At 70.7% G+C, this 112,592-nt stretch carries 110 protein-coding genes, 1 rRNA gene and 1 pseudogene (1 of these 112 running past the window's edge); 73 read left to right on the forward strand and 39 right to left on the reverse strand.

Annotated elements, in window-relative coordinates; genetic code table 11:
- Window positions 1-148: 148 nt before the first annotated feature.
- From rrf to ACZ59A_RS07185, 9 genes are all read left to right on the forward strand, one after another.
- Window positions 149-265 (forward strand): 5S ribosomal RNA (gene rrf / locus ACZ59A_RS07145).
- 74 nt (window positions 266-339) lie between these two features.
- A complete protein-coding gene (locus ACZ59A_RS07150; protein WP_470954711.1) occupies window positions 340-996 on the forward strand; it encodes an HAD family hydrolase in 657 nt (218 codons plus the stop codon).
- 25 nt (window positions 997-1,021) lie between these two features.
- A complete protein-coding gene (locus ACZ59A_RS07155) occupies window positions 1,022-2,239 on the forward strand; it encodes an MFS transporter (protein WP_470954713.1) in 1,218 nt (405 codons plus the stop codon).
- Window positions 2,208-3,380 carry an acetoin utilization protein AcuC gene (locus ACZ59A_RS07160; protein WP_470954716.1) on the forward strand — a complete coding sequence of 391 codons (1,173 nt, stop codon included), beginning with the start codon at window positions 2,208-2,210 and terminating at the stop codon, window positions 3,378-3,380. Before ACZ59A_RS07155 ends, ACZ59A_RS07160 begins: the two co-directional genes overlap by 32 nt.
- 103 nt (window positions 3,381-3,483) lie before the next feature.
- On the forward strand, window positions 3,484-4,299 hold the full coding sequence (locus ACZ59A_RS07165; RefSeq protein WP_470954717.1) for a phosphatase: 816 nt from the start codon (window positions 3,484-3,486) through the stop codon (window positions 4,297-4,299).
- Window positions 4,300-4,430: 131 nt separating this feature from the next.
- Entirely contained in the window at window positions 4,431-4,640 is a 210-nt protein-coding gene (locus ACZ59A_RS07170; RefSeq protein WP_135341538.1) for a helix-turn-helix domain-containing protein, read from the forward strand.
- 122 nt (window positions 4,641-4,762) lie between these two features.
- Window positions 4,763-4,861 carry a 30S ribosomal protein bS22 gene (locus ACZ59A_RS07175; RefSeq protein ID WP_003948845.1) on the forward strand — a complete coding sequence of 33 codons (99 nt, stop codon included), beginning with the start codon at window positions 4,763-4,765 and terminating at the stop codon, window positions 4,859-4,861.
- A 198-nt stretch (window positions 4,862-5,059) separates the two neighbouring features.
- Complete coding sequence (locus ACZ59A_RS07180; RefSeq protein WP_468054498.1) at window positions 5,060-6,103, forward strand: NAD-dependent epimerase/dehydratase family protein; 1,044 nt, start codon at window positions 5,060-5,062, stop codon at window positions 6,101-6,103.
- Between the two features lie 13 nt (window positions 6,104-6,116).
- Window positions 6,117-7,160, forward strand: coding sequence for a lysophospholipid acyltransferase family protein (locus tag ACZ59A_RS07185; RefSeq protein ID WP_470954720.1), 1,044 nt, complete (start codon window positions 6,117-6,119; stop codon window positions 7,158-7,160).
- 83 nt (window positions 7,161-7,243) lie between these two features.
- Here ACZ59A_RS07185 and ACZ59A_RS07190 read toward each other — a convergent pair whose 3' ends face one another.
- From ACZ59A_RS07190 to ACZ59A_RS07205, 4 genes are all read right to left on the reverse strand, one after another.
- Entirely contained in the window at window positions 7,244-8,488 is a 1,245-nt protein-coding gene (locus ACZ59A_RS07190; RefSeq protein WP_470954723.1) for a DUF5667 domain-containing protein, read from the reverse strand.
- 213 nt (window positions 8,489-8,701) lie between these two features.
- Window positions 8,702-9,553, reverse strand: coding sequence for an ECF subfamily RNA polymerase sigma factor, BldN family (locus ACZ59A_RS07195; protein WP_470954726.1), 852 nt, complete (start codon window positions 9,551-9,553; stop codon window positions 8,702-8,704).
- A 476-nt stretch (window positions 9,554-10,029) separates the two neighbouring features.
- The gene (locus ACZ59A_RS07200) at window positions 10,030-10,953 is read right to left on the reverse strand and encodes an HAD family hydrolase (protein WP_470954729.1); all 924 of its coding nucleotides are present in this window, start codon (window positions 10,951-10,953) and stop codon (window positions 10,030-10,032) included.
- A gap of 109 nt (window positions 10,954-11,062) precedes the next feature.
- Window positions 11,063-11,341 carry a glutaredoxin family protein gene (locus tag ACZ59A_RS07205; RefSeq protein WP_468054489.1) on the reverse strand — a complete coding sequence of 93 codons (279 nt, stop codon included), beginning with the start codon at window positions 11,339-11,341 and terminating at the stop codon, window positions 11,063-11,065.
- 332 nt (window positions 11,342-11,673) lie between these two features.
- Between ACZ59A_RS07205 and ACZ59A_RS07210 the strand changes: the two genes are divergently transcribed.
- The 9 genes and pseudogenes from ACZ59A_RS07210 to ACZ59A_RS07250 form a co-directional block, all read left to right on the forward strand.
- A complete protein-coding gene (locus tag ACZ59A_RS07210) occupies window positions 11,674-12,504 on the forward strand; it encodes a redox-sensing transcriptional repressor Rex (protein WP_470954732.1) in 831 nt (276 codons plus the stop codon).
- Entirely contained in the window at window positions 12,501-14,003 is a 1,503-nt protein-coding gene (locus ACZ59A_RS07215; RefSeq protein WP_470954735.1) for a glutamyl-tRNA reductase, read from the forward strand. Before ACZ59A_RS07210 ends, ACZ59A_RS07215 begins: the two co-directional genes overlap by 4 nt.
- Window positions 14,000-14,968 (forward strand): hydroxymethylbilane synthase, encoded by a 969-nt coding sequence (gene hemC / locus ACZ59A_RS07220; RefSeq protein ID WP_470954737.1) that lies wholly within the window; start codon window positions 14,000-14,002, stop codon window positions 14,966-14,968. The genes ACZ59A_RS07215 and hemC overlap by 4 nt, the downstream gene beginning before the upstream one ends.
- Window positions 14,965-16,629 (forward strand): bifunctional uroporphyrinogen-III C-methyltransferase/uroporphyrinogen-III synthase, encoded by a 1,665-nt coding sequence (locus ACZ59A_RS07225; protein WP_470954740.1) that lies wholly within the window; start codon window positions 14,965-14,967, stop codon window positions 16,627-16,629. Before hemC ends, ACZ59A_RS07225 begins: the two co-directional genes overlap by 4 nt.
- A complete protein-coding gene (gene hemB, locus ACZ59A_RS07230) occupies window positions 16,626-17,630 on the forward strand; it encodes a porphobilinogen synthase (RefSeq protein ID WP_470954743.1) in 1,005 nt (334 codons plus the stop codon). Before ACZ59A_RS07225 ends, hemB begins: the two co-directional genes overlap by 4 nt.
- Before the next feature lie 108 nt (window positions 17,631-17,738).
- On the forward strand, window positions 17,739-18,281 hold the full coding sequence (locus tag ACZ59A_RS07235; RefSeq protein ID WP_470954745.1) for an NUDIX hydrolase: 543 nt from the start codon (window positions 17,739-17,741) through the stop codon (window positions 18,279-18,281).
- Window positions 18,282-18,327: 46 nt separating this feature from the next.
- Complete coding sequence (locus ACZ59A_RS07240) at window positions 18,328-18,744, forward strand: hypothetical protein (protein WP_470954748.1); 417 nt, start codon at window positions 18,328-18,330, stop codon at window positions 18,742-18,744.
- A 221-nt stretch (window positions 18,745-18,965) separates the two neighbouring features.
- Window positions 18,966-19,415, forward strand: a complete 450-nt coding sequence (locus ACZ59A_RS07245; protein ID WP_470954751.1) for an NUDIX hydrolase — start codon at window positions 18,966-18,968, stop codon at window positions 19,413-19,415.
- Window positions 19,416-19,432: 17 nt separating this feature from the next.
- A pseudogene (locus tag ACZ59A_RS07250) lies at window positions 19,433-19,650 on the forward strand (YdcF family protein); the annotation flags it as partial.
- Between the two features lie 68 nt (window positions 19,651-19,718).
- On the opposite strand, the gene ACZ59A_RS07255 reads toward ACZ59A_RS07250, so the two are convergent.
- The 4 genes from ACZ59A_RS07255 to ACZ59A_RS07270 are packed head-to-tail and all read right to left on the reverse strand — an operon-like array spanning window position 19,719 to window position 23,182.
- The gene (locus tag ACZ59A_RS07255) at window positions 19,719-19,940 is read right to left on the reverse strand and encodes a hypothetical protein (RefSeq protein WP_470954754.1); all 222 of its coding nucleotides are present in this window, start codon (window positions 19,938-19,940) and stop codon (window positions 19,719-19,721) included.
- 14 nt (window positions 19,941-19,954) lie between these two features.
- Window positions 19,955-21,634, reverse strand: coding sequence for a sodium:solute symporter family protein (locus tag ACZ59A_RS07260; RefSeq protein ID WP_470954757.1), 1,680 nt, complete (start codon window positions 21,632-21,634; stop codon window positions 19,955-19,957).
- Entirely contained in the window at window positions 21,631-22,275 is a 645-nt protein-coding gene (locus tag ACZ59A_RS07265) for a nucleoside/nucleotide kinase family protein (protein ID WP_470954760.1), read from the reverse strand. Before ACZ59A_RS07265 ends, ACZ59A_RS07260 begins: the two co-directional genes overlap by 4 nt.
- 34 nt (window positions 22,276-22,309) lie before the next feature.
- On the reverse strand, window positions 22,310-23,182 hold the full coding sequence (locus tag ACZ59A_RS07270) for a sugar phosphate isomerase/epimerase family protein (RefSeq protein WP_470954762.1): 873 nt from the start codon (window positions 23,180-23,182) through the stop codon (window positions 22,310-22,312).
- 154 nt (window positions 23,183-23,336) lie between these two features.
- On the opposite strand from ACZ59A_RS07270, the gene ACZ59A_RS07275 reads away from it, so the two are divergent.
- Window positions 23,337-24,536, forward strand: a complete 1,200-nt coding sequence (locus ACZ59A_RS07275) for an ROK family transcriptional regulator (RefSeq protein ID WP_470954765.1) — start codon at window positions 23,337-23,339, stop codon at window positions 24,534-24,536.
- A 30-nt stretch (window positions 24,537-24,566) separates the two neighbouring features.
- Here ACZ59A_RS07275 and ACZ59A_RS07280 read toward each other — a convergent pair whose 3' ends face one another.
- Window positions 24,567-25,163, reverse strand: a complete 597-nt coding sequence (locus ACZ59A_RS07280; RefSeq protein ID WP_470954768.1) for an AMIN-like domain-containing (lipo)protein — start codon at window positions 25,161-25,163, stop codon at window positions 24,567-24,569.
- 198 nt (window positions 25,164-25,361) lie between these two features.
- On the opposite strand from ACZ59A_RS07280, the gene ACZ59A_RS07285 reads away from it, so the two are divergent.
- A complete protein-coding gene (locus tag ACZ59A_RS07285; protein WP_470954770.1) occupies window positions 25,362-26,867 on the forward strand; it encodes an alpha/beta hydrolase in 1,506 nt (501 codons plus the stop codon).
- 10 nt (window positions 26,868-26,877) lie between these two features.
- Here ACZ59A_RS07285 and argS read toward each other — a convergent pair whose 3' ends face one another.
- Window positions 26,878-28,665, reverse strand: coding sequence for an arginine--tRNA ligase (gene argS / locus ACZ59A_RS07290; protein WP_470954773.1), 1,788 nt, complete (start codon window positions 28,663-28,665; stop codon window positions 26,878-26,880).
- Window positions 28,666-28,843: 178 nt separating this feature from the next.
- Here argS and lysS point away from each other — a divergent pair, with 178 nt between their 5' ends.
- On the forward strand, window positions 28,844-30,607 hold the full coding sequence (lysS, locus tag ACZ59A_RS07295; protein ID WP_470954776.1) for a lysine--tRNA ligase: 1,764 nt from the start codon (window positions 28,844-28,846) through the stop codon (window positions 30,605-30,607).
- A gap of 79 nt (window positions 30,608-30,686) precedes the next feature.
- Here lysS and ACZ59A_RS07300 read toward each other — a convergent pair whose 3' ends face one another.
- The 3 genes from ACZ59A_RS07300 to ACZ59A_RS07310 all read right to left on the reverse strand — a co-directional run bounded on the left by ACZ59A_RS07300 (window position 30,687) and on the right by ACZ59A_RS07310 (window position 34,034).
- Complete coding sequence (locus ACZ59A_RS07300) at window positions 30,687-32,066, reverse strand: DUF2637 domain-containing protein (protein ID WP_470954779.1); 1,380 nt, start codon at window positions 32,064-32,066, stop codon at window positions 30,687-30,689.
- Between the two features lie 111 nt (window positions 32,067-32,177).
- The gene (locus ACZ59A_RS07305) at window positions 32,178-32,954 is read right to left on the reverse strand and encodes a hypothetical protein (RefSeq protein ID WP_470954781.1); all 777 of its coding nucleotides are present in this window, start codon (window positions 32,952-32,954) and stop codon (window positions 32,178-32,180) included.
- A gap of 123 nt (window positions 32,955-33,077) precedes the next feature.
- Window positions 33,078-34,034, reverse strand: a complete 957-nt coding sequence (locus tag ACZ59A_RS07310; protein ID WP_470954784.1) for a DUF3558 domain-containing protein — start codon at window positions 34,032-34,034, stop codon at window positions 33,078-33,080.
- A 160-nt stretch (window positions 34,035-34,194) separates the two neighbouring features.
- Here ACZ59A_RS07310 and ACZ59A_RS07315 point away from each other — a divergent pair, with 160 nt between their 5' ends.
- Window positions 34,195-35,388, forward strand: coding sequence for an RtcB family protein (locus ACZ59A_RS07315; RefSeq protein WP_470954787.1), 1,194 nt, complete (start codon window positions 34,195-34,197; stop codon window positions 35,386-35,388).
- Between the two features lie 44 nt (window positions 35,389-35,432).
- On the opposite strand, the gene ACZ59A_RS07320 is transcribed toward ACZ59A_RS07315, so the two are convergent.
- The gene (locus tag ACZ59A_RS07320; protein ID WP_468054449.1) at window positions 35,433-36,188 is read right to left on the reverse strand and encodes an SDR family NAD(P)-dependent oxidoreductase; all 756 of its coding nucleotides are present in this window, start codon (window positions 36,186-36,188) and stop codon (window positions 35,433-35,435) included.
- Between the two features lie 208 nt (window positions 36,189-36,396).
- Between ACZ59A_RS07320 and ACZ59A_RS07325 the strand changes: the two genes are divergently transcribed.
- Entirely contained in the window at window positions 36,397-37,776 is a 1,380-nt protein-coding gene (locus tag ACZ59A_RS07325) for a hypothetical protein (RefSeq protein WP_470954790.1), read from the forward strand.
- On the opposite strand, the gene ACZ59A_RS07330 is transcribed toward ACZ59A_RS07325, so the two are convergent.
- On the reverse strand, window positions 37,766-38,098 hold the full coding sequence (locus ACZ59A_RS07330) for a YnfA family protein (protein WP_470954793.1): 333 nt from the start codon (window positions 38,096-38,098) through the stop codon (window positions 37,766-37,768). The two genes, ACZ59A_RS07325 and ACZ59A_RS07330, sit on opposite strands and share 11 nt — an antisense overlap.
- A 24-nt stretch (window positions 38,099-38,122) precedes the next feature.
- Window positions 38,123-38,671 (reverse strand): hypothetical protein, encoded by a 549-nt coding sequence (locus tag ACZ59A_RS07335; protein ID WP_470954795.1) that lies wholly within the window; start codon window positions 38,669-38,671, stop codon window positions 38,123-38,125.
- Between the two features lie 147 nt (window positions 38,672-38,818).
- Here ACZ59A_RS07335 and hemL point away from each other — a divergent pair, with 147 nt between their 5' ends.
- The 7 genes from hemL (at window position 38,819) to ccsB (ending at window position 46,501) form a co-directional block, all read left to right on the forward strand.
- Window positions 38,819-40,126, forward strand: coding sequence for a glutamate-1-semialdehyde 2,1-aminomutase (gene hemL / locus ACZ59A_RS07340; protein WP_468054443.1), 1,308 nt, complete (start codon window positions 38,819-38,821; stop codon window positions 40,124-40,126).
- Window positions 40,127-40,134: 8 nt separating this feature from the next.
- Window positions 40,135-40,821: a histidine phosphatase family protein gene (locus tag ACZ59A_RS07345; protein WP_470954798.1), complete on the forward strand. Its 687-nt coding sequence runs from the start codon at window positions 40,135-40,137 to the stop codon at window positions 40,819-40,821.
- A 164-nt stretch (window positions 40,822-40,985) separates the two neighbouring features.
- Window positions 40,986-42,170 (forward strand): polysaccharide deacetylase family protein, encoded by a 1,185-nt coding sequence (locus ACZ59A_RS07350; RefSeq protein ID WP_470954801.1) that lies wholly within the window; start codon window positions 40,986-40,988, stop codon window positions 42,168-42,170.
- Between the two features lie 69 nt (window positions 42,171-42,239).
- Window positions 42,240-42,857: a TlpA family protein disulfide reductase gene (locus tag ACZ59A_RS07355; protein WP_468054438.1), complete on the forward strand. Its 618-nt coding sequence runs from the start codon at window positions 42,240-42,242 to the stop codon at window positions 42,855-42,857.
- 9 nt (window positions 42,858-42,866) lie between these two features.
- Window positions 42,867-43,625, forward strand: coding sequence for a cytochrome c biogenesis CcdA family protein (locus ACZ59A_RS07360; RefSeq protein WP_468054436.1), 759 nt, complete (start codon window positions 42,867-42,869; stop codon window positions 43,623-43,625).
- 3 nt (window positions 43,626-43,628) lie between these two features.
- A complete protein-coding gene (gene resB, locus ACZ59A_RS07365; RefSeq protein ID WP_470954804.1) occupies window positions 43,629-45,410 on the forward strand; it encodes a cytochrome c biogenesis protein ResB in 1,782 nt (593 codons plus the stop codon).
- Complete coding sequence (ccsB, locus tag ACZ59A_RS07370) at window positions 45,407-46,501, forward strand: c-type cytochrome biogenesis protein CcsB (RefSeq protein WP_470954807.1); 1,095 nt, start codon at window positions 45,407-45,409, stop codon at window positions 46,499-46,501. The genes resB and ccsB overlap by 4 nt, the downstream gene beginning before the upstream one ends.
- Before the next feature lie 34 nt (window positions 46,502-46,535).
- Here the strand turns inward: ccsB and ACZ59A_RS07375 are convergent, their stop codons facing one another.
- Entirely contained in the window at window positions 46,536-46,967 is a 432-nt protein-coding gene (locus ACZ59A_RS07375) for a PLD nuclease N-terminal domain-containing protein (RefSeq protein WP_470954809.1), read from the reverse strand.
- 89 nt (window positions 46,968-47,056) lie between these two features.
- On the opposite strand from ACZ59A_RS07375, the gene ACZ59A_RS07380 reads away from it, so the two are divergent.
- From ACZ59A_RS07380 to ACZ59A_RS07390, 3 genes are all read left to right on the forward strand, one after another.
- Window positions 47,057-48,508 carry a menaquinone biosynthesis decarboxylase gene (locus ACZ59A_RS07380; RefSeq protein ID WP_468054428.1) on the forward strand — a complete coding sequence of 484 codons (1,452 nt, stop codon included), beginning with the start codon at window positions 47,057-47,059 and terminating at the stop codon, window positions 48,506-48,508.
- The gene (gene mqnP / locus ACZ59A_RS07385) at window positions 48,505-49,407 is read left to right on the forward strand and encodes a menaquinone biosynthesis prenyltransferase MqnP (protein WP_470954812.1); all 903 of its coding nucleotides are present in this window, start codon (window positions 48,505-48,507) and stop codon (window positions 49,405-49,407) included. The genes ACZ59A_RS07380 and mqnP overlap by 4 nt, the downstream gene beginning before the upstream one ends.
- A gap of 62 nt (window positions 49,408-49,469) precedes the next feature.
- Window positions 49,470-50,144, forward strand: a complete 675-nt coding sequence (locus tag ACZ59A_RS07390) for a UbiX family flavin prenyltransferase (RefSeq protein ID WP_470954815.1) — start codon at window positions 49,470-49,472, stop codon at window positions 50,142-50,144.
- Window positions 50,145-50,164: 20 nt separating this feature from the next.
- Here ACZ59A_RS07390 and ACZ59A_RS07395 read toward each other — a convergent pair whose 3' ends face one another.
- Window positions 50,165-50,332 (reverse strand): hypothetical protein, encoded by a 168-nt coding sequence (locus tag ACZ59A_RS07395; protein WP_468054423.1) that lies wholly within the window; start codon window positions 50,330-50,332, stop codon window positions 50,165-50,167.
- Window positions 50,333-50,458: 126 nt separating this feature from the next.
- Here ACZ59A_RS07395 and ACZ59A_RS07400 point away from each other — a divergent pair, with 126 nt between their 5' ends.
- The 5 genes from ACZ59A_RS07400 (at window position 50,459) to ACZ59A_RS07420 (ending at window position 54,805) form a co-directional block, all read left to right on the forward strand.
- Window positions 50,459-50,920, forward strand: a complete 462-nt coding sequence (locus tag ACZ59A_RS07400; protein WP_470954818.1) for an Lrp/AsnC family transcriptional regulator — start codon at window positions 50,459-50,461, stop codon at window positions 50,918-50,920.
- Between the two features lie 63 nt (window positions 50,921-50,983).
- A complete protein-coding gene (mqnE, locus tag ACZ59A_RS07405; RefSeq protein WP_470954821.1) occupies window positions 50,984-52,165 on the forward strand; it encodes an aminofutalosine synthase MqnE in 1,182 nt (393 codons plus the stop codon).
- Between the two features lie 4 nt (window positions 52,166-52,169).
- Entirely contained in the window at window positions 52,170-52,739 is a 570-nt protein-coding gene (locus ACZ59A_RS07410; RefSeq protein ID WP_470954824.1) for a GNAT family N-acetyltransferase, read from the forward strand.
- Between the two features lie 61 nt (window positions 52,740-52,800).
- Window positions 52,801-53,112 (forward strand): DUF4229 domain-containing protein, encoded by a 312-nt coding sequence (locus ACZ59A_RS07415; protein WP_470954827.1) that lies wholly within the window; start codon window positions 52,801-52,803, stop codon window positions 53,110-53,112.
- A 349-nt stretch (window positions 53,113-53,461) separates the two neighbouring features.
- Entirely contained in the window at window positions 53,462-54,805 is a 1,344-nt protein-coding gene (locus tag ACZ59A_RS07420) for a dicarboxylate/amino acid:cation symporter (RefSeq protein WP_470954830.1), read from the forward strand.
- Between the two features lie 120 nt (window positions 54,806-54,925).
- Here the strand turns inward: ACZ59A_RS07420 and ACZ59A_RS07425 are convergent, their stop codons facing one another.
- Window positions 54,926-55,489, reverse strand: coding sequence for a flavoprotein (locus tag ACZ59A_RS07425; protein ID WP_470954832.1), 564 nt, complete (start codon window positions 55,487-55,489; stop codon window positions 54,926-54,928).
- Window positions 55,490-55,622: 133 nt separating this feature from the next.
- Here ACZ59A_RS07425 and ACZ59A_RS07430 point away from each other — a divergent pair, with 133 nt between their 5' ends.
- The 3 genes from ACZ59A_RS07430 to ACZ59A_RS07440 all read left to right on the forward strand — a co-directional run bounded on the left by ACZ59A_RS07430 (window position 55,623) and on the right by ACZ59A_RS07440 (window position 58,148).
- Window positions 55,623-56,807 carry a helix-turn-helix domain-containing protein gene (locus ACZ59A_RS07430; protein ID WP_470954835.1) on the forward strand — a complete coding sequence of 395 codons (1,185 nt, stop codon included), beginning with the start codon at window positions 55,623-55,625 and terminating at the stop codon, window positions 56,805-56,807.
- Between the two features lie 391 nt (window positions 56,808-57,198).
- Window positions 57,199-57,534, forward strand: a complete 336-nt coding sequence (locus ACZ59A_RS07435) for a hypothetical protein (protein ID WP_470954838.1) — start codon at window positions 57,199-57,201, stop codon at window positions 57,532-57,534.
- Complete coding sequence (locus tag ACZ59A_RS07440; protein WP_470954840.1) at window positions 57,531-58,148, forward strand: hypothetical protein; 618 nt, start codon at window positions 57,531-57,533, stop codon at window positions 58,146-58,148. Before ACZ59A_RS07435 ends, ACZ59A_RS07440 begins: the two co-directional genes overlap by 4 nt.
- A gap of 81 nt (window positions 58,149-58,229) precedes the next feature.
- Here ACZ59A_RS07440 and ACZ59A_RS07445 read toward each other — a convergent pair whose 3' ends face one another.
- Complete coding sequence (locus ACZ59A_RS07445; protein WP_470954843.1) at window positions 58,230-58,868, reverse strand: hypothetical protein; 639 nt, start codon at window positions 58,866-58,868, stop codon at window positions 58,230-58,232.
- Between the two features lie 224 nt (window positions 58,869-59,092).
- On the opposite strand from ACZ59A_RS07445, the gene ACZ59A_RS07450 reads away from it, so the two are divergent.
- From ACZ59A_RS07450 to ACZ59A_RS07465, 4 genes are read left to right on the forward strand one after another with little or no spacing between them, the layout of a single operon-like run.
- Window positions 59,093-59,674: a hypothetical protein gene (locus ACZ59A_RS07450; protein WP_470954846.1), complete on the forward strand. Its 582-nt coding sequence runs from the start codon at window positions 59,093-59,095 to the stop codon at window positions 59,672-59,674.
- The gene (locus ACZ59A_RS07455) at window positions 59,674-60,126 is read left to right on the forward strand and encodes a hypothetical protein (protein ID WP_470954849.1); all 453 of its coding nucleotides are present in this window, start codon (window positions 59,674-59,676) and stop codon (window positions 60,124-60,126) included. The genes ACZ59A_RS07450 and ACZ59A_RS07455 overlap by 1 nt, the downstream gene beginning before the upstream one ends.
- Window positions 60,123-60,590 (forward strand): hypothetical protein, encoded by a 468-nt coding sequence (locus ACZ59A_RS07460; RefSeq protein ID WP_470954851.1) that lies wholly within the window; start codon window positions 60,123-60,125, stop codon window positions 60,588-60,590. Before ACZ59A_RS07455 ends, ACZ59A_RS07460 begins: the two co-directional genes overlap by 4 nt.
- 22 nt (window positions 60,591-60,612) lie before the next feature.
- Window positions 60,613-61,638, forward strand: a complete 1,026-nt coding sequence (locus ACZ59A_RS07465; RefSeq protein WP_470954854.1) for an ATP-binding protein — start codon at window positions 60,613-60,615, stop codon at window positions 61,636-61,638.
- Here the strand turns inward: ACZ59A_RS07465 and ACZ59A_RS07470 are convergent.
- On the reverse strand, window positions 61,603-62,574 hold the full coding sequence (locus ACZ59A_RS07470; RefSeq protein WP_470954857.1) for an alpha/beta hydrolase: 972 nt from the start codon (window positions 62,572-62,574) through the stop codon (window positions 61,603-61,605). The genes ACZ59A_RS07465 and ACZ59A_RS07470 overlap by 36 nt on opposite strands.
- 243 nt (window positions 62,575-62,817) lie before the next feature.
- On the opposite strand from ACZ59A_RS07470, the gene ACZ59A_RS07475 reads away from it, so the two are divergent.
- A complete protein-coding gene (locus tag ACZ59A_RS07475; RefSeq protein ID WP_470957790.1) occupies window positions 62,818-63,426 on the forward strand; it encodes a TetR/AcrR family transcriptional regulator in 609 nt (202 codons plus the stop codon).
- Between the two features lie 71 nt (window positions 63,427-63,497).
- Here the strand turns inward: ACZ59A_RS07475 and ACZ59A_RS07480 are convergent, their stop codons facing one another.
- The 5 genes from ACZ59A_RS07480 to ACZ59A_RS07500 form a co-directional block, all read right to left on the reverse strand.
- The gene (locus ACZ59A_RS07480; protein WP_470954860.1) at window positions 63,498-64,097 is read right to left on the reverse strand and encodes a hypothetical protein; all 600 of its coding nucleotides are present in this window, start codon (window positions 64,095-64,097) and stop codon (window positions 63,498-63,500) included.
- Window positions 64,094-64,594 carry a zinc metalloprotease gene (locus tag ACZ59A_RS07485; protein WP_470954863.1) on the reverse strand — a complete coding sequence of 167 codons (501 nt, stop codon included), beginning with the start codon at window positions 64,592-64,594 and terminating at the stop codon, window positions 64,094-64,096. Before ACZ59A_RS07485 ends, ACZ59A_RS07480 begins: the two co-directional genes overlap by 4 nt.
- 169 nt (window positions 64,595-64,763) lie before the next feature.
- Complete coding sequence (locus ACZ59A_RS07490) at window positions 64,764-65,942, reverse strand: lipase family protein (RefSeq protein WP_470954866.1); 1,179 nt, start codon at window positions 65,940-65,942, stop codon at window positions 64,764-64,766.
- Between the two features lie 192 nt (window positions 65,943-66,134).
- Entirely contained in the window at window positions 66,135-67,208 is a 1,074-nt protein-coding gene (locus ACZ59A_RS07495; protein WP_470954868.1) for an AraC family transcriptional regulator, read from the reverse strand.
- A 187-nt stretch (window positions 67,209-67,395) separates the two neighbouring features.
- Window positions 67,396-67,599: a cold-shock protein gene (locus ACZ59A_RS07500; RefSeq protein WP_009715975.1), complete on the reverse strand. Its 204-nt coding sequence runs from the start codon at window positions 67,597-67,599 to the stop codon at window positions 67,396-67,398.
- Between the two features lie 406 nt (window positions 67,600-68,005).
- Between ACZ59A_RS07500 and ACZ59A_RS07505 the strand changes: the two genes are divergently transcribed.
- From ACZ59A_RS07505 to ACZ59A_RS07525, 5 genes are all read left to right on the forward strand, one after another.
- Complete coding sequence (locus ACZ59A_RS07505) at window positions 68,006-68,824, forward strand: menaquinone biosynthetic enzyme MqnA/MqnD family protein (RefSeq protein WP_468054509.1); 819 nt, start codon at window positions 68,006-68,008, stop codon at window positions 68,822-68,824.
- A gap of 76 nt (window positions 68,825-68,900) precedes the next feature.
- A complete protein-coding gene (locus ACZ59A_RS07510) occupies window positions 68,901-70,646 on the forward strand; it encodes a serine/threonine-protein kinase (protein WP_470954872.1) in 1,746 nt (581 codons plus the stop codon).
- Window positions 70,647-70,703: 57 nt separating this feature from the next.
- Window positions 70,704-71,903, forward strand: a complete 1,200-nt coding sequence (gene mqnC, locus ACZ59A_RS07515) for a cyclic dehypoxanthinyl futalosine synthase (RefSeq protein WP_470954875.1) — start codon at window positions 70,704-70,706, stop codon at window positions 71,901-71,903.
- Complete coding sequence (locus tag ACZ59A_RS07520; protein ID WP_470954878.1) at window positions 71,903-72,352, forward strand: imidazolonepropionase-like domain-containing protein; 450 nt, start codon at window positions 71,903-71,905, stop codon at window positions 72,350-72,352. Before mqnC ends, ACZ59A_RS07520 begins: the two co-directional genes overlap by 1 nt.
- 42 nt (window positions 72,353-72,394) lie before the next feature.
- Window positions 72,395-73,087, forward strand: a complete 693-nt coding sequence (locus tag ACZ59A_RS07525; RefSeq protein ID WP_470954881.1) for a demethylmenaquinone methyltransferase — start codon at window positions 72,395-72,397, stop codon at window positions 73,085-73,087.
- A 36-nt stretch (window positions 73,088-73,123) separates the two neighbouring features.
- Here ACZ59A_RS07525 and ACZ59A_RS07530 read toward each other — a convergent pair whose 3' ends face one another.
- Window positions 73,124-73,630, reverse strand: coding sequence for a GNAT family N-acetyltransferase (locus ACZ59A_RS07530; RefSeq protein WP_470954884.1), 507 nt, complete (start codon window positions 73,628-73,630; stop codon window positions 73,124-73,126).
- A gap of 105 nt (window positions 73,631-73,735) precedes the next feature.
- Here ACZ59A_RS07530 and ACZ59A_RS07535 point away from each other — a divergent pair, with 105 nt between their 5' ends.
- A complete protein-coding gene (locus ACZ59A_RS07535; RefSeq protein ID WP_470954888.1) occupies window positions 73,736-75,058 on the forward strand; it encodes a geranylgeranyl reductase family protein in 1,323 nt (440 codons plus the stop codon).
- A 69-nt stretch (window positions 75,059-75,127) separates the two neighbouring features.
- Here ACZ59A_RS07535 and ACZ59A_RS07540 read toward each other — a convergent pair whose 3' ends face one another.
- Complete coding sequence (locus ACZ59A_RS07540; protein WP_470954891.1) at window positions 75,128-75,913, reverse strand: VOC family protein; 786 nt, start codon at window positions 75,911-75,913, stop codon at window positions 75,128-75,130.
- Between the two features lie 217 nt (window positions 75,914-76,130).
- Between ACZ59A_RS07540 and ACZ59A_RS07545 the strand changes: the two genes are divergently transcribed.
- Window positions 76,131-76,550 (forward strand): CBS domain-containing protein, encoded by a 420-nt coding sequence (locus ACZ59A_RS07545; RefSeq protein ID WP_470954894.1) that lies wholly within the window; start codon window positions 76,131-76,133, stop codon window positions 76,548-76,550.
- A 67-nt stretch (window positions 76,551-76,617) separates the two neighbouring features.
- On the opposite strand, the gene ACZ59A_RS07550 is transcribed toward ACZ59A_RS07545, so the two are convergent.
- Window positions 76,618-77,418 (reverse strand): C40 family peptidase, encoded by an 801-nt coding sequence (locus ACZ59A_RS07550; protein WP_470954897.1) that lies wholly within the window; start codon window positions 77,416-77,418, stop codon window positions 76,618-76,620.
- A 723-nt stretch (window positions 77,419-78,141) separates the two neighbouring features.
- Between ACZ59A_RS07550 and ACZ59A_RS07555 the strand changes: the two genes are divergently transcribed.
- From ACZ59A_RS07555 to nuoN, 14 genes are read left to right on the forward strand one after another with little or no spacing between them, the layout of a single operon-like run.
- Complete coding sequence (locus ACZ59A_RS07555) at window positions 78,142-78,501, forward strand: NADH-quinone oxidoreductase subunit A (RefSeq protein WP_468054371.1); 360 nt, start codon at window positions 78,142-78,144, stop codon at window positions 78,499-78,501.
- Between the two features lie 41 nt (window positions 78,502-78,542).
- Window positions 78,543-79,097 (forward strand): NuoB/complex I 20 kDa subunit family protein, encoded by a 555-nt coding sequence (locus tag ACZ59A_RS07560; RefSeq protein WP_055555975.1) that lies wholly within the window; start codon window positions 78,543-78,545, stop codon window positions 79,095-79,097.
- Entirely contained in the window at window positions 79,094-79,831 is a 738-nt protein-coding gene (locus ACZ59A_RS07565; RefSeq protein WP_470954900.1) for an NADH-quinone oxidoreductase subunit C, read from the forward strand. Before ACZ59A_RS07560 ends, ACZ59A_RS07565 begins: the two co-directional genes overlap by 4 nt.
- A complete protein-coding gene (locus tag ACZ59A_RS07570; protein WP_470954903.1) occupies window positions 79,831-81,165 on the forward strand; it encodes an NADH-quinone oxidoreductase subunit D in 1,335 nt (444 codons plus the stop codon). Before ACZ59A_RS07565 ends, ACZ59A_RS07570 begins: the two co-directional genes overlap by 1 nt.
- A 17-nt stretch (window positions 81,166-81,182) precedes the next feature.
- A complete protein-coding gene (nuoE, locus tag ACZ59A_RS07575; protein WP_468054508.1) occupies window positions 81,183-81,992 on the forward strand; it encodes an NADH-quinone oxidoreductase subunit NuoE in 810 nt (269 codons plus the stop codon).
- Window positions 81,992-83,371: an NADH-quinone oxidoreductase subunit NuoF gene (gene nuoF, locus ACZ59A_RS07580; RefSeq protein WP_470954906.1), complete on the forward strand. Its 1,380-nt coding sequence runs from the start codon at window positions 81,992-81,994 to the stop codon at window positions 83,369-83,371. Before nuoE ends, nuoF begins: the two co-directional genes overlap by 1 nt.
- Window positions 83,368-85,863, forward strand: coding sequence for an NADH-quinone oxidoreductase subunit G (locus ACZ59A_RS07585; protein WP_470954909.1), 2,496 nt, complete (start codon window positions 83,368-83,370; stop codon window positions 85,861-85,863). The genes nuoF and ACZ59A_RS07585 overlap by 4 nt, the downstream gene beginning before the upstream one ends.
- Entirely contained in the window at window positions 85,860-87,227 is a 1,368-nt protein-coding gene (gene nuoH, locus ACZ59A_RS07590) for an NADH-quinone oxidoreductase subunit NuoH (RefSeq protein ID WP_470954912.1), read from the forward strand. Before ACZ59A_RS07585 ends, nuoH begins: the two co-directional genes overlap by 4 nt.
- The gene (nuoI, locus tag ACZ59A_RS07595) at window positions 87,217-87,816 is read left to right on the forward strand and encodes an NADH-quinone oxidoreductase subunit NuoI (RefSeq protein WP_470954915.1); all 600 of its coding nucleotides are present in this window, start codon (window positions 87,217-87,219) and stop codon (window positions 87,814-87,816) included. The genes nuoH and nuoI overlap by 11 nt, the downstream gene beginning before the upstream one ends.
- On the forward strand, window positions 87,813-88,694 hold the full coding sequence (locus tag ACZ59A_RS07600; protein ID WP_470954918.1) for an NADH-quinone oxidoreductase subunit J: 882 nt from the start codon (window positions 87,813-87,815) through the stop codon (window positions 88,692-88,694). Before nuoI ends, ACZ59A_RS07600 begins: the two co-directional genes overlap by 4 nt.
- Window positions 88,691-88,990, forward strand: a complete 300-nt coding sequence (gene nuoK / locus ACZ59A_RS07605; protein ID WP_009715954.1) for an NADH-quinone oxidoreductase subunit NuoK — start codon at window positions 88,691-88,693, stop codon at window positions 88,988-88,990. Before ACZ59A_RS07600 ends, nuoK begins: the two co-directional genes overlap by 4 nt.
- Window positions 88,991-89,005: 15 nt before the next feature.
- Complete coding sequence (gene nuoL, locus ACZ59A_RS07610; protein WP_470954921.1) at window positions 89,006-90,901, forward strand: NADH-quinone oxidoreductase subunit L; 1,896 nt, start codon at window positions 89,006-89,008, stop codon at window positions 90,899-90,901.
- 3 nt (window positions 90,902-90,904) lie between these two features.
- Entirely contained in the window at window positions 90,905-92,569 is a 1,665-nt protein-coding gene (locus ACZ59A_RS07615; protein ID WP_468054351.1) for an NADH-quinone oxidoreductase subunit M, read from the forward strand.
- Window positions 92,566-94,218, forward strand: a complete 1,653-nt coding sequence (nuoN, locus tag ACZ59A_RS07620) for an NADH-quinone oxidoreductase subunit NuoN (protein ID WP_468054349.1) — start codon at window positions 92,566-92,568, stop codon at window positions 94,216-94,218. The genes ACZ59A_RS07615 and nuoN overlap by 4 nt, the downstream gene beginning before the upstream one ends.
- A 516-nt stretch (window positions 94,219-94,734) precedes the next feature.
- On the opposite strand, the gene ACZ59A_RS07625 is transcribed toward nuoN, so the two are convergent.
- The 8 genes from ACZ59A_RS07625 to fahA all read right to left on the reverse strand — a co-directional run bounded on the left by ACZ59A_RS07625 (window position 94,735) and on the right by fahA (window position 103,696).
- Window positions 94,735-97,485 (reverse strand): fumarate reductase/succinate dehydrogenase flavoprotein subunit, encoded by a 2,751-nt coding sequence (locus tag ACZ59A_RS07625; protein WP_470954924.1) that lies wholly within the window; start codon window positions 97,483-97,485, stop codon window positions 94,735-94,737.
- An 11-nt stretch (window positions 97,486-97,496) separates the two neighbouring features.
- Window positions 97,497-98,279, reverse strand: coding sequence for an ABC transporter ATP-binding protein (locus ACZ59A_RS07630; protein WP_470954927.1), 783 nt, complete (start codon window positions 98,277-98,279; stop codon window positions 97,497-97,499).
- Window positions 98,276-99,064 carry an ABC transporter permease gene (locus ACZ59A_RS07635; protein WP_470957794.1) on the reverse strand — a complete coding sequence of 263 codons (789 nt, stop codon included), beginning with the start codon at window positions 99,062-99,064 and terminating at the stop codon, window positions 98,276-98,278. Before ACZ59A_RS07635 ends, ACZ59A_RS07630 begins: the two co-directional genes overlap by 4 nt.
- A gap of 119 nt (window positions 99,065-99,183) precedes the next feature.
- Window positions 99,184-100,542 carry an ABC transporter substrate-binding protein gene (locus ACZ59A_RS07640; protein WP_470954929.1) on the reverse strand — a complete coding sequence of 453 codons (1,359 nt, stop codon included), beginning with the start codon at window positions 100,540-100,542 and terminating at the stop codon, window positions 99,184-99,186.
- Between the two features lie 11 nt (window positions 100,543-100,553).
- Entirely contained in the window at window positions 100,554-100,781 is a 228-nt protein-coding gene (locus ACZ59A_RS07645) for a 4Fe-4S dicluster domain-containing protein (RefSeq protein ID WP_358627876.1), read from the reverse strand.
- A 54-nt stretch (window positions 100,782-100,835) separates the two neighbouring features.
- Window positions 100,836-101,618: a GntR family transcriptional regulator gene (locus ACZ59A_RS07650; RefSeq protein ID WP_470954931.1), complete on the reverse strand. Its 783-nt coding sequence runs from the start codon at window positions 101,616-101,618 to the stop codon at window positions 100,836-100,838.
- 229 nt (window positions 101,619-101,847) lie between these two features.
- Complete coding sequence (locus tag ACZ59A_RS07655) at window positions 101,848-102,351, reverse strand: hypothetical protein (protein WP_470954934.1); 504 nt, start codon at window positions 102,349-102,351, stop codon at window positions 101,848-101,850.
- Between the two features lie 58 nt (window positions 102,352-102,409).
- Window positions 102,410-103,696, reverse strand: coding sequence for a fumarylacetoacetase (gene fahA / locus ACZ59A_RS07660; RefSeq protein ID WP_470954937.1), 1,287 nt, complete (start codon window positions 103,694-103,696; stop codon window positions 102,410-102,412).
- A gap of 223 nt (window positions 103,697-103,919) precedes the next feature.
- On the opposite strand from fahA, the gene ACZ59A_RS07665 reads away from it, so the two are divergent.
- From ACZ59A_RS07665 to ACZ59A_RS07690, 6 genes are all read left to right on the forward strand, one after another.
- Entirely contained in the window at window positions 103,920-105,149 is a 1,230-nt protein-coding gene (locus ACZ59A_RS07665; RefSeq protein ID WP_470957797.1) for a carboxylate--amine ligase, read from the forward strand.
- Window positions 105,150-105,168: 19 nt separating this feature from the next.
- The gene (locus ACZ59A_RS07670; RefSeq protein WP_470954940.1) at window positions 105,169-106,374 is read left to right on the forward strand and encodes an FAD-dependent oxidoreductase; all 1,206 of its coding nucleotides are present in this window, start codon (window positions 105,169-105,171) and stop codon (window positions 106,372-106,374) included.
- A gap of 235 nt (window positions 106,375-106,609) precedes the next feature.
- Entirely contained in the window at window positions 106,610-107,617 is a 1,008-nt protein-coding gene (locus tag ACZ59A_RS07675) for a polyprenyl synthetase family protein (RefSeq protein ID WP_470954943.1), read from the forward strand.
- A 251-nt stretch (window positions 107,618-107,868) separates the two neighbouring features.
- Window positions 107,869-109,182: a LolA family protein gene (locus ACZ59A_RS07680; protein ID WP_470954946.1), complete on the forward strand. Its 1,314-nt coding sequence runs from the start codon at window positions 107,869-107,871 to the stop codon at window positions 109,180-109,182.
- Between the two features lie 46 nt (window positions 109,183-109,228).
- On the forward strand, window positions 109,229-110,182 hold the full coding sequence (locus ACZ59A_RS07685; protein ID WP_470954948.1) for an ABC transporter ATP-binding protein: 954 nt from the start codon (window positions 109,229-109,231) through the stop codon (window positions 110,180-110,182).
- On the forward strand, window positions 110,169-111,101 hold the full coding sequence (locus ACZ59A_RS07690; protein WP_470954952.1) for an ABC transporter permease: 933 nt from the start codon (window positions 110,169-110,171) through the stop codon (window positions 111,099-111,101). Before ACZ59A_RS07685 ends, ACZ59A_RS07690 begins: the two co-directional genes overlap by 14 nt.
- 45 nt (window positions 111,102-111,146) lie before the next feature.
- On the opposite strand, the gene ACZ59A_RS07695 is transcribed toward ACZ59A_RS07690, so the two are convergent.
- Window positions 111,147-112,148 (reverse strand): M28 family metallopeptidase, encoded by a 1,002-nt coding sequence (locus tag ACZ59A_RS07695; RefSeq protein ID WP_470954954.1) that lies wholly within the window; start codon window positions 112,146-112,148, stop codon window positions 111,147-111,149.
- Between the two features lie 171 nt (window positions 112,149-112,319).
- Window positions 112,320-112,592: the final stretch of an EamA family transporter RarD gene (gene rarD, locus ACZ59A_RS07700; protein ID WP_470954957.1), read on the reverse strand. 714 nt of this gene lie beyond the right edge of the window; only the last 273 of its 987 coding nucleotides appear in the window; its start codon lies beyond the right edge, outside the window; the stop codon is at window positions 112,320-112,322.

Genomic DNA, 112,592 nt, shown 5'->3' on the forward strand with positions numbered 1-112,592 from the left:
GGTTGATAGGCCAGATATGGAAGCCGGGTGACCGGTGGAGTTGACTGGTACTAATAGGCCGAGGGCTTGTCCTCAGTTGCTCGCGTCCACTGTGTTGGTTCTGAAATAACGAACTGTGTCATTGTCCGGTTTGTTTGTTTCATAGTGTTTCGGTGGTCAAAGCGTTAGGGAAACGCCCGGTTACATTTCGAACCCGGAAGCTAAGCCTTTCAGCGCCGATGGTACTGCAGGGGGGACCCTGTGGGAGAGTAGGACGCCGCCGAACAATTTTTAGAAAAGGGCCCGGTCGGGAGCTTAAAGCTCCCGACCGGGCCCTTTTCGCGTTTGTAGGCTGTCGCCATGCGCTATGACATGGTCATCTTCGACAACGACGGAGTACTCGTCGACAGCGAGCCGATCTCCAATCGGCTCCTCGCGGGCTATCTCACCGAGTTGGGGCATCCCACCAGCTACGAGGACTCCCTGCGGGACTACATGGGATCGGCAATGCACCGCATCCACGAGCTGGTCCTGGCGCGCACCGGGCAGCGGCTGCCCGCCGATTTCGACACCACCTTCCACTCCCGCGTCTTCACCGCCTTCCGCCGTGAACTGGAGCCGGTGGACGGCGTCGCCACGACGCTGAGCGGTCTGCGGGCGGAGGGGATCCCGTACTGCGTCGCCTCCTCCGGAAGCCATGAGCGCATCCGGGTCGCCCTGCGGAAGACCGGGCTCTACGACTTCTTCGGCGAGGACCGCATCTTCAGCTCCGAGGATGTGGGCCGCGGCAAGCCCGCCCCCGACCTGTTCCTCCACGCGGCCGAGCGGATGGGCGTCGCTCCCGGGCAGTGCGCTGTCGTCGAGGACAGCCCGCTCGGCGTGCGGGCCGCCCTGGCCGCCGGGATGGACGCGTACGGCTACACGGCCATGACCCCGGCCGACCGGCTCCCGGGCGCCCGGGCCCACTTCTCGGACATGGCCGAACTGCGAATACTGCTCAGCTCTACCCACAAGTAGCGTCTGGGGCCTACGCTCCTCGGCCATGACGGATACGCGCCCGGGCCCGCGGCTGCGGCATGGCCGGGCCTCGCTGGCCATCAGCTTCTTCGTCCAGGGCGCGATCTTCGCTCTGCTCGTGACCCGGATACCCGCGCTCCAGGACCGCTACGGGATATCCGACGGCCTGCTGCCGCTCTTCCTGGCCGCCGTGCCGGTCCTGGCCGGGGTGGGCAGCGTCACCACCGAACACCTCGTCAAGCGCGTGCGGCCGGGACGGGTGCTGCGCTGGGTCCAGCCCGTCGTCTCGCTCGCCCTGCTCGCGGCCGGGTCGGGCTCGGCGGTGTGGCAGCTGGCAGCGGCGCTCGCGGTCTTCGGCCTCACTGTCGGGGCGCTCGACGCGTCGATGAACATGCTCGGGGTGAGCCTGCAACGCGCGTACGGGCGCAGCATCATGCTCGGCTTCCACGCCGCGTACAGCCTGGGCGGGATCGCCGGGGCCTCGCTCGCCTGGGCGGGCGCGCACTGGGACCTGCCGCTGCCCGTGCTCTACGCGCCGCTGGTGGCGGTCCTCGTGCCCGTCGCGTTCGTCGCGGCCCGCTGGTTCGCGGACGACGAGGGCGGCGCGGGCGGCGCGGGCGGAGAGGGAGCCGCGGAGCACGGCGCCGTGAGCATGAAGCTGCTGCTGCCGCTCTGCCTCGTCATGGCCTTCGCCTACATCGGTGACTCCACGGTCTCCAACTGGTCCGCCAAGTACCTGGAGGACGTGCTGCACAGCTCCGATCAGCTGGCGACGGTGCCGTACAACGTCTACATGGTCACCACCCTCCTCGGCCGGTCCTTCGGCGACCTCGGGGTGCGGCGCTTCGGCGCGGCCGCCGTCGTGCGGGCCGGGGCGCTGCTCGCGGCGGGCGGGTTCGCGGTCGTCGCGGCGGCGCCCGGGGCCTGGGTGGGGATGCTGGGGTTCACGCTGCTGGGGCTGGGGCTGTGCGTCCTGGTGCCGCAGACGTTCGCCGCCGCCGGGCGGCTCTTTCCCGGGGCGTCGGACGCGGCCATCGCGCGCCTGAACATCTTCAATTACGTGGGTTTTCTGATCGGTTCGCCGCTGGTGGGCGCGCTGGGGGGCGCGTGGAGCTACCGCGGGGCGATGCTCGTGCCGATGGTGCTCGTCCTCGTGACGCTGGTCTACGCGAGGTCGTTCACCGCTGCACCAGCCCGATACGGTGACGGGCATGAGCGGCCGCGCACAGTTGATGTGGGATGAGGAAGTAACCGGATACGACTTCGGTGCCGGGCACCCGATGGATCCGGTCCGGCTCGCGCTGACCATGCGGTTGGTGGAGGCGTACGGGCTCGACCGGGCGGTCGAGGTGGTGGCCGCCAAGGCCGCCGGTGACTCGACGCTGCGGCTCGTGCACCGCCAGGAGTACATCGAGGCGGTGCGGCGGGCCTCGGCCGATCCGGCGGGCGCGGACGGTTCGTACGGGCTCGGGACCATGGACGACCCGGCGTTCGCCGGAATGCACGAGGCGTCGGCCCTGATCGCCGGGCAGTCGGTGGGCGCGGCGGAGAGCGTCTGGCGCGGTGAGGCGCTGCACGCGGTGAACTTCGCGGGCGGGCTGCACCACGCCATGCCGGGCGGCGCCGCCGGGTTCTGCGTGTACAACGACGCGGCGCTGGCGGTGGCCCGGCTGCTGGAGCTGGGCGCCGAGCGGGTCGCGTACGTAGATGTGGACGTCCACCACGGCGACGGCGTGCAGGCGGCCTTCTGGGACGATCCGCGGGTGCTGACCATCTCGCTGCACGAGCACCCGCGCACCCTCTTCCCGCAGACCGGATGGCCCGAGGAGACGGGTGGCGAGGGCGCCGAGGGCTCGGCGGTGAACGTGGCGCTCCCGGCCGGGACCGGGGACGCCGGCTGGCTGCGGGCGTACCACGCGGTGGTGCCGGAGCTGCTGGCGGCCTTCCGCCCGCAGGCGCTGGTGACCCAGCACGGCGCGGACACCCACATCGAGGACCCACTCGCGCACCTGGGCGTGACCGTGGACGCGCAGCGTGCGGTCGCGGAGAGCTGCCACCGGCTGGCGCACGAGTACGCGGACGGGCGCTGGATCGCCCTCGGGGGCGGCGGCTACGCGGTGGTGGACGTGGTGCCGCGGTCGTGGACGCATCTGGTGGCGATCGCGGCGGGGCGGCCGGTGGCGCCCGAGGCCGAGGTGCCGGAGGAGTGGCGGCGCGAGGTGTACCGGCGGACCCGGCTGGAGGCGCCGCGGCGGATGACGGACGGGCGTGAGCCGCGCTGGCAGGACTTCGCCGAGTCCGGCTACGACCCCGCGGACCGCCTCGACCAGGCGATTCTGGCGACCCGGCGGGCCGTATTCCCGCACCGCGGCCTGCTGCCGTAACCCTGCCGCCCGGGCTGCTTTTCGTACGCCGGTGTTAGGCCGACCGTGGGAACTCGGGGCGTTCGCCTTCGGGCGCGGGTGGTGATCCAGCAGCATCGGTGGGGTGTTGAGTACCGCCGCGCTGCGTGCGCATCTGCTGGCGGCGCGGCTCGCCGGGCCGGTGGCCACCAGCCGGGAGGAGAGCCTGCGCCGCTACCGGCTCTTCGCGGCCCGCGACCCCCGGGTGCTGCTGGGCCTGGAGCCCGAATACGACTGGTCCTTCACCGAATTGCTTCGCCTCATGGGGAGTAAATGCGGGGTTTCGGTCAACCCGGCGCATGTCTCCGGTCACGATGTGATCGACCCGGAGCGTACGATCGCCGCCCTGCAGACCTTCGCGGACCGGCTCCGGGCGGCCGCCGAGACCCGGGTACCGGTGCTCCTGGGCACCGGTCACCCCCACCGCCTCCTGGGTTTCTACGCCGCCTTGGCGTCGGCCCTCTCGGCGGCGGGATGCCCGATCCTCACCCCCGCGCAGGGGAGATGTGTCGACATAACGACTCGCTTTGGCGTACGTACGTACCAGCTCACCTACGTACGGGGAGTCGCGATGGTGCGGGAACCCGGCGCCCGGCCGACCGCGAGTGAGCCGGGCGCCCACAGTCACTCGCCCCTCCCGGTTCGCGTCGCCCTCGCCTGTGCCGCGGAGTCCGGCGGGCCGCTGCCGGGGCTGGTGATCGGGGACCACGGATGGGTCTGCGGAGCAGGTCAACTGGGGTTTGCGGCCATTGGGCTGGGTGACACCGACGACCCCGCGCTGTTCGTCGGGGAGGCAGAGGGACAGGTGTCCGTCGCCGTTCCACTTGATGACGCTGTGCGGTCTGGTTACTACCGGCCGCTTACTCGCTATGTACTCAATCGAGCGTGTCTGTCACAGTAGGCGTGCGATCGCTACTCCTCTTCCCCACTCGCATCACCCGCCCCTAACCTGGGGATGAGCGCGCATGCGAGCAGGAGTCACCGGAGGGGAAGCCGGTGCCCGACATGTGCGGAAGGTTCAGGTGGTGTGTCATGGCTGCTGGCGAACGGCCTCTGAATGAGGTTCAGTTTCTGACCGTGGCGGAAGTCGCCGCGGTGATGCGAGTCTCCAAGATGACCGTGTACCGCTTGGTGCACAGTGGTCATCTGCCGGCGATCAGGGTGGGCAGGTCCTTCCGGGTCCCGGAGCAAGCGGTGCATGAGTACCTCCGCGAGTCCTATGTGGGGGTGGAGTCCGCTTAGGCCACTAAGGCCGACGACCCTCGGATTACGTGGTTCGCCCGGTGGCGGGTAGGCTGGCCCGATGTAGGTCGTGTGGGCTCGGACGCCCCGCACCGAGTGATTCGAAGTGAGCGAGGGTAGTCGTGGGCTCTGTTATCAAGAAGCGGCGCAAGCGGATGGCGAAGAAGAAGCACCGCAAGCTGCTCAAGCGCACGCGCGTCCAGCGTCGTAACAAGAAGTAGGAACAGCGACGCTGTGTTCGTCCCGCAGCCCTTCCACCCATGGTGGAAGGGCTGCGGTGCGTTGAGCCGGGCCCCGGCTCAAAACGTCGCACCGCGCGGCGAGTGGTCATCACAGCGCAACATCGAGCGGTTACGGTGTTCCGCACAGCCCAGCTCGACAGCCCGGCTCGGACGAGGGTGGGAAGGAAGGCGCTGATCTTGGGAAAGGTCGTGCTCGTCACCGGAGTCGCCCGTCGGCTGGGGGGCCGATTCGTGCGGCGCATACAGCGCGAGCCGGACGTCGACCGGGTCATCGGGGTGGACGCGGTCGCTCCCGAACATCAGCTGGGCGGGGCCGACTTCGTGCGGGCCGATATCCGGCACCCCACGATCGGGAAACTGCTCGCCGAGTTCGGCGTCGACACCGTCGTCCACATGGACATCAACGGCACCCCGCTCGGCGCCCGCGGCAATCGCACCTCGGTCAAGGAAACCAACGTCATCGGCACCATGCAGCTGCTCGGTGCCTGCCAGAAGGCGCCGTCGGTCCAGCGGCTGGTGGTGAAGTCCAGCACCAGCGTGTACGGCTCCGCGCCCCGCGACCCCGCCGTCTTCGGCGAGACCACCCCGCCCAAATCGCTGCCGAGCGGTGGCTTCGCCAAGGACACCGTCGAGGTCGAGGGGTACGTACGCGGCTTCGCCCGGCGCCGCCCCGATGTCGCGGTGTGCGTGCTGCGCTTCGCCAACATCCTGGGGCCGTGCGCGGACTCCCCCCTCGCCGAGTACTTCGCGCTGCCGGTGCTGCCCACCGTCATCGGCTACGACCCGCGGCTCCAGTTCGTCCACGAGAAGGACGCCCTCGAGGTGCTGCGGATCGCCGCCTCCGAGCCGCGCCGCGGCACGCTCAACAGCGGCACGTTCAACATCGCGGGCGACGGGGTGCTGCTGCTCTCCCAGGCCGCCCGGCGGCTGGGCCGCCCCACCCTGCCGCTGCTGCTGCCGACCCTCCGATGGGCCCGCACCGCGCTGCGGTCCCTCGGCATCACCGACTTCTCGCCCGAGCAGATCCGGCTGCTCACCCACGGCCGGGTGGTGGCCACGACCCAGATGCGCGAGACGCTGGGGTTCGATCCCGAGTACACCACCGCCGGGGCCTTCGCGGACTATGCGCACAGCCGCGGTCCCGGGCTGCTCCCGCCCGAGACCCTCGCCCGTACCATCGACCGGCTCGGCGCACTGCTGCCCGCCGGAGCCCAGAAATGAGGAGCGCACCACCATGGCGGATGCCAAGGTCATTCCGTTCGGTGAGGAACCCCGGTCCCGGCGGAAGGGACTGCGCACGGGCCGCTCGAACCGGTCCCAGGGTCCGCTGAAGCCCGTACCGCAGCAGCGCGACGAGGAGCTGGAGCACCACCCCGAGACCGCCGCGTCGGCCGCCCCGCCACCGCCCCCGCACCCGCCGAAGCGGGCTCCGGGCGGCGGCGACTGGGAGCGCAAGCTCGCCCACGGGCTGAGCTTCCTGCGCCGCCGGATCACCGGCGAGTACGAGGTCGACGACTTCGGCTACGACGAGGACCTGACCGACCAGGTGCTGATGTCGATGCTCCGCCCGATGTACGAGAAGTACTTCCGGGTCGAGGTGAAGGGCATCGAGAACATCCCGGACAGCGGCGGCGCGCTCGTGGTCGCCAACCACTCCGGGGTGCTGCCGCTGGACGGGCTGATGCTCCAGGTCGCGGTGCACGACAACCACCCGGCCCAGCGCCATCTGCGGCTGCTCGCCGCCGATCTGGTCTTCGTGCTGCCGCTCATCAACGAACTGGCGCGCAAGGCCGGTCACACCCTCGCCTGCTCCGAGGACGCCCAGCTGCTGCTGGAACGCGGGGAGGTCGTCGGGGTGATGCCGGAGGGCTTCAAGGGGATCGGAAAGCCGTTCGCCGACCGGTACAAGCTGCAGCGGTTCGGCCGGGGCGGCTTCGTCTCGACGGCGCTGCGCGCCGGGGCGCCGATCGTGCCGTGCTCGATCGTGGGCGCGGAGGAGATCTACCCGATGGTGGGGAACGCGAAGACGCTCGCCCGGCTGCTGGGGATTCCCTACTTCCCGCTCACGCCGACGTTCCCGCTGCTCGGACCGCTGGGGGCGGTGCCGCTGCCGACGAAGTGGACGATCCAGTTCGGGGAGCCCATCCCGACGGACGGACATCCTCCGGAGGCCGCGGACGATCCGATGCTGATGTTCAACCTGACGGACCAGGTAAGGGAAACGATCCAGCACACTCTCTACAAGCTGCTGGTACAGCGCCGCTCGGTGTTCTTCTGAGGCGCTCTTCCGAGGGGCCTTTACGAGGTGCCTTTCCGAGCCGGGTGGGGCGGCGGGGTGCTCCCGCTGCCCCACCCGGTCGGCTACCTCGTGTCGTCGCCGTCGAGATCGAGCCCCGGCAGCAGGTCGGGCAGCAGCGGCGGGATGGTGATGTCCGGCTGGGACGGCTTGCCGCCGCCCGTTTCGCCCTTGCCCGCGGACGGGCTCGGCGTCGGGGCACCGGTCGGCGGGTCCAGCAGACCACCCGCGCCGCCCACCAGGCCCTGCTCCTCGGGGTCGGCCGACGCCGACGGACGCGGCCGGGCGGAGGCGTCCCCGGGGCGGCTGCGGCTCGGGGCGGCCGGGGAGGACGCCGACTGGCCGCGCTCCGGCTCCACCACGCCGGGGCGCGGCGGCAGCTCGCCGCTCGGCTGACCGGACTGCCCGTGCTGCTCACGGGAGGTGGGCAGCAGCGAGCGCAGCGGACCGACCTCATCGTCTATGGCGTCGAAGACCGAGCTGACCTGCTCGCCGACGTCCATGAGCTGGACCGGCAACTGCTCGCGCAGTCGGCTCCAGCCGTCGCGGTGCGATGTGGCGAAGCTGGACAGCTCCCGCATCGCGCCGAGCGAGCCGTCCCGCTTGTACACCTGGCGCAGCAGCCGGTGGCCCTCGGAGGCGTCGTGGCGCATCCCGGACAGGGCCCGGCGGATCTCGCCGAGCTGATCGTGGTCGAGGTCGCCGGAGCGGGACCGCTCCATCAGCCGACGGGCCTCGCTCAGCCGGACGGACGCCTGGTCCAGATAGATCCGGCCGCGGTCGGTGTCGTCGTCGGCCATCTCCAGCTTCAGGTCCTCCATGCCCCGCTTGAACCCGTAGAGGGTGTCGCCCGGGAGCGCGTCGGAACTGGCCGCGGCGACTCCGCCGAACGCGCCCGCCGCGACTCCCACGGTGAGCCCCCCGGCCGCGAGCCCCTTGGACCAGCGGGAGCGGGGGCGGAATCTGGACACCGGCGGTTTCGCGCGGTGGGCGCCGCTGGTGCGGCGGCGCTGCTCGGGAACGCGGGACGCGCCGTCGGCGAAGGCGGCCTCCATGGCGGCGATCAGCTGGGCCCGCTGGGCCGTTTTGACGTCGGCGGACAGTGTCGGGGCCGGTAGCTCGCCGAGCTGCCGCGCCAGGCCCATCAGCCGCTGCTGACCGGGGCTGTCCGCCGCGGGGCCCGATGGCTCGGCCCCGGTCGCCCCGGTCGTGTCCTGGGACGCCTGGTGCCGGCTCTCCAGAGCCTCCAGGGCCTCCAGCGCCTCGGCGAAGGCGTTCGCCCGCCGGTGCGCCGATACGTTCGCGATCACGGGCGGCACCTCCTCTTCTCGTGACGGTCGACTCCCCAGGACACCTGGAGGTTCCGTGCCCTGCGCGCGTCCACCCGATCGAGTGAGTGGACTACGGGCAGGGTACGACCGCGAGGCGCCTGCATCTCCCACAACGAGCGGCGCGGCACAGGGGTTACGCCCTCCCGATGATCGGACCACACGTCGCGTCGGCGCTTCCGGGGATCGGCGGGGTCAGCGGGCGTCGTCCGGCAGCAGCCGGGCCAGCGTGCGTACGGCCCGGTACTGCAGGGTTTTGATGGCGCCCTCGTTCTTCCCCATGACGCGGGCGGTCTCGGCGACCGAGAGGCCCTGGAGGAAGCGGAGCGTCACGCACTCCTGCTGCTGCGGGTTGAGTTTTCGTACCGCCTGGAGCAGCGCCGCGTTGGAGAGGGACTCCAGGACGGAGTCCTCCGGGCTGCGCTCGACCTCGTTGGCGTCGAGCATCTCGCCGGTGGTGACCTCCAGCCGGAAGCGGCTGGACTTGAAGTGGTCGGCGACGAGGTTGCGGGCGATCGTCACCAGCCAGGCGCCGAAGTCGCGGCCCTGCCAGGTGAAGGTCCCGATGCGGCGCAGGGCGCGCAGGAACGTCTCGCTGGTGAGGTCCTCGGCCGTGGCCCGGCCGCCGACCCGGTAGTAGATATAGCGGTACACCGTGTCGGCGTACTGGTCGTAGAGCCGGCCGAAGGCCTCGGCCTCGCCCGCCTGGGCGCGCTCCACGAGGTCCATCATCCGGCGGCTGTCGCTGTCGGCGCTGGGCCGGCGGGCGGTGGAGGTGGAGCCGCGGGAACGTCTGCCGACCGCCGCGCCGCCATCGGTGAGGGCATAGCAGGGGCTGGCGGTGCCGGACCGGCTGACCGTGCCGTCGGCTGGACCGGCCGAGCTGGCTGGACCGGCCGTACCGGCGGGCACGGGCGAGGCGAGGGCGAATGCGGGGACGAAGGCGGGGACGGCATACGCGGTGGGGACGAAGCCGCGCAGACAGTCAAGGACCGTTGCGCGCAGCGTAGCCAGGCCCGAGGCGTCAACCCCGACGTGTGGGTACACGGGACTCCCAGAGGCAGAGCTTCCATCACGTGCAGTACGGGACCGTTCACCCGCCGTAGGGACGCGTGGGTACCGGTTTGCGTCTAAGGAGAATAACGCTTCGTATAGGCGGCGCTACACCCAGTTGCTCAAATCATCGTTTCCGTCTGCTTCGTTATGGGTTGATGACAGATCAAGTGCCGAATGCAGTATGGGAGTTGATCGGAAACGTTCGCTGCTTGCCCGCTGGTGTGGCGTGTTGTGACAAACCGGCGGTAAGGGGACTGGCGGGGGCGCTATGGGGTAGGAAACGCGGATTGACTGAAACGGGACGGACGCGGTCGTTCGCTGACCCTCCGCATCGCTGCCCAAGCCGTCACGCAGCGCGACGATCAGTCAAGGCCGGGCATGCCCGGTCACCCTCGTACGGCGACGGTCGGTCACGGTGCCGGGGGCGACTCCAGAGGGGAAGAGACGCCCCCAGGAGTGAATGGGCCCTAGCGGCGTCGCCGGTGGAGGGCGACGGCGGCGGCCGTGCCGCCCGCCACCGCGCCGACCCCGGCCGCGGCCGGGATGCCGATGCGGGCCGCCTTGCGGCCGGTGCGGTAGTCGCGCAGCCGCCAGCCGAGGTCGCGGGCGTGTTTGCGCAGCTGCCCGTCGGGGTTCACGGCATAGGGGTGGCCGACGATCGACAGCATCGGGATGTCGTTGGAGGAGTCGCTGTACGCCGCGCAGCGGTTCAGGTCGAGCCCCTCGGCCGCCGCCAGCGCCCGTACGGCCTCCGCCTTCGCCGGGCCGTGCAGCGGTTCGCCGACCAATTTGCCGGTGTACACGCCGCCGACGGACTCGGCCACCGTGCCCAGGGCCCCGGTCAGTCCCAGCCGCCGGGCGATGATCGTCGCGGTTTCGACGGGCGCCGCGGTCACCAGCCACACCCGCTGCCCGGCGTCCAGATGCGCCTGGGCGAGGGCCCGGGTGCCGGGCCAGATGCGGTCGGCCATGTACTCGTCGTAGATCTCCTCGCCGATCGACATCAGCTCGGCGACCCGGTGACCCTTGACGATGGACAGCGCGCTGCTGCGCACGTCCTCCATGTGCGCCGGGTCCTCGACTCCGGCCATCCGGAACCACGTCTGCTGCCAGGCGAAGCGGGCCAGCTCGCGTTTGCGGAAGAAATGCCGCTTGTAGAGGCCGCGGCCGAAGTGGAAGAGCGCGGCGCCCTGCATGACCGTGTTGTCCAGGTCGAAGAAGGCGGCGGCCTGCTCGTCCCCGACGACGGGGAACTCCGGCTCGGCGGCGGTCTGTGGCGGGGGAGTCTCGGCCGACGACTTGCGCGCCGCCTCGGCCGATGCCTCTCCGGCGAGGACGCTCCGCTCCGTGGCGGGCTGTCGACGTCGGGTGAACCATCCCAGTGCAGCCATGGAGCGAGCATAGCCACGCCCACGGTGCTTCCCGTTACGCCCGGGTGTCGGCCGGATTCAGGTTACGCGAAAGAGGGGCGGGCGAAAGGCGCCCCGGTGGCGGCCGCCGTCAGCCGCCGAGGGCGGTGCGCAGCCGCTTCGGGTCGACCCGCCAGAAGTCGTGCTGGGCGCCGTCGACCAGGATCACCGGGATCTGCTCCCAGTACTTGCGGTACAGCTCCTCGTCCTGGGTGATGTCCTTCTTCTCCCAGGGGGTGCCCAGCTCGCCGCAGATCTTCTCGATCACGGCCTCGGCGTTCTCGCAGAGGTGACAGTCGGGCTTGCCGATCAGCGTCACCGTGCGCTCGCTGGGCTTCTTGCGGGGGCTACGGCGCAACAGCGGACTCATGGCCCCATTGTGCGCTCCCGGCGAGTTCGGCGGTGGGGCCCCGGTCGGTTTACGATCGTGGGCGATTTGTTGCTGTCCGGGGGTAAAACGGTGAGGAGTGAGGGCCCGTGCTCCCCTCGGCGGCTCCGCGGTGCGTGCGCGACCACGGGGAACGGTGCGACGCTGGTGGTGGTTCCGTGGCCAGGTCGAATGGGTGCGTGACACCGGTCACTTTGCTCGGACAAAGCGGACACCATCTTTGTGCACGCGTTCACAAAGACATAGCCTGCTGTCGATGGGGCGGCCTCACGCCATCCGGCCGCCCGCAGCCCCGCTCTACCCGCAGGAGCACCGTGGCAACTGGCCGAACTCACCGACCGGCGACCCGAAGCCGAGGAATCCCCGAGGCCACCGTCGCCCGGCTACCGCTGTATCTGCGCGCCCTGACCGCGCTCTCCGAGCGCTCGGTCCCCACGGTGTCCTCCGAGGAACTCGCGACCGCCGCCGGGGTCAATTCGGCCAAGCTGCGCAAGGACTTCTCGTATCTCGGCTCGTACGGCACCCGCGGTGTCGGCTACGACGTGGAGTACCTCGTCTACCAGATCTCGCGGGAGCTCGGCCTCACCCAGGACTGGCCGGTCGTGATCGTCGGTATCGGTAATCTCGGCGCCGCGCTCGCCAACTACGGCGGCTTCGCCTCCCGCGGCTTCCGGGTCGCCGCGCTGATAGACGCCGATCCGGCGATGGCCGGGAAGCCGGTCGCGGGCATCGCGGTGCAGCACACCGACGAGCTGGAGAAGATCATCGACGACAACGGGGTCTCGATCGGTGTGATCGCCACCCCGGCCGGCGCCGCCCAGCAGGTCTGTGACCGCCTCGTCGCGGCCGGGATCACCTCGATCCTCAACTTCGCGCCCACCGTGCTGTCCGTCCCGGAGGGTGTGGACGTCCGTAAGGTCGATCTCTCCATCGAGCTGCAGATCCTCGCCTTCCACGAGCAGCGCAAGGCGGGCGAGGAGGCCACCCCTCCCGAGCGGGAGACGGCCGGAACCGGCGAGCCGGGTGTCGCGACGACGCCCAAGCCGTCCTCCGCCACCTCGCAGCGCCCGGCCGCCGGTGGGTCCGGCGGTGACGGCAGTCGGCAAGGACCTGACGGGGATGTGCCCGCCGTGATGCCGGCATGAGTCTCCTCGTCGTCGGCATGAGTCACCGCAGCGCGCCCGTGAGCGTGCTGGAGCGCGCCGCGCTGGTGGGTGACGAGCAGGTGAAGCTGTTGCAGGACACGCTCGCCGCCGATCCCGCCACCGAGGCCGCGGTGCTGGCCACCTGCAACCGGATCGAGCTGTACGCCGATGTGGACAAGTTCCACGCCGGTGTGGCCGAACTGTCCACCCTGATCGCCCAGCACACCGGCGTCGGCCTGGACGAGCTGACCCCGTATCTCTATGTGCACTACGAGGACCGGGCCGTCCACCATCTCTTCTCGGTGGCCTGCGGGCTGGACTCGATGGTCGTCGGCGAGGGCCAGATCCTCGGCCAGATCAAGGACGCGCTCGCGCTCGGGCAGGAGCTGCACACCGCGGGCCGGATGCTGAACGACCTCTTCCAGCAGGCGCTGCGGGTCGGCAAGCGGGCGCACAGCGAGACCGGGATCGACAAGGCCGGGCAGTCGCTGGTGACCTTCGGCCTGGAGCAGCTGGCCGGGGCCGAGCCGGTGGCGCGGTGGGCGGCCGGGAAGCGCGCGCTGGTGATCGGCGCGGGATCGATGTCCTCGCTGGCGGCGACGACCCTCGCGCGGGCCGGTGTGGCAGAACTGGTGATCGCCAACAGGACGTTGGAGCGGGCCCTGCGGCTCGCCGAATCCCTCGCGGGCCACCACGCCGGGCTGGGCGCCGACGTCGCCGACCGGGCGGCCGACGCCGCGCGCGAGGCCGCCGCGGAGCAGCGGCCCGGCCTGATCGCCCGCGCCGTGCCGCGCGACCGGGTCGCGAACGAGCTGCCGCACGCCGACATCGTCGTCTCCTGTACGGGCGCGACCGGCCTGGTGCTCACCGAGGACGATCTGCGCACCGCCCTCACCCAGCGGGCGGGCTGTCCCACCGGCGGGCACGCCGCCACCGTCTCGCTGCTGGACCTGGCGATGCCGCGCGACATAGACGCGGCGGCGCACCGGATCGAGCGGCTGCGGCTGGTCGACATCGAGTCCCTCGCCGAGGCGGCCGCCACCCCCGCCGACTCCGACGCCTCGGGTTCCTCCGCGGTGGCGCTCGCCGCCGACGTCGACACGGTCCGCGGAATCGTCTCCGCCGAGGTGTCCGCCTTCGGGGCGGCCCAGCGCGCCGCGCACATCACGCCGACCGTGGTCGCGCTGCGTACCATGGCGGCAGATGTCGTCGCGAGTGAGATCGCCCGGCTCGACGGACGCCTGCCCGATCTGGACGACAAGCAGCGCTCGGAGATCACCCAGACCGTGCGCCGGGTCGTCGACAAGCTGCTGCACGCGCCCACCGTGCGGGTCAAGGAGCTGGCGAGCACTCCGGGCGGCGCGGGATACGCGGACGCGCTGCGCGAGCTCTTCGACCTCGACCCCCAGGCGGTTGCCGCCGTCAGCCGGGCCGACACGGGCGGCTCGGGCCCGGCGGCCGCCGCCGAACCGAACGACCCGAAGGGAGGCCGGGCATGACCACCGCCCCCGCCACCCCGCTGCGGCTGGGAACCCGCCGCAGCGCGCTCGCCAAGGCCCAGTCGGGGCTGATAGCCGACGCGGTGCACGAGCTGACCGGCCGCCCCGTCGAGCTGGTCGAGATCACGACGTACGGGGACGTCTCGCGCGAGCAGCTCGCGCAGATCGGCGGCACCGGCGTCTTCGTCTCGGCGCTGCGCGAGGCGCTGCTGAGCGGCGAGATCGACTTCGCCGTCCACTCGCTGAAGGACCTGCCGACCGCCGAGCCGGAGGGCCTGACGCTGGCCGCGATCCCGCGGCGCGAGGACCCGCGCGACGCGCTGATCGCGCGCGACGGCCTCACCTTCGAGCAGCTGCCGCCCGGCGCCCGGATAGGCACCGGCTCGCCGCGCCGTGCCGCGCAGCTCAACGCGTGGGCGCGGTCGTCCGGTCTCGACGTCGGGACCGTGCCGATCCGCGGCAACGTCGGCACCCGGATCGGCTACGTCCGCTCCGGTGAACTGGACGCCGTGGTGCTCGCCGCCGCGGGGCTGATCCGCCTCGGGCAGATCGGCGAGGCGACCGAGATCCTCGACGCCGACCATGTTTTGCCCGCCCCCGGCCAGGGGGCCCTGGCAGTCGAATGTGCCGCGGCCGACGCGGAGCTGACTGCCCTGCTCGCCGGACTCGACGACCCGCACACGCGGGCCGCCGTGACCGCCGAGCGTTCCCTGCTCGCCGCCCTGGAGGCCGGCTGCAGCGCACCTGTGGGGGCGCTGGCCGACCTGCTGGGCGACGGTCAGGTTGTCACCGAAATGCGCCTGCGCGGCGTCGTCGGCACGACCGACGGCTCGACGCTGGTGCAGCTGTCCACCACCGGTCCCGTACCCGCGTCGCCCGACAAGGCCGCGGACCTCGGTCGCGAACTCGCCGCCGAGATGCTTGCCAAGGGTGCGGCCGGTCTTATGGGGGAGCGAGCACTTTGAACCCCAACGCCCCTAACCACCCCGGCTGCGGGCACGTCACCTTTCTCGGTGCGGGCCCCGGAGATCCGGGCCTACTGACGCTGCGTGCCGTGGAGGCACTCGCAGCCGCGGACGTGCTGATCGCCGACCCGCAAGTGCTCGACGTGGTACGTACGCACGTCAGGCCGGGCGTGGCCGCCGAAGCTCAGGGCACGCCTGGGCAGGCGGATCATGACGTGTCGTCAGGCACCGCCGAGGTCCCGGTACTCCGGGACAGCACCAATCTTGTCATGGCGGCCGCGCGCGGCGGCAAGCGGGTCGTCCGCGCGGTCGCGGGCGACCCTGGCCTGGACGGATACGCCGCCGACGAGATGCTGGCGTGCGCCGCCGAGGGCATCGTCTTCGAGGTGGTCCCCGGTGTCGCGGCCGCGGTGGGCGTGCCCGCCTACGCGGGTGTGCCGCTGCGGGACTCCCAGGGCGCCGATGTGCGCTTCGTGGACGCCCGTAAGGCCGACGAGCGCTGCTGGAGCGAGGTCGGCTCGTCCGACTCGACGGCCGTCGTCTCCGCCACCCTGGAGACGGTCGCGGCCGCCGCGGGCGAGCTGGTGTCCGCTGGCCGCAAGCCGGACACCCCGCTGACGGTCACCGTCGCCGGTACCACCACCCGCCAGCGCACCTGGACGGCGACGCTCGGCACCATCGCGCAGGTGCTGAAGTCCGCGAAGGTGCTGCCGTCGCCGCAGGGCGCGCAGCCCGTGATAGCGGTCGTCGGCGAGAGCGGCGCGGCCGAGCGGCGCGACCAGCTGTCCTGGTTCGAGTCCAAGCCGCTGTTCGGCTGGAAGGTCCTGGTGCCGCGCACCAAGGAGCAGGCCGCCTCGCTCTCGGACCAGCTGCGTTCGTACGGCGCGGTGCCCAGCGAGGTGCCGACGATCGCCGTCGAGCCGCCGCGCACCCCGCAGCAGATGGAGCGCGCGGTCAAGGGCCTGGTCACTGGGCGCTACGAGTGGATCGCCTTCACCTCGGTCAACGCGGTCAAGGCGGTGCGCGAGAAGTTCGAGGAGTACGGGCTCGACGCCCGCGCGTTCGCCGGGATCAAGGTCGCGGCGGTCGGCGAGCAGACCGCCAAGTCGCTGATCGAATTCGGTGTGAAGCCGGACCTGGTGCCCAGCGGTGAGCAGTCCGCGGCCGGGCTGCTGGATGACTGGCCGCCGTACGACCCGGTCTTCGACCCGATCGACCGGGTGTTCCTGCCGCGTGCCGACATCGCCACCGAGACCCTGGTCGCCGGGCTGATCGAGCTGGGCTGGGAGGTCGACGACGTCACCGCGTACCGCACCGTGCGCGCCTCGCCGCCGCCCGCCGAGACCCGTGAGGCGATCAAGGGCGGCGGGTTCGACGCGGTGCTGTTCACCTCGTCGTCCACCGTGCGGAACCTCGTCGGTATCGCGGGCAAGCCGCACAATGTCACTGTCATCGCCTGTATCGGCCCGGCCACCGCGAAGACCGCGGAGGAGCACGGCCTGCGGGTGGACGTGCTGTCGCCCGAGCCCTCGGTGCTCAAGCTGGCCGAGGCGCTCGCGGACTTCGGCGCGGCGCGGCGCAACGCCGCGGTGGAGGCCGGGGACCCGGTCACGCGCCCGAGCGAGCGACGGCCCGGATCGCGAAGGAGGGCACGCTCTTGAGCACGCGGTACGGCAACTTCCCCGGGGCCCGTCCCCGTCGGTTGCGCACCACACCGGCGATGCGGCGCATGGTCGCCGAGACCCGGCTGCACCCGGCCGAGCTGATCCTGCCCGCGTTCGTGCGGGAGGACATCAGCGAGCCGGTGCCGCTGCAGTCGATGCCGGGCGCCTTCCAGCACACCCGGGACTCCCTGCGAAAGGCCGCGGCCGAGGCGGTCGAGGCGGGCCTCGGCGGGATCATGCTGTACGGGGTGCCGGAGGAGTCCAAGAAGGACGCCGTCGGCACGCCCGGCACCGACCCGGACGGCATCCTCCAGGTCGCCCTCCGCGATGTGCGCGCCGAGGTCGGCGACGACCTCGTGATCATGTCCGACCTGTGTCTGGACGAGCACACCGACCACGGCCACTGCGGCGTCCTGGACGCCGAGGGCCGGATCGACAACGACGCCACCCTGGAGCGCTACGCCGAAATGGCCCGCGTCCAGGCCGAGGCGGGCGCCCACACGGTCGGCCCGAGCGGCATGATGGACGGCCAGGTCGCCGTCATCCGCGAGGCCCTCGACGGCGCGGGTCACCAGGACGTGTCGATCCTGGCGTACACCGCCAAGTACACCTCCGCCTTCTACGGCCCGTTCCGCGAGGCGGTCGGCTCGTCCCTCCAGGGCGACCGCAAGACGTACCAGCAGGACCCGCCCAACGCCCGCGAGGCGCTGCGCGAGCTGGAACTGGACCTGGCCGAGGGCGCCGACATGGTCATGGTCAAGCCGGGGCTCCCGTACCTGGACATCCTGTACCGCATCGCCGAGGCGACGGACGTGCCGGTGGCCGCGTACCAGATCTCCGGCGAGTACGCGATGGTCGAGGCGGCCGCCGCGAACGGCTGGGTCGACCGCGACCGCGCCATCATGGAAACCCTCACCTCGTTCCGCCGCGCGGGTGCGGCGATGATCCTCACGTACTGGGCCACGGAGGCCGCCCAGCGCCTGAACCGCGGCGAGTAGGTCTTCGCCCCACGCCGTACGGGCCGCATGCGCACCAAGCGCATGCGGCCCTGCTGCGTTTCGCCCGAGTGACATGCTGGGACCCGCGTCGGCGAAGGGGAGTGGCTCATGCGGTGGACCGTCCATGGCGAGCGGCAGATCTACAGCAACCCGTGGGTGAACCTGTGGCTCGTCGATGTCCAGCAGCCGGACGGTCATCGTTGGGAACACCATGTGGTGCGGATGCGGCATCTCGCGGTCGCCGCCGTGGTCGATGAGCAGAAGCGAGTGCTGATGATGTGGCGGCACCGGTTCGTCACCGACACTTGGGGCTGGGAACTGCCCATGGGTCTCATCGAGCCCGACGAGACCCCGGAGCAGGCCGCCGTGCGCGAGGTCGAGGAGGAGACCGGCTGGCGCGTGGAGGCGGTGAAGCCGCTGGTGTACGCCCAGCCTGCGAATGGCATCACCGACTCCGAGCACCATGTCTTCCGCGCCGACGGCGCCACGTACGCCGGTCCGCCGACCGAGCTGAACGAATCGGACCGCATCGAGTGGATTCCGCTCGCGGGGATCCGCGGGATGATCGACCGCCGCGAGATCGTCAGCAGCGGCAGCCTGGTCGGCCTGCTGTACCTGCTCCTGGACGAGGCCACCAAAGCGGTTGGTTAGGCCGTTTCTATAGCCTGGCGTCGCCGTACGTCAGGGGGAGCCGACCATGGAGAACATCCTGTCTGTGGCCACCGGGGCCGCTATCGGCCTCATAGGGGTGGTGTTCGGTTCGTGGTTCACCGCGCGCCGACAGGACCGCATGTGGCTCCGCGAACAGAAGCTCAAGGCCGGGATCGGCTTCAACACGGCCGTAGTTCAGCTACTGGACTACCTGAAGGAAACACAGCTGAGCGACGACGGCCCCGGAGCCAACGAGCTGGCGAACCAGATGCAGGAGGCACGCTCAGCCCTCTATCTGCTCTGCGCCGACGACACCGTCGATCTCGCCGACGCTCTCGCGCGTCGGGTCTGGAGCACCCGGCCAACCGAGGGCAGGGACGACCGCCGGGCTGAGTTCCGGGAGACGTTGGACCTCCTGCGTCGCTTCACGCACCAGCTCCGGCAAGAGATCGCCAGATCGTAATCCTCATTGCCGACGAGGACGACGAGCACGGTCGTGGCCTCCAGCTTGTCGCAGCCCTGGCCAAGGAAACCGGTCACCGCCCCCGCGACCCCATTGGCAAGACCGTGTGGGCGCGCCTGGTCCTCACGTGGAGTGAAGAAACAGGGCATTCCTGAGAAGCCGGTGGCCCCTGCCACTACGGTGGGGGCCGTCGCTGGGGACGCGTCGTCGGGGAGGGCGTTGTGGCTGAGGATCCGCCGAAGAAGATCCCTGGGTGCTTGGCCGTGATCCTCACCGGCCGCGGGGAAATCATCCTGCAGCTCCGGGACGAGAAGCCCGGCATCTGGTGGCCGGGGCACTGGTCCCTCCCGGGAGGCGGACGGGAGCCGGGCGAGGCGCCGATCGAGACCATCCTCCGCGAAATCAAGGAGGAGACCGGCATCGTGCCGGACACGATCGAGGAGGCGGTGGTGACCCCGTACGACCCCCTCAAGACTCCGCCGCATGTGTTCCTGGGCACGTGGGACGGTGAGGAGAGCGAACTCGTCCTCGGGGAAGGCCAAGCGCTACGGCTGGTTCCGCTTGACCGACTGCCCGAGCCGATGCCGCCTCATATCCGGCACTACATCCTTCAGCTGATTGCGGTGAACAGCGTGTGGTCGCCGAGGCGCAGTGGCACGACGCCGAGCTGATCTGGGACTACCAGCGGATGTGGCACGAGGCGCGCCCCTGCTCGGTAGCGGTGTGCCTCGGCAGCCATGATCTGGGGGCAGCGGCGTCCGCGGCCAGGCAGTACCACGCCGGTCTGTCCCCCCCGCTGGTGTTCAGCGGGGCAGCAGTCCGACGACTGCTGCCCTCTATCCTCGCGGCGAAGCCGTGCACGTCAGCGAGCTGGCGCTCGACCTTGGCGTACCCGCCGACGCGATATATGAACGCCTCCGGCTCTCGGGATACGACAGTCGGCTCCTCTCCTCCTGAACCGGCGCGGACGCGGCTCAGTTCTCGTCCCGGCGCTGCGGGGACAGCTTGGCCCAGGTGCCGAATGCGGTGGCGACCGCGAGGAGGCCGAGGCCGATCCAGAGGTTGATGCGGATGCCGTCGGCCTTGGCCAGTTCGGCGGGGCCGTCCGTCACGCCCAGTACGGAGAGGACGGCGCCGTAGAGGCCAAGGAGTCCGGCGATGAGCCATCGGATGTCGAAGGTCTTGCCCGGGGGCATGGGGTTCTCTCCGTTCATACGGCGACGACCAGCCAGACGCTCAGGGCTGCCGTCAGCGCCAGGATGATGCACCCGAGGATGACCGGGGACTTCCACCAGGGCTGGCGTACGGAGGCTTCGTGGGCGTCGGGGGAGTCGGGGTCGGGGAGGCCCCAGACGAGGCCGCGGAGTTCGGCTTCCGGCTTCGGCTGGGTGATGAAGGTGACCGCGATCGTGACGACGGCGTCCACGACGAAGGCGAAGAGGGCGCCGTAGAAGTTGGCCATCTGGGCGTTGATGGTGTCGTGCGGGCCGACCTCGCCGCCCGGGTAGAACCAGCCGATGTGGTAGGCGGAGAGGTGGGCGACGGCGGCGGCCGCGGTGCCGGAGAGCATGCCCCAGAAGCCCGCCCACGGCGTGACCCGCTTCCAGAACATCGCGAGCAGGAAGGTCGCGAACAGTGGTGAGTTGAAGAACGAGAAGAGGAGCTGGATGTAGTTCTGGATGTTGTTGTATTCGGAGGCGAGGAACGCCGCCGCGACGCTCACCGCGATGCCCGCGACCGTGGCGTAGCGCCCGGCCTTGAGGTAGTAGCGGTCGTCGCGGCCGCGCACCACGTACGGCTTCCAGATGTCGTACGTGAAGACGGTGTTGAAGCCGGAGATGTTGGCGGCCATGCCCGCCATGAAGGCGGCGAGCAGCCCGGTGAGGGCGATGCCGAGGACTCCGGTCGGCAGGAAGCGCTGCATCATCTCGGGGATGACGTCGTTGTACGTGGGCCCGCCGGGCTGGCCCAGCTTGGGGATGACGACCAGGGCGATCATGCCGGGGACCACGGTGAGCAGCGGCAGCGCCATCTTGGGGAAGGCGGCGATCAGCGGGGTGCGGCGGGCGGCGTTGAGGTCCTTGGCGGCGAGCGAGCGCTGCACCTCGGCGAAGTTGGTGGTCCAGTAGCCGAAGGCGAGGACGAAGCCCTCGCCCATGGCGAGGCCGATCCAGTCGCCGAGCGGGTTGGTCCAGTGGCCGGGGGTGGTGCCCTGCCAGGTGTGCAGCAGGGTGGGATCCTGGACGGCGTCCCGCAGGCCGCCGAAGCCGCCGACGGTGTGGAGGCCGATGACGACGATGGGGATCAGCCCGGCGAGGATGACGAAGAACTGGAGCACCTCGCCGTAGATCGCGCCCGCGAGCCCGCCCAGGGTGATGTACGCGAGGACGAAGACGGCCGACAGCACGATGGACAGCCACAGCGGCCAGCCGATCAGCAGCTTGACGATCAGCGCGAGGGCGAAGAGGTTGACGCCCGCGAGCAGCATCTGCGCGACCGCGAAGACCACGCTGTTGAGCAGGTGGGTCTGGTTGTTGAAGCGGCGGCGCAGATATTCGGAGACGCTGTGCACCCGCGTCGAGTAGTAGAACGGCATCATCACGACGCCGAGGAAGACCATCGCGGGGATCGCGCCGAGCCAGTAGAAGTGCACCGCGGCGGCCCCGTACTGGGCGCCGTTGGCCGCGCCGCCGATGATCTCCAGGGCGCCGAGGTTGGCGGATATGAAGGCCAGCCCGGTGATCCAGGCGGGCATGGAGCGCCCGGCGAGGAAGAAGTCGCCGGTGGTGTGGACGGCGCGCTTGGTGGCCAGACCGATGGCGATGATCGCGCCGAAGTAGACGGCGAGCAGGAACCAGTCGACGGCCCCGAGGCTGAGGGTGCCGGTCATGGCCGCGCCTCCCCTGGATCAGCGGTGAAGCCGACGATGAGGTCGGCGGCCTCGCGGCCGGGGGCGACGCGGCGGGCGTTGGCCTCGTCGGAGGTTCGGACCCAGCGTTCGGCCTCGGCGGGCTCCTTTCCGAACCGCTCATGGCGGTCGATCAGCCGCCGTACCCGCTCCTCGGTGTCCAGCTCGACCCACCAGGTCTCGTCCAGCAGTTCGCGGACCGGGCGCCAGGGGGCGTCGTCCAGCAGCAGGTAATTGCCCTCGGTGACGACGAGCGGGACGTCCGGAGCGACCGGGATGGAGCCCGCGATGGGCTGCTCCAGCTCGCGTTCGAAGCCCGGTGCGTACACCGGCTCGCTGGGGCGCGGCTCCTTGAGGCGGCGCAGCAGGGCGGTGTAGCCGTACGGGTCGAACGTCTCCGGGGCGCCCTTGCGGTTCAGTAGACCGAGGCGGCGCAGTTCGGCGTCGGCGAGGTGGAAGCCGTCCATCGGGACCAGGACCGCGCGGTCGGGGCCGAGGGCGCCGACCAGGTACTCGGCGAGGGTGGTCTTGCCCGCTCCGGGCGGTCCGGCGATGCCGAGCAGTCGGCGGCGGCCGGAGTCGGCCAGGCGCCGGGCGCGGTCAAGGAGCTGCTGGGGAGTCATGGCGGGGGCTTTCCGTGCGGGGCGATTCGCGGCTTCAGGCCGCCGGGCGGGCATGTGCGGCCTTGATCTGGTCGGCCATGTACGAGTGGGCGTGGGCGGCGAGGTCCGGGCCGTCGGACCACAGGTTCCGCCAGACGGCGAGGTCGTGGGAGAGGCCGGGGGCGACGACGGCCGACGAGAAGCTCTCGAAGGTGATCGGGCCCTGGTAGCCGACGTCGGCGAGGGCGTGGAAGAAGGCGGGGAAGTCGATGGTGCCGGAGCCGAGGTAGCCGCGGTGGGACTCGCCGACGTGGACGTAGCCGAGGCGGTCGCCGCAGGCGCGGACCGGGCGGGAGAAGTCCTGCTCCTCGATGTTCATGTGGTACGTGTCCAGGTGGACCAGGACGTTGGAGGCGCCGATCTCGTCGATCAGGTCCAGGCACTGGTCGGCGGTGTTGACGACGTTGCTCTCGTACCGGTTGACCACCTCCAGGCCGAGCGTCACCCCGAGCCCGTCCGCCTCGGCGGCCAGTCGGCGCAGTGCCTGGACGGCGTGCTCGCGCCCCCGGGCGGTGGTGGGGCGGCCGTACTTGCCGAGGGCGCTGTAGAGCACCCCGCCGAAGTAGTCGCCGCCGAGGTCATGGGTGATGCGCAGGGCCTGGCGCAGCTGCGCCTCGCCGCGGGCGGCGGTGTCCGGGTCGTCGGAGGAGACGTCGGAGTCGAAGGAGAGGCCGCGCGAGCAGGCCACGCGCAGGCCGTGTTCGGCGAGTACCTGCCGGGTGTCCTTCACGTCCACCAGCTCCGGGTCGTGGAGGGAGATCTCGACCAGGTCGTATCCGGCCGCGCGGCTGCGGGCCGCGGCGGTCCGGGCGCCCTCGGGCGTCCAGTCGCCGGTCCACACCAGTGCGTGTACTCCGAGGTCGTTCATCGAGGTCCCTCCGCGTCGTTGCGTGCGTAATGCCCGCCTGATGTTACGCATCTTTTGCGTGAGGGCAATACATAAGTGAGCTTGGGTTCGGTCGTAAAGGGCGGTACGGTGTGGGCGGTACCGAACAGAGCGTGAACACGGAGGACAGGGCCCAGTGGCGGAGGCGGTCTCGGCAGGTCAGGCGCATCCGACGGGCCCAGGGGCGGTGCTGGCGCTCATCCGCGGCGGCCGGGCCACCACTCGGGCCCAGCTCATGGCCGCGACCGGACTGTCCCGGTCCACCATGGCCACCCGGCTGGAGGCGCTGGGCGAGGCCGGTTATCTGGAGGTGTCCGGGGCGGCCGACTCCACCGGCGGCCGCCCCGCGGGCTCCTTCCGGCTGCGCCGTGACGCCGGGGTGCTGCTCGTCGCCGACATCGGCGGCAGCCATGTGCACACCGCGCTCGCCGACATGGGCTGCGACGTCCTCGTCTCGCACCGCCGCGACCTCAGTGTGGCCGAGGGCCCGGAGGCGGTGCTCGGGCAGGTCGCCGCCGACTTCCGGCGGCTGCTGAGGGACGCGGGTGAACCGGCCGACCGGGTGCGCGGCATCGGCATCGGGGTGCCCGGACCGGTGGAGGCGGGCACCGGACGTGTCGTCAGTCCGCCCATCATGACCGGCTGGGACGGCTACACCGTGCCGGACTTCTTCCGCGGCGCCTACGACTGCCCGGTCCTGGCCGACAAGGACACCAACCTGATGGCCCTCGGCGAACACCGCGCCAACTGGCCCGACCGCCGCCATCTGCTCTTCGTCAAGGCGGGCACCGGCATCGGCTCAGGTCTCGTCCTCGGCGGCGCGCTCCACCACGGCTCCCAGGGTGCCGCGGGCGACATCGGCCACATCCCCGCGCCCGGCCTCGACGAGACCTCCCCCGACGCGCCCGTCTGCCGCTGCGGCAACTCCGGCTGCCTGGAGGCCCTGGCCGGTGGCTGGGCCCTGGTCCGCGATCTCACCGCCGCCGGGCACGACGTCGCTACCACCGACGACGTGGTGGCCCTCGTCCGTTCCGGCAACGGCGACGCCGTACGGCTGCTGCGGCAGGCGGGCCGCCTGCTCGGCCAGGGCGTCGCCGACGCGGTCAGCCTTCTCAACCCGTCCATCCTGGTCGTCGGCGGCGGGCTCGCCCACGCCCAGGAACATCTGATCGCGGGGATCCGGGAGGTCACCTACCGGCGGTCACTGCCGCTGGCCACCCGCGATCTGCGCGTCGTGCTGTCCCCGCTGGAGACCCGCGCGGGTGTCACCGGCGCGGCCCACATGGTCGCCGATGCCCTCTTCGACCCCGCGGCGGTCGACGCGCGGCTGCGCTGACGCGGGACCGATGGGGGGCCGGCGGGGGATTCAGCGGGCGGCGGTGGCGGTCCAGGAGTGGGCAACGTCCACGATGACCTTGCCGTCGGACTGGAAGACCCGGAACGGCAGGCGTGCCCGCACCCCGAGGCCGACCTGGGTGTCGCCCTCGAAGCTGGAGCCGTAGCGGGTGTCCCGGAAGGTCTTGTAGCCGGTGACGTCCACGCCCGGCAGCGGCTTCCTGGCCTTGCCCGGGTACGTCGAGCTGCCCGTCTCGTAGTCGTAGCTGGGCGCGCCCACCCGGATGTCCAGGATCGCCCCGCCGTTGACGGGGATCAGGTCTCCGGAGCCGTCCTGGTGGAACGCGTCGACGTAGCGGGCGTCGAAGCGCACCTTGTCGGCGCCGGTGGCGCCCTTCACGTCGAAGACCAGGCGGTCGAAGCACTCGTGCCGACCGGCCCGGATGTTCTCCAGCGGCTTGTGGTTGCCCGAGGGCGCCGTCTTCTCGCCGCTGCCCCAGCCGGTCGCGCACGACGCGGTCGTGTTCGTGCCGGTGGTCTGCGCCGCTTCCGCTGTTCCGGCCGTGACCGCCGCCAGTCCGGCGCCTGCCAGCGCGAGCGCCGCGAGCGAGGTTCCCCACCGTCGCATGTCCTACCCCCAAGTGTCTCGATTGACGGGTGATGCATGGGGTTTGACGGGCGGCGGGGGCCGGAGGTTGTCTCTAATCGGAGAATTTGTCGCAAAGGGTGCGGTCGGGGCCGATCCCCAAGGGTGGGGTTATCCGCAGCGCCCACCGACCGGGTGACGGGATGGGCACGCGCGTCCGGCCCCGACAGACTCGTCGCCATGCCACTGATGACCGGCAAGACCGCCGCGCTGGCCCTCGCCACCGCGGCCATCGCCTCCGTCCTGGCCACCGTGTCCTCGGCCGACGCGACCGAGGGGAAGCCCTCGCCCCTCGCCTGGGGGAAGTGCACGGGCGACGGCCTCGACGCCCGCCAGGAGTGCGCCACGTTCACTGTGCCGCTGAACTACCGCGACCCGGACGGGAAGCGGATCACGCTCGCGGTCTCCCGCATCCGCAGCGAGCGGCCGGACGCCCGCCGCGGCACGCTGCTGCTGATCCCCGGTGGCCCCGGATCGCCCGGTCTGAACAGGCCGACCACCCTCGGCAAGCGGCTTCCGCGGTCGGTGCGGGACGCGTACGACATCGTCAGCTTCGACCCGCGCGGAATGGGCCGGTCCACGCCCGCGAGCTGCGGTCTGGCGACCGAGGACCTGTCCCTGACCAGGTCCCGCCCCTGGCCCGCGGCGAACGGCGGCATCACGGAGAACGTCGCCACCGCCCGGCGCATCGCCGACACCTGCGCCCGCAACGGCGGCGCGCTGCTGCCCACCCTCAGCACCGTCAACGAGGCGCGCGACATCGACAGCATCCGCCGGGCGCTCGGCGAGCGGAAGCTGTCGGCGTGGGGCATCTCGTACGGGACGTACGTGGGATCCGTGTACGCGCAGCTGTACCCGGAGCGCACCGACCGCTGGGTGCTGGACAGCAACGACGACCCGGACCCGCGGCAGGTGGAGCGCCGCTGGCTGGCCAACTACGCGGTCGGCGTCGAGGACACCTTCCCCGCCTTCGCCGCATGGGCCTCCGCCCCCGGCAGCCCCGTCCGCCTCGCCGATACGCCCGCCGGGGTGCGCCGCCGCGTCCTCGATCTGGCCGCCCGGCTGGACGCCGAACCCCTGCCCTGGCCCGGCGCCAACCCGCCCGAGCTGAACGGCAATGTGTTCCGCCAGAGCGTCCTGACCGCCCTGTACTCCCCGAGTCAGTTCGAGGAACTGGCCAAGCTGATCGAGGACGCGCGGAGGGGCACGGTGCCCGGCACGGTGCCGCCGGATCCGACGCAGGACTCCGTGGCCTCGACCTTCGGCACCATCTGCAACGACGTGGAGTGGCCTGCGTCGATCCCCGGTTACACCCGCGATGTCGCCGCGAGCCGCGCCTCCCATCCGCTGACCGCGGGCATGCCGGTGAACATCACGCCATGTGCCTTCTGGCCGTACGAGCCCCAGGACAAGCCGGTCCGCATCACCGACCGGGGGCCGTCCAACGTGCTGCTGGTGCAGAACCGCCGCGATGTCGCCACCCCCTACAGCGGGGCGCTGAACCTGCGCCGCGCCTTCGGCGACCGGGCGCGGATGGTCAGCGTGGACACCACGGGCCACGGCGCGGCCTACGTCCCGGCCCCGTACACCAGCCCCTGCGCGGACCGTGCGGTGACGGACTACCTGGTCGGCGGCGTGCGACCGGCGCGCGATGTGTCCTGCGCACCGGACGCACGGAACCGGTGAGCGCTCACGCTCAGAGGCGCTCGGGCGTCCGGATGCCCAGCAGGGACATCCCCTGCCGCAGCGTGCGGGCGGTCAGGTCGCACAGGAAGAGCCGGTTCTCGACCTCGGCCGGGCCGCCCTCCGCCTTCAGGACCGGGCACTGGTCGTAGAAGGTCGTGAAGAACGAGGCCAGCTGGTAGAGGTACGCGGCCAGCTTGTGCGGCTCGTACGACGCGGACACCTCGGCCAGCGTCTCCGCGAACTGGTCGACGTGGAGGCCCAGCGCCCGCTCGGCGGGGGCCAGTTGCAGCTCCGGGTGCGCGGCCGGGTGCTGCGTCTCGTCGGCGCGGCGCAGGATCGACTGGATGCGGGCGTACGCGTACTGGAGGTAGACCGAGGTGTCGCCGTTGAGCGAGACCATCTGGTCGAGGTCGAACTTGTAGTCGCGGGAGGCGGAGGTGGACAGGTCGGCGTACTTCACGGCGCCGATGCCCACCTGGCCGCCGCGCTCCACGATCTCCTGCTCCGTGAGGCCGAGCTTCTCGCTCTTCTCCCGGACCACGGCCGCGGCGCGCTCGCTCGCCTCGTCCAGCAGGTCCTCCAGCCGGACCGTCTCGCCCTCACGGGTCTTGAACGGCTTGCCGTCCTTGCCGAGGACCGTGCCGAAGGCGAGCTGGACGGCGTGCACCTTCTCGTTCAGCCAGCCGATCCGGCGGGCGGTCTCGAAGACCATCTTGAAGTGCAGCGACTGCCGGGCGTCCACCACATACAGCAGGGTGTCGGCCTGGAGGTTCTGCACCCGGTCGCGGATCGCGGACAGGTCGGTGGCGGCGTAGCCGAAGCCGCCGTCGGACTTCTGGACGATCAGCGGCACCGGGTTTCCGTCCGGGCCCTTGACGTCGTCGAAGAAGACGCACAGGGCGCCCTCGGAGCGGACCGCGACGCCGGACTCCTCCAGCAGGCGGCAGGTCTCGGCCAGCATGTCGTTGTAACCGGACTCGCCGACCACATCGGGGTCATGGATCTCGATGTCGAGCTTGTCGAAGACCGAGTAGAAGTAGATCTTCGACTCGTCCACGAATTTGCGCCACAGGGCGATCGTCTCCTCGTCCCCGGCCTGCAGCTCCACCACCCGGCGCCGGGCCCGCTCCTTGAACTCCGGGTCGGCGTCGAAGAGCGCGCGCGCCGCCTTGTAGAGGCGGTTCAGATTGGACATCGCCTCTTCGCCGGAGGCGGCATCCCGGTGGTCCAGCTCGTGCGGATGCTCGATCAGGTACTGGATGAGCATGCCGAACTGGGTGCCCCAGTCGCCGATGTGATGGCGCCGGACCACCTTCTCGCCGGTGAACTCCAGGATCCTGACCACCGCGTCGCCGATCACCGCCGAGCGCAGATGGCCGACGTGCATCTCCTTCGCCACGTTCGGCTGGGCGTAGTCGATCACGGTCGTGCCCGCGTCGGCCGCGAACGGGACGCCGAGGCGGTCGTCGGCGGCGCGCGCGGCGAGGGTCGCGGTGATGGCGGAGTCCGCGACGGTGATGTTGAGGAAGCCGGGTCCGGAGACCTCGATGTCGGCGATCACCGAATCGGGGTCGGCGGAGGTCGGGGCGACCGGAAGGCGCTCCACGACCTGCGCCGCCAGCTCGCGCGGATTCCCCTTGAGCTGCTTCGCCAGCGCCAGCATCCCGTTGGCCTGGAAGTCGGCCCGGTCGCTTCGTCGCAGCAGCGGGTCCGCGGAACCGGCCTCCGGCAGGGCAGCCATGAGGGCGTTCGCGACGCGCTGGTGGACCGAAGCGGCAAGGGAGGGGACCGAGGCCATGGGTGAGGTGCCGTTCCTATAGAGGGCTGGGTTACCAATCTGGCCACCCCAGTATTTCATGGGCCGTCCAACCCTTTCTCCGGGCTGTGCACAGCTGTGGATAACTCCGGTTGTGGATGACGACAACCTGTGGGCAACCCCGAAGGCCCCTCCTCCGTCTGGGACAATGGTCGGTGCCATGACCGCAAGGAAGGAAGTGCCGACCGTGGCTCAGAGCACCGAGACCGACTGGGTCTCCCGATTCGCCGACGAGGTCATTGCCGAGGCGGAGCGACGCGCGCCCGGCAAACCCATCGTCTGCGCCTCGGGTCTCAGCCCGTCCGGCCCGATCCACCTCGGCAATCTGCGCGAGGTCATGACGCCGCACCTGGTCGCCGACGAGATCCGGCGCCGTGGATACGACTGCGTCCACATCCTGTCCTGGGACGACTACGACCGGTACCGGAAGGTCCCGGCCGGGGTCGACCCGTCCTGGTCCGAGCACATCGGCAAGCCGCTGACCTCGGTCCCGGCCCCGCCCGGATCCCCGCACGCGAGCTGGGCCGAGCACTTCAAGGCGCCGATGATCGAGGCCCTGCGCGCGATGGGCATCGAGTTCCACGGCATCAGCCAGACCGAGAAGTACACCTCGGGCGCCTACCGCGAGCAGATCCTGCACGCGATGCGCCACCGCGAGCAGATCGATGCCGTGCTCGACCGGTACCGCACGAAGGACAAGCCCGCCGCCGCGAAGGGCGCCAAGCAGCAGCAGAAGCAGCAGCAGAAGCCGGTCGACGAGGCCGAGCTGGAAGCCGCCGAGGGCTCGGGCGCGGCCGCCGAGGACGACGGCAGCGCGGGCGCCGCCGGGTACTACCCGTACAAGCCGTACTGCTCGGTCTGCGAGCGCGATCTGACGACCGTGACCTCGTACGACGACGAGACCACCGAGCTGGCCTACACCTGCGCCTGCGGCCACGCCGAGACCGTGCGGCTCAGCGAGCACAACCGCGGCAAGCTGGTCTGGAAGGTCGACTGGCCGATGCGCTGGGCGTACGAGGGCGTCGTCTTCGAGCCCTCCGGCGTCGACCACTCCTCGCCCGGCTCCTCGTTCGTGGTCGGCGGGCAGATCGTGCGCGAGGTCTTCGGCGGCGACCAGCCGATCGGCCCGATGTACGCGTTCGTCGGCATCAGCGGCATGGCCAAGATGTCCTCCTCCAAGGGCGGCGTGCCGACCCCGGCCGACGCGCTGGAGATCATGGAGGCCCCGCTGCTGCGCTGGCTGTACGCGCGCCGCCGCCCGAACCAGTCCTTCAAGATCGCCTTCGATCAGGAGATCCAGCGCACCTACGACGAGTGGGACGCCCTGGAGCGCAAGATCGACGACGGTTCGGCGCAGCCCGCGGACATCGCCGCCTACAGCCGTGCGACCCGCACCGCCACCGGTGAGCTGCCCCGCACCCCGCGCCCGCTGCCGTACCGGATGCTCGCCTCCGTGGTGGACATCACCACCGGGCACGACGAGCAGACGCTGCGCATCCTCGGCGAGCTGGACCCGGCGAACCCGGTGACGTCCCTGGACGAGACCCGGCCGCGGCTCGACCGGGCCGAGCGCTGGATCACCACCCAGGTCCCGGCCGAGCAGCGCACCCGGGTCCGGGAGGAGCCGGACACCGAGCTGCTGGCCTCGCTCGGCGAGACCGAGCGCGAGTCGCTGCGGCTGCTGCTCGACGGGCTGGACGAGCACTGGTCGCTCGACGGGCTGACGACGCTGGTCTACGGCGTGCCGAAGCTCCAGGCGGGGCTGTCGGCGGACGCCAAGCCGACGCCGGAGCTGAAGGTCGCGCAGCGGGCGTTCTTCGCGCTGCTCTACAAGCTGCTGGTCGGCCGGGACACCGGGCCGCGGCTGCCCACCCTGCTGCTCGCGGTGGGGGCGGACCGGGTGCGCAAGCTGCTCGCGGCCTGAGCTGGGAGACCCCTGAGCCGGGCGGGCGCCGGGTCCGCCCGGCGCCCGCGGGTCCCGGTCCGGGTCCCGGCCTCGGCGGTTACGGGATGTGCTCCGCCTGCATCTCCATGCGGTAGCGGTCCTTGTAGTCGTTCACGTAGCCGGTCAGCTCGTCGTTGCTGAGGTCGGCGACGCCGTACGCCTCCCGCAGCCGCTGCCCGAACTGGTACGCGGAGGGGAAGCGTCCGTTGTCGGCGAGGTACTGGCGGTAGGTCGCGTAGAACACCTCGTCGCGCGGGACGTCGTCCGGCATCGTCGCCGCGGCGGGCGCCTCGGGCTGCTCGTACTCGACGTACGGCTGCTGCTCCTGGCCGCGCTGCTCCGGGACGTACGCGCCCGGTATGCCCGCCCCGCCCTGGCCGCCGAGCTGGCGGACCCGGTTGGGCCCGACCGGGACGGTGACCTGCGGCTGCTCGGGCTGCCCCGGCTGCGGTCCGGGCTGTCCGGGCTGCTCGGGCTGCGCCGGATGGGGGGCGGCGGGGTCGTACGGGACGGCGCCCCGGCCGTCGTGCTCCTGCCCCGTCGGCTGCTGGTACACCGGCAGCGGCAGCGAGAGGGGCAGCTCCTGCGGCTGCTGGGGCTGCTGCTGCCCGGGACCGGCGGCGTATCCGGCGGTGCCGTCGGCCGGGCCGTAGGCGCCCGGCTGGGCCCCCGGGTACGCCGTGTCCGGCGTCTGCCCGGCCCCGCCCCCCGCGGTGCCCGGCGTGCCCGACGGCAGCGCGGCCGGGGAGAAGGCGCTCGCTTCCAGCCCGGCCGCCTCGAGGCCCGCCGGGGCGGTGTCGGACAGCGGCACCCCGTAGCGCGCCAGCCGCAGCGGCATCAGCGCTTCCACCGGGGCCTTGCGGCGCCACTGCCGCCCGTAGCGGGCCTGCAGCCGGGTCTGGTAGACCAGCCGGTCCTGTTCCAGCCGGATGACCTCGTCGTAGCTGCGCAGCTCCCACAGCTTCATCCGGCGCCACAGCCGGAAGGTCGGCAGCGGCGCCAGCAGCCAGCGGACGATGCGGACCGACTCCATGTGCCGGTCGGCGGTGATGTCGGCGATCCGGCCGATCGCGTGCCGGGCGGCCTCCACGGAGACCACGAAGAGCACCGGGATGACGCCGTGCATGCCGACGCCGATCGGGTCCGGCCAGGCGGCGGCGCCGTTGAAGGCGATGGTGGCCGCGGTCAGCATCCACGCGGTCTGGCGCAGCAGCGGGAAGGGGATGCGGATCCAGGTCAGCAGCAGATCCAGGGCCAGCAGGACGCAGATCCCGGCGTCGATCCCGATGGGGAAGACGTTGGAGAAGGCGCCGAAGCCCTTCTTCTCGGCGAGGTCGCGGACCGCGGTGTAGGACCCCGCGAAGCCGATCGCGGCGATCACCACCGCCCCGGCGACGACCACGCCGATCAGTATTCGATGCGTTCGTGTCAGTTGCATCGCGGCCACCCGCGATCCCTCCCCGTCCTTGGCGAAATGCCTTGGCATGCAGCGCGCCCAGGGTCGCATACACGTCAACCGCCATGGACGGGAAGGGGGCGGCGGAGAGGGCTAGGAGTCGCCCTTGGAGTCCTTGGAGTCCTTCGAATCCTTGGACTTGTCGGCGGACTTGGAACCGGCCGAGCTCGGGGAGTCCTGGCCGCCGCCGGTGCCCTTCGCGACGGAGTCGACGACCTCCTTGGCCGCGGCCTTGGCGTCGTCCATCAGCTTGGTGGCGTCCGGCGCCTTCTCGGTCTCGTAGCCCGCGCCGTCGTACTCGACGGTCACCACGACATTGGCGGTCCGGGCGATGACCGTCTGGTTCCGGAACTCCTCGCCGTCCTTCTTCTCCTCGGTACGGACGGTGGTCGCCGCGTCACCGATGGCGGTCTGCTCGGTCTTGGGGTTCTTCGCCCCGTCCGCGGAGGAAGCCTTGCCCGCCTGCTGGGTGGCGTACTCCTGGGCGCGCTTGTCGCCCGCGCCGAGCCCGGCGTCGGAGGGGAAGAGCTTCATGGAGAGGGACAGCGAGCGGTACTTGAAGCCGTCGAGGCCGTTCCACAGGCAGGTGGCGGACGTGTTGGTGTCGCCGGACTGGAGGGCCTTGCCCTTCTTGGTCTTCGCCTTGGGCACCAGCTTGTCGATGGTCTTGCCCGAGAGGGCCGAGCACACATCGGGGAGCTTGCTGAACTTTGCCGCCGCGACGGACGGCGAGGCACTGGGCGAGGAGGGTCTCGATGAACTCTCCGCGTCCTTTTTGTCGTCGGAGCCGGAGGAGCACCCGGCGACGAGCATGACCGGTACGGTCGCGCAGGCGAGTATTCGGGCGAGTCGCGGGGCTGAACGGTGCATGGTTCCTTCGCTCAATCTCTGTCGATGGGCGGTGGTACCGCCCGCGTCATTACCGGCACGGTACGCGGCCGATCGCGGGCGGCCCAATCCCCGAGGTCTCCCGCCCGCGGTCGGCTCGGCTCGCTATTCGGTGAGGCGCCCGGTCAGCTCCTGGGCCAAGTCTTCGGCGTTCTCCTGGAGTTCTTCGCTTCCGGGAATGTCCTTTTTGTTGGTCGACCACTGGTCGTACTCAATGGTGGCAATCACATTCGAGGACCGGAAAACGACCGTGATGTCCCGGTGGATTCCGGAGTCCTTGGTGATCAGCTGATCATCGAGGAACGCGTCGTCGGCGAGGTCGTCGAGGCGACGCGGGGCGGTGGCGGCCGGGTTCTCCGGCGTGTCCCCGTCGCTTGCGGTGCCCTCATCGTCGCCCGCGCCCGGGGTGGCCGTGCCGCCCTTCCCGCCGGTGTTGCCCTTCTCACTTCCGGTGCTGCTCTCGCCGCTGTCCGGATTCGCGCTGCTCTTGCCGCCGGACGCGCTCGATCCGCTCGATCCGCTCGACGCGCTCGACCCCGAGCCGGGCGAGGAGGAGGCGGAGGAGTCGTCGTCCGAGGCACCGGCGGAGGGTGAGGCCGGAGCGTCCGGAATGTCCGCGGCGACCGCCTTCTTCTCGTACAGCTCCTGCGCCCGGTCCTCGTCGCTCACGGACGGGTCGTACGAGACGACACGCTCGAAGTCCAGCGTCAGATAGCGGGTGCCGCTCGGCGTCGCGATCTTCCAGCGGCAGCCGTCGCGCCGGTCTATGTCGTACGTCACGGTCGCCTGGCCGTCGTACGCCTTGTCGTCCTGGGCGCCGCCGGGCAGTAGCCGGTACAGGGTCTTGGGGCTCACGGCGCCGCACGCCTCGGGGAGGGTGTTGTAGCGGCCCGGCTCGGCCGAGACCGACGAACCGGAGTCGTCGGAGGAGCTGTCGTCGGCCCCGGGCTTGGAGTCGGAGCCGGTGCATCCGCTGAGTCCCGCGGTGGCGAGCACGGCGATGAGCAGGGCGGCGGCCTGGGTGGCACGACGGCCACGGGCCGTTCGCTGCGCTGGCTGCACTATCCGTGTCCCTTCGAGCGAAAACTGCTTGCCGTCCGTAGGCGATGGCTGCAGACAATGTGTACCGCACGGGCCGCCGCGTCTGCCGGTCGGCCGTCGTGAATGGGGCCATGGGCCCGGTTTTTGCGTTTTCAGTCTTTTACGGGGGAATGAGTAAACCATGTCGTATGTCGAGGTGCCGGGGGCGAAGGTTCCGATCCGTATGTGGGCGGACCCCGCGACGGTCGAGGGCGGCGCCATGCAGCAGCTGCGGAACGTGGCGACGCTGCCGTGGATCAAGGGCCTGGCCGTGATGCCGGACGTGCACTACGGAAAGGGCGCCACCGTCGGCTCGGTGATCGCGATGCACGGGGCCGTGTGCCCGGCGGCGGTCGGCGTGGACATCGGCTGCGGGATGTCGGCGGTCAAGTCGTCGCTCACCGCGGACGATCTGCCGGGCGATCTGTCGCGGCTGCGGTCCAAGATCGAGCAGGCGATTCCGGTGGGCCGGGGGATGCACGACGACCCGGTCGACCCGGGGCGGCTGCACGGATTCCGGACCACCGGATGGGATGACTTCTGGGGGCGGTTCGGGGGAGTGGCCGAGGCGGTCAAGTTCCGCCAGGGGCGGGCCACGAAGCAGATGGGCTCGCTCGGATCGGGCAACCACTTCATCGAATTCTGTCTTGATGACGAGGGTGCGGTCTGGCTGATGCTGCACTCCGGTTCGCGGAACATCGGCAAGGAACTGGCCGAGTACCACATCGGCCAGGCCCGTGGCCTGCCGCACAACCAGGGCCTGATCGACCGCGATCTGGCCGTGTTCATCGCGGACACCCCGCAGATGGCCGCCTACCGGCACGATCTGTTCTGGGCGCAGGAGTACGCCAAGTACAACCGCGCGATCATGATGTCGCTCTTCCAGGACGTCGTGCGCAAGGAGTTCGTGAAGGCCCGCCCGGTCTTCGAGCCGGTCATCTCCTGCCACCACAACTACGTGGCCGAGGAGCGGTACGAGGGCATGGACCTGCTGGTGACCCGCAAGGGCGCCATCCGCGCGGGCAGCGGGGACTACGGGATCATCCCCGGTTCGATGGGCACCGGTTCGTACATCGTCCGGGGCCTGGGGAACGAGGCGTCCTTCAACTCGGCCTCGCACGGCGCCGGTCGGAAGATGAGCCGGAACCAGGCGAAGAAGCGTTTCTCGACGCAGGACCTGGAGGAGCAGACGCGGGGCGTGGAGTGCCGTAAGGACTCCGGCGTCGTGGACGAGATCCCGGGTGCGTACAAGCCGATCGAGAAGGTCATCGACCAGCAGCGCGATCTGGTCGAGGTGGTGGCGCGGCTCAAGCAGGTCGTCTGCGTCAAGGGGTGAACGCGCGGGTGCGGGGCCGTGGGTGACCTACGGCCCCGCACCCGTCAGCGCTCCCGGTGGACCTTGTGCTGGGCGGCCTGGGCGCGGGGGCGGAGCACCATCAGGTCGACGTTGACGTGGGCGGGCCGGGTGACCGTCCAGACGACGGTGTCGGCGACGTCGTCGGCGGTCAGCGGCTCGGCCACGCCCTCGTAGACGGCGGCGGCCTTGCCCTCGTCCCCACGGAACCGGTTCACCGCGAACTCGTCCGTCATGACCATGCCCGGGGCGATCTCGATCACCCGCACCGGCTCGCCGCACAGTTCCAGCCGCAGCGTGCCCGCGATCGCGTGTGCGCCGTGCTTGGCGGCCGCGTAACCGCCGCCGCCCTCGTACTGGATGTGGCCCGCCGTGGAGGACAGCACCACGACGGTGCCGTCGCCGGAGGCGACGAGGGCGGGCAGCAGGGCCTGCGTCACATGGAGCACGCCCATCACGTTGACCTCGTACATCGCGCGCCAGTCGGCCGGGTCGGAGGCCGCGACGGTCTCGGCGCCGATGGCCCCGCCCGCGTTGTTGACCAGCACGTCACAGCGGTCGAGCCGACCGGCGAAGGCGGCGACGGCGTCCCGGTCGGTGACGTCCAGGACGTACGGCACGGCCTCGTGCCCCGCCTCCGTCAGCTCCGCGGCCAGCGCCTCGATCCGCTCCTCGCGGCGCGCGGCGAGGACGACGCGGAATCCGGCCGCGGCGAGCCCGCGGGCGGTGGCCGCACCGATCCCACTGCTGGCACCGGTGATGACGGCGGTACGGGTGGTCATCGGCCCTCCTGTGGCGACGTGGCATCCGTGATCACGGTAGGGAAATAGCACCGTGATCCATACGCAGGATATGACCTTCTGATCTGCGGCCGATCGGGGGACTGAAGATCGGAAACCGCTATCCGGTCCTGGCCCCGGGGAAGGGTGCACTGCGTCCGGCGCGCCGCCGGTCTCGGACTGTCCCATGCCCAAGGAGTGAATTCAGGTCATGACCCATCAGAACAGAACGCTGTCTCGGTCCCGTCGGTCCCTCCGCCGTTGGGGCGTCGCCTCTGCCGGTGCCCTCGCGGCGGCGGCGCTGGTGGCCGGCGCTCCGTCGGTCGCGTGGGCCGCGGGCACGCCGGGCCCGAACGCGATGTCGGCCTCCGCATGCCCCCAGGACCAGGAGCGGCACGGGGACCGCAACCATGGGGATGGCCAGCAGCACGGCAAGAACCAGCAGCAGCACGACAACGGGCAGCACAACAACAAGCACAACAACAAACACGACAACAACAAGCATGACAACGGCCAGCACATGAACGGCCAGCACGACAACGGCCAGCACATGAACGGCCAGTCGGGCAACGGTCAGCACATGAATGGTCAGCACGACAACGGTCAGCATGACAACGCCAAGCACGACAACGGCCAGCAGATGAATGGCCAGCACGACAACGGTCAGCACATGAATGGCCAGCACGACAACGGTCAGCATGACAACGCCAAGCACGACAACGGCCAGCACATGAACGGCCAGTCGGGCAACGGCTGGCACGGCAACGGCCAGGCAACCGAGGAGCAGGCCGCCAACGGTCAGGCCGCCAACGGTCAGGCCGCCAACGGCCAAGCGGCCAACGGGCAGTCCGCCGAGGGCCAGAACGCTCGGCCGCACCGCTGGCAGCGCGAGAACAGCGCCCCGCAGGGCCACGGCTACCAGCAGCGCAGCATGAGCCAGTACGGCGAGTCGGCCCAGGCCGAGGTGGCCCAGCCGGAGGCGGCTCCGCCGGCCGCCGACGTCATGCCGCAGGACCGTTACGGCGCCCCGTCCGCCCACGGCGACCACCAGGACGACCACGCCCGCAACGACGACCACGCCCGCAAGGACGACCACGCGGCCAAGGGCTCCAAGTCCCACCAGAACAACCAGAACCACCAGGACGACAACGCGCAGAGCGCGAGCGGACCGGTGACGCTGCAGCGGGCCGTGGAGATCGCCGAGTGCGAGGTCGGCGGTCAGGCCGTCAGCGCCGAGCTGATCGACGACTGCCCCGAGGACGACCCCCGGCACGACAACCACCAGAAGGAGGACCCGCGCAAGGAGGGTCCGCGCAAGGGCGACCCGCGCAAGGACCAGCACCGGGAGCCGCGCCACAACGACAAGCAGCGCAGCGACAAGCGCGAGAACGACAAGCAGCGGGGCGACCACAAGCAGCAGGACCCGCACCAGAAGAAGGGTGCCGAGCACCAGGTGTGGGCCGTGGACGTCGAGTGCGGCGACACCATCACCCGGGTGCTGATCGACCCGGACACCGGCTGCGTCCTCAGCTCAACTGAGGAGCAGGACAACGGCGACCACGGTCAGCACGGCCGCCCGCTCACCTTCTAGGCCCGTACATGATCACGGCGACTCCGGCCAGACAGATCAGCGCACCGATCACATCGGAGCGGTCGGGCCGGTAGCCGTCGGCGACCATGCCCCAGGCGAGTGATCCTGCGACGAAGACGCCGCCGTACGCCGCGAGGATGCGGCCGAAGTTCGCGTCCGGCTGGAGCGTGGCGACGAAACCGTAGGCGCCGAGAGCGACGATCCCGGCGCCGATCCAGGCCCATCCCCTGTGCTCGCGCACACCCTGCCAGACCAGCCAGGCGCCTCCGATTTCGAGGAGGGCGGCCAGGACGAACAGGCTGACGGAGCGTGCGATGAGCATGGGGGAAGGCTAGAACAGCACGGGTCAGGGCCAGACCAGGCAGTACGGCTGGTGACCGGCCTCGTGCAGACGCTTGGAGAAGTCCTGCCACTCGTGGAGCAGTTGGTAGACCAGGAAGGCGTCGCGCGGGCCGCCGCGGTCCGGGACCGTGGACCAGATGAAGGCCGCGGCGCCGACGGCCTCCTCGCCGACGCCGCGCAGCGGGTCGACGGCGGTCATCGGCAGCTTGACGACGGCGTAGTCCGGGTGCAGGACGACGAGTTCGAGCGGGGGCACTTTGTGCAGGGGCACGCCCTCAATGCCGGTGAGGACCATCGCGGCCACCGTCTCCGGCTTGATCTTGGTGAACATGCCGTGGCCCAGCTCGTCGCCGCCGAGCTCCTCGGGGCGCATGGAGATGGGGACCCGGGCCGCGGTGGCCCCGTCGGGCGCGCCGAAGTACTTGTAGGTCACCCCCATGCGGCCCCCGCTCCTGCTTGCCCTGCCCGCGTCTTCTCGCCGATGGCGTCCGGGGCGGGGACGCTCGGGGCCTCGATCGTCAGTCCCCTCACCCAGTTCGCCACTGCGATGCATATCTCCACCCGACCACTCGCGGCCGCCGCCGCGCAACCCGATCATTGCGACTGATCAAACTGATCAATATGACTGAGACCTCCCCCGCGTCGGCGTTATGAAACGCCCGGCGGCAGGACTCCGTCACCCTCTGACAACATGGCTTGCGTGAGCTATCCGTACGCAGCCCCAGTTTCGCAGACGCTTTTCGATCGTGCGGCCGTCGTGACGCCCGGCGGCGTGAACTCTCCGGTCCGGGCTTTCCGTGCCGTCGGAGGTACGCCCCGCTTTATGGTGTCCGGTGACGGTCCGTACCTCACCGATGCCGACGGACGCGAGTACGTCGACCTCGTGTGTTCGTGGGGACCGATGATCCTCGGCCATTCGCACCCCGAGGTGATCGCGGCCGTGCAGGCCGCCGTCGCACGTGGTACGTCGTTCGGCACGCCGGGCGAGGGCGAGGTCGAACTCGCCGAGGAGATCGTGGCCCGGGTCGGCCCCGTCGAGCAGGTGCGCCTGGTGTCGTCCGGCACCGAGGCGACGATGTCGGCGATCCGCCTGGCCCGCGGGTTCACCGGCCGCCCCAAGGTGATCAAGTTCGCCGGGTGTTACCACGGCCATGTGGACGCCCTGCTGGCCGCGGCCGGGTCCGGGGTGGCGACCTTCGGGCTGCCGGACACCCCCGGGGTCACGGGCGCGCAGGCGGGGGAGACCCTCGTGCTGCCGTACAACGACCTGGAGGCGGTGCGGGCGGCGTTCGCCGCGCACCCGGGCGAGATCGCCTGTGTGATCACCGAGGCGTCGGCGGGCAACATGGGCGTGGTGCCGCCGCTGCCGGGCTTCAACGCGGGCCTGAAGGAGCTGTGCGCCGACAACGGCGCGCTCTACATCTCCGACGAGGTCATGACCGGCTTCCGGGTGTCCAAGGCCGGTTGGTTCGGGCTCGACGGGGTCGTACCCGATCTGATGACCTTCGGAAAGGTCATGGGGGGCGGTTTCCCGGCCGCGGCCTTCGGCGGCCGCGCCGATGTGATGGCGCAGCTCGCCCCGGCCGGTCCGGTCTACCAGGCGGGCACGCTGTCCGGGAACCCGATCGCGACGGCGGCCGGTGTGGCGCAGCTGCGGCTGCTGGACGACGCGGCGTACGAGAAGGTCGACGCGGCCTCTGCCCAGTTGCGGGCGCTGGCGGCCGAGGCGCTGGACAAGGCGGGCGTCGCTTACCGCCTCCAGACAGCGGGCAACATGTTCTCCGTCTTCTTCACCGACGAGGACGTCACGGACTACGCCAAGGCGAAGGCGCAGCAGGCGTTCCGCTTCACCCCCTTCTTCCACTCGATGCTGTCCCAGGGCGTCTACCTGCCGCCGTCCGCCTTCGAGTCGTGGTTCGTCTCGACGACCCATGACGAGCGGGCGCTGGAGCGGGTGGCGGAGGCGCTGCCGGGGGCGGCGCGGGCCGCCGCCGAGGCGACTGAATGATGGTTGACATGACACAGAGCGAGAACGACATCACCGTCGTCCATGTGATGCGCCACGGCGAGGTGGAGAACCCGGAGGGCGTGCTGTACGGGCGCCTGCCCGGCTATCACCTGTCCGACCTGGGCCGTCGCATGGCCGACCGGGTCGCCGAGCACCTCGCTGAGCGCGACATCACCCATGTGGTCGCCTCCCCGCTGGAGCGGGCCCAGGAGACGGCCGCGCCGATCGGCAAGGCGCACGGTCTGGACGTGGCGGTCGACGAGCGGCTGATCGAGGCGGCGAACGCCTTCCAGGGGAAGACCTTCGGGGTGGGCGACGGCGCGCTGCGCAGGCCCGCGAACTGGCGTCATCTCACCAACCCCTTCCGTCCCTCCTGGGGCGAGCCGTACGTCGACCAGGTGGTGCGGATGATGGGGGCGCTGGGCGCGGCGCGCGACGCCGCCCGTGGCCACGAGGCGGTCTGCGTCAGCCATCAGCTGCCGATCTGGATCGTGCGCAGCTTCGCGGAGCGGCGGCGGCTGTGGCACGACCCGCGCAAGCGGCAGTGCACCCTGGCCAGCCTCACCACCTTCACCTACCGCGGCGACAAGATCGTGTCGATCGGCTACAGCGAACCGGCCCGTGATCTCGTCCCCGCCCATCTCCTCGCGGGTGCCAAGAAGGTGAAGGGGGCCTCCAAGGGGGTCGGTGCGTAGTCGGCGCGCTGTAGGCGTCCGCTCGCATGGGGTAATCGTTCCCGGGGAATTGTCCCGGGACTGTAATTGACCGCATCCGTTCGGAACCCCGCTATTCGTCTCGCCATCTCAAAGGTCGTCCGTGGACCGGACAACCAGTACGGCGAGTGCGAATTGAGGACGCTATGCGTGAGGTCAGCCGGAGGGGGATCCTCGGCCTTGGTATGGGGGCGGTCGCGTCACTGACCGCTGTCGGCTGTTCGTCGTCGGGGTCGGGCAAGGCGGCGCCGAAGAGGACGGCGCAGGCAAAGCCGATCGGTGACGGTTCCACTTCCCGTGGGGTGAGCCGACCGAAGGATCCCAAGCCGGAGCGTCTTGAGCGGGGGCAGAAGCCGCCGCAGTTCGTGGTCTTCTCCTGGGACGGCGCGGGAGAGGTCGGCAACGGCCTCTTCCCGCGATTCCGGAAGCTCGCCAAGGACCACGGCGCGACCATGACGTTCTTTCTCTCCGGTATCTACTGCCTGCCGGAGTCGAAGAAGTCGCTCTACAAGCCGCCGAACAACCCGGTGGGCGCCTCGGACATCGGCTACCTCACCGACGACCACATCAAGGCGACGCTGGAGAACGTGCGTCTGGCCTGGTTGGAGGGCCATGAGATAGGCACGCACTTCAACGGCCACTTCTGCTCCGGCCGGGGCACCGGCGCCAACTGGACGTCGGCCCAGTGGGAGTCCGAGATCGAGCAGGCCGTGTCGTTCGTGACGCAGTGGCGCACGAACACCGGATTCAAGGACGTCGATCCGCTGCCTTTCGATTACCGCGAGGAACTGATCGGCGGGCGCACCCCGTGTCTGCTGGGGCAGGAGAATCTGCTGCCGACCGCCCGCAAGCTCGGCTGGCGCTATGACGCCAGTTCGCCCGGCGGTCGCCAGGTGTGGCCGTCGAAGAAGATGGGGCTGTGGGACTATCCGCTGCAGCAGATGCCCTTCCCCGGGCATTCCTTCGAGGTGCTCTCGATGGATTACAACATCCTGGCCAACCAGTCGCAGAATTCCACGAATGCGCCGCCCGCCAACTACCCGGGCTGGCGCAAGCAGGCCACCGACTCGTACATCGCCGGTTTCCAGCGGGCCTACGAGACCAATCGCGCCCCGTTCTTCATCGGGAACCACTTCGAAAAGTGGAACGGCGGGATCTATATGGACGCCGTCGAGGAAGCGCTCAAGCACATGGCCGACGAGAAGCACAAGGACGTGCGGCTGGTGTCCTTCAAGCAGCTCACGGACTGGATGGACGCGCAGGACCCGGACGTGCTCGCCGATCTTCAGGGGTTCGGTGTGGGCGAGGCGTGGAGCGCGGGCAGCCGCTGACCGCACCGCTCCACGGGAGGCCGAGGGGGGTGGCGAAGATCGGCAAATGGGCCATGCGAAACTTTTCACATGAGTGCCTGCCGCGCCCCTCGGCGCCTCGCGACCTGCCGTCGCGCAACCGTGCTGGCCACCGGGGCCGCGGTTGCCGCGCTGTCTCTTTCCGCCTGCGGTAGCGGCGGCACCTCGGGCGGATCCGCCGATACCAAGTTCGTGCAGGGCAAGGGCGGCGTCGACACCGTGCCCAAGGGGGACCGCCAGGACGCTCCCGAGCTGTCCGGCAAGACCCTCGAGGACAAGCCGCTCGACGTGGCCGACTACAAGGGCAAGATCGTCGTCCTGAACGTATGGGGCTCCTGGTGTGCGCCCTGCCGGGCCGAGGCCCCGAACCTCGCCAAGGTCGCCAAGGACACCAAGGCCAAGGGTGTCCAGTTCATCGGGATCAACACGCGCGACAGCAACCGAGCCCCCGCGCTCAGGTTCGAGAAGGCGTTCAAGGTCGACTATCCGAGCCTGTACGACCCGATCGGCAAGCTGATGCTGCGCTTCCCCAAGGGCAGCCTCAACCCGCAGGCCATCCCGTCGACCATCGTGCTGGACCGGGACGGCAAGATCGCGGCCCGCGCGCTCACCCCGCTCAGCGAGGACAGCGTGCGCAAGATGGTCGACCCGCTCATCGCGGAGAAGTGACCTCTTGTGATGACGCTCGCCGCCACCGGTGCGAATGAGACCGTGCTGACCGGGGCGCTGCTGTTCGCCCTGCCGATCGCCGTCCTCGGCGGACTTGTCTCCTTCTTCTCTCCCTGTGTGCTGCCCCTGGTGCCGGGCTACATGTCCTACGTCACCGGGATCACCGGTACGGATCTGGCGGAGGCCCGGCGCGGCCGGATGGTCGCGGGCGCCTCGCTCTTCGTGCTCGGCTTCACCGCCGTCTTCGTCTCCGGCGGCGCGCTGTTCGGCCACTTCGGCTGGACGCTCCAGGAGCACAAGGAGACCCTCTCCAAGATCCTCGGGGCCGTCACGATCGTGATGGGCCTGGCCTTCATGGGGCTGCTGAAGGGCTTCGGGCAGCGGGAGTTCCGCTTCCACCTGTCGCCAACGATGGGGATCGCGGGCGCGCCGGTGCTCGGCGCCCTGTTCGGCGTCGGCTGGACGCCGTGCCTGGGGCCCACCCTCACCGCCGTCCAGGCGCTGGCGTTCAATGAGGGGAGCGCGGGTCGCGGCGCTCTGCTGACCGTCGCGTACTGCGTCGGGCTCGGGCTGCCGTTCGTCGCCGTCGCGGTGGCCTACCGGCGCGCACTGGGCGCCTTCGCTTGGGTCAAACAGCACTACGTGTGGGTGATGCGGACCGGCGGCGGTCTGCTCATCGCGCTGGGGGTGCTGCTGCTCACAGGTGTCTGGGACAGCATCATGAGCGACACGCAGAGCTGGGCTCAGGGCTTCAACGTTGGGATCTGATCCATGTCCACGACCGATACCGACTCCGCGGCCGACAAGGCGGCTGGACAGGCGGCCGAGAAGGCGGCCGACAGCGATGCGGGCGGCACCGACGAGCGCGCGCTGGGTGCCGCGGGATCGCGGCTGTCCACCGCCCCCGCCGAGGAGATCAACGTCCCCTCGCTGGGGCCGCTGGGCTGGGCCAGGTGGTTCTGGCGGCAGCTGACCTCGATGCGGGTCGCGCTGCTGCTGCTCTTCCTGCTCTCCCTGGGCGCGATCCCGGGCTCGCTGATCCCGCAGACCAGCATCGACCAGCTCAAGGTCCAGGACTTCAAGGACAAGCACCCGACGGTCACCCCGATCTACGAGAAGCTCCAGCTGTTCCACGTCTACAGCTCGGTGTGGTTCTCGGCGATCTACATCCTGCTGTTCATCTCGCTCATCGGCTGCATCGTGCCGCGCACCTGGCAGTTCGTGGGCCAGCTGCGCAGCCGCCCGCCGGGCGCCCCGCGCAAGCTCACCCGGCTTCCCGTGTACACCACGTGGCGCAGCGACGCCGAGCCGGAGAAGGTGCTGGAGGCGGCGCAGCGGCTGATGAAGCGGAGGCGCTTCCGCAGCCAGCTCACGGGGAACGCGGTCGCCGCCGAGAAGGGCTACCTGCGCGAGGTCGGCAATCTGCTGTTCCACTCCGCGCTGATCGTGCTGCTGGTCTCCTTCGCCGCCGGTCAGCTGTGGAAGACCGAGGGCAGCAGCCTGATCACCGAGGGCGGCGGCTTCTCCAACAGCCTGACCCAGTACGACGACATCAAGACGGGGCAGCTGTTCCAGAGCGACGACCTGGCGCCCTTCAGCTTCCAGCTGGACCGCTTCCACGCGACCTATGAGCGCAGCGGCCCGCAGATGCGCACGCCGCGCACGTTCCGCGCCGACGTCACCTACTGGGACGGGGTGGACGGGCCCGCCCGCAAGACCTCGATCAAGGTGAACGAGCCGCTGGAGATCCAGAATTACAAGGTCTTCCTGCTGAACCACGGCTACTCGCCGGTCGTCACGGTCCGGGACGGCAAGGGCGAGGTGGTGCACCAGGGGCCCGTGGTCGGGCTGCCGATCGACGGGGCCAACCTCACCGAGAGCATGGTGATCAAGCTCGGTGACTACCGCGACAAGAACGGCAAGCGCGACCAGGTCGCGTACCAGGGGCAGTTCCTGCCGACCTGGGTGCGCAGCAAGGGCATGTTCTCCCAGTTCCCGGCGCTGGACAATCCGGCGCTGGTGCTGACGGCCTACCACGGCAGCCTCGGCATCGACGGCGGTACGCCGCAGAGCGTGTACCAGCTCGACAAGTCGCGGATGAAGCAGTACCTGGAGTCCGACGGGAAGACCAAGTTCGCCCGGGCGCTCTCGCCCGGCGACACGATGAAGCTGCCGAACGGCGAGGGCTCGCTGACTTTCGACGGCATCAAGAGCTGGGCCAGCTTCCAGATCTCGCACAAGCCGGGCGACCAGACCGCCCTGCTGGGCGCCGTGGGGGCCCTGGTGGGCCTGGTCGGCTCGCTGTTCATCCAGCGCCGCCGGATCTGGGTCCGGGCGACGCGGGGCGCCGACGGCGCGACCGTCGTCGAGATGGCCGGGCTCGGCCGCAGCGAGCACGCCAAGCTCCCCGAGGAGCTGGGCGACCTGGCCGTCCGGCTGCAGGCGGAGGCGCCGCCCGCGGCAGAACCCGGAGAGACCGAAGAACCCGGAGACAACGCAGAGCCTGCAGATCCCGCAGACCCCGCAGATCCCGCAGAAGGAGCGCGCGCGTGAACCTCGCGGCCGCAGTCAACGAAAATCTCGCGCAGTACAGCAATGTGCTGATCTACACGGCGATGGCGGTCTACACCCTCGCCTTCCTCGCCCATATCGCCGAGTGGGTCTTCGGCAGCCGCAGCGCCGTGGGCCGCACCGCCGCCGCGATCACCCCCGAGACCGCGGCCGCCGACCGCGCCTCGGTGACGGTCCAGACCGCCGCGAAGAGCGGCGGCACCGCCGTGCTGGAGCGGCCGAAGGTCATCACCCGGTCCGCCCCGGGCAGCCGCGACATCCCCGACGGGCCGGGCGCCGCGGGCGGCACCGAGCAGGGCGATGTCTACGGCCGGATCGCGATCGGTCTGACCTTCCTGGCGTTCCTCCTTCATGCCGGTGCCGTCCTCACCCGGGCGCTGTCCGTACAGCGGGCCCCCTGGGGCAACATGTACGAGTTCTCCACGACCTTCGCCATGGTCGCGGTCGGCACGTACCTCACGCTGCTCCTGCTGAAGAAGAACGTGCGCTGGATCGGTCTGCCCCTGGCCACCACGGTCCTCCTCGACCTCGGACTCGCTGTCTCTGTCTTGTACACCGACAGCGACCAGTTGGTTCCCGCCCTGCACTCGTACTGGCTGTGGATCCACGTCAGCTGCGCGATCCTCTCCGGCGCCGCGTTCTACATCGGGGCCGTCTCCACGCTGCTCTACCTCTTCCGCGACCGCTACGAGGCACAGCTCGAAGACCCCGAGCGCAAGCAGTTCCGCCAGGGCGTCAAGTCCGTGCTGGCGCGGGTGCCGTCGGCGGCGTCGCTGGACAAGTTCGCGTACCGCATCAACGCCACGGTCTTCCCGCTGTGGACGTTCACGATCATCGCGGGCGCGATCTGGGCCGAGGCGGCCTGGGGCCGCTACTGGGGCTGGGACCCCAAGGAGGTCTGGTCGTTCATCACCTGGGTCGCCTACGCCTGTTACCTGCACGCCCGGGCCACCGCGGGCTGGAAGGGCCGCAAGGCCGCCTACCTGGCGCTGATCGCCTTCGCCTGCTTCCTCTTCAACTACTACGGCGTGAACATCTTCGTCACCGGCAAGCACTCCTACGCCGGAGTCTGACCCCGCAACGCTCGGCCCCGCCGCCCGCGCCGTCTCAGGACGCCGCGGGCGGCGGCGTGTCGTCCGGGCCGTCGCCGCCCTTGCGGCGCAGCTCCTCCTCGCGGCGGCGCAGATCCGCCTCCCAGGTCTTGAGCAGCTCCTCGTCGCGGCCCTCGTCGCGGCCCGCGGACGGCTCCGCGGCGGGTTCCTCAGGCTGCTCACGCTGCTCACGCTGCTCGCCCAGGGACTTCAGGAAATCCGGGTTGTCGTCCGGGGCGACCCAGTCGCGCCGGACCTCGGCCGCCGTCTCCCGCTTGCGGCCCACCAGCAGCCAGGAGATCGATCCCACCACCGGGAACAGCAGGACGAGAATCGCCCAGAGCGGCTTGGGGATATAGCGGACGTCCCGCTCTTCGGTGGTGATGCAGTCGATGAACGCGTAGATGCTGAGTGCCAGCGGCACCAGGATCATCAGCACCCGGAGCATGAGGCGATCCCCCTGCGTGTGGTGTTCGGGGCCGGTCGAGCGGGCCCCAGTTACGGGACCAGGGTAGTGCGTACCGGATACTGGGACGCATGGCTTATGACGATCTTCGTTCCTTTCTGCGGGCGCTCGACAGGGAAGGCGACCTCAAGCGCGTCAAGGCCGAAGTCGATCCGTATCTGGAGATCGGTGAGATCGTCGACCGCGTGAACAAGGCGGGCGGTCCCGCGCTGCTCTTCGAGAACGTCAAGGGCGCGGCGATGCCGCTGGCCATGAACGTGTTCGGTACGGACCGCCGGCTCCTCAAGGCCCTGGGGCTGCGCTCGTACGACGAGATCAGCGAGAAGATCGGCGGCCTGGTCAAGCCCGAGCTGCCGCAGGGCTTCGGCGGGCTGCGCGAGGCGTTCGGGAAGCTCGGCTCCGTGGCGCACGTACCGCCGAAGAAGGTGAAGGAGGCACCGGTCCAGGAAGTGGTGCTGACCGGCGACGACGTCGACCTCGACGCGCTCCCGGCGCTGTTCACCTGGCCCGAGGACGGCGGCTCGTTCTTCAACCTCGGCCTCACCCACACCAAGCACCCGGAGACCGGGGTGCGCAACCTCGGCCTCTACCGCCTCCAGCGCCATGACCGCCGCACCATCGGCATGCACTGGCAGATCCACAAGGACAGCCGCAACCACTACCAAGTCGCGGCCCGGCGCGGGGAGAAGCTGCCGGTCGCGATCGCCTTCGGCGCGCCGCCCGCCGTGACGTACGCCTCGACCGCCCCGCTCCCCGGCGACATCGACGAATACCTGTTCGCGGGGTTCGTACAGGGCCGCCGGATCGAGATGGTCGACTGCAAGACGGTGCCGCTCCAGGTCCCGGCCGCCGCCGAGGTCGTCATCGAGGGCTGGCTGGAGCCCGGGGAGATGCTGCCGGAGGGGCCGTTCGGCGACCACACCGGCTTCTACACGCCCCAGGAGCCGTTCCCGGCGCTGACCATCGACTGTGTGACGATGCGGTCCCGTCCGCTGCTCCAGTCGATCGTGGTGGGCCGTCCGCCGACCGAGGACGGGCCGCTGGGGCGGGCGACCGAGCGGTTCTTCCTCCCGCTCCTCAAGATCATCATCCCGGACATCGTGGACTATCACCTCCCCGAGTCGGGCGGCTTCCACAACTGTGCGATCGTCTCGATCGACAAGAAGTACCCCAAGCACGCGCAGAAGGTCATGCACGCCATCTGGGGTGCCCACATGATGTCGCTGACCAAGCTGATCGTCGTAGTCGACGCGGACTGTGACGTACACGATCTGCACGAGGTGTCCTGGCGCGCGCTGGGGAACACCGACTACGCCCGTGATCTGAGCGTGGTCGAGGGCCCGGTCGACCATCTCGACCACGCCTCGTACCAGCAGTTCTGGGGCGGCAAGGCGGGCATCGACGCCACCGCCAAGTGGCCCGAGGAGGGCTACACGCGCGACGGCGGCTGGCCGCACATGGTCGAATCCGATCCGGAGGTAGCCGATCGGGTGACCCGACGCTGGAAGGAGTACGGGCTGTGACGTCCGCCGCCGCCGCTGTCCCCCAACCCGGCCGGACCAGGTCGTTCCTGCGTCTGGTGATGATCGAGCACTCGGTCTTCGCGCTGCCGTTCGCGTACACCGCGGCGCTGACCGCGATGCTGCTGTGGGACGGGCGCGTCCACTGGACGCGGCTGCTGCTGATCACGGTCGCGATGGTGGGCCTGCGCACCTTCGCGATGGCCGCCAACCGGATCATCGACCGCGAGATCGACGCGCGGAACCCCCGGACCGCCTCCCGCGAGCTGGTCACCGGCGCGGTCTCGGTCCGCACGGCCTGGACCGGGGCGCTGGTCGCGCTCGTGGTCTTCCTCGGGGCCGCCGCGCTGCTCAACCCGCTGTGCCTGGTGCTGGCGCCGGTCGCCGTCGTCCCGATGGTGGTCTATCCGTACGGCAAGCGGTTCACCGACTTCCCGCACGCCATCCTGGGCCTGGCCCAGGCCATGGGCCCGATCGGGGCCTGGATCGGGGTTACCGGCGAGTGGTCGTGGGACGCGGTGATCCTGGGCCTCGCGATCGGCATCTGGATCGGCGGGTTCGACCTGATCTACGCGTGCCAGGACGTGGCCGCCGACCGGGCGCACGGGGTGCGGTCGGTACCGGCGCGCTTCGGCATCCCGGGGGCGCTCCACGGGGCGCGCGCCTGCCATGTGATCACCACGCTGCTGCTGGTCTGGTACGCGCTGGCCACCGGCGCCGGGCTCTTCTTCTGGCTGGGGCTGCTGATCGTGGCGGCGGCGTTCGTGTACGAGCACAGCATCGTGCGCCCGCACGATCTCTCCCGCCTCAACCGCGCCTTCTTCAGCGTGAACGGCTTCATCGGAATCGCCCTGTTCTGCTGCGCTCTGCTCGACCTGGTGGTGCGGGGCCTCGGCCTGTGAGACCCGCCGGATAGGCTCGGTGTGTGGAGCCGCCGCACGGGCCGAACAGGCCGCACGAAGAAGTGAACGGACGCCGGCCCTGGGTGGTCGGGGTGTCCGGCGCGTCCGGGACGCCGTACGCCGCCTCGGTGCTGCGCGCGCTGCTGCACGCGGGGGAGGCCGTCGACCTGGTCGTCAGCCGCGCCTCGCGGCTGACGCTGCTGGACGAGACGGGCATCGGGTTCCGGGACGCGCACTGGCGGGAGGATCTGCGCCGCTGGCTGGCGCGCGGCGCGGACGGTGCGCCCGACGCCTTCGACGTACCCGTCGACTCGGCGGACGTGCGCCACTGGGCGGCCGGGGATCTGGCCGCCGGGCCGTCCTCGGGCAGCTACGCCGTCAAGGGGATGCTGATCGTCCCCGCCAGCACCGCCTGTGTGGCCGGGGTCGCGCTGGGGCTCTCCAAGGATCTGCTGCAGCGGGCCGCGAGCGTGACGCTCAAGGAGCGGCGTCCGCTCGTGGTGGCGGTGCGGGAGACCCCGCTGAACGGGCAGACCCTGCGGCATCTGGTGTCGCTGGACGAGGCGGGCGCCGTGGTGCTGCCCACCTCGCCGGCGTTCTACGCGGGGGCGACGCACATCCAGGATCTGGTGGACTTCGTCGCCGGGCGGGTGCTGGACGCGGCGGGGGTGCCGCACAAGCTGTACCGCCGGTGGGAGGGGGAGCTCGGTGCGGACCGAAGGCCGGGGACCGGCTAGCGGCTGTCCGGGGCCGGGTGCTAGCGCGTCCAGCGCTTCCTGGTGCGGGCGGCGCGGGCCGCGACGAGGGCCGCGCGGCGGGCCGTCCGGGACGCGGGACGGTCGGGGGTGTGGACCACGGCACGCGAGCGGGCGGCCAGTTCCCGCAGCTCCAGCATGCGGGCTTCAAGACCTTCGATCGTGTACACGGTGAGTTCTCATCTCCTGAGGTAACAGGCCGAACGCCTAGAGGATTTGCAGGACTTGTGGTCCTGATGCCTTAGATTCTACATGTAAAGACGCTCCAACCCTGAATAATGGAAGGCGCACGGCATATGGACGCGGTGGACAGGCAGCTCATCCAGGCCCTGCGGGAGAACGGCAGGGCCTCATACGCGGAGCTGGGCAGGCTCGTCGGACTCTCCGGGCCGAGCGTCACGGACCGGATCAACCGCCTGGAGGCGGCCGGGGTGATCACGGGCTATCGCGCGACCGTGGACGCGGCCTCCCTGGGCCTCGGAGTCACCGCCCTCATCGGTCTCCAGCTCTCCGACGCCACCGATCACGAGGAGCTGGCGCACCGGCTGCGCGACCTCGCCGAGATCGAGGACTGCTGGTTCATCGCGGGCGACGACTCGTACATGCTCAAGGTGCGCGCCTCGGACGTGGACGGTCTGGAGCGCACGATCCGCAGACTGTCCGGAACCAAGGGCGTCGCCCGGACGCGTTCCACGATCGTGCTGTCGACCAAGTGGGAGAACCGGGTCGGCGAACTTCCGGAGGACGTCGAGGCGTAGTCTCGGCGGAGGCCGACACCGGCACGACGACGTAGGGCCAGACGCATGGGAGGCGGCCGTCGCATGAGCGCAGCGACACACGACGCGGGTTTCAAGCGGGAGTTGGAGCAGAAGGTTCTCGCCGGGGAGCGGCTGTCCCGTGAGGACGGCATCGCCCTGTACGAGTCCGACGACCTGGCCTGGCTGGGCGGGCTCGCCCACGAGGTGCGCACCCGCAAGAACGGCGACGTCGTCCACTTCAACGTCAACCGTCATCTCAACATGACGAACGTGTGCACCGCGTCCTGTGCCTACTGCTCCTTCCAGCGCAAGCCGGGGGAGAAGGACGCGTACACGATGCGCATCGAGGAGGCCGTCCGCCTCGCCAAGGCGATGGAGAACGACAAGCTCACCGAGCTGCACATCGTCAACGGGCTGCACCCCACCCTGCCCTGGCGGTACTACCCGCGGTCGCTGAAGGCGCTCAAGGAGGCGCTGCCCGCCGAGGTGTCGCTGAAGGCGTTCACGGCCACCGAGATCCACCATTTCGAGAAGATCTCCGGGATGTCCGCGTCCGAGATCCTCGACGAGCTGATCGACGCCGGTCTGGAGTCGCTGACCGGCGGCGGCGCGGAGATCTTCGACTGGGAGATCCGGCAGCACATCGTCGACCACGACACCCACTGGGAGGACTGGTCGCGCATCCACCGGCTGGCGCACGAGAAGGGCCTCAAGACCCCGTGCACCATGCTGTACGGGCACATCGAGGAGCCCCGGCACCGGGTGGACCATGTGCTGCGGCTGCGTGAGCTGCAGGACGAGACCGGCGGTTTCCAGGTCTTCATCCCGCTGCGCTACCAGCACGACTTCGTGGACATGCAGGACGGCAAGATCCGCAACCGGCTGCAGGCCCGCACCTCCATGGCGACCGGTGCGGAGGCGCTGAAGACCTTCGCGGTCTCCCGGCTGCTGTTCGACAACGTTCCGCACGTCAAGGTCTTCTGGGTGATGCACGGGGTGCAGACCGCGCAGCTCGCCCTCAACCACGGCGCGGACGACATGGACGGCTCGGTCGTCGAGTACAAGATCACGCACGACGCGGACAACTACGGCACGCCGAACAAGCTGACCCGCGACGATCTGCTGGACCTGATCCGGGACGCGGGCTTCCGGCCGATCGAGCGCAACACCCGGTACGAGACCATCCGCGAGTACGAGGGCCCGGACCCGGCCCGGCGCGAGTCGCCGCAGCCGATGCGGGTGTGACGCCATGCCGCTGACGTTCGACCTCGACCCCGAGACCACCCCCGAGCTGCTGGACTCGATCCGTACGCTCTGGGCCGACGTCTCGAACGCGGGCGGAGCGGTCGGCTTCGTGCCGCCGGTGACCACGGAGGACGTCCGGCCCGAGCTGATCAAACACCTCGCCGCGATGGCCGAGGGGCGCATCCGGCTGCTCGTCGGCCGGGACGAGAGCGGCGCGGCGGCCGCGACCGCCTTCTTCGCCCTGAACACCCACCGGCTGATGCGGCACTGGTGCTGGCTCTACACCGTGATGGTGCACCCCTCCCACCAGGGCAAGGGCTACGGCCGCGACCTGATGGCCGCCGTGGAGGAGGCCGCGCGCGGGATGGACGGCATCCGGGGGATACGGCTCACCTGCCGGGGCGGCACCGGGGTGGACCGGTTCTACGCCGGGTGCGGCTACAAGGAGGTCGGCCGGGTGCCGGGGGCGATCAAGGTCGCGGACGACGACTTCCGCGACGACATCACCATGTGGCTCCCGCTGTCCTGGCCCCCGCTGTCCTGGCTGCCGCTGAACCGACCGCCGCTGAATTGATCAGAAACCGGACGTGATTCACTGGGAGGGCAGGAACTTCCAGCAGAAAGAGGACCCCGCCGTGTCTCTCAAGCCGAGCGCCACGTTCCGCTACACCAGCATGCGCCTGGGGATCTTCGCCGGTTGCTTTCTGATCATGTGGGGCCTGGTCTACTTCCGCGTGGTCCCCTCCGGCCTCGGCGCCTCCAACCTGTTCTGGGTCGTCCTGCTCGCGCTGGTCGTGTCCGCCCCGCTCAGCTTCGTCCTGCTGCGCAAGCAGCGCGAGGCGATGGCGATGCAGGTCGCCGACCGCGTCGACCGGGCCAAGGAGCGGCTGTCGGCGAGCCAGAGCCAGGAGGACGGCGCGCAGGATGGTTCGCGCGCGGGCGCGTAACCCGGTGTAAGGCTCCTCACACCTCGCACACCTTTCCGACGCCCCCTGGGCCAGCGGCCGCTGGCCCAGGGGGCGTTGAGCTGTTTCCCGCCACTCCGGCCGCTCCGGGCCGGTCCGATAGGTCAAAGATTTTCTTTGGGTTCCCCAAAGAAGCGGTGTTAATGTACTTGTCATGAAGACAGCAGCCGCGCCCCGCATCGCAGCGAGCGTTCCGCTCGTGGCGCGCCTGCACATCGATCTTTGCCGCTGTCGCTCCGCGGCCTGTCAACGCCGCTGACCCCTCTCGTACAGCGGCCGGAGATCCCGTACGGACTCCTGGCTTTTTCTCGCCCTTCTTACCTCCCCCGGAGTGTGTCCGTTGTCGTCCCTCCCCGAGACGTCCGGCCGGACGTCGTCCTTCCGCCTGCCCAAGGTGCCGTTCTGGGCGCAGATCCTGCTGGGTCTCGTCCTCGGCGTGGTGCTCGGCTGGGTCGCCCGCAGCGGCGACGTCGGCTGGCTGGTCACCACGCTCGACAAGATCGGCTCGATCTTCGTCCAGCTGCTGAAGCTCGCCGTCGCCCCGCTGGTCTTCTTCGCGATCCTGATATCGATCACGAACCTGCGGAACGTCAGCAACGCCGCCCGGCTGGCCACCCGCACGCTGCTGTGGTTCATGGCCACCTCGCTCATCGCGGTCGCCATCGGCCTGGCCATCGGCCTGCTCACCAACCCGGGCGCGGGCACCGGCCTGACCGCGAAGGACGGCGCCAAGCCGGACCACGCCGGGTCCTGGCTGGACTTCCTCACCGGCATCGTGCCGACGGACGTCATCACGCCCTTCACCGATCTGCAGGTGCTGCAGATCGTCTTCATGGCCGCCGTCGCGGGCGTCGCCGCCCTCCAGCTCGGTGAGCGGGCGCAGCCGATCCTCACCCTGAGCCAGTCGGTGCTGGAGCTGCTGCAGAAGGCCCTGTGGTGGGTCATCCGGCTCGCGCCGCTGGGCAGCCTGGGGCTCATCGGCTCCGCCATCGCCGAGTACGGCTGGAACCTCATCAGCAAGTACGCGACCTTCACCGCCGACGTCTACATCGGCTGCGCGCTGGTGATGTTCGGCGTCTACCCGCTGCTGCTGGCGACCGTCGCCAAGGTCAACCCGCTGAGCTTCTTCAAGGGCGCCTGGCCCGCGATCCAGCTGGCCTTCGTCTCCCGCTCCTCGGTCGGCACCATGCCGCTCACCCAGAAGGTCACCGAACGCCTGGGCGTGCCCAAGGAGTACGCGTCCTTCGCGGTGCCCTTCGGCTCGACCACCAAGATGGACGGCTGCGCCTCCATCTACCCGGCGCTCGCGGCGATCTTCATCGCCGAGATCTTCGGGGTGCACCTCGGCATCGGCGACTACCTGCTGATCGCCTTCGTCTCGGTCATCGGCTCCGCCGCCACGGCCGGGCTCACCGGCGCGACGGTCATGCTCACCCTGACCCTCTCCACCCTCGGCCTCCCGCTGGAGGGCGTCGGCCTGCTGATGGCCATCGACCCGGTCCTGGACATGATGCGGACCGCCACGAACGTCGCCGGACAGGCCCTGGTGCCGGTCCTGGTCTCGGCCCGCGAGAAGATCCTCGACCACGACGCCTACACCCACGCCACCTCGTCGCCCCTGGACGACGACCGTGACGAGGCCGCCGAGCCGGAGCGCCAACTGGCCACCGTGTAGCGACAGCCGCCCCGTACGACCGCAACGCCATCGCCCCCGCTCTCAGCAGAGAGCGGGGGCGATGGCGTTGCGCTGTGCTGTGGCTGACCGTCTGTGGTGAGCCTCGGTGCCTTGGACAGCTCATGTCCGACTGCTGTCACGCCGCCGTAGGGCTGATGCGGCTTCGTCCAGGGCCAGATGCCACGGATAGTTCTCCGGTCGGCCCTGGCCAGGCTTGTTGGGTGCGAATCCGCCTTCCCCGTACAGCACGCGCACCCCCATCGCCCGGAGCGTGGCAACGCTGCTGTCGAACTGCGTGTGCTGGACGTAGGCGGCGTTGACGCACGGCATGGTCACGGTGGGGATGCCCTTGCCGATGGCCTCGGCCACGAATCCCACGATGAACTTCTCCGTGAGCCCCAGGGCCCACTGGTTGATCGTGTTGAAGGTGGCGGGCGCCAGGACCGCGACATCCGCCGTGGGCCACGCGTCCGGCTCTCGGGGCAGCTTGTACTGGCTGCGCACCGGGTGCCCGGTCAGCTCCTCCAATGCTGGCAACTCGTCGTCAAGCCAGCGTGCGGCCGTAGGGGTCAGTCCGAGGCAGACATCCCAGTCGGCCGCCTGCGCTTGTTCGATGACGCCAGCGATGTTCAGCACAGGCGGGGCGGCGCTGCCGAACAGGTAGAGCACAGGGTTCGCGGTCATGCGGGCAGTCCACCGTGTGGCACCCTTCCTCCGCAAACCCTGCCCGCTCGGGGTTGAGATCGTCGTTCAACGTCTTCTGCCGTGGCCGAGCGGGTAGCGTCTCCGCTGAGTGAGTCACGATAGGGAGGCATATATGCCGCTCCCCGACGACGAGCACCCGGGCGCTCGGATCGCACATCACCGGAAACGGGCTGGGCTGACTCAGCGTGGGTTGGCTCAGAAGGTCCCTTACTCCTACAGCCTCCTCACCCAAGTTGAATCCGGGCACAAGCCAGCCAGCCCCGACCTGGTGGCCGCTGTGGCGAAAGCGCTGTGCGTCGACGTCACCGCGCTGACCGGTCAGCCCTACGTCACCGAACTACAGCAGGACCGGTTGGCCACGCTGGTCCGCCCGATCCGTGAAGCCCTCGACCTCTACGACCTGGGAGCCGATCCGGCGATCAAGCCGCGTCCCACTCCTCAGCTCATCGCCGCTGCCCAGGCTCTGTGTCAGCAGGTCCGGGCCACGAAGCTCCATGACGCTGCTCTTGATCTCCCCGGGACGATGGCGGAGATCACCACAGCCGCGTATCAGACGCCGTCGTCCGAGTTGTGGGCCGCTCTGTCGAGTACCTACCGCACGGCGCATGACCTGGCCGTGAAGCTGGGCTATTACGACTTGTCCACCGTGGCGCTGGACCGCATGGAGTGGGCCGCGTCGCGGGCTTCCGATCCGTTGCTGTCAGCAGTGCGCCAGTACATGCGTGCGTTGGTCTACTTCCGAGAGGGCGAGTACACGATTGGTCAGCGGCTCGTGGCTTCCGGGCAGGGGCTGTTGGGGCAGTCTCCGCAGACGCGAGAGCGGCAGGCCGTCGCCGGACAGCTTCACCTCGGGGCAAGCATCATCGCTGCCCGCGCCGAGGACGAAGGCGCGGTGACGACCCACCTCGCAGAGGCCAAGTCCTACGCGGATCGGGTGGGTGAGGCCACGGACGTGCACTGGCTATCCTTTGGTCCCACGAACGTCAGGCTGCACGCCGTATCCGCCCATGTCGAGATGCGTCACTACGGCGAGGCTCTGCGAGAGGCCGCGAAGGTGCGGATACCAAAGGACTGGCCTGCATCCCGCGCCGCTCATTTCTACGTGGATCAAGCACGGGCTCAGATGGAGGCGGGCCGTAACGAAGCGGCCTTGAAGTCCATCGTCACCGCGCGCAAGCTGGCTCCGCAGCAGACGCGGTATCACTCAGGTGCACGAGAGACCATCAGGAGCCTGATCCACCTGTCCCGGCGTACTCCGGACACTCTTGATCACTTGGCCGCTTGGGTGGGTCTCTAGCACTTCACCGCAGTAGCCCCCGGCTTTCACTCAACTGTGAAAGTTGGGGGCTTCGCATGTCACCAGCATGAATACTCAGCCGGTTTACACCCGCCACAGGACCCCGGCGACGCGGGCATGCGCCCCGGGGCGTGGCCAACCTGAGGAAGCAGGTCGACATGCGGAACTGTATCGGCAGGATCTTCGAACCGTTGAGGAGAGTGTTACGACCCGGCCAGGGGCGCCATCGCACGGTGAAGGCAAGCCCGCCGGTGATCTGCGGGGATGCCCCGACGCTGCGTTTGCCGCGCGTGCGCCAGGTACCGGTCCGGCCGTACGTCGTGGCGAATGAACGGCGTCGGGGGCTACCCCGCGTGGAGGTGCTGTGTGCTCCCCACGGGGTGGTGGTCCGGTGAGTACGCAACCGCGCTTGCTGCCGTGGAACGGCACGGCTGGCCAGCCGTGCTACCTGGTGACCGACGAGGACGGCAAGGGGTATCTGTCTCGGCTCGCTGACGAGATGGAAGCGGTCCAACTGCGCATGGGCGCTGAACTTCTCGACCATGCTCGCGCGCTTCTCGGTAACCCGAAGGTGGGAGCCGGTGAACTCCGCTTTCTTTCGAATCGTCTGGTCGAGGCCCTTCACGATGCGCTCCGAGTCGCGGATAGCCGCGGCAGGCGCCTTCCCGTGCCGGATGAGGGCGAGAGCGACGGACCGGCTGCTCAGGAGAGCGGAGTGCTCGGATGAGTAACACGTCAGAAGGCTGGAAGGTCGGCCCTGCCCCGGGGCGTGGACTGCGGCCCCGTAAGAACGGTCGATTTGAGCTGCCGCTTCAGGTGCTCCGTTCCAGGGGCGCCACCGGGACTGATCCGGAGAAGGCCGCCGCTCGTCAGGCGCGGCGTGAATTGGCCAGGGCCGAAGCCGCGCAGAAGCATCAGGCCAAGCGGGAGGAGAAGGCGCGGCTGCGAGCCTGGCGGGGAGAGCACCCGTCGGAGACGGCTATGAACCGTGCGGCCATGCTCCACATGTGGGCCAGGTCCACGTACGGGGAGACGCCGTTCGGCCCCGTAGCGGGTGGGAGCGCCGAGTTCTTCAACGCAGGCGCGCACAAGGCGTGGACGGCTACCCGCCTCGTCGGCGGTGCCATGACTCTGGGAGCTTCGGCTTTGGCGACGGGCCGCAAGAACAAGGGTGCTGCGGCCATCAATGTCGTGTTCGGCAACGGGGCAGTCCAGTCCTGGGGTGTGAAGCCTGACGCCGCGGACTTGAAGGCGGCCAATCAGTACGTGCACGCCTTCAATGCCCTTGCCCGGCAGCTGGCGGCCGAGGAGAGCGGGAACAGCCCGGATGCCGACGAGTGAACCTGGACTGTCGCATCGGGGCGGACGAGCTGGAGCGTCGGTTGGCCTTCGCGTAATCCTTCGTGCGGCCGGGGCGCCGTGCTATGCGTCGAGGCCGAGCTTCATGTAGATCGTTTCGTAGCCGTCGGCGATGCTCAGCTCGGAGTTGAGGAACGCGGTGCGGGGCGGGACGTTGACGCGCACCGTGGCTTCCATGCGCTCGTCGTCGGCGAGGCGGTCGGGCAGGGCTTCGCGCTTCATGCCGTCGGCTTTCCAGGTGCCGTACACGATCGAGCCGTCGGGCAGGGACTGGCCTTCGTAGAGGCTCTCGTAGAGGTCGCTGCCGGCGAGGTCGAGGACCTTGCCGCTGCCGTTGGCGATCAGGACGGTGTACGTGTACGTGAGGTCGCCGGGCTGGTGGTTGTCGTCACCTGGGACCGGGCGGATGCGCCGGGGCGTGCCGAAGGTCACGTCCACCCCGTTCTCGTACGGCTGCAGGACCCCGTCACGCTCCGGGTTTTCGCCGGTCACATCGATGCTGCCGTCGTGGGCCTCGATGTCCCGCTCCACCGACCAGTTCAGGTAGAGAAGCGCGCACATGCCACACAGGACGAGGACGAGCAGGGCGACCAGGACCGACACGATGGCGCTGCGGGCGCTGGCGACCTCGGATTCGGGCGTCGGTCCCAGTTCCAGTCGCGGTGGGTCGGGCCGGGTGGAGCGCGGGCGGGATGTGGGCATGACCGGAAGCTACGGCGCCGGACCGGGCCGCCACATCCGTGCGAGGGCGCAGGGCGCCTAGGTAGGGAGGCTCAGGTGATGTCCGGGGGCCTCAGTGGCAGGGGAGGCGTGCCTTCGATCAAAGAATGCTGCATTGCTGTCAATTCCTTTCAGGGTATGTGTTATTGAGTGTTACGGCGCTAATATGTGATTCGTGTACATGCGGTCATACGGGGGGAACACGCATGCCTGACACCACGGCGGGGAAATCACTGCGCTCCGCGCGCGACATGATCGAAAAAGCGCTCCGGGAGATGGCGGACAAGGCCGTGTCGCCGAAACCGGGTGCGGAGCGGGGCGTTGTCGGCAAAATCGCGCTCCGGCACATCCTGAAGATGATCGACGTCGTGATCGCGGCCCTGGAAGCCCCGCCGGAATCCGACTCGATCGTCGTGTACGGGATCCTCGCCGAGGAGTGCGAGCCGGTTCTGGGGCTGCCGTCGAGTGACGTCTTCAGCGCGCTCGTCGAGATGTGCGGCGAACCGCACGGGTCGGCCATCCGGCCGGAACTGCCCCGGGCGAAGCCGTCGGTGATCGAGACGCTCCGCCGGGAGATCGTCGCGGTCACCGTCGAATACCGGGCCCGGCCCGGGGATACGGGGGTGCGGATCATCGAGATGTTGTACGGCGCCGACCGGCAGAAGGTGCGGCGCAAGCGCATCAAGCAGGAGATCGACTGGGGCGACATCCCCGAGGAAGTGCGCGCGCGGATCATTCGTGACGGAGATGAGGGTGTCACCTTGAGTCTTCCGCTGGGGAGGGCCTGATGGTCTTCTTCATTCCTCTGATCATCCTGGCCATCGGGCTGACCATGTGGAACCGGATCATGGTCTGGGCGCGGGACAAGCTTTTCCCCTGGGTGGCCGAGAACCTTCCCTGGATGTCCGACACGGTGAAGCTCGCATTCACCGAGCTGGACAAGTACGCCACCGCGGTCCGCAGAAATGTGAAGGCGGCCTGGAATCAGCTGCGGTCCTATCTGCTCGAACAAGTCATCGAGTTCGAGAAGGGGCTGGCCCCGAACACCTACGTCCGGCGTATGACCGCGCTGATGAAGAGCCATCTGCGCAGTGACGCGCCGGTCAAGCGGATCGTGGTCGAGGAGGACGTCGCCTGGGACGACCTTCCCGAGAAATACCGTCAGTCGCTCGTCGCGGGCGACGGGGGCGGTTATCGCATGGACGTGACCAAGATGCGCGACCAGGAACTCGAAGAATGAGCCGCAGAGAAAGAAACGGGCACATGTCGCTGTGGTGGTGGACGGGCGTCGGTGTAGTGGTGGTGGCGACGGCCCTGGTCGTGTCGCGGCAGTGGCCGCGGCCCGCCGGGCGCACGGGGGGCGGCCGTCTCAGCGCCGTGGTGCTGGCCGCCCTGGCCGAGGACTGGGCGGCGCGTATGGACACGCACCCCGATGCCGTGCGGGCCGCCGTTCTCGGGTCCGGAGCGGCCGAGCTGCGCGCCCGGCTCGTATCGGAAGTGCGTGAGGTGGAGGTCGTGTTCATCAGGCCCGCCACCGGGCGGTCGGACGCGCATACCGTCGTCCGCTGTGTTTTGGGGAATCCCGAAAGCGCGCTGGTGACCGAGACGGTCACCGGCTGGGACGACATTCCCGACGATGTCCGCGCGGAGTTCATCCGCCAGGAAATCGACGAGGTCAGCCGTCGCTGGACCGTGGCGAGCTGATACACCGATACGGGGGCAGTGAATGGACGAGGGACGCAACACGGTGCCACGGCGCTGGACGTTCGCCGATTCCGGCGGCGGCCCGGCCGCGTCGGCGACCGCGCCCGCGGCCGCGACGGTGAAAGCGGATGCCGGACGTGCCGAGCGCGACGGGGAATCACCGGAGGCGGTCGACTTCCGGGCGGAGCAGCCCACCCGGACCTTCGGGGATCTCGTCCTCGCGGATGTGGTGCGCCGACGCGTCGACACCGCGCTGAACGTGGTCGCGCACCGGGACGTGCTGTTCAAGGAATGGAATCTGGCCGCCATTTCCCCGCATCGCGGCGGTGCGGTGGTGAGCCTGTACGGCCCGCCCGGTACGGGGAAGTCCGCGTGCGCGGAGGCCATCGCCCACCGGCTCGGGCGGGCGTACCTCCGGGTCGGCTACGCCCAGATCGAATCCCGCTACGTAGGGGAGACGCCGAAGAACATCGTGCGCTGTTTCGCCGAGGCCCGCCGGAGCGATGCCGTGCTCATCTTCGACGAGGCGGATTCGATTCTCGGCCGACGGCTGAGCCGGGTCACCCAGAGCGCCGACCACAGCGTCAATGTGTCCCGCTCGGTGATGCTCACCGAACTGGACCATTTCGACGGGGTCGTCGTCTTCACGACCAACTTCCCGGAAAACTACGACATGGCGTTCGTCCGGCGGATCCTGGCGCATATCCGGCTGGAACTCCCCGACCTCGCCGCACGGCGCGATCTGTGGACGAAACTCCTCCCCAAGGAACTGCCGGTGCACCCCGAGGCCACCGCCGACATCCTGGCGGCGGAATCCGAGGGCATGGCGGGCGGTGACATCGTGAACGTCATCATGGCCGCCGCCGCGGCGGCCGTGGCCCGTCGCGGAGAGCGGCGCGTGGTCGAACTCGCCGATCTCCGCGACGAACTGGCCGCCGTGGCGCGGGCGCGGGCCGAGGTCGGGAACCCGCCCGCGTCGCCGCGCCTGGTGGCCTGGGAGGACGTGCCCGGCTCAGGAACGGAGGAGGGGGCCGGCCAGAAGGGGTAGCGCACGGTCCAGTTCGCGCTCCCAGTACGGCCAGGTGTGGGTGCCCGGGCCGTAGAGGCGGGCGGTGAGGGCCAGACCGTGGGCCCGGGCGCGGCGTACGTAGTCCTCGGCCATCAGCCCGAGGCCCTTCTCGGTGGTGTCGACGGGACGGTCCGCGGGGTCCAGCGGCCCGGGGCTGCCGTCGCCGCAGGAGACGTACACCGGGTACCCGCGGGGGAGCCGGGTGAGCTGGGTGTACGGATCGTGGGCCGCCCAGATCGCGGACTGGGCCACGGGGTCGCCCCACAGGGCGGTGGGGTCGGCGCCGTAATTCTTCACGATGCCCTGGACACCGCTCGGGTTCCGCGGCGGGTGGACGACGCCGCTGAACGACGCGGCGGCGCGGAAGAGGCGGGGGTGGCGGGCCGCGTACGACAGGGCGCCGAAGCCGCCCATCGACAGGCCCGCGATGGCCCGGCGGCCGTTGCCGCGCAGCGCCCGCTCCAGCAGCGGGCGCAGCTCGGCGAGGTGGAAGGTCTCCCAGGCGGGCGGGCCGTAGTCGCCGCCGTTCCACCAGTTCGAGTAGAAGCCGGAGGGGCCGCCCTCCGGGGACACCACCAGCGCGGGGAGGGACGCGGTCAGCCCCTCGACGTCGGTGTTGAGCGTCCATGCCTGCCAGCCCGGGCCCGGGTCGCAGCAGCCGTGCAGGAGGTACAGGACCGGCCAGCGGTCGTGCGGTCGGCGGTCGTAGCCGCGGGGCAGCAGCACCCGGGCGTGGCCGTCGCGGGCGAGGGCGGGGGAGTGGATGGTCAGGTCGAGGACGCGTTCGCCGACGCGGTCGGCGGCGGTGATGCGGGCCCGGTCGGCGGGCCGGGAGCGGGCCTCGGCGGGCGTGGGGAGGAGGGGCGCGGCGGCCAGTGCGGCGAGAGCGGCGGCGGCGCGGCGGCGGGAGGGCATCGTCCGTATCTCCTTCGCTCGGTGCGTGCGGAGCTGAACGGGGCGTTGCGCGTGCGCTGTTGCCACTGTGAACGGGGCGGCGAGCCGTGACAAGAGTGCGGTGCCGAGCACGTGATCTTCGTCCCGGCGCGCCGTACGCTGGTGGGCGTAGGAGTGTGCGGGGGGCACTGTCGTAAGGGGGCGGTCCGCGTGGGCGGGGCGACGAGGAGCAAGCGCGTACCGCGGGTGGTGCGGGAGCAGCAGATGCTGGACGCGGCGGTGCGGGCCTTCGCGCGGCGCGGCTACAACCACGCCTCGATGGACGACATAGCCGAGCTGGCCGGGGTGTCCAAACCGCTGGTCTATCTGTATCTCAACTCGAAGGAAGAGCTGTTCGCGGCGTGTGTCCAGCGGGAGGCGGCGTCGCTGGTGGCCGCGGTGCGGGGCGCCGTCGAGCGGGGCGCTCCGGCGGACCGTCAGCTGTGGAGCGGGCTGAGCGGCTTCTTCGCGCACACCTCCCGGCACCCCGACGGATGGGCGCTGCTGCACGTTCAGGCGCGGACGCACGGACACCCGTACGCGCACGAAGTGGCGGCGATGCGGGCCGAGATCGTGGTGTTCGTGACGCAGCTGATCGCGGCGGCGGCGCGGCAGGGCGCGCGGGAGCGGCGTTTGGCGTCCGCCGAGGTGTCCGGGCTCGCGCACGCGCTGGTCGGGGCGGCCGAGTCGCTGGCGGACTGGGCGGGCGACGCGGCGGAGCCGGGCGGCCCCTCGGCGCAGGAGGCGGCGGCGACCCTCATGAACTTCGCCTGGGCGGGGCTCGGGAACCTGCTGCGCGGACAGGGCTGGTCGCCCGCCCCGCAAGGTCCCTGACGGCCCCCGCCCCGCAGGGCCCCTGACGGCCCCGGCGCGCGTCGGCCGATCCGCGACGGCCCCGGCCCGGGTCAGCCGATCCGCGCCCGCGCGTACAGCGCCGCCGGGTCCGCCGCGCGGGACACCGCCGAGGGGTGCGCGTCCCGCTGGGTCACCGGATGTCCGACGCCCTCCCGCCAGGCCGCGGACGGGTCCGTTCCGCTGTCCGAGCCGGCCTTGTCCGGCGCCAGGTCCAGCGGCAGGAAGTTGGACGGGGCGGTGTGCCAGCCGTCCGGCGCCACCCGGGTGGCCAGCAGGTACGTCCGCCCGGGCAGCAGCGCCGGGGCCTCGCCCACCTCGACCCGCTGCCGCCGCAGCGGATCGTCGCCGCCCTCCTGGGCGACCCGTACGTTCCCGGACACCTTCCCCTTGAGGGTGGACTGCACCTCGACCCGGTACGTCGTCCACAGCAGCCGGTCGCCGTCGGTGCGCCGCACCCCCTCGCGGGCGATGACCTTGGCCGTGAAGACGTCGTCGGCCCACCCCGCGGCGAGCCCGGGCGTGTCCAGCCGGACCGCGTAGGTGGGGTGGTAGTGCGTACTGCCGTAGGGGACCTCGAACCAGGCCACCGTGGAGCCGCCCACCGCCGCCAGGACCGTGGCCAGCGCGATCGCCCCGGTGCGGCGGCTCATGAGCCCCACACGGCCCGGTACGCGGCGATGTCGGCGGCCGCGGGGGCGACGGCGGTACGGGTGTCGTTGCAGTACATGACCGCGCCGGGGGAGGAGCGGTGGCCCAGCCGGAGGGCGTGGCCCAGCTCGTGGGTGACGACGCCGCGCTTCACGTCGGCCGGGTACGCGTCGAGGAAGTGGCCGTTGAGGACGATGTCGTCGGAGCCCAGGTCATGGGATTCCCACAGCCCCGACCAGCCGATGTCGGCGCGGTTGACGTCGGTCGTGTCGACGTCCGCGGAGGCCGTGCCGGTGTGCGGCTTGATGTCGACCTTGCCCAGGGCGTTCCAGTCCTCCCGGGCCCGCGCCCACTCCGCGGTGTACTTGGTGTGCAGGGTGTACGTCAGCTCCGAACCGTCCACCGATCCGGTCGTGTTCGGGTCGTCCGGGCAGTCGGCCGCGACGGCCGGTGGCGCGGGCAGCCCCGCGCACAGCCCGGCGGTCAGCGACGCGCTCACCGCGACGCGTATACACCGCCGGGCGAAACGGGCGCCATGACATCGACCCACGTCCGCAAACCCCTCGTTCGTGTGAGGCCCGAGAGCTTCAACGTACGAGGGGCCGCGGGACGCCGCACGCGCACAGGGCCTCCCGGGGGAACGGGAGGCCCGGGGCGGTGCCGGTGGCTCAGGTGCCGCAGTTGCCGGCGGCCGGTTCGTCGGCGAGCCGCGCGCCGAGCCAGGCCATGGCCGCCGGGATCCCGGTGATCGCCGTCGTCACATGGTCGGTCGGATAGCTCTTCCACTCCACCTGCCCGCCCCGCTCGCACCACCGGGCGCGCAGGTCCGCGCCGACCTGGTACGGGATCAGCTCGTCCGCCACGCCCTGGTAGAGGTAGACCGGATGGTCGGGGGCGTCGTCGCCCAGATAGGAGGCGCGCAGCGCGAGCTTCCAGAGGGGTGAGGCCAGCGGATCCCGGACGGTCACGTCGGACAGGTTCTGGAAGAGCCCGGCGATGGTGCTGATCGAGACGCAGTTGTTCCGCATGAAGGCGACGTCGTCCTTGCCCTTCTCATTGAGGTAGGAGTCGAGCGCCAGTTCGGGGAACGCCGCGTCCTGTCCGGCGAGCGCCATCAGGGTGAGCCCGGCGCCCGCACCGCCGTCGTTGTAGTCGAGGGTGGCGGGCAGATCGGCGGGTACGCCCCCGGCGACCGTGCCCTTCACCCGCAGCTCGGGCGCGTACGAGGAGCGCAGCTGGGCGGCCCAGCCGGCCGCCTGGCCGCCCTGCGAGTACCCCATGATCCCGACCGGGCCGTCCGGGGAGAGGCCCGCCTCGGGGAGCCGCTGCGCGGCGCGCGCCGCGTCCAGCAGGGCGTGCCCCTCGGACCGGCCGACGGTATAGGTGTGGTCGCCGGGGGTGCCCAGGCCCTCGTAGTCGCTGACGGCGACGGCCCAGCCGCGGCGCAGCGCGAGGTCGATCAGCTGGCCCTCGGAGCTGGTGCCCTGCGGGAAGCGGCCGGAGGCGGCGCAGTCGTCGGCGAGGCCGACGGCGCCCATGCCCCAGGTGACGAGCGGCCGGGGGCCGGTCTTGCCGTCGTCGGGGACGATGACGGTGCCGGAGACGACGTTCCCACCGCCCCGGGCGTTGGTCGAGCGGTAGGTGATGTGCCAGGAGCGGGTGGTGACCGGCGCGCCGGGCAGGGTGCGGAACGATGTCGGGGACTTGGAGACGATGTCGCCGGGCTTGCCCTGGGTGGTGGCGGTCCGGGTGGTGTCGCTCGTGGCCATGGCCGGTGGTGCGGTCGGCAGCGAGGCCGCCAGGGCCAGTGCGGCGAGAGTGGCGAGCACGGTGGTGCGGGTGCGCATACGGCTCTCCCATGGGTGCGATGGTGCGGAAGTGCTGTGTGGGGGACCGTAGAGACGTGTGGTTTGTCTGTTGCTGACCGGAGTGCTCAGATTCGCTGGCCTCATGTCTCACGCGGCATGACGCGGCATGACGCGGCAGGACTCTGCGTGACCCAGCAGGACTTGGTATGACTCGGCAGGACTCTTCGGGTCTTACCGGGCCGGGTGGCCGTACGTCAGCCGGTAGGCGCCCGGCGTCATCCCCGTCCAGCGCCGGAACGCCCGGTGGAACGCGGCGCCTTCGGAGAAGCCCAGCCGCACCGCCAGCTCCTCGATCGGCTCGCCGGTCCCGCGCAGGCTGCCGGTCGCCGCGTCCCGCCGCACCTGGTCCTTGAGCCGCTGGAAGGACGTGTCCTCCTCGCCCAGCCGTCGGCGCAGTGTCGCGGGGCTGACCGCGAGCTGGGCGGCGACCTCCCGCAGTTCCGGCAGCCGTCCGGCGGCGCGGTGGCCGCGCGGTCCGCGCTCGGTCCGCAAGCCCCTGGCGAGCACATGGCACACCTGCTCGGCGACGGTCGTGCCGTACTCGGGGCGGTCGAGCAGCGCGTCGGGCGCGCGGCGCAGCAGCGCCTGGAGGGACGCCTCGTCCTGGATCACGGGTGCGGACAGCCAGCGGGGATCGAACCCGGCGGCCGTACGGTCCCCGCCGAAGTACGGGGCGCAGCCGAAGAGGTGCTCGTACTCGTCCGCGTGCGGGGGCGCGGGATGGGCGAACTGGGTCCACAGCAGCGGGATCCGGCGCCCGATCAGCCAGCCCGCGAGCCGGTGCCAGATGAGCATCAGCCACTCGGCGACGATCTGGCTCTCCTGGCGGGTGCGTAACTGCCCGTGGATGCCGAACACTGCCTCCCGGCGGCCCTCGCCGCGCTCCAGCGCCAGGTCCGGCCCGCCGGGGAAGAGCCGGTAGAAGCGCGCGCCGCGTTCCAGGGCGGTGCCGAGGTCCGGGCAGCCGAGCGAGGCGTAGCACATCATGGCGAACGTGCCGGGCCTGCTGCGCGCGGAGCCGAGCCCCAGGAACTCGTCACCCGTGGCCCGGTGCAGGGCGCGCACCAGCCGGGCGAACTGCTCGGGCGAGAAGCGCGCGCGGTCGTCGCGGAGCAGCAGCGGCGGTATCCGGGCCCGCTGGAGCAGCGGTGCGGTGTCCACGCCGAGCCGCTGCGCGCCGCGCACCGCGGCGCGTACGTGGTGCACCGTGACCGTTCGCCGCCCCCGACCCTTGGCCCTCCCCATGGTGAGACGTTAGCCCGACCGGGTGGGCCATGTCGACGGTGCGTCGCGGCACCCTTACTCAACGTGAGGCTTGGGGATTGGCTTTTCGAAAGAAAATGAACGGTCCGTGAAGAGAAAAGGCCATAAAAGGCAGGAGCCCTGCTTCCCCGCTGGTGCGGGGGAGCAGGGCTCCTTGGGTGTTGCTAAATCAGACCGCGCTGACGTTCTCGGCCTGCGGGCCCTTCGGGCCCTGCGTGACGTCGAAGGTCACGGCCTGGTTCTCCTCCAGGGAGCGGAAGCCAGACGCGTTGATCGCGGAGTAGTGAACGAAGACATCGGGGCCGCCGCCGTCCTGGGCGATGAAGCCGAAGCCCTTCTCGGCGTTGAACCACTTGACGGTTCCGGTAGCCATAAAGCCCTCCTTGGGCCAAAGGGTTGCCCTGCTCCAGAACCTGCAAGAAGTCTGAAAACTACAAAAGCCCGCGGTTACATGCTCCGCAGGCTCTGTACTGCAAGGGAAACCAAACTGCAACTTGCGGCGAGCTTAGCACGCTCCGTGTCCACGGGGAAAGAGCCGAAGATCACGAATACGGGGGGTTTCCAGGGCCCCTGGGACGGACAGGTACGCAGGTCGAGTGCGTGCTTCCGCGGGATATCGGGCCGACCGCCGCCACCCCGCCGCCGGTCCGCGGACGGAGCGGCGCTAGCCTCCGGTTGTGGACAATTCACCGAGTTCCCCCTCGCGGAGTACAGCCGACGCCGCCGAAAGCGTCACCCCCCGGTCCCCGGGCCGCCGCGACAGACCGAGGGTCGGCCACATCCAGTACCTCAATTGCGTACCGCTGTATTGGGGTCTCGCCAGGACCGGCTCGCTGTTCGACTTCGAGCTGACCAAGGCGTCCCCCGACACGCTCAACGACCTGCTGGTCGCGGGCGGCCTCGACATCGGCCCGATCAGCCTCGTGGAGTATCTGCGCAACGCCGACGACCTGGTGGCGCTGTCCGACATCGCGGTGGGCTGCGACGGGCCCGTCATGTCGTGCGTGATCGTCTCGAAGGTGCCGCTGGAGCAGCTGGACAAGGCGCGCGTCGCCCTCGGTTCGGCCTCGCGCACCTCCGTACGCCTGGCCCAGCTGCTGCTTTCCGAGCGGCACGGGATCGAGCCCGACTACTACACCTGCCCGCCCGACCTCAGCCTGATGATGCAGGAGGCCGACGCGGGGGTGCTGATCGGCGACGCCGCGCTGCGCGCCAACCTCCACCACGCCCCGAAGCTGGGCCTCCAGGTCCATGACCTGGGACAGATGTGGAAGGAGTGGACCGGGCTGCCCTTCGTCTTCGCGGTCTGGGCCGCCCGCCGCGAGTACCTGGAGCGCGAGCCGGAGATCGTGCGCGAGGTGCACCGGGCGTTCCTGGAGTCCCGGAACCTGTCGCTGGAGGAGGCGGGCAAGGTCGCCGAGCACGCCGCGCGCTGGGAGGACCTGGACATGGCGGTGCTGGAGCGCTACTTCACCACCCTCGACTTCTCCCTGGGCGCGAAGCAGCTGGAGGGCATCGCCGAGTTCGCCCGCCGCACCGGCCCGACGACCGGCTTCCCGGCGGACGTCCGGGTGGATCTGCTGGACGCCCCCGTCTGAAAGGCGGGCGGACCGGGCTGGGCCGCTGCTGTCATGCCCGCCTAAGCTGGTCCGGCGCAGGCGATGGGGGAGGCACATGCATCCGCTGGGAGCGGAGGATCCGCAGGTCATCGGGGCGTACCGGCTGCTCGGACGGCTTGGCTCCGGCGGCATGGGCGTGGTGTACCTGGGCCGCAGTGCGGGCGGGCGCACGGTCGCGGTGAAGATGGTGCACGCGCACTTCGCGCTCGACGAGGAGTTCCGCGCGCGCTTCCGGCGCGAGGTCGACGCCGCGCGCCGGGTCGGTGGTGGGTGGACCGCGCCGGTCCTCGACGCCGACCCGGAGGCACGCGTTCCGTGGGTGGCCACCGGGTATGTGGCGGGCCCCTCGCTCAGCCAGGCCATCAGCGACGAGGGCCCGCTGCCCGAGTCCTCGGTACGGGCCCTGGCCGCCGGGCTGGCGGAGGCGCTGGGCGCCGTCCACGGGCTGGGCCTGGTCCACCGCGACGTCAAGCCGTCCAACGTGCTGCTCGCCCTCGACGGCCCACGGCTGATCGACTTCGGTATCGCCCGGGCCACCGAGGGCACCGTCTCCCTGACCTCCACCGGCGCCTCCATCGGCTCGCCCGGCTATATGTCGCCCGAGCAGATCCTCGGCCAGCCCGTGAGCGGTCCGGCCGACCTCTTCTCCCTGGGCGCCGTGCTGACGTACGCGGCCACCGGAGAGCAGCCCTTCCCGGGCGACAGCTCGGCCTCGCTGCTCTACAAGGTGGTCCACGAGGAGCCGCGGCTCGGCCCGAAGCTGACCGGTGAGCTGCGCGACGTGGTCGCGGAGTGCCTGGCCAAGGACCCGGCGGACCGCCCCACCCCCGAGGAGATCGCGCGACGGCTGGCCCCCGCGGACGGCGCCTCGGGGCTCGTACGGTCCGGCTGGCTGCCGGGCGCGCTGATCGAGCGGGTGAGCAGGCAGGCCGTCGAACTGCTCGACCTGGAGGCGGAGGCGGTGACGCCGTCGCCCGCCGCAGCCCCCGCCGCTTCCGGAACTCCCGTGCCCGGAACGCCAGTGCCCGGAACGCCCGCGTCCGGCACACCCGTCCCGGGGACGCCCGCGGCCGGAACTCCCGTGCCCGGGACGCCCGCCGCCGCGTCGTCCCCGTCGGCCCCGGCGCTGGGCGCGTTCGGCCCGCCGGACCCCTCGTACGCACACCGGCCGGGCCACGGGCCGGGCGACCCTCCGACCCCGCCCCCCAACCACCCGCCGAACGGCGGCGGGCAGGGCGGCCGCGGCATCGCGCTCTCCGCCGCCCTCGGCGGCAAGAAGCGCCCCAAGGCGCTGAGTTGCTCCCTGGTGCTGTCCGTCGCGGGCGCGCTCGCGGTCGCGACGACCGCCGTGTTCCTCGTCCAGAACATGTCCGGGGACCCGGGCGGCGACTCCGCGGCCGACGGCGGCTCCCAGGCCAAGCCGAGCGCGTCGGCCTCGTCCGGCGGATCGGACGTGCCCAAGGCGTTCCTCGGCACCTGGCAGGGCGATCTCACGTCCCGGAACGACATCCCCGTCGGCACCATGACCATCACCTTCCAGCGCGGCTCCACCGGCGAGCAGGTCGCCACGGGCCGGGTGAAGCTGTCGGTGGTGCGCTGCGACTTCACCTGGAAGCTCGTCTCGGCCACGCCGAAGGAGCTGCATCTCGACGCCCGGTTCCGGGGCGACCAGCCCCAGACGGGGTGCAGTGACAGCTCCACGGACGAGCAGTACTCCCTCGCCTCCGACGGCACCCTGAAGTACAAGGCGAAGGACCGGCAGGCGGGCGATCCGACCGGTACCCTGCGCCGCTTGCGCTGACAAGCGGGGGCGTACGCTGGGTCGGTCCGCCCGTACACCTCCGAAAGGGACGCCCCGGTGACCGCACACGCCACGCTGCAGGCAGTCCTCGACCGCGCCGCCGCCGGGGGGCGCATCACCCCGGAGGAGGCGCTCGATCTCTACCGGTCCGCGCCGTTGCACGCCCTGGGCGCCGCCGCCGACGCCGTACGCCGCCGTCGCTACGCGGGCACCGAGCACATCGCGACGTACATCATCGAGCGGAACATCAACTACACCAACGTGTGTGTGACGGCGTGCCGGTTCTGCGCGTTCTACGCCGCGCCCAAGGACACCGCCAAAGGCTGGACCCGCGACCTCGACGACATCCTGCGGCGCTGCGCCGAGACCGTCGAACTGGGCGGCACCCAGATCATGTTCCAGGGCGGTCACCACCCGGACTACGGCGTGGAGTACTACGAGAAGCACTTCGCGGCCATCAAGGAGGCGTTCCCCCAGCTGGTGATCCACTCGCTGGGCGCCTCCGAGGTCGAGCACATGGCGCGGATCTCGGGCGTATCGGTGGAGGAGGCGATCCGCCGCATCAACGCCGCGGGTCTGGACTCCTTCGCGGGCGCGGGCGCCGAGCTGCTGCCCGCGCGGCCGCGCAAGGCCATCGCCCCGCTGAAGGAGTCCGGCGAGCGGTGGCTGGAGATCATGGAGATCGCCCACAACCTCGGGGTCGAGTCCACCTCCACGATGCTCATGGGCACCGGTGAGACCAACGCGGAGCGGATCGAGCACCTCCGCATGATCCGCGACGTACAGGACCGGACCGGCGGCTTCCGCGCCTTCATCCCGTACACCTACCAGCCCGAGAACAACCACCTGAAGGGCCAGACACAGGCGACCGTCTTCGAGTACCTGCGGATGATCGCCATCGCCCGGCTCTTCCTCGACAACGTGGCCCACATCCAGGGCTCCTGGCTGACCGTCGGCAAGGAGGCCGGGCAGCTGTCGCTGCACTACGGGGCGGACGACCTCGGCTCGGTGATGCTGGAGGAGAACGTGGTCTCCTCGGCCGGTGCCCGCCACCGCTCCAACCGGATGGAGCTGCTCCACCTCATCCGCACGGCCGGGCGGGTGCCCGCCCAGCGCGCGACCACGTACGAGCACCTGGTGGTGCACGACGACCCGGCGAACGACCCGGTGGACGACCACGTCGTCTCGCATCTGTCCTCGACGGCGATCGACTCCGGCAAGGCCCACCCCGAGCTGAAGCTGATCGACGCCTCCTGATGCGCACGCTCCACGCGGCGCCGGTGGTCCGGTACGCCCTCGGTGAGGGCACGGTCCTGCACGACGGCGCGGTCCTGGTCGACGGCGGCCGCGTCGCGGCCATCGGCCCCCTGGACGAGCTGCGGGCCGCGCATCCGCAGGCCCGGGTGCGGCAGTGGCCCGGCACCCTCGGCCCCGCCCTCGTCCACGACGGGCCGGTGCCGGACGCGCCGACGCCCCGGGAGCGGATCCACGCCCTGCTGCGGCTGGGCGCGACGGCGGTCCTGGCGGAGCACGTCGCCGAACCCGGGCTGCGCGCCGCCGCGGAGCGCAACGAGATCGCCGTCCTCGACCGGCCGCGCCCGCCCGCCCTGGCCGAGGCCGACCGCGCCGATCTGGCGGTCTTCGGCGCGGACGGGGCCTGCCTGGCGACCGTGCTCGCCGGGCGCCTGGTGCACCGCCGCCGCTGACCCCCGCAACGGTCGGCGCGCGGAGAGGTGAACAATGGGCGGGTGACCCGAGCATCCCTGGACAAGCAGCCGCATGAAGTCGCCGCCATGTTCGACGACGTGGCGGCCAACTACGACCTGACCAACGACGTGCTGTCGCTCGGCCAGGCCCGGCTGTGGCGCAAGGCGGTCGCCCGCGCCGTGGACGCCCGCCCCGGGGACCGGGTGCTCGACCTCGCCGCCGGTACGGGCACCTCCTCGCTGCCGTTCGCGGCGGCCGGTGCGTACGTGGTGCCCTGCGACTTCTCGCTCGGCATGCTCCGCGAGGGCAAGCGCCGCCACCCGCGGCTGCCGCTGACGGCGGGCGACGCGACCCGGCTGCCCTTCGCGGACGGGGTCTTCGACGCCGTCACGATCTCCTTCGGGCTGCGCAACGTGCAGGACACCGACGGCGCGCTGCGCGAGATGCTGCGGGTGACCCGGCCGGGCGGGCGGCTGGTCATCTGCGAGTTCAGCCACCCCACCTGGGCCCCGTTCCGCACGGTCTACACCGAGTACCTGATGCGCGCGCTGCCGCCGGTCGCGACGGCGGTCAGCAGCAGCCCGGACGCGTACGTCTACCTCGCCGAGTCCATCCGCGCCTGGCCCGACCAGCCCCGGCTGGCCGCCCGCCTGCGCGAGGCGGGCTGGTCCCGTCCGGCCTGGCGCAATCTGACCGGCGGCATCGTGGCCCTGCACCGGGCGACCAGGCCCTGACGCGGAGCCCTGACCCCGGCGGCCGGCCCGCCGGGTTCACAGGTCCAGGCGGAAGCACACGGCGGGGGACTTCGACACCGGGGTCACCAGGTGTTCCCCCACCCGCATGCCCAGCCTCCGCGTCACCGCGATCGACCGCTCGTTGCGCGCGTGCACCATCGCCACCACGTGCCCGATCCCGGCCGCCCGCACCCGCTCCAGGGCCGCCCGCGCGGCGGCCGTGGCGTACCCCCTGCCCCAGTGGGCGCGCCCCAGCCGCCAGCCGATCTCGATCTCGCCCGCCGGCCCCCACTCGTGGGGCCACGGCTGCGCGCCGGTGAAGCCCACCACCTCGTCCGACGCGTCGAGCAGCGTGTAGAAGCAGCAGCCGTACCGTTCGGCGTGAGCGCGCTGCCGCGCGGTGAACTCCTCGTAGTGGGCGAGGGGCTGGGACGAACCGCCGTGGAACTCCATCACCTCCGGGTCGTCGAAGACCTGGTGCCAGGCGGCGGCGTCCTCGGAGAGGGGCACCCGGAGCCGTATCACAGGTTGAGTCGGGGTCATGGAAGGGCCGCCCTTCGCAGGTGCCGGAGTACGCACCCATAGACTGCACGTGTCCAGTGCCCGGCGCGACCGGCACGCTGTTACCCAGGCCACGGGAGACCCTGCGTGAGCGAGACCGCACCCACCGCGAGCGCCAACGGAAGCGCATCCTCCGGGATCTCGGAGCGCAGCGCCGATGTGATCGTCGTCGGCGCCGGACCGGCCGGTTCCACTACGGCGTACCACCTGGCCAAGTCGGGACTCGACGTCCTGCTGCTGGAGAAGACGGCGTTCCCGCGCGAGAAGGTGTGCGGCGACGGTCTGACCCCGCGCGCGACCAAGCAGCTCGTCGCGATGGGCATCGATATCTCCGAGGAAGCGGGCTGGCTGCGCAACCGGGGCCTGCGGATCATGGGCGGCGGCCACCGGCTGGAGCTGGACTGGCCGGACCTGGCCGAGTACCCGAACTACGGCCTGGTGCGCAAGCGCGACGACTTCGACGACCAGCTGGCGCGGCAGGCCCAGAAGGCCGGGGCGCGGCTGTACGAGCGCTGCAACGTGGGCGCCCCGATCGTGGACGAGCGCACCGGACGCATCACCGGCGTCGAGGCGAAGCTGGGCGAGGAGAAGACGCCCGTCACCTTCCACGCGCCGCTGGTCGTCGCCGCCGACGGCAACTCCACCCGGCTCTCCCTCGCCATGGGGCTGCACCGGCGCGAGGACCGCCCGATGGGCGTGGCGGTGCGCACGTACTTCACCTCGCCCCGCCACGACGACGACTACCTCGAATCCTGGCTGGAATTGTGGGACCGGCGCGGCGCGGAGGACCGGCTGCTGCCCGGCTACGGCTGGATCTTCGGCATGGGCGACGGCACCAGCAACGTCGGCCTGGGCGTGCTCAACACCTCGTCCTCCTTCAAGGAGCTGGACTGGCGCGAGATCCTCAAGGCGTGGTGCGCGTCCATGCCGGAGGAGTGGGGCTACACCCCGGACAACATGACCGGCCCGATCCGCGGCGCGGCCCTCCCCATGGCCTTCAACCGGCAGCCGCACTACACCCGTGGGCTGCTGCTGGTCGGTGACGCGGGCGGCATGGTCAACCCGTTCAACGGCGAGGGCATCGCCTATGCGATGGAATCCGGGCAGATCGCGGCGGACGTGATCGTCCAGGCCCACTCCCGCGCCACCCCGGCCCAGCGGGAAATGGCCCTCCGGCGCTACCCGCAGGTCCTCAAGGACGTGTACGGCGGCTACTACACGCTGGGCCGCGCGTTCGTGAAGCTGATCGGCAACCCGAAGGTGATGAAGGTGGCGACGCAGCGCGGGCTGACCCATCCGATGCTGATGCGCTTCACCCTGAAGCTGCTGGCCAACCTGACCGACCCGACGGGCGGCGACGCGATGGACCGCATCATCAACGGCCTGACGAAGGTGGCCCCGCGCGCCTGATCGGCTGTCCGGTGCTCCGGGCGGGCCCGTCCGCAGGGCGGCCGCCGCGCGAGGGCCGCGCCCCCGGCTTCAGGCGGCGTCGGGGCTCGCGCTGGTGATCACGCCGAACGGGGCCCCGGCCACGTCCGTCAGCCAGGCCATCCGCCCGATGCCCTCCGACGTCATGGCGGGCATCAGCACGGACCCGCCCAGCTCCTGACCCTTGGCGACGACCCGGTCGCAGTCCGCCACCTCGAAGTACGGCAGCCACTGCGGCGGCGTCGAATGCCCCTGCTGGAGCTGGGCGACGCCGCCGAAGGTGCCGTCCTTGCCGCCGCGGGGCGTCGACAGGACGGTGTACGCCCCGCCGGGGAAGGACATCTCCTCGAAGTCCCAGCCGAAAACGGTGCCGTAGAAGGCGCGGGCCTCGGCGGGGTCGGGGGAGTGCAGCTCGGTCCAGCACAGCGAGCCGGGCTCGGTGACCGCCTCCAGACCGGCCGTCTTGCCGGGCTGCCAGACCGCGAACCGGGCGCCGCCGGGGTCGGTGAACTGCCCCATCCGCCCCTCGTCGAAGACATCGAACGGCGCGGCGCGCACCTGGCCGCCCGCCTGCTCGACGGAGCGCGCGGTGGCGTCGGCGTCGGGGGTCTGGAAGTACGGGGTCCAGGCGGACCGGGCCCCGGCGTCGGTGAGCGGGCCGAGGGCGGCGACAGTCTTGCGGCCGTGGGTGAAGAAGCCGTATCCGCCCGCCTCGGGACCGGCCGACTCGAAGGCCCAGCCCAGCAGCCCGCCGTAGAAGGCCCGGGCCGCCTCGGTATCGGGGGCGCCGAGATCCAGCCAGTTGGGTGCGCCGGGGACGAAATCGGTGGTGAGCATTGGCTGCTCCTTCAACGATCGTGCGCGAGGGGCTGATGTGGTGCTCTGACGACAGTGCGACGACAGTTCTCAGTCTGGCACCGGGCGGTCGCGCGGGCCCGCCGACGGTGGTGACATGGAAGAGAGGGGGCGCCGCGCGCGTCTGCCGCGGCGACGCCGGATCGATCGGGCCCATGGGCCGGTTCTTCCGCCGGTGGGCCTTTGCAGGAGGTACGCCATGACGAAGGCCGCAGACATCATGCATCCGGGCGCGCAGTGGATTCCGGCGACGGAGAACCTGGAACGCGCCGCGCAGTTGATGCGCGATCTGGATGTGGGCGCCCTGCCCATCAGCGACAGCCAGGAGCGGCTGTGCGGCATTCTCACCGACCGCGACGTCGTCGTCGGCTGTGTGTCCCAGGGCCGCGATCCGTCGCGGATGACGGCGGGGGACCTCGCCAAGGGCACGCCGCGCTGGATCAGCTCGGACGCCGACGTCTCGGAGGTGCTCCAGGAGATGGAGCAGCACCGGATCCGCAGGCTGCCGGTGATCGACAAGAACAAGCGGCTGGTCGGCATGATCAGCGAAGCGGATCTGGCCCGGCATGTGTCGGAGCAGCAGATCGGCGAGTTCGTGGAGAAGGTCTACGCCGCGTAGACAGGGCTAAGGCCGCCGTTCCGCTGCGAGCGGCGAGGAACGGCGGCCCCATGGCCCAAAAGCGCGATCAGAGGACGCGCACGGCCCCGGTCGGCTGGTCGTAGTCCAGCGGACGCTCCACGATGCCCGTGCTCGGGTTCTGGGCGCCGATGAACTTGCCGTCGCCGATGTAGACGCCGACGTGGTACGCGCTGCCGGAGCTGCCCCAGTAGAGCAGGTCGCCCGCCTGGAGGTTGTCCAGCGACACCTGGGTGCCGGTGGCCGACTGGTCCTGCGAGACGCGCGGCAGGTCGACGCCGACCTGCTTGAACGCGGCCTGGGTCAGGCCGGAGCAGTCGTAGGAGGACGGGCCGCTGGATCCCAGCACATACGCCTTGCCGAGCTGCGCCTTGAGGAAGCTGATCACCGCGGCGGAGTTGCCGGTGGCGTTGGAGACCGAGGTGGTCGAGAGGGTGGCGCGCTCGGCGGAGCGGGACGCCTTCTCGGCCCGGGCCTCGGCGGCCTTCTTGGCGGCGGCGCGGCGCGCCTCGGCCTCGCGCTCCTTCTTGTCGGCCTCGGCCTTGGCCTTCTTGGCGGCGGTCTTCGCCTGGGCGGCTGCCTGGTCCTGCTGGGCCTGCAGCTCGTAGCCGGAGGCCGCCTGCTGGGTGGCGGCAGCCGTCTGGGCGGCCGTGTTCGCCAGGGTGGCGCTGACGGTCGGCATTTCGACCGTCGCCTCGTGGGCGGACGGCTCGGCGGCGGAGGCGGGCGCCGCGGCACCGGCCACCGCGAGGGTGAGGAAGCCACCGGTCATCCCTGCGCGGAGGGCACGCGTGGAAGCGGCGGTGCGGCGGGGCTTCCGGTGGCTGGGTATGTGTGCGATCGGGGACATAGGTCACTGGGTACCAGGGCCCAAAGGCCCGGATCAACAAAAGTGGGCTGCACCACATTGGGCATGTACACGCCCAAAATCCGGGCTAAATGACCTTCATCGCGGGCGCCGACGTCATGTCCGAATTCCTCGATCATGTGTGTACGCATGGCATTTGGCGTCACGCGGTAGCGGCGGGCGGCCTATCACCGATGCGGCCCGCATACCAATGGTTCCCGTCAAATCGAGATCCACAACTCTTTCCGGGGTGGGATACCTCACTGAGTCGTGTCCCTTTTGTGATGCTCGTGAACGGAAGCGCGAACCGGTGATCAAAGGGTGCCGCTCGACCCCGATCGGAGTCGCGATCGAGTACGGGTCACCCATGAGGATGGCGCCCTAATATCAGCTGACACTGTCCGCTTCAAATTTGCATGTATGTACCATGTCTTGGTAGGGGCGCAACGCGCTCACCTGTGATGACATCCTCGATTGTCACGTCTCGTAACTGAATGGATGCTTCACGTACAAGATCACCGCTCATCCGACTTCATGATCCTTCGTCAGGTGGTGGAGATCACAAAGACGTTGGCGTACCCCGTGTCGCAGATCACAGACCGACGGGCATAAGATGCAGGCGAAACGGGCTTGTGAACTGCCTCACATGAGCACGATCTTCGTGGGGCGACGGCACGTCCGTGCGGTCCGCCAGCCAGTCATCGTCGACTGAAGGGAGCGAGGACGGTGAACGCATACGCGCCCATCCTCGTACTGGGAGCCCTCGGGGCAGCTTTTGCGATCTTCTCGGTCTTCATGGCCGCGATCATCGGCCCCAAGCGCTACAACCGGGCCAAGCTCGAGGCCTATGAGTGCGGTGTCGAACCGACTCCGCATCCGGCCGGCGGTGGGCGCTTCCCCATCAAGTACTACCTGACGGCGATGCTCTTCATCGTCTTCGACATCGAGATCGTCTTCCTCTACCCCTGGGCCGTCACCTTCGACGCCCTCGGGTTGTTCGGGCTCGTGGAGATGCTCCTCTTCGTGCTCACCGTCTTCGTCGCCTACGCCTACGTCTGGCGGCGCGGCGGCCTGGAGTGGGACTAAAGGGGCTCAAGGGAGACAAGAGGAGATAGGGGAAACAGCGCATGGGTATCGAAGAGAAACTTCCGAGCGGGTTCCTGCTGACCACCGTCGAACAGGCCGCCGGGCTGGCCCGTAAGTCCTCCGTCTTCCCGGCCACCTTCGGCCTGGCCTGCTGCGCCATCGAGATGATGACGACGGGTGCCGGACGGTACGACCTCGCCCGCTTCGGGATGGAAGTCTTCCGCGGCTCGCCCCGGCAGGCCGATCTGATGATCGTCGCCGGGCGGGTCAGCCAGAAGATGGCCCCGGTGCTGCGCCAGGTCTACGACCAGATGCCGAACCCGAAGTGGGTCATCTCGATGGGCGTGTGCGCCTCCAGCGGCGGCATGTTCAACAACTACGCCATCGTGCAGGGCGTCGACCACATCGTCCCCGTCGACATCTATCTGCCCGGCTGTCCGCCGCGGCCCGAGATGCTCATGGACGCGATCCTCAAACTGCACCAGAAGATCCGCGAGGAGAAGCTCGGCGTGAACCGCGAGCGTGCGGCCCGTGAGGCGGAGGAAGCGGCGATGAAGGCGCTCCCGACGATCGAGATGAAGGGGCTGCTGAGGTGACAGCGAACGGTAACGGGGTCAATCCCGACAAGGATCTCAACGCCGAGAACCTCCCCGGCCGCCGCGGTGACCAGGGCGAGGCCATCCGCGTCCAGCACGGCATGTTCGGCGCCGACAACGGCGGCGACACCACCGGCTACGGCGGTCTGGTGCGCCCCGTACGGCTGCCGGGCCAGGCGAGCCGCCCGTACGGGGGCTGGTTCGACGAGGTCGCCGACGAACTCGAAGGCGCGCTGGAGGAGCAGTCGCTGCTCCCGGGGAACGCGATCGAGAAGACCGTCGTGGACCGCGACGAGCTGACCTTCCACATCGCCCGCGAGCACCTGCCGCGGGTCGCGCGGACCCTGCGCGACGACCCGGCGCTCCGCTTCGAGCTGTGCACGGGCGTCAGCGGTGTGCACTTCCCCGGCGACAAGGGCCGTGAGCTGCACGCCGTCTACCACCTGCGGTCGATCACCCATAACCGGGTGATCCGGCTGGAGGTGAGCGCCCCGGACGGCGATCCGCACATCCCGTCGATCGTCGACGTCTATCCGACGAACGACTGGCACGAGCGGGAGACCTACGACTTCTTCGGCATCGTCTTCGACGGTCACCCCGCGCTCACGCGGATCATGATGCCCGACGACTGGCAGGGCTTCCCGCAGCGCAAGGACTACCCCCTCGGCGGCATCCCCGTCGAGTACAAGGGCGCCCAGATCCCGGCTCCGGACCAGCGGAGGTCGTACAGCTGATGTCTGCCACCCGTGCAACCCCCTCCGCCTCCGCGCGCGAGACCACCGAGGGCACCGTCTACACCGTCACCGGCGGCGACTGGGACGAGGTCGTGGCCGCCGCGGCGAAGGCCGACGACGAGCGGATCATCGTCAACATGGGCCCGCAGCACCCCTCCACCCACGGGGTGCTCCGGCTGATCCTGGAGATCGACGGCGAGACGGTCACCGAGGCCCGCTGCGGTATCGGCTACCTGCACACCGGGATCGAGAAGAACCTCGAATTCCGGAACTGGACGCAGGGCACCACGTTCGTGACGCGCATGGACTATCTGACGCCCTTCTCCAACGAGGCGGCGTACTGCCTGGGCGTCGAGAAGCTGCTCGGCATCGAGGACCAGATCCCGGACCGCGCCACCATCATCCGGGTGCTGATGATGGAGCTGAACCGGCTCTCCTCCCATCTGGTGTGCATCGCCACCGGTGGCATGGAGCTGGGCGCGACCACCGTCATGATCTACGGATTCCGCGACCGCGAGCTGATCCTGGACCTCTACGAGCTGATCACCGGCCTGCGGATGAACCACGCGTACATCCGGCCCGGCGGCCTCGCCCAGGATCTGCCGCCCGGCGCGGTCGACCAGATCCGCGCGTTCCTGAAGACGATGCGCAAGAACCTGGTCGAGTACGACAAGCTCGCGACCGGGAACCCGATCTTCAAGGCCCGCCTCCAGGACGTCGGCTACCTCGACCTCGCGGGCTGCATGGCACTCGGCGTGACCGGCCCGATACTGCGCTCCACCGGCCTGCCGCACGACCTGCGCAAGGCCCAGCCGTACTGCGGCTACGAGAGCTACGACTTCGAGGTGCCGACCGCCGACACCTCCGACGCGTACGGCCGCTTCCTGGTCCGGCTGGAGGAGATGCGCCAGTCGCTGCGGATCGTCGAACAGTGCCTGGACCGGCTGGAGCCCGGGCCGGTGATGGTCGCGGACAAGAAGATCGCCTGGCCCGCGCAGCTCGCTCTCGGAGCGGACGGGCTCGGCAACTCCCTCGACCACATCAAGAACATCATGGGCACCTCCATGGAGGCCCTGATCCACCACTTCAAGCTGGTGACCGAGGGTTTCCGGGTCCCGCCCGGACAGACGTACGTGGCCATCGAGTCGCCCAAGGGCGAACTGGGCGTGCACATGGCCAGCGACGGCGGCACCCGCCCGTACCGCGTCCACTTCCGCGATCCGTCGTTCACCAATCTGCAGGCCGTGGCGGCCATGTGCGAGGGCGGCCAGGTCGCCGACGTGATCGTCGCCGTCGCCTCTATCGACCCCGTGATGGGAGGTGTCGACCGGTGACTGACGTGACGCTGGGGATGCCGCAGCTACCGGCTCCCGACTACCCGGCCGAGGTGCGGTCCCGGCTGGAGACGGACGCCGCGGAGGTGATCGCCCGCTACCCGGACAGCCGCAGCGCCCTGCTGCCGCTGCTGCACCTGGTGCAGTCCGAGGAGGGCCATGTCACCCGCACCGGCATGCGGTTCTGCGCCGAGATGCTGGACCTGACCACTGCCGAGGTCACCGCGGTCGCCACCTTCTACACCATGTACCGGCGCAAGGCGTCGGGCGACTACCAGGTCGGGGTGTGCACCAACACCCTGTGCGCGGTGCTGGGCGGGGACGCGATCTTCGAGGAGCTGCAGCGCCATCTGGAGCTGGGCAACGGGGAGACCACCGAGGACGGCAAGGTCACCCTGGAGCACATCGAGTGCAACGCGGCCTGCGACTTCGCCCCCGTGGTGATGGTCAACTGGGAGTTCTTCGACAACCAGACGGTCGGCTCCGCCAAGCAGCTGGTCGACGACCTCCGGGCGGGCCGCGCCGTCACCCCGACCCGGGGCGCGCCGCTGTGCACGTTCAAGGAGACCGCGCGCATCCTCGCCGGTTTCCCCGACCCGCGCCCCGGAGCCGTCGAGGCAGGTGGCTCCGCCGGTCCCGCCTCGCTCGTCGGGCTGCGGCTGGCCAAGGGGGAGGAGGCACCCGGCCGGGTCGTCTCGCCGCGGCACGGGGGCGCCCCACAGGACGAGGCGCCGCCGACGCACCCCAGTTCGCACGACGCGCCACAGCGGACCTCGGCCTCCGATCCGCACCACCCGGCAGGTCCGGTCGCCGAGGAGGGGGAGTGATGACCGTGACGACCGAGCGATCCGAGCACAGCCCCGAGAAGCTGCTGGCACCCGTGCTCTCCGCGCACTGGGACGAGGCGAACTCCTGGGCGCTGCGCGCCTATCTGCGGCACGAGGGCTACCAGGGAAGCGCCAAGGCGCTCGCCATGGACCCCGATGCCGTCATCGCACTGGTGAAGGACGCCGGACTGCGCGGCCGCGGCGGCGCGGGCTTCCCCACCGGGATGAAGTGGCAGTTCATTCCGCAGGGCGACGGCAAGCCGCACTATCTCGTCGTCAACGCCGACGAGTCGGAACCCGGCACCTGCAAGGACATCCCCCTTCTCTACGCCAATCCGCACGCCCTCATCGAGGGCATGGTCATCGCCTGCCACGCCATCCGCTCCGAACACGCCTTCATCTACCTGCGCGGGGAGACCGTGCCGGTGCTGCGGCGGCTGCACGAGGCCGTACGCGAGGCATACGAGGCGGGCTACCTGGGCACGGCCGAGCGGCGCAGGCAGAAGCTCGGGGTGGACGGACTTCCCGGCCTCGACATCACGGTGCACGCGGGCGCGGGCGCGTACATCTGCGGTGAGGAGACCGCGCTGCTGGACTCGTTGGAGGGCCGCCGCGGCCAGCCCCGGCTGCGGCCTCCCTTCCCCGCGGTCGCCGGTCTGTACGCGTGCCCCACTGTTGTCAACAACGTCGAATCCATCGCCTCGGTTCCCTCGATCCTGAACAAGGGCAAGGAATGGTTCCGTTCGATGGGCAGCGAGAAGTCCCCGGGCTTCACGCTGTACTCGCTGTCCGGCCATGTGGCCAGCCCCGGCCAGTTCGAGGGCCCGCTCGGTATCACCCTGCGCCAGCTGCTCGACATGAGCGGCGGCATGCGCCCCGGCCACCGGCTGAAGTTCTGGACGCCCGGCGGCTCGTCCACCCCGCTGCTCACCGAGGAGCACCTCGATGTCCCGCTGGACTACGAGGGCGTGGGCGCGGCCGGGTCGATGCTGGGCACCAAGGCCCTCCAGTGCTTCGACGAGACCACCTGCGTGGTGCGGGCGGTGACCCGCTGGACCGAGTTCTACGCGCATGAATCCTGCGGCAAGTGCACACCCTGCCGCGAGGGCACGTACTGGCTGGTGCAGCTGCTGCGCGACGTGGAGGCGGGCAAGGGGCGCATGTCCGACCTCGACAAGCTGGCCGACATCGCCGACAACATCAACGGCAAGTCGTTCTGCGCGCTGGGCGACGGCGCCGCCAGCCCCATCTTCTCCTCGCTCAAGTACTTCCGGGCGGAGTACGAGCAGCACATCACCGGCGGAGGCTGTCCCTTCGACCCGGCCAAGTCCACCGTCTGGGCCGACGAACCGCGCACCACTCTGGGGGTGACCGCATGACCGTGACCACCAACGCACCCTCGGGAGGCGGGGAGGCAGCGGTGCCGCGAGAAGATCTGGTCTCCGTCACCATCGACGGGATCGAGATCTCCGTCCCGAAGGGGACGCTGGTCATCCGCGCCGCCGAACTCCTCGGGATCGAGATCCCGCGCTTCTGCGACCATCCGCTGCTCGACCCCGCGGGCGCCTGCCGCCAGTGCATCGTCGAGGTGGAGGGCCAGCGCAAGCCGATGGCCTCCTGCACCATCACCTGCACCGACGGCATGGTCGTGAAGACCCAGCTCACCTCGCCGGTCGCCGAGAAGGCGCAGCGCGGGGTGATGGAGCTGCTGCTGATCAACCATCCGCTGGACTGCCCGGTCTGCGACAAGGGCGGTGAATGCCCGCTGCAGAACCAGGCGATGAGCGCCGGACAGTCCGACAGCCGCTTCGAGGGCCAGAAGCGGACGTTCGCCAAGCCGGTCCCGGTCTCGGCCCAGGTGCTGCTGGACCGCGAGCGCTGCGTGCTGTGCGCGCGCTGCACCCGCTTCTCCAACCAGATCGCGGGCGACCCGATGATCGAGCTGCTGGAGCGGGGCGCGCTGCAGCAGGTCGGCACCGGCGAGGGCGACCCGTTCGAGTCGTACTTCTCCGGCAACACCATCCAGATCTGCCCGGTGGGCGCGCTCACCTCGGCCGCGTACCGCTTCCGCTCCCGCCCCTTCGACCTGGTCTCCTCGCCGAGCGTGTGCGAGCACTGCGCGGGCGGCTGCGCGACCCGCACCGACCACCGGCGCGGCAAGGTGATGCGGCGGCTGGCCGCGGACGACCCCGAGGTCAACGAGGAGTGGATCTGCGACAAGGGCCGCTTCGGCTTCCGCTACGCGCAGGCGAAGGACCGGCTCACCACCCCGCTGGTGCGGAACCGCGAGTCGGGGAAGCTGGAGCCCGCGGGCTGGCCCGAGGCGCTGGCGGCGGCGGCCGAGGGGCTGACCGCGGCACGCGGCCGCACCGGGGTGCTGACCGGCGGGCGGCTGACCGTCGAGGACGCGTACGCGTACGCCAAGTTCGCGCGGACCGTCCTGGAGACCAACGACATCGACTTCCGGGCCCGGGCGCACAGCGACGAGGAGGCCGACTTCCTGGCCGCCCACATCGCGGGCCGCGGCCGTGACCTGGACGGCAGCGGGCTGACGTACGCCACGCTGGAGAAGGCCCCCGCGGTGCTGCTGGCCGGATTCGAGGCCGAGGAGGAGGCGCCCGGCGTCTTCCTGCGGCTGCGCAAGGCGCACCGCAAGCACGGCCAGCGCACCTTCTCGCTCGCCACCCACACCACCCGCGGTCTGGAGAAGGCGGGCGGCACCCTGCTCCCCGCCGCGCCCGGCACCGAGACCGAGTGGCTGGACGCGATCGCCGGACGCACCGGTCTGGACGAGGACGGCGAGCGGGCCGCCGAGGCGCTGCGCCAGGAGGGCGCGGTCATCGTCGTCGGCGAGCGGCTGGCCTCGGTGGCGGGCGGACTGACCGCCGCCGTACGGGCCGCGGCCGCCACCGGCGCCACGCTCGCGTGGATCCCGCGCCGGGCGGGCGAACGGGGCGCGATCGAGGCGGGCGCACTGCCCGGGCTGCTGCCCGGCGGCCGCCCGGCGCACGATCCGCGGGCCCGCGAGGAGACCGCCGCGGTGTGGGGGATCTCCGATCTGCCGCACCAGGTGGGCCGCGACACCGGCCAGATCGTGGAGGCCGCGGCGAGCGGCGGGCTCGGCGCGCTGCTGGTCGGCGGCGTCGAGGTGGCGGATCTGCCGGATCCGGCGCGGGCCGTGGCGGCGCTGGACGCGGCGGAGTTCGTGGTCAGCCTGGAACAGCGGCCCTCGGAGGTCACCGAGCGGGCGGACGTGGTGCTTCCGGTCGCGGCGGCCGCCGAGAAGTCCGGCGCGTACCTCAACTGGGAGGGCCGGGCCCGGCCGTTCGAGGCCGCGCTCAAACCGGACCAGATGACCCGTCGGCACACCCTCCCCGACGGCCGGGTGCTGCACATGCTGGCCGACGCCCTCGACGCGGACCTGGCCCTGCCGGACGTGGCGGCCGCCCGCGCCGAGCTGACCCGGCTGGGCACCTGGCAGGGGCTGCGCGCCACCGCCCCGCTGGAGACCGGGGGCCCGCTGCCCCGGCCGTCCGAGGGCGAGGCGGTGCTCGCCGGTCACCGGCTGCTGCTCGACCAGGGCAGGCTTCAGGAGGGCGATCCGGCGCTGGCGGCGACCCGGCACGCCGCGGTGGCCCGGCTCTCGGCGGCGACCGCCGAGGAGGCGGGGGTGCGCGACGGCCAGCCGCTGCGCGTCACCGGCCCGGCGGGCTCCGTCCAACTGCCCCTGTGCGTGACGCCGATGCCCGACCGGGTCGTCTGGCTGCCGCTGGCCTCCACGGGCGGCGGCGCGCAGCGCGATCTGGGCGCCCGCCCCGGTGACGTCGTCACGATCACCGCTCCCGCGACCGAGCCGGAGGTGACCTCATGAGCTATCTCGCCGCAGAGGACCTGTCGATGTTCGGCCACGACCCGTGGTGGCTGGTCCTGATCAAGGCCGTCTTCTGCTTCGCGTTCCTGATGCTGACGGTGCTGATCTCCATCGTCATGGAGCGCAAGGTGATGGGCTGGATGCAGCTGCGCATCGGCCCGAACCGGCACGGGCCATGGGGCATGCTGCAGTCCCTCGCGGACGGCGTGAAGCTGATGCTCAAGGAGGACGTGGTCGTCAAGGGCGCCGACAAGGTGGTCTACGTCCTGGCGCCGATCGTCGCGGCCATCCCGGCCTTCATGGCGGTCGCGGTGATCCCGTTCGGCCCGTCCGGCGGGGAGGTGTCGGTGTTTGGGCACCGCACCGCGATGCAGCTGACCGACCTCCCGATCGCCGTCCTCTATATCCTCGCCACCGCCTCCGTCGGCATCTACGGCATCGTGCTGGCGGGCTGGTCGTCCGGGTCGACGTATCCGCTCCTCGGCGGCCTGCGCTCGTGCGCCCAGATGATCAGCTACGAGATCGCGATGGGCGTGTCCTTCGCGGCGGTGTTCCTCTACTCCGGGTCGATGTCGACCTCGCAGATCGTCGCCTCCCAGCAGGACCGCTGGTATGTGGTGCTGCTCCCGGTCTCGTTCCTCATCTACATCGTGGCGATGGTCGGGGAGACCAACCGGGCGCCGTTCGACATGCCGGAGTCCGAGGGCGACCTGGTGGGCGGCTTCAACACCGAGTACTCGTCGATCAAGTTCGCGCTGTTCATGCTCGCCGAGTACGTCAACATGGTCACCGTCTCGATGGTCGCCGTGACCCTCTTCCTCGGCGGCTGGCGGGCGCCCTGGCCGATCAGCACCTTCTGGGAAGGTGCCAACCACGGCTGGTGGCCCCTGCTGTGGTTCCTCGGCAAGGTCGTCTCGTCGCTGTTCGTCTTCATCTGGATCCGCGCCTCGCTGCCCCGGGTGCGCTACGACCAGTTCATGAAGCTGGGATGGAAGGTCCTCATCCCGATCTCGATGGTCTGGCTGATGCTCGTCGCCACCGTGCGGGCGCTGCGCAACGAGAACTACGACAACCAGTCCATTGTCCTGTACGTCGGCGGCGCGGTGATCACGCTGCTGCTGCTGTCCTTCGTCGTCGACATCTTCCGCGACCGCGGGGCTGCGGCGAAGGGCGAGGCCGGACCGGCGGTGGAGGAGGGCCCCGAGCCCGCCTTCGACCCATTGGCGGGCGGATTCCCGGTGCCGCCGCTGCCCGGCCAGTCCCTGCCGCCCGTACCGCGACGGCGCTCCCGACACGACCGGGAGCTGATTGTCAGTGGTGGCCCCGACACTGTAAGTGACGGAAAGGAGGCCGATGGTGTCTGACTTCCAGAACCCGGTGGCCGGCTTCGGCGTGACCTTCAAGGCCATGTTCAAGAAGCGGCTGACCGAGCAGTACCCCGAGGAGAAGAAGCCCACCGCGCCCCGCTTCCACGGACGCCACCAGCTCAACCGGCATCCGGACGGGCTGGAGAAGTGCATCGGCTGCGAGCTGTGCGCCTGGGCCTGCCCGGCGGACGCGATCTATGTGGAGGGCGCGGACAACACCGACGAGGAGCGCTACTCCCCGGGCGAGCGCTACGGCCGCGTCTACCAGATCAACTATCTGCGCTGCATCCTGTGCGGCCTGTGCGTCGAGGCGTGCCCCACCCGGGCGCTGACCATGACCAATGAGTACGAGCTGGCCGACCGCACCCGCGAATCGCTCATCTACACCAAGGAGGAGCTGCTCGCGGGGCTCACCGACGGCATGGTCGACAGCCCGCACGCCATCTATCCGGGGACGGACGAGCAGGACTACTACCGCGGGCTGGTGACCGAGGCCGCGCCCGGGACCACCCGTCAGACCGCGGTGAGCAAGGGCGAGACGCCCGAGACCGACGGGGAGCAGGCCGAAGAGGAGGTGCAGGCATGAGCGGCGCACTGGCCGCCGCGGCCTCCACCACCTCCACCGGTGAGGCCGTCCAGTTCTGGGTGCTCGGCACCGTCGCCGTGGTCGGCGCGCTGTGCACGATCCTGATGCGCAAGGCCGTGCACAGCGCGCTGAGCCTGGCCGGCACCATGATCGTCCTGGCGATCTTCTACCTCGCCAACGGGGCGTACTTCCTGGGCGTCGTCCAGATCGTCGTCTACACCGGCGCGATCATGATGCTCTTCCTCTTCGTCGTGATGCTGGTCGGTGTCACCGCGGCCGATTCGCTGAAGGAGACCCTGAAGGGGCAGCGCTGGCTCGCCGCCCTGTGCGGGCTCGGCTTCGGCATCCTGCTGTGCGCCGGAATCGGGAACGCCTCGCTGAAGACGTTCGACGGGCTGGCGCAGGCCAACTCCGGCGGCAATGTGGAGGGCCTGGCGGCCCTGGTCTTCACCAAGTACGTCTTCGCCTTCGAGATCACCGGCGCGCTGCTGATCACCGCGGCGGTCGGGGCGATGGTGCTGACCCACCGCGAGCGCACCGAGCGCGCGCTCAGCCAGCGCGAGCAGTCCGAGGCGCGGGTGCGCACCGGCAAGCACGTCCCGCCGCTGCCCGCCCCAGGTGTCTACGCCCGGCACAACGCGGTGGACATCCCCGGTCTGCTGCCGGACGGCACGACCTCGGAGCTGAGCGTCAACGCGACGCTGCGCGCCCGCGGCCAGGTCCGGGACGTCTCCGGTGAGGCGCTGGCGGAGCTGGCGGCGCTGGAGCAGCGCTCGGAGCGCTGGCTGGGGCGGGCGAAGCCCGAAGACGCAGCCGCCGACGACGACTCCGACAGCGCGTCCGAGGACGCCGAGCACCACAAGGGAGTCGCCAAGTGAATCCGGTCAACTACCTCTACCTGGCCGCCCTGTTGTTCACCATCGGTGCGGCCGGGGTCGTGATCCGGCGGAACGCGATCGTCCTCTTCATGTGCGTCGAGCTGATGCTGAACGCGTGCAACCTGGCGTTCGTCACCTTCTCCCGGCTGCACGGCAACCTCGACGGCCAGATCATCGCGTTCTTCACGATGGTCGTCGCGGCGGCGGAGGTCGTGGTCGGCCTCGCGATCATCGTGACCGTCTTCCGCTCCCGCCATTCGGCCTCGGTCGACGACGCCAGCCTGATGAAGCTCTAGAAGGGTCGCGTTCAAGTGGAGAACCTCATCGGATTGCTCGTCGCGGCCCCGCTGCTCGGCGCGGCCCTGTTGCTGTGCGGGGGGCGGCGGCTGGACCGCACCGGCCACTACCTCGGCACGGTGCTCGCGGGCGCCTCCTTCGTGATCGGGGCCGTGCTCTTCGCCGACATGCTCGGCCGGGGCGAGCACGACCGCGCCCTGCACAGCCAGGTCTTCAGCTGGATTCCGGTGGGCGGCTTCCGGGCGGACGTCGCCTTCCAGCTCGACCAGCTGTCGATGACCTTCGTCCTGCTGATCTCGGGTGTGGGCACGCTGATCCACATTTACTCGATCGGCTACATGGCGCACGACGGGCGGCGCCGCCGCTTCTTCGGCTATCTCAATCTCTTCCTCGCGGCCATGCTGCTGCTGGTCCTCGCCGACAACTACCTGTTGCTGTACGTCGGCTGGGAGGGCGTCGGCCTCGCCTCGTACCTGCTCATCGGCTTCTGGCAGCACAAGCCGAGCGCGGCGACGGCGGCGAAGAAGGCGTTCATCGTCAACCGCGTCGGCGACATGGGCCTGTCCATCGCGATCATGCTGATGTTCACGACGTTCGGGACCTTCGCCTTCGCCCCCGTGCTGGCGAACGCGAACGACGCGAGCGAGGGCAAGCTCACCGCCATCGGGCTGATGCTGCTGCTCGCCGCGTGCGGCAAGTCGGCCCAGGTGCCGCTGCAGTCCTGGCTGGGCGACGCGATGGAGGGCCCGACCCCGGTCTCGGCCCTGATCCACGCGGCGACCATGGTGACCGCGGGCGTCTACCTGATCACCCGCTCCGGCGCGATCTTCAACGCGGCGCCCGACGCACAGGCCGCGGTGGTCGCGGTCGGCGCGGTCACGCTGCTGTTCGGTGCGATCGTCGGTTGCGCGAAGGACGACATCAAGAAGGCCCTGGCCGGGTCCACCATGTCGCAGATCGGCTACATGATCCTCGCCGCCGGGCTCGGCCCGATCGGCTACGTCTTCGCGATCATGCACCTGGTCACCCACGGCTTCTTCAAGGCGGGGCTGTTCCTCGGCGCCGGGTCGGTCATGCACGGCATGAACGACGAGGTCGACATGCGCAAGTACGGCGGCCTGCGGAAGTACATGCCGGTCACCTTCGTCACCTTCGGGCTCGGCTACCTCGCCATCATCGGCTTCCCGGGGCTCTCCGGCTTCTGGTCCAAGGACAAGATCATCGAGGCGGCTTTCGCCAAGGGCGGCACCGAGGGCTGGATCCTCGGCGGCGCGGCCCTGCTGGGCGCGGCCATCACCGCGTACTACATGACGCGCGTGATGCTGATGACCTTCTTCGGCGAGAAGCGGTGGGAGCGCGACGCCCAGGGCAACGAGCCGCATCCGCACGAGTCGCCCTCGTCCATGACGATCCCCATGATCGTCCTGGCGGTCGGATCGGTCTTCGCGGGCGGGCTGTTCAGCCTGAACGACGCGTTCCTGAAGTGGCTGGAGCCGGTCACCGGCCACAGCCACGGTCACTCCCCGCTCAGCGCCGCGACCGTCACCGCCGGGACGATGGTCGTCCTGGTCATCGGCGTCGGCCTCGCCTGGGCGCAGTACGGGCGCAAGCCCGTGCCGCGCACCGCGCCGCGCGGCTCCCTGCTCACCCGGGCCGCCCGCCGCGACCTCCTCCAGGACGACTTCAACCACGTCGCGCTCGTCCAGCCCGGCCGCTACCTCACCCGCGGTCTGGTCTACGTCGACCACAAGCTGGTCGACGGGGTGGTCAACGGCACCGCGGCCGGGGTCGGCGGGCTCTCCGGCCGATTGCGCAAGCTCCAGAACGGCTACGCCCGTACGTACGCGGTCTCGATGTTCGGCGGTACGGCGGTTCTCATCGCCGCGACCCTGCTGATGAGGGCGGTCTGAGTCATGTCCTTTCCCCTGCTGACGGCCACGGCCGCGGTGCCCGCGCTGGGCGCGGTCGCCACCGCCGCGGTGCCCGCCGCCCAGCGTGCCGCCGCCAAGTGGGTGGCGCTGGCCTTCTCCCTGGTCACGCTCGCCCTCGCGGCGGTCGTCACGGTCCGCTTCGACCCGGACGGCGGCCGCTTCCAGCTCACCGAATCCCACGCCTGGATCAAGGACTTCGGGGTCCGCTACGAACTGGGCGTGGACGGCATCGCGGTCGCCCTGATCGCGCTCACCGCCCTGCTCATCCCCTTCATCATCCTGGCGGGCTGGCATGACGCCGACCCGCTGGAAGGCGCCCGGCCCAACCGCCGCTGGCGGCCCACCCAGGGCTTCTTCGCGCTGATCCTGCTGGTCGAGGCGATGGTGGTGATCTCCTTCGAGGCCACCGACGTCTTCGTCTTCTACATCTTCTTCGAAGCCATGCTCATCCCGATGTACTTCCTCATCGGCGGCTTCGGGGACCGGGCCGGGGAGCGGTCCGAGGAGGAGACGGCGACCCAGCGCTCCTACGCCGCCGTGAAGTTCCTGCTGTACAACCTGGCGGGCGGGCTGATCATGCTGGCCGCGGTGGTCGGTCTCTACGCGGTCACCGCGGACGACCTGGGCACCGGCACGTTCTCGCTCCAGGAGATCGTTCAGGCGCGGTCGAGCGGACAGCTCGACATGGCGACCAGCACCGAACGGCTGCTGTTCCTGGGCTTCTTCTTCGCCTTCGCGGTGAAGGCCCCGCTGTGGCCGCTGCACACCTGGCTGCCCAACGCGATGGGCGAGTCCACCTCGCCCGTCGCCGTGCTGATCACCGCGGTCGTCGACAAGGTCGGCACCTTCGCGATGCTCCGCTTCTGCCTCCAGCTCTTCCCCGAGGCCAGCAAGTGGGCCACCCCGGTGATCCTGGTCCTCGCGCTCATCAGCATCATCTACGGCGCGCTGCTGGCGATCGGCCAGCGGGACATCAAGCGGCTGATCGCCTACGCGTCGATCTCCCACTTCGGCTTCATCGTCCTCGGCATCTTCGCCATGACCACCCAGGGCCAGGGCGGCGCCACCCTCTACATGGTCAACCACGGCATCTCGACCGCCGCGCTGATGCTGGTGGCCGGGTTCCTCATCACCCGGCGCGGCTCGCGGCTCATCGCCGACTACGGCGGCGTGCAGAAGGTCGCCCCGGTGCTCGCCGGTACCTTCCTGATCGGCGGTCTGGCCACCCTCTCGCTGCCCGGGCTCGCGCCCTTCATCAGCGAATTCCTGGTGCTCGTCGGCGCGTTCAGCCGCTATCCGGTGGTCGGGGTGATCGCCACTCTCGGCATCGTGCTCGCCGCGCTGTACGTCCTCATCCTCTACCAGCGCACCATGACCGGCCCGGTGAAGGAGGAGGTGCGGTCGATGCCCGATCTGCGGCCGCGCGAGCTGCTCGTCGTCGCGCCGCTGATCGCGCTGCTGCTCTTCCTCGGCGTCTACCCCAAGCCGCTGACGGCGATCGTCAACCCGGCGGTCGACCACACGCTGTCCGTGGTGGACGAGAAGGATCCCAAGCCCGATCACCCCGTCACTGACGCGGGCTGGTTCCACTACAGCCCCAAGCCCGAGGGTGCTTCCCACGACGGTGCTTCCGGAGGTGCCAAGTGACCCACGCGGCCACTGTCCACAGCCTGTGGACAACAGCGGCGGCGGCGCCCGACAAGATCCCCGCGCCGCACATCGAATACGGGCAGCTGGCGCCCACCCTGATCGTCCTCGGCGCCGCGATCATCGGCGTACTGATCGAGGCGTTCCTGCCGCGCGCCCAGCGGTATGCCGCGCAGCTGTTCGTCTCCGTCGTCTCCCTCGCCGCGGCCTTCGCGGCCGTCATCGGCCTCGCCGCGAGCGACTACGGCACCGGAAAGGCCCATGTCGCGGCCATGGGCGCGGTCGCCATCGACGGGCCCGCGCTCTTCCTCCAGGGCACCATTCTCCTGGTCGCGCTGGTCTCGGTGTTCACCTTCGCCGAGCGGCGGCTCGACCCGGTCGTCCACGGCAACCGCGTCGACAACTTCGCGGCCCAGGCCGCCGCCATCCCCGGCGGTGAGGCCGAAAAGGACGCCGTCAAGGCCGGGTTCACCACCACCGAGGTCTTTCCGCTGGTCCTCTTCGCGGTGGGCGGCATGCTCGTCTTCCCCGCCGCGAACGATCTGCTGACCCTCTTCGTGGCGCTGGAGGTCTTCTCCCTCCCGCTGTACATCCTGTGCGCCCTCGCCCGGCGCCACCGGATGCTCTCCCAGGAATCCGCCGTCAAGTACTTCCTGCTCGGCGCCTTCTCCTCCGCGTTCCTGCTCTTCGGCATCGCCCTGCTGTACGGCTACGCGGGCACCGTGACGTACGCCGGTATCGCGGACGTCGTCGACGGCCAGGTCCGCAACGTCACCCCGGCGCTCGCCGGGACCATGGGCAATGACGCGCTGCTGCTCCTCGGCGGGGCGCTGGTGCTGATGGGTCTGCTGTTCAAGATCGGCGCCGTCCCGTTCCACATGTGGACCCCGGACGTCTACCAGGGCGCCCCCACCCCGGTCACCGGCTTCATGGCCGCGGCCACGAAGGTGGCGGCCTTCGGCGCGCTGCTGCGGCTGCTGTACGTCGTCCTGCCGGGGCTGCGGTGGGACTGGCGGCCGGTGATGTGGGGCATCGCCATCGTCACCATGCTGGGCGGTGCGATCGTCGCCGTCACCCAGACCGATGTGAAGCGGCTGCTGGCCTACTCCTCCATCGCCCACGCCGGGTTCATCCTCGCCGGTGTCATCGCCACGACCCCCGAGGGCATCTCCTCCGTCCTCTTCTACCTCGCCGCGTACTCCTTCGTGACCCTCGGCGCCTTCGCCGTGGTCACCCTGGTGCGCGACGCGGGGGGCGAGGCCACGCACCTGTCGAAGTGGGCCGGTCTCGGCCGCCGTTCGCCCCTGGTGGCCGCCGTCTTCGCGGTCTTCCTGCTGGCCTTCGCGGGTATCCCGCTGACCAGCGGTTTCGCGGGGAAGTTCGCGGTCTTCAAGGCGGCGGCGGACGGGGGTGCGGGGGCGCTGGTCGTGATCGGTGTGATCTCGTCGGCGATCGCGGCCTTCTTCTACATCCGGGTCATCGTGCTGATGTTCTTCAGCGAACCCCGTACGGACGGCCCGTCCGTGGCCGTCCCGAGCCCCCTGACCTCATCGGCGATCGCGATCGGCGTCGCGGTCACGGTGGTGCTGGGGGTGGCCCCGCAGTACTTCCTCGACCTGGCAGGCCAAGCGGGCGTCTTCGTGCGCTAGCCGCCCCACTCGATGCCAGGGCCTCCGCCCCGGCCCGGACACCGCGAATGGTGTCCGCGCCGGGGCGGAGGCGCGCAGCGGGGGTCTTTCCCCACCCCGCCCCTTCCCGAAACCGTGGGCCGCGCCCCCGGCCCCCGCCCGGGGCGCATCCGCGCGGCCCTCGGGCCCGGCACGGTGGTCGGCAGTGGCCCAGGGCCAACCGCCTCCGCCGGAGGTACGGGGCGGAGCCCCGTGAGGGGCCGTGGGCTGCGCCCCGGCCCGCGCCCGGGGCGCATCCGCGCGGCTACGTATCCAGCCCGCACCGGCCGGGGCAGGCCGGGGCGGAGACAGCCAGGTGCGCGGCACGGGCCCGGCTCGGTGGTGGGCAGTGGGCCGGGGCCAACCGCGTCCGCCGGAGGTACGGGGCGGAGTCCCGTGAGGGGGTCCAGGGGCGCAGCCCCTGGTTTCGGGAAGGGGCGGGATCGGGGAAAGGCACCCACGCACCCCGGCCCGGACACCACCGCCGCCCCCACCCCCCTAGGCCGGGGCCTTGGCCGCGTAGGCGCGGACGTCGGCGTCCGGGTCGGAGTGGACCGTGGACAGGGCCTCGCGGGCGGACGGTTCATGGTCCGCCAGGGGGAGCAGGGCCAGCACCGCCGCCTTGCGGACGTCGGCGTGCGGGTCGGTCAGGGCGCGGGCCAGGGCGGGGACGCCGAGGTCCGGGGAGGCGGCGGACAGGGCCGTCGCCGCGCCCCGGCGGACCTGCCAGGCGGGGTCATCCAGCGCCGCCAGGGCCTCCGCGTCGAGTGGCGGCGGGCAGCCCGCCGAGGCCAGGGCCTCCAGGGCGGCGGCCCGTACGAGGACGTCCCCGTCCCGCAGCAGCGGCGTGAGGAGGCGGCGGGCGTCGGCCGCCGGGCCGCCGGGCGCCAGGGTGCCCAGCGCGCCCGCCGTCGCCACCCGCACCTCGCGCGACGCGTCCGCCGTACCCGGCTCCAGCGCGGCGAGGGCGTCCACCGACACCAGCCCCCGCACCGCCTGGAGGCGGACCTCGATCGCCGCGTCCGCCAGCGCCCGCGCGAACAGCTGCGCGTCGCCGAGTCCCAGGGCGCGCAGGACGTCCAGGGCCGCTGCCCGTACCGACGGATCGGCGACCGCGAGGGCGTGCAGCAGCGGTGCGCGGAGGGCCGGTTCGGGGGGCAGGACCTCCACCAGTTCGCGCAGCGACGCCGCGGCCCCGGCGCGTACCCCGGCGTCCGCGTCGGCCAGCGCCGCCGCCAGGGCCGGGCCGGTGCCCGGTGGGGCGGTCTCGGTGAGGGTGGCGACGGCGGCCCGGCGCACCGCCGGGTCCGGATCGGCCAGATAGGGCCGCAGGGCCGGGAGTTCGGGCTGCTCCTCGGCGAGGGCGAGGAGTTCGAGGATGCGGGGGGAGGCGGGAGGGGCGGATGCCGGCGCCTCCTGGGGCCGAGGGGCGCCCGCGGGCGCCCCCGACCCGCGCGGTGCGGCCTCGCGCGGCCCCGCCGTGGCGACCTGCTCGGGGTGCACCTCGCCGATCGGGCGGGCGGCCCCGCCGACCGGCGCGTACTCGTCGATCGGCACGAGGTACGGGGCGACCGGCCGGGCCGTGAACTCCATCGCCCCCGAGGCCGACTTCCGCAGATCCAGATGGTGCAGCCAGTCCGTGTCGTCCCGGCGCGGATGGTCGGTGCGCTCGTGGTAGAGCCCCCACCGGCTCTCGGTCCGGGCGAGCGAGGACCGCGCCGCCATCTCGGCGCAGTCGCGGATGAAGGTGACCTCCGCGCAGCGCATCAGTTCGTGCGCGGTGCGGGCGCCCATCTCGGCGATGTCGCCGCGCATCCGCTCGAACGCCTCGACGGCCAGGGACAGCCGGGCGCCGCTCTTGGGCGGGGCGACGTAGTCGTTCACGAAGCGCCGCAACTTGTACTCGACCTGCGGCTGCGGCGGCCCGTCCGGGTTCCGCAGCGGTGCGTAGACGAGGGCGTGCGCGTCGGCGAGCTGGTCGCGGGGGAGTTCGCCGTCGTACGCCCGGTAGCGCGCGGCGTCCGCACCCGCCAGGTCGCCGAAGACGAACGCCCCGATCATGTAGTTGTGCGGTACGCACGCCAGGTCCCCGGCCGCGTACAGCCCCGGCACCGTGGTGCGCGCGTGTTCGTCGACCCGTACGCCCGAGGCCGAATGGCCGCCGCACAGGCCGATCTCGGAGATGTGCATCTCCACGTCGTGGGTGCGGTAGTCATGGCCGCGGCCCGCGTGGAAGGCGGCGCGGGTGGGGCGTTCGGTGGAGTGCAGGATGGACTCCAGCGCGGCCACGGACTCCTCCGGCAGATGGCTGAGCTTCAGATAAACCGGGCCGCGCTCGCTCGCCACCTCCGCCGCGAATTCGGACATCATCTGGCCCGACCAGTAGTCGGAGTCGACGAACCGCTCACCGTGCCGGTTGACCTGGTAGCCGCCGAAGGGGTTGGCGACATAGGCGCAGGCCGGGCCGTTGTAGTCCTTGATCAGCGGGTTGATCTGGAAGCATTCGATCCCGGTCAGCTCGGCGCCCGCGTGGTACGCCATGGCGTAGCCGTCGCCCGCGTTCGTGGGGTTCTCGTACGTCCCGTACAGATAGCCGCTGGCGGGCAGCCCGAGGCGGCCGCAGGCGCCGGTGGCGAGGATGACGGCCCCGGCGCGGACGGCGACGAAGTCCCCGGTGCGGGTGTGGAAGGCGGCGGCGCCGACGGCACGGCCGCCCGCGGTCAGGACGCGGACCGGCATGAGGCGGTTCTCGATGCGGATCCGCTCGCGCATCTCGCGCCGCCGCAGCTGCCGGTAGAGGACCTTCTTGACGTCCTTGCCCTCGGGCATCGGCAGGACGTACGAGCCGGAGCGGTGCACCTGGCGGACGGCGTACTCGCCGTGCTCGTCCTTCTCGAACTTCACCCCGTACCGCTCCAGGCGCTTGACCATGTCGAAGCCCCGGGTGGCGGTCTGCCGGACGGTGGACTGGTCGACGATGCCGTCGTTGGCGCGGGTGATCTCGGCGACGTAGTCGTCGGGTTCGGCCCGGCCGGGGACGACGGCGTTGTTGACGCCGTCCATGCCCATGGCGAGCGCGCCGGAGTGGCGGACGTGCGCCTTCTCCAGCAGCAGGACGGAGGCGCCGCGCTCGGCCGCGGTGAGCGCGGCCATCGTGCCGGCCGTGCCGCCGCCGATCACCAGGACGTCGCAGGACAGCTCCTCGGCGTCGTCGAGGCCGGGGATCTCCAGGGGGTGCTCGGTTGTCACGAGAGGCCCTTTCACGTACCGAGGGATTCGAGGACCTGGCGGCGCAGCGCGACGGTCGCGGCGGCGTCGTGCGCGGCGCGCTCGCGCGGATGCGGTACGCCGAGCACCCGGGCCGCGCCCGCGCCGTCCAGGAGGGCGATGCGGTCGCCGAGGAAGACCGCCTCGTCCACGTCATGGGTGACGAAGACGACGGTGGCGTGCGTACCGTCCAGCACCTCCACCAGCAGCCGCTGCATCCCCGCCCGGGTCTGCGCGTCGAGCGCGCCGAACGGCTCGTCCATCAGGACGGCGCGCGGCGCACCGGCCAGCGCGCGGGCGAGCTGTACGCGCTGCCGCTGCCCGCCGGAGAGCTGGTGCGGAAGGCGCCGGGCGTGGCCGGTGAGCCCGACCCGTTCCAGCCACTCCGCGGCCCGGCCCCGGCGCGCGGTCCGGGGCTCGCCCCGGATGGCGAGGGGGAGTTCCACATTGGCGCGGACGGTGCGCCAGGGGAGCAGCGCGTCGTCCTGGAAGACCAGGGCGCGGTCCGCGTGGGGGCGGGTGAGCGGCTCGCCGTCCTGGGTGACCTGGCCGCCGAGGACCGGCAGCAGTCCGGCCAGGGTGCGCAGCAGGGTCGACTTGCCGCAGCCGGAGGGGCCGACGACGGTCAGCACCTCGCCGGGCGGTATGTCCAGGTCGAGGCCGTGCAGGACCGGCGCCCCGGGGCGGCCCAGCACGGCGCCGCGCAGCTCCAGCCGCAGACCGGGCGGGGCGGGGGCGGCGGTCCGCGGGGCGGTGGTGACGTCGGGCGTGGTCACGGTGTGCCCTTCCCTGGGAGGTGCGCCGACGGGGCCGTGTTCTCGGTGCGCGGCAGCCAGCGGGTCAGCCGACGGCCCGCCAGCTCCACCGCGGTGGAGGTCAGCCAGCCGAGGAGGCCGATGGTGGTCATGCCGACGAAGACGCCCGGATAGTCGACGATCGTGTAGTCCTGCCAGGTGCGATAGCCGACCCCGTACGCGCCGGAGATCATCTCGGCGGAGATCACGCAGATCCATGAGACGCCGATGCCGACCGACAGCCCGCCGAGGATGCCGGGCAGCGCGCCCGGCAGGACCACCGAGCCGAGGATGCGCCACCGTCCGCCGCCCATGGTCAGCACGGCCTCCTCCCACACCGGGGTCAGGGCGCGCACCGCGTGCCGGGTGCTGACCATGACCGGGAAGAAGGCGGCGGAGAAGGTGATGAAGACGATGCCCTGTTCATTGCTGGGGAACAGCAGGATCGCGACCGGGACGAGGGCGATGGCCGGGATCGGGCGGAGGACTTCGAGGACCGGGCTCAGCAGATCGGACGCGAGCGGCGAGCGGGCGATGGCGGTGCCGACGACGACGCCGAGGACCGCGGCGAGCGCGAAGCCGGTGACGATGCGGGTGAGGCTGTCGGTCAGGTCCTGCCAGTACGAGCCGGTGGCCAGGCGCCCGGCGAAAGTGTGGGCGACCTGGGTGACGGTCGGGAACTGCGCGAACCGCAGCCACAGGGTGACCTTCAGCGTGGTGAGCAGCTGCCACAGGCCGAGCGCGGCCAGCAGCGAGGCGGCGCGCAGGGCGTACCGCGGCCAGGGGCGGCGCCGCCGTGGCGCGGTGCCGACGGCCGGGCGGACAGGGGCGGTCGCCGTGTTTCCTCCGGCGGTGGTGGTCACCGCGTCTTCTTCCGCGGAGGTGGTCACTTCGCCTCCTTCAGCGCCGTGCCGTACGACACGAGCCGGGCGCCGGGGTGCGCGGCGATCCACGTACGGGCGTTGGCGACCGTGACGAACGCGCGCGGCTGCCCGCCGTCCTCGGCCCACACCGCCCGGTCCGCGAACCAGCGCGTCCCGGTGGCCGCGTCCGGCACGTACGCCGCCCGGACCCGGCCCTGGTGGGCGGCGGTGAAGCGGAGCAGTGCGGCGGAGGAGGGGAAGCCGCGGACCGTGTTCTCTCCCTTGAGCCACACCTGGTCGGAGGAGGCGGGCGGGGCGGCGCTCAGCGCCTTCGCGTATGCGCCCGCGCTCCCGTACGCCCGTTTGATGAAGCGGTCGTCGACAAAGGACTTCACGTCCACCGGGCCGGTCAGTTTGGCCTTGCGCAGGATCGGGACGTCCTTCTTGAGGGCCGCGATCAGGGCGGGCTTGAGGGCGGGGCCGAAGGTCGCGATGCCGCCCGCGCCGTTGTAGAGGTAGACCACCTCGGGCGGCAGTCCGGTCGCCTTCGCCACCTTCTGGGCGGCGGGCAGCGGATGGTCGTTCAGATAGCGGGTGGCGTCGATCTGGGCGGACAGGAACGCCTGGAGGACGTCCGGGTTCTGCTTCGCGAACGCGTCGCGCGCGGTGACCCCGTGGAACGTCGGCAGGTTCAGCCGGGCGCCGTCGTACAGCGCCTTGGCCTTCCCCTGGAACGCCAGCAGCCCCGGCCAGGCCACGAACTGCGAGAGGGCGTCCGCGCTGCCCGCCTCCAGGGCGGAGGCGCCGACGGCGGGCTGCTGGTTGAGCTTCCCGATGCCGTTCTCGGGGTCGATACCGGCCTTTTGGAGGGCGCGGACGAGCGTCCCGTCGGCGGCCGAACCGACGCTCGTGGAGACCTTCTTGCCGCGCAGACCGGACAGGTCGCGCAGCTTCGATCCGGGCGCGGTGACGATGGTGTTGAGGCCGCCGCGCAGGTTGTAGCCGGTCGCGGAGACCAGGCGGGTGGGGGCGTTCAGCTGGGTGCCGCGCCCGGAGTTGATCAGTAGCGGGAAGTCGCCCATCGAGCCGATGTCGACCTTTCCGGCCACCATCTGCGCGGTGATGGGCGCCCCGGTGGCGTAGTCCTGCCACTTCACCTTGTACGTGACGCCCTTGCGGTGGCCGAGGGCGCGCAGTTCGCGCTCGAAGTAGCCGAGCGAGCGCAGCAGGGTGCCCGCGGTCGTGGTGTTGATGGTCTTGGACTGGTAGCCGACGGTGACGGTCACGGTGTTGCCGCCCGCTTCCGCGTCGCCGCCGCAGCCGGTCAGGGACAGCAGCAGGGCACCGGCGGCAAGGGCGGCCGGAAGGGTCGTGCGCTGCATCGGGGGGCCTTTCACCTCAGGAGATAGGGCATGTTGACCGTGACCGCGTCGGTGGGACAGCGCGCGGCGCACGGGCCGCAGTACCAGCACTCGTCCACGTGCATGTACGCCTTGCCGCTGTCGGGGTGGATCGCGAGGGAGTCCAGGGGGCACATGTCCACGCACAGGGTGCAGCCGTCGATGCACTTCGACTCGTCGATCGTCACGGGAACGTCGGCGCGCTGGGGCGTCAGAGGCATGGCTGTCTCCAGAGAGGGCGTGAAAGGGGGTGAAGGGGGCTTTCGGGACGTTTTCTACGCGGTACGGCGCAGCAGTCCGCTCATGGTGATCCGGTCGCCGCGGAACCGGATGAACTCCAGGTCCACCGGGCGGCCGTCGGCCAGGTGGCTGAGCCGTTCCAGCATGAGGACGGCCGCGCCGCGCGGGGCCTGGAGCACGGCGGCCGAGTGCGCGTCGGCGTTGACGGCCTCGACGGTGATCTCGGCGGTGCCGAGCCGCTGTCCGGTGATCTTCTCGATCAGCCGGAAGACGTCGGTGTTCTCCAGGTCGGCGCCCAGCAGCTCGGCGCCGATGTCCATGGGGAGGTAGGTGAGGTCGAGGGAGAGCGGAAGGCCGTCTAGCTGCCGCAGCCGCTCGACGTAGAGGACATCGGTACGGACGGGGACGCGCAGCCGGTCGGCGACGCAGGCCGGGGCGGGTACCGGACCGACGGTGCGCACCTCGTTGGTGACCCGGCCGTGTTCCTTCAGGGTTTCGGCCAGCCCCTGGAGGCGGTCGAGGCCGTGCGGGTACTTCTCGGCCACGACCACCGTGCCCACACCCGGCTGCCGCTCCACCAGACCCTCGGCGCGCAGCAGGCCGAGCGCCAGGCGCACGGTGTTGCGGGACGCGCCGTAGTCCGCGCCGAGCGCGTCCTCCAGCGGCAGGACGCCGCCGGGGAACTCCCCGGCGAGGATCTGGTGGCGGAGCAGATCGGCGAGCTGCCTGGCCTGGTCGGCGCGCAACCGTCGGCGGCGCGCGGCGGCGAGCGGCGGGGCGTGCTCGCGGGTGCGTTCGCGGGTGCGTTCGGCTGGCATCGGCCGGCTCCGGGGTGTGCTGGGCGGCGGGTCTGTCCGGACCATACCGACGGGGCCGGTGCGATGGTGTTGCCAGTACATTGCGCCACCTGGCGGCCCGTTGGATACCGCCCTGACCTGCGCCTTTTATGGCCGCGGAAGCAAGATCTGCCACTGCGCGCGGCGAGCCCCCGGCAATTCGCCGGGGGCTCGCGTGCCGTGGATCAGCGGGTCGCGGATCGGTGGGTGATCAGCTGGAGGGGAGGTTCGTCGGCAGGTCGGTGGGGATGTCGGAGGGGAGCTTGGTCGGAATGTTCGACGGGAAGTCGCTGGGGGAGGTGGTCCGGGTGAACGTGTCGTTCTCGGAGAGCGCGTCCCAGTCGACTGTGAGCGTCTTGCCGTCGCCGCTCGGGGCCACCTTGCCCATGGTGCGGTCCGTGTTGCCGTCCGCGCATTTGAACATCAGCATCTTCTCGCCGGTGTCGGTGTACTCACCGGTGCACATGTGCTTGCCCGCGATCAGGGTGGCCTTCTCGCCGCCGATGGACAGGATGACCGTCTGGCCGCCGCTCTTGGCGACATAGGCGCCGGTGATCTTGGAGTCCGAGCCGCCCGCCGCCGGGGCGCTCGACTCCTGCGCCGACGGGGTGTCCTTGGAGGTGTCCTTCTTCCCCTCGTCGCTGTCGCTGCCGCACGCCGTGAGCAGGAGGGCGGCCGCGGCCACCGTCCCGGCGATGCTCGCTGCCTTCTTCACGCGCTTCTCCTCGGATATCAGGGCTATCAGGGCAGGAGCACGACAAATTAGCAGTCGCTCATGAGGCCGCCGGAACAACCTGGCCGGTCACCTCACCCATCCCGATGCGGGCCCCGTTCGGGCCGGGCGCCCAGGCGGTGAGGGTCACCTCGTCGCCGTCCTCCAGAAAGGTCCGAGTGCCGTCGGGGAGGCGCAGCGGATCGCGGCCGCCCCAGGTGAGTTCGAGCAGACAGCCCAGCTCGTCCGGGCCCGGGCCGCTGACGGTGCCCGAGGCGAAGACGTCGCCGGTGCGCAGCGAGGCGCCGTTCACCGTCAGATGGGCGAGCTGCTGGGCCGCCGTCCAGTACATGGCGGAGAAGGGGGGCCGGGAGACGGTGTGGCCGTTGACGGCGACCTCGATGCGCAGATCGAATCCGCCGGGCTCGGCGGCCGCGTCGTCGAGGTACGGGAGCGGCGGGACGTCGCGGGCGGGCGGGGCGGTACGCGCCGCGGCGAGGGCGTCCAGCGGGGTGATCCACGCGGCGAGTGAGGTGGCGAAGGACTTGCCGAGGAAGGGGCCGAGGGGGCGGTACTCCCAGGCCTGGACGTCGCGGGCGGACCAGTCGTTGAGGAGGCAGACGCCGAAGACGTGATCGTGGAACCCGGCGAGCGGCAGCGGTGTATTCAGAGGTGAGGGCGCGCCGACGACGAAGGCGACCTCGGCTTCGAAGTCGAGGCGCAGCGAGGGGCCGAAGACCGGCCGGGGAGGAGCGGACGATGCCGACGGAGAAGGAGCGGGCGATGCGGGAGCCGATGCGGGGGCGGGCGAGGCCGGGGGCAGGCGCTGGCCGTGGGGGCGGACGATGGGCGAGCCCGAGACGAGCACGGTGCCGGCCCGCCCGTGGTAGCCGATCGGCATGTGCTTCCAGTTGGGGGTGAGGGCGTCGCTGTCGGGGCGGAAGATCTTGCCCGCGTTGGAGGCGTGATGCTCGCTGGCGAAGAAGTCGACATAGTCCGCCACCTCGATCGGGAGGTGGAGCGCGAGGGTGGCGAGGGGGTGCATCAGGGGCTCGATGGCGGGCCTGTGCGCCGGGTTGGTCAGCCAGTCGCGCAGCTCCGCGCGGACGGCCTGCCAGACCGGACGGCCCGCGGCCATCAGCGGGTTGAGCGAGGAGGCACCGAGCAGTTCGGCGTGCGGGGAGGCCGCGGCCGCCGCGGCGGCGCCCGCGTCCAGGACATGACCGCCGTAGCGCACGCCGATCTTCCGCAGATGAGGGGCGTCGGAGGTGGTGAACACGCCATAGGGGAGGTTGTCCGGGCCGAAGGGATCGCCTTCGGGCAGGTCGAGCGGGCTTCGCTGCGCCATGGATGGTGCCTCGCCTTCTCCTCGTCGCCACGGTTGGCCGGTCCACACCCTATGGCCCGGGGCAGGCCACCCCGGTGGGGCGACTGCCGCCTAAAGGGATGGCAATGTCCGGATAATCCTTGCTGGAGGAGGTAATTCCGAAGTAGCGTCCTTCATCAGGTCACGCACAGTGGGGGGACCACTGCGGTGGGGTGACCGAGGGGGGCTCGTGGCGAGCAGTGCTGTGCCGTTCGCAGTGGACCGTTCCGTGCCGGGGCTGATCGTGAAGATAGGCGATTACCCGCTGCATCACGGGGGCGTGGGGGCCATTCGCTCCCTGGGCCGTCTCGGCATCCCCATGTACGCGGTCACCGAGGACCGTTGGACTCCGGCCGCCCGATCGCGCTATCTGCGGCGGGCCTTCGTCTGGCCGACCACCGGCAGGGAGCGGCCGGAGCGGCTGGTGGAGGGGCTGCTGCGGGCCGGGCGGGCGATCGGCCGCCCGACCGTCCTGCTGCCCACGGACGAGGAGGCGGCGGTGCTGATCGGCGAGCATGCCGATGTGCTCGCCGGGGAGGGCCGGTTCCTCTTTCCGCGCACCGAGCCGGGGTTGCCCAGACGGCTGGCCAGCAAGCAGGGGCTGCACGAGCTGTGCGTCGAGCATGGGGTGCCCACCCCGGAGGCGGCGTTCCCCGGTTCGTACGCTGACGTCAAGGCGTTCGCGATGAGCGCGCGGTTTCCGGTCGTCGCCAAGAACCGGGAGGCGTTCGAGCGGCGGCGGAAACCGGCCGTGGGCGGGACGACCCGGATCGCCGGGCCGCGCGAGCTGCTGGCGCTGGCCCGGGACTGGGGGCCGCGGCCCGGGGTGATCCTCCAGGAGTATCTGCCGCGGGAGTCCGCCGAGGACTGGATCGTGCACGCCTGCTTCGACGCGGAGTCCACGCCGCTGGCGATGTTCACCGGCGTCAAGGTGCGGTCCTGGCCGCCGCACGCGGGCATGACGGCGTGCGCGTACGCGGTGGACAACAAGGAGCTGGTCCGGATGACGGCCCGGTTCATCAAGCGGATCGGGTTCAGCGGCATCGTCGATCTGGACTGGCGCTACGACCGGCGCGACGAGCGGTACAAGCTGCTGGACTTCAACCCGCGGATGGGCGCGCAGTTCCGGCTCTTCGAGAACGAGGCGGGGCTCGATGTCGTACGGGCCCAGCACCTCGATCTGACGGGGCGCACGGTGCCCGAGGCCGAGCAGCTGGCGGCCCGGCGGTTCATCGTCGAGAACATCGACCTGCCCGCCCTGCTCGCCTACCGCCGCAGTGGATACACCACGCCGCACGCGCCCGACCGGGCGAGCGGGACCGAGCTGGCATGGGCCGCGCGCGACGACATGCGGCCGTTCTTCACCATGCTGGCGCGCTCCGTGCGGCCCGGTGCGACGCATCTGTACCGGATGTGGCGCGCCAAGAACCGGTAACACCTTGGGGAGGGGATTCGTGAACGATCCGGTAGCAGTCATCGGAGCCGGTCCATATGGTCTGTCGGCCGCCGCCCACTTACGCGCCCGCGGCCTGCCGGTCCGGGTCTTCGGGGAGCCGATGGTGAGCTGGCGCGAGCAGATGCCCGCGGGCATGCTGCTCAAGTCCACCCCGGTCGCCTCGACCATCGACGCACCGCAGCCGGGGCACACCCTGCTCGACTACTGCCATGCGGTGGGCGGCAAGCAGTATCAGTCCGATTGGGACATCATCCCCGTCGAGACCTTCGCGGGTTACGGGCTGTGGTTCCAGGAGCGGCTGGTGCCGGAGCTGGAGCAGACCCGGGTCGTGGCCGTCGACCGGCGGGGCGGCCGCTTCGAGCTGAAGCTGGATTCGGGGGAGCAGTTCACGGCGCGGGCCGTCGTCGTGGCCAGCGGGCTCAGCGGGCTGGCCCATCTGCCCGCCGAGTTCGCCGCCGCCATCCCTGACGGCCCGTCCGCGGCCGGGCCCGTCTCGCACAGTTCGCACCACCGGGACCTCCGGCGGTTCGAGGGGCGCGAGGTCGTGGTGGTCGGGGCCGGGCAGTCGGCGCTGGAGAGCGCGGTGCTGCTGGCCGAGGCGGGCGCCGCGTCGGTGCGGGTGGTGGCCCGGGGGAGGGCCGCGGTCGGGTTCGGTTCCCCGCCGGACCGTCAGCCCCGGCTGCGGCCCGAATCGCCCTTCGGGCGCGCCTGGTCGCTGTATGCGCTGTCGTACCACGCGGTGGGTTTCCGGCGGCTGCCCGCACCGGCCCGGGAGTATCTGGTGCGCACGGTGCTCGGGCCCAAGGGCGCCTGGTGGCTGCGCGGGCGCTTCGCGGGGCGGGTGCAGGTCACCCAGGGGGCGCGGATCACCCGGGTCGCCGTGGAGAGCGGCGGCCGGCCGGTGCTCACGCTGCGGGGCGGCGGAGGCCGGGTCGGTGAGCTGGCCGCGGACCATGTGCTGGCCGCGACGGGGTACCGGATGAATCTGGCCGCGCTCGGTTTCCTCGGCCCCGAGCTGCGCGCCGAAGTGGTCACCGGCGCGGGTGGCCCCTGGCTGGACGCGGGGTACGGCTCGTCCGTGCCGGGCCTGTATTTCACCGGGCTTCCCGCGGCGGCCTCCTTCGGCCCGGTGATGCGGTTCGTCTGCGGCACGGAGTACGCGTCGCCCCGGCTGGCGAAGGCGGTGGCCGCCGCGCACGGGTGAGCCCTTGGCAGGCTCCGGCCCCCGATCGGTGAACGGTCGGGGGCCGCCTGATGAATGATCTGCTGGTGATCGCGGTACCGGGAGGGGAAGCGGGTCGATCCGGGCGAGGGCGTTGTGCGGCGCACAAGGCGGGAAGGCGCCCACAGTGATCGATACCCGACCGGATACGCTGCCTTTTGGTGGAGGCGGCGACACATCGACATTCCGCGTGAACGTAGGCAGACAGGAGTACCCCGTGAGCGTCATCGGGCCCTTCGGGCTGAGCGTGCGGGACCAGACCCTGGAAGCCGACACCCAAGCCGGGCTGACGGCTGTCGAAGAGGGGCTGCTGGAGGCCACCAAGAGCGACGTGCCGTTCATCACCGAGGCAGCCCAGCATCTGGTGCGCGCGGGCGGCAAGCGTTTCCGGCCACTGCTGGTGCTGCTGGCCGCCCAGTTCGGTGACCCGTACGCCCCCGGAGTGGTGCCCTCGGCGGTCGTCGTCGAGCTGACGCATCTGGCCACGCTCTACCACGACGACGTGATGGACGAGGCGGAGGTGCGGCGCGGGGTGCCCAGCGCCAACGCCCGCTGGGGCAACTCGGTCGCGGTGCTCACCGGTGACTTCCTCTTCGCCCGCGCCTCGCACGTCCTGGCCGATCTGGGGCCGGAGGCGGTGCGGGTCCAGGCCGAGGCGTTCGAGCGGCTGGTGACGGGCCAGATCCTGGAGACCGCCGGACCGCGCGGCCGCGACCCCATCGAGCACTACCTCGACGTCCTCGCGGGCAAGACGGGCTCGCTGATCGCCGTCTCGGGGCGGTTCGGCGCGATGATGTCGGGCGCCGACGAGTCCGTCGTCAACATCCTGACCCAGTACGGGGAGCGGCTCGGGATGGCCTTCCAGCTGGCCGATGACGTGCTGGACATCGCCAGCGACAGCCATGAGTCCGGCAAGACCCCCGGCACCGATCTGCGCGAGGGCATCGCCACCCTGCCCGTCCTGCACCTCAGGGCGCAGGCGGAGGCGACCGGTTCGCCGGAGGACCGGGAGCTGTGCGAGCTGCTCGCGGGCGACCTCTCCGATGACGCCCGCCATGCGGAGGTGCTGCGGCGGCTGCGCGCCCACTCCGCCCTGGAGCAGGCCCGCCAGGACACGCTGCGCTACGCGGCGGAGGCCCGTTCGATGCTGGCGCCCCTCCCGGAGGGCTCGGCGAAGTCGGCCCTGGAGGGCCTGTGCGACGCGGTGGCGCACCGGGCCGGGTGACCCCCGGCCTGACCCTCGGCCCCGGGCGCGGTCGCCTCGCGCCCCCTACGGAATACCCCGAGGGGGATCCGCCCCGCGGCACCCGCCGTCATCCCGAAGCAGTACGTGGACTTGATCCTGCGGGCTGACGCATCGGCTCTCCCGATTTGGTGGGATGAGAACACCACCACATGGCGGGATCGGGAGACAATGGCCCGAGAGGTGGACGAGTGCAGGCTGACAACCGCCGCCGACGACGGAGGTAGAGCAACATGGCACGGATCCGACCGATACAGGTCGCCGACGACGGCTTCTGGGACGAGAAACGACCAACACGACGTACCAAGGCGTTCCGCTACGGGGCCCCGGTCGCGGTGGCGGGCATCGCGGCCGCGACGATCGGGCTCGTCCCGGCGCTGGCCAGCAGCGGCGCCCCGGATCTGCCGAAGATCACGGCACAGCAGCTGATCGGCAAGATGGCCGCCTCGGACCAGCAGCAGGTGTCCGGCTCGCTGAAGATCACCACCGATCTGGGCCTCCCCACCCTGCCGGGCGGCGGCTCCCTCGCCGACCTCGGCGCCATGGCGGGTGAGAAGGGCGACGCGACCGCCTCGCCGGAGTCCAAGCTCACCGAGCTGGCGTCCGGCACCCACACCCTGCGGGTGGCCGCCGACGGCCCCGACAAGCAGCGGGTGTCGATCGTCGAGAACGCCGCCGAGTACAGCATGATCCACAACGGCGATCAGCTGTGGGCGTACGACAGCGGCAGCAACTCCGTCTTCCACTCCACCGACGCGAAGGACGGCGCGGGCAAGCGCGACCACCGGGGCGAGACGCCGCGTGACCTGGGCGATGCCACCCCGCAGCAGTTCGCCAAGCAGATGCTCGCCGCCGTGGACGACACCACCAGCGTGACGGTCGACGGCACCACCCGGGTCGCCGGGCGGGACGCCTACCAGCTGCTGATCAAGCCCAAGCAGAGCGCGTCCACGGTCGGCGAGGTCCGGATCGCGGTCGACGCGGACAACGGCGTGCCGCTGAAGTTCACCCTCACCCCGAAGAGCGGCGGCAAGGCCGCCGTCGACGTGGGCTTCACCAAGGTGGACTTCGGCAAGCCCGCTGCGGGCACCTTCGACTTCACGCCGCCCAAGGGCGCCAAGGTCACCGAGGGCGGCGCCGCCGACCACCAGGAGAAGAGCTTCAAGGACCGGTCGCCGGGCAAGCACGCCCCGTCCGGCAAGCACGCCCCGTCCGGCAAGCACGCCCCGTCCGGCAAGGACGCCATGTCCGGCCCGGGCGCGCTGTCCGGGCTGAACGTCACCGGCAAGGGCTGGGACACCATCGCCCGCCTCGATGACCAGGGCGCCGGTGCGTCCGGCGGCGGCGCTTCCTCCGCGCCGGGCGGCGACAGCGGAGCGGCCTCCGGCCTCCTGGGCAGCTTCGGCACGAAGGTCAAGGGCGACTTCGGCTCCGGCACGGTGTTCAGCACCCGCCTGGTGAACGCGCTGATGACCGACGACGGCAAGGTCTTCGTCGGCGCGGTCGACAAGGACGCCCTGGTCGCGGCCGCCAACAAGGCCAAGTAGGACCGCGCGGGGCCGTGCGGGAGTACGGAGCAGGAAAGGGGAGCCCGTGGACGAGCCGTCCGCCGACGCCGTGGTGGAGACCCGCGGGCTCACCAAGCGCTACCGGGGCGGGCAGCTCGCCGTCGACGCGCTGGACCTGACCGTTCCGCGCGGCAGCGTCTTCGGCTTCCTCGGGCCCAACGGCTCGGGGAAGACGACGACCATCCGCATGCTCATGGGCCTGATCGAGCCCACCTCGGGCGGCGCCCGGCTGCTGGGGCGGCCGATGCCGCGCGCCGCCCGCAGCGTGCTGCCGAGGGTGGGCGCCCTCATCGAGGGGCCCGCCCTCTACCCGTATCTGAGCGGCCGGGACAATCTGCTGCGCTACGACGCCGCCGACCCGACCGCCGACCCCCGCACCCGTGCCGCCCGCGCCTCGGCGGCCCTGGACCGGGTCGGGCTCGGGGCCGCGGCCGGGAAGAAGGCCCGGGCGTACTCGCTGGGGATGAAGCAGCGCCTCGGCCTGGCCGCCGCCCTCCTCCAGCCGCGTGAGCTGCTGGTTCTCGACGAGCCGACCAACGGGCTCGACCCGCAGGGCATGCGCGAGATCCGCACCCTGGTGCGCGAGCTGGCCCGGGAGGGCACCACGGTCTTCCTTTCCTCGCATCTGCTGGACGAGATCGAACAGGTCTGCACCCACGCGGCGGTCATGGCCCAGGGACGGCTGATGGCCCAGGGCACGGTCGCCGAGCTGGCCGCGGGCAGCCGCGGCAGGCTGTCCGTCACCACCCCGGACCCGGCCGACGCCGTCCGCGTCCTCAAGGAGCACGGGGTGACGGACCTGGTGGTCCTGGAGGAGCGGGTCTCCGGGGAGCTGCCCTCGCCCGCGCCCGAGCCCGCCGACCTGAATGCCGCCCTGGTGCGCGCCGGGGTGCGAGTACGGGCCTTCGGCGCCGAGGGCGCCTCGCTGGAGGACGCCTTCGTCGCGCTGACCGGGGAGGGATTCGATGTCGCGGGCTGAGCGGGCCGAAGCAGCCGGATCGGCTGGGACAGCGGAAGCGGCTGAGACGCCCCGGCCGGGTCCGCTGTGGACCCTGGCCCTGTTCCGCAGCGAGCTGTCCACCACCTTCCGCCGCTGGCGGACCCTGGCACTGCTCGGAGTGCTCGCGGCCGTCCCGGTCCTCATCGGGGTCGCAGTGAAGATCGAGACCAGCGACGGCGGCGGCTTCGGCCGGGGCGGCGGCGGAGGGGGCGGCGGAAGCGGCGACGGTCCCGCCTTCTTCTCCCAGATCACCAACAACGGGATCTTCCTGGTCTTCGCCGCGCTGGCGGCGACGCTGCCCGTCTTCCTGCCGATGGCCATCGGTGTGATCGCCGGGGACTCCATCGCCGGTGAGGCGGGCCCGGGGACGCTGCGCTATCTGCTGGTCGCCCCCGCCGGGCGGACCCGGCTGCTGCTCGCCAAGTTCGTCACCATCCTGGCGTTCTGCCTGGCCGCGACCGTGGCGGTGGCGGCCGCGGGACTCGCGACCGGGGCGATGCTGTTCCCGCTCGGCGAGGTCACGCTGATCTCCGGCACCTCGGTGTCCTTCGGTGACGGGCTGGTGCGGGCGCTCGGCGTGGCGGGCGTCGTGGCGCTGTCACTGGTGGGGATCGCGGCGGTGGGCCTGTTCGTCTCCACCCTCACCAACAGCGGCATCGCGGCCATGGCGACCACGGTCGGACTCGTGGTCACCGTGCAGATCCTGGACACGATCCCGCAGCTGCACGCGATCCACCCGTATCTCTTCCCGCACTACTGGCTCAGCTTCGCGGATCTGCTCCGCCAGCCGGTCTACTGGGACCAGCTGGTCAAGAACGCCGAGCTGCAGGGGCTCTACCTGGCCGTGTTCGGCTCGGCGGCCTGGGCCCGGTTCACCGCGAAGGACATCACGGTCTGAGCGGTCCGCACGTCTGCGTACGGACCGCTCAGGAATTCCGGTGTGTCAGGAGGACAGCGTCCAGACGGCGTACGCGATGGCGTCGCTGTTGCGGTCCAGCGCGGTGTCGTTGGTGTTGGACGTGGTGTCGCACGAGCGGTGGTAGCAAGCGTCGAAGGCCCGGCCGGACGTGCCGCCCCACTTCTGGGCCTGGGCGGCGGTCTTGATGTAGTCGGCGCCGCTGAACAGGCCGCCCACCGGGATGCCCGCGTTCTTGAACGGCGCGTGGTCGGAGCGCCCGTCGCCCTCGGTCTCTATCTCCGTCGGGACGCCCTTGGTGGCGAAGAAGTCCTTGAAGACCCCTTCGATCCGGGTGTCGTCGTCATAGACGAAGTAGCCCGGGTTGGGCGAGCCGATCATGTCGAAGTTGAGATAGCTGTCGATCTTCGCGCGGTTGGCGGACGACAGGCTGTTGACGTACGTCCGGGACCCGACCATGCCCAGCTCCTCGGCGCCCCACCAGGCGAACCGCAGATGCTTGGCCGGCTTGAGCCCCGAGCGGGCGACGGTCAGCGCGGTCTCCAGCACGGCGGCGGACCCCGAGCCGTTGTCGTTGATGCCGGGACCGGCGGTGACGGAGTCCAGGTGGGCGCCGGAGAACACCACGTTGTCGGCGTCGCCGCCGGGCCAGTCGGCTATGAGGTTGTAGCCCGTGGAGCCGCTGGAGGTGAACTGCTGGACCGTTGTGGTGAATCCGGCCGCGTCCAGGGCTGCCTTGATGTAGTCGAGTGACGCCTTGTAGCCGGGGCGGCCGTGGGCGCGGTTGCCGCCGTTGGCGGTGGCGATGGACTGGAGCTTGGTCAGATGGGCCTTGACGTTCGCCAGCGGGACGTCCGGCACGGCGAGCGCGGCGGCCGCCGGAGGCGGCGGGGGAGCGGCGGCGGCCGCGGAGGTGGCGGGGGCGGCCGAGACCAGGGCGAGGATCGCGGTTCCGGCGGCGGCGGCGACGGCCGCCCGGCGGGACGCGGATCTTCGGGGGGCGCGATGCGGATCAGCACATGACGACATGGGGGGCTCCGATTCCGAACGGGGACTGCACGGAATGACGTGGCGCTGTGTGATGCACGTACGTACGTACCCATGGGGGCGGGTGGAGCGGTACGACAAAATGATGTCGTGGTGGCGCGAGGCTGATGCTCCGGCCGTGGCTGACCCTGCGTCAAGAGCGGAAACCGGACATCATCCGCCGGATATCGGTCCCGGCTGTGCCTCCGCCGTCCGGGCCGGTGCCGTGGCCGCCGACGCCGCCGCCTCCGCCAGCTGTCGGCGCGCCCGGTGCCCGGTGCGCAGCGCGTCCCAGGTGAGCAGCGCGAGCGCGAGCCAGACGAGGGCGAAGCCCGCCCACCGCTCGGGCGGCATCGACTCGTGGAAGAGGGCCACCCCGAGGATGAACTGGGAGGTGGGCGTGAGGTACTGGAGCATCCCGATCATCGACAGCGGCAGCCGTACCGC

This window comes from Streptomyces sp. NPDC040405 (assembly GCF_055595765.1).

Coding starts and splice junctions, on each gene's coding strand:
- ACZ59A_RS07150 (WP_470954711.1), top strand. CDS start 340: ATGCGCTATGACATGGTCATCTTCGACAACGACGGAGTACTCGTCGAC.
- ACZ59A_RS07155 (WP_470954713.1), top strand. CDS start 1,022: ATGACGGATACGCGCCCGGGCCCGCGGCTGCGGCATGGCCGGGCCTCG.
- ACZ59A_RS07160 (WP_470954716.1), top strand. CDS start 2,208: ATGAGCGGCCGCGCACAGTTGATGTGGGATGAGGAAGTAACCGGATAC.
- ACZ59A_RS07170 (WP_135341538.1), top strand. CDS start 4,431: ATGGCTGCTGGCGAACGGCCTCTGAATGAGGTTCAGTTTCTGACCGTG.
- ACZ59A_RS07185 (WP_470954720.1), top strand. CDS start 6,117: ATGGCGGATGCCAAGGTCATTCCGTTCGGTGAGGAACCCCGGTCCCGG.
- ACZ59A_RS07200 (WP_470954729.1), bottom strand. CDS start 10,953: ATGGCTGCACTGGGATGGTTCACCCGACGTCGACAGCCCGCCACGGAG.
- ACZ59A_RS07205 (WP_468054489.1), bottom strand. CDS start 11,341: ATGAGTCCGCTGTTGCGCCGTAGCCCCCGCAAGAAGCCCAGCGAGCGC.
- ACZ59A_RS07215 (WP_470954735.1), top strand. CDS start 12,501: ATGAGTCTCCTCGTCGTCGGCATGAGTCACCGCAGCGCGCCCGTGAGC.
- hemC (WP_470954737.1), top strand. CDS start 14,000: ATGACCACCGCCCCCGCCACCCCGCTGCGGCTGGGAACCCGCCGCAGC.
- ACZ59A_RS07235 (WP_470954745.1), top strand. CDS start 17,739: ATGCGGTGGACCGTCCATGGCGAGCGGCAGATCTACAGCAACCCGTGG.
- ACZ59A_RS07240 (WP_470954748.1), top strand. CDS start 18,328: ATGGAGAACATCCTGTCTGTGGCCACCGGGGCCGCTATCGGCCTCATA.
- ACZ59A_RS07255 (WP_470954754.1), bottom strand. CDS start 19,940: ATGCCCCCGGGCAAGACCTTCGACATCCGATGGCTCATCGCCGGACTC.
- ACZ59A_RS07260 (WP_470954757.1), bottom strand. CDS start 21,634: ATGACCGGCACCCTCAGCCTCGGGGCCGTCGACTGGTTCCTGCTCGCC.
- ACZ59A_RS07265 (WP_470954760.1), bottom strand. CDS start 22,275: ATGACTCCCCAGCAGCTCCTTGACCGCGCCCGGCGCCTGGCCGACTCC.
- ACZ59A_RS07270 (WP_470954762.1), bottom strand. CDS start 23,182: ATGAACGACCTCGGAGTACACGCACTGGTGTGGACCGGCGACTGGACG.
- ACZ59A_RS07280 (WP_470954768.1), bottom strand. CDS start 25,163: ATGCGACGGTGGGGAACCTCGCTCGCGGCGCTCGCGCTGGCAGGCGCC.
- ACZ59A_RS07285 (WP_470954770.1), top strand. CDS start 25,362: ATGCCACTGATGACCGGCAAGACCGCCGCGCTGGCCCTCGCCACCGCG.
- argS (WP_470954773.1), bottom strand. CDS start 28,665: ATGGCCTCGGTCCCCTCCCTTGCCGCTTCGGTCCACCAGCGCGTCGCG.
- lysS (WP_470954776.1), top strand. CDS start 28,844: ATGACCGCAAGGAAGGAAGTGCCGACCGTGGCTCAGAGCACCGAGACC.
- ACZ59A_RS07300 (WP_470954779.1), bottom strand. CDS start 32,066: ATGCAACTGACACGAACGCATCGAATACTGATCGGCGTGGTCGTCGCC.
- ACZ59A_RS07305 (WP_470954781.1), bottom strand. CDS start 32,954: ATGCACCGTTCAGCCCCGCGACTCGCCCGAATACTCGCCTGCGCGACC.
- ACZ59A_RS07315 (WP_470954787.1), top strand. CDS start 34,195: ATGTCGTATGTCGAGGTGCCGGGGGCGAAGGTTCCGATCCGTATGTGG.
- ACZ59A_RS07320 (WP_468054449.1), bottom strand. CDS start 36,188: ATGACCACCCGTACCGCCGTCATCACCGGTGCCAGCAGTGGGATCGGT.
- ACZ59A_RS07325 (WP_470954790.1), top strand. CDS start 36,397: ATGACCCATCAGAACAGAACGCTGTCTCGGTCCCGTCGGTCCCTCCGC.
- ACZ59A_RS07330 (WP_470954793.1), bottom strand. CDS start 38,098: ATGCTCATCGCACGCTCCGTCAGCCTGTTCGTCCTGGCCGCCCTCCTC.
- ACZ59A_RS07335 (WP_470954795.1), bottom strand. CDS start 38,671: ATGCATCGCAGTGGCGAACTGGGTGAGGGGACTGACGATCGAGGCCCC.
- ACZ59A_RS07345 (WP_470954798.1), top strand. CDS start 40,135: ATGACACAGAGCGAGAACGACATCACCGTCGTCCATGTGATGCGCCAC.
- ACZ59A_RS07350 (WP_470954801.1), top strand. CDS start 40,986: ATGCGTGAGGTCAGCCGGAGGGGGATCCTCGGCCTTGGTATGGGGGCG.
- ACZ59A_RS07355 (WP_468054438.1), top strand. CDS start 42,240: ATGAGTGCCTGCCGCGCCCCTCGGCGCCTCGCGACCTGCCGTCGCGCA.
- ACZ59A_RS07360 (WP_468054436.1), top strand. CDS start 42,867: ATGACGCTCGCCGCCACCGGTGCGAATGAGACCGTGCTGACCGGGGCG.
- resB (WP_470954804.1), top strand. CDS start 43,629: ATGTCCACGACCGATACCGACTCCGCGGCCGACAAGGCGGCTGGACAG.
- ACZ59A_RS07375 (WP_470954809.1), bottom strand. CDS start 46,967: ATGCTCCGGGTGCTGATGATCCTGGTGCCGCTGGCACTCAGCATCTAC.
- ACZ59A_RS07380 (WP_468054428.1), top strand. CDS start 47,057: ATGGCTTATGACGATCTTCGTTCCTTTCTGCGGGCGCTCGACAGGGAA.
- ACZ59A_RS07400 (WP_470954818.1), top strand. CDS start 50,459: ATGGACGCGGTGGACAGGCAGCTCATCCAGGCCCTGCGGGAGAACGGC.
- mqnE (WP_470954821.1), top strand. CDS start 50,984: ATGAGCGCAGCGACACACGACGCGGGTTTCAAGCGGGAGTTGGAGCAG.
- ACZ59A_RS07410 (WP_470954824.1), top strand. CDS start 52,170: ATGCCGCTGACGTTCGACCTCGACCCCGAGACCACCCCCGAGCTGCTG.
- ACZ59A_RS07425 (WP_470954832.1), bottom strand. CDS start 55,489: ATGACCGCGAACCCTGTGCTCTACCTGTTCGGCAGCGCCGCCCCGCCT.
- ACZ59A_RS07430 (WP_470954835.1), top strand. CDS start 55,623: ATGCCGCTCCCCGACGACGAGCACCCGGGCGCTCGGATCGCACATCAC.
- ACZ59A_RS07440 (WP_470954840.1), top strand. CDS start 57,531: ATGAGTAACACGTCAGAAGGCTGGAAGGTCGGCCCTGCCCCGGGGCGT.
- ACZ59A_RS07445 (WP_470954843.1), bottom strand. CDS start 58,868: ATGCCCACATCCCGCCCGCGCTCCACCCGGCCCGACCCACCGCGACTG.
- ACZ59A_RS07450 (WP_470954846.1), top strand. CDS start 59,093: ATGCCTGACACCACGGCGGGGAAATCACTGCGCTCCGCGCGCGACATG.
- ACZ59A_RS07455 (WP_470954849.1), top strand. CDS start 59,674: ATGGTCTTCTTCATTCCTCTGATCATCCTGGCCATCGGGCTGACCATG.
- ACZ59A_RS07460 (WP_470954851.1), top strand. CDS start 60,123: ATGAGCCGCAGAGAAAGAAACGGGCACATGTCGCTGTGGTGGTGGACG.
- ACZ59A_RS07465 (WP_470954854.1), top strand. CDS start 60,613: ATGGACGAGGGACGCAACACGGTGCCACGGCGCTGGACGTTCGCCGAT.
- ACZ59A_RS07470 (WP_470954857.1), bottom strand. CDS start 62,574: ATGCCCTCCCGCCGCCGCGCCGCCGCCGCTCTCGCCGCACTGGCCGCC.
- ACZ59A_RS07475 (WP_470957790.1), top strand. CDS start 62,818: ATGCTGGACGCGGCGGTGCGGGCCTTCGCGCGGCGCGGCTACAACCAC.
- ACZ59A_RS07480 (WP_470954860.1), bottom strand. CDS start 64,097: ATGAGCCGCCGCACCGGGGCGATCGCGCTGGCCACGGTCCTGGCGGCG.
- ACZ59A_RS07490 (WP_470954866.1), bottom strand. CDS start 65,942: ATGCGCACCCGCACCACCGTGCTCGCCACTCTCGCCGCACTGGCCCTG.
- ACZ59A_RS07495 (WP_470954868.1), bottom strand. CDS start 67,208: ATGGGGAGGGCCAAGGGTCGGGGGCGGCGAACGGTCACGGTGCACCAC.
- ACZ59A_RS07500 (WP_009715975.1), bottom strand. CDS start 67,599: ATGGCTACCGGAACCGTCAAGTGGTTCAACGCCGAGAAGGGCTTCGGC.
- ACZ59A_RS07510 (WP_470954872.1), top strand. CDS start 68,901: ATGCATCCGCTGGGAGCGGAGGATCCGCAGGTCATCGGGGCGTACCGG.
- ACZ59A_RS07520 (WP_470954878.1), top strand. CDS start 71,903: ATGCGCACGCTCCACGCGGCGCCGGTGGTCCGGTACGCCCTCGGTGAG.
- ACZ59A_RS07530 (WP_470954884.1), bottom strand. CDS start 73,630: ATGACCCCGACTCAACCTGTGATACGGCTCCGGGTGCCCCTCTCCGAG.
- ACZ59A_RS07540 (WP_470954891.1), bottom strand. CDS start 75,913: ATGCTCACCACCGATTTCGTCCCCGGCGCACCCAACTGGCTGGATCTC.
- ACZ59A_RS07545 (WP_470954894.1), top strand. CDS start 76,131: ATGACGAAGGCCGCAGACATCATGCATCCGGGCGCGCAGTGGATTCCG.
- ACZ59A_RS07550 (WP_470954897.1), bottom strand. CDS start 77,418: ATGTCCCCGATCGCACACATACCCAGCCACCGGAAGCCCCGCCGCACC.
- ACZ59A_RS07560 (WP_055555975.1), top strand. CDS start 78,543: ATGGGTATCGAAGAGAAACTTCCGAGCGGGTTCCTGCTGACCACCGTC.
- ACZ59A_RS07570 (WP_470954903.1), top strand. CDS start 79,831: ATGTCTGCCACCCGTGCAACCCCCTCCGCCTCCGCGCGCGAGACCACC.
- nuoE (WP_468054508.1), top strand. CDS start 81,183: ATGCCGCAGCTACCGGCTCCCGACTACCCGGCCGAGGTGCGGTCCCGG.
- nuoF (WP_470954906.1), top strand. CDS start 81,992: ATGACCGTGACGACCGAGCGATCCGAGCACAGCCCCGAGAAGCTGCTG.
- ACZ59A_RS07585 (WP_470954909.1), top strand. CDS start 83,368: ATGACCGTGACCACCAACGCACCCTCGGGAGGCGGGGAGGCAGCGGTG.
- nuoH (WP_470954912.1), top strand. CDS start 85,860: ATGAGCTATCTCGCCGCAGAGGACCTGTCGATGTTCGGCCACGACCCG.
- nuoI (WP_470954915.1), top strand. CDS start 87,217: ATGGTGTCTGACTTCCAGAACCCGGTGGCCGGCTTCGGCGTGACCTTC.
- ACZ59A_RS07600 (WP_470954918.1), top strand. CDS start 87,813: ATGAGCGGCGCACTGGCCGCCGCGGCCTCCACCACCTCCACCGGTGAG.
- ACZ59A_RS07615 (WP_468054351.1), top strand. CDS start 90,905: ATGTCCTTTCCCCTGCTGACGGCCACGGCCGCGGTGCCCGCGCTGGGC.
- ACZ59A_RS07640 (WP_470954929.1), bottom strand. CDS start 100,542: ATGCAGCGCACGACCCTTCCGGCCGCCCTTGCCGCCGGTGCCCTGCTG.
- ACZ59A_RS07645 (WP_358627876.1), bottom strand. CDS start 100,781: ATGCCTCTGACGCCCCAGCGCGCCGACGTTCCCGTGACGATCGACGAG.
- ACZ59A_RS07650 (WP_470954931.1), bottom strand. CDS start 101,618: ATGCCAGCCGAACGCACCCGCGAACGCACCCGCGAGCACGCCCCGCCG.
- fahA (WP_470954937.1), bottom strand. CDS start 103,696: ATGGCGCAGCGAAGCCCGCTCGACCTGCCCGAAGGCGATCCCTTCGGC.
- ACZ59A_RS07680 (WP_470954946.1), top strand. CDS start 107,869: ATGGCACGGATCCGACCGATACAGGTCGCCGACGACGGCTTCTGGGAC.
- ACZ59A_RS07690 (WP_470954952.1), top strand. CDS start 110,169: ATGTCGCGGGCTGAGCGGGCCGAAGCAGCCGGATCGGCTGGGACAGCG.
- ACZ59A_RS07695 (WP_470954954.1), bottom strand. CDS start 112,148: ATGTCGTCATGTGCTGATCCGCATCGCGCCCCCCGAAGATCCGCGTCC.